Genomic DNA, 115,343 nt, shown 5'->3' with positions numbered 1-115,343 from the left:
GCGGCGTCGTCCCCCCCGGATTGGCTGACGTAGTAAACGACCGAAGCTGCAGCATTCGCGACTGCCGGCGAGAAAACAGAGCCGACGAGCTGCATAACGAGCAGAAGGGCAAAAATCGTCATCAGGGCCGGCCTTAGCCTCAAACTAGCGTATTTCATGAATGATCGACTCCTCTTTAAAATGAATTCGCTTTCAAATGGGCTTGTAGAAAAAGGGGTCAGCCATCTGCCTGGCGAGCCCCTTCGCTCATCGTCCGTAAAAACAGGCATTCGTACGGCTGCAGCTGCAGACGGAAAGGCAGATTCACGCGGGATTGGCTTCCCGTCGCCGGGTCGGAAACGATGGCATCGCGCCTGCCATCCGTCCATGCTTCCAGCGTCGCTTCCGCGATGCCATCGCCGGCGTGAATCAGCATCAGCAATTCATCGCCATCCTTGCGATAACGGCTCGTGAGCAGCCGTTCGCCGCCTTCGACGTCCGCGATCCGAAGCACAGGCTCAGCTATCGATTCGGAGCAGGCGGCCCGTATCCTTACTGCGGCTTCTCCCCTCTTGACAAGCTCGCACGCTTGCATCCGCCGGACGACTTCGCCATGCTCCCCGGCGTAAATGCCGCTCGCCGGCAGCGTCCCGGTCCAGACGACCCGCCCGCCCGACGATTTGAAGCGCTGCAGCTTCGCCAGCACGGCGAGCGGAATGACCTCTACGCCATGCATAAGCAAAACGCGATAAGAAATGCCGCCGACTTCAAGCGCCCCATCCTTAAGCTCCGCATCCGTAATGGCCTGATCGTCGAGGAAGTTAAAATCCAGTCCTGCCGACAGCAGCTCGCGAGCCGTCGCCAGCAGCGATTCGTGGCGGTCCCACATCGGCCCCGGCTGGTGGCGTACGGCTTGGCGAATCGGTTTATAATCCGCCTGATAGGTCTCGATGCCGTAGTAGAAGCCGACATCGGGCAGATGCGCCGCGCCCTCCAGCATGACGCCGAGCCTGCCGACATGCGCGCAGTAGCGCCGGTAGCGCTCCTCCTCCATATCCAAGGCGCCGTAATAGGAATTGATGTGCGTCACGCCGCCCATATACAGCAGATTGGCGGTTCCCGTCATGTCGCGAAGCGACGCTTCACCGTCGTATGTAAACGCGCCGGACGGATCGAAGTGAACCGGACAGATCTCGGCCATCACGTCCCGGCGGCGGGCGGCCCGCGCCGCGGAGCTGACGAACTTCGGCGCGAGCAAATAGCCGAACGGATCGTCGACATAGCGTCGGGGTCTGGTCGTCAGCATGTCGACGCCGGGAAACGGCATCTCCCGCAGCACGCGCATGAGGCTGCCGTAATAAGCGGTGTGATACACCATGCTCTCTTCCAGCAGCGCATGTCCCGAAAAGCGGATGCCCCTCGTCCCGCACCAGTCGGCAAGCTGACGGAAATAACTGTCCGCGAGCAAGCTCGCGACGGTCCTGTAAAACTGTACACGAACGGTTCGCTCCGCTTCCCCGTCGCCATCGAACAGCGCATGAAGCCAAGGCGCCAGCGCATAGCCATGCTCCTGCTCAAACAGGCTGGGCAGCGCTTCCGTCCAAGGCACAACAGCGCGCTCGTACGTTTCTTCCGTGTTCTGATACGCCGCCATCAGGCTCGGTTCGTCGGTAAAGAAGGCGGAAACCGCTTCGCCGATTTTTCCTTGGCCGATATGGGCCGCATACGCCTCGTAAGTCGTCTCGATAAATTTTCGAACAGCCTTGCCATCCAGCAGATTGGGATATCGTCGCGGCGACCAGCCGTTCCGCTCCGCGTGTGTGCCTTCGTACAGGAATTTCTCCACGTAAGCGTGCAGCACCCATTCGCCTTCGATGCCGTTCGTCCGCACCGCCAACCCGTCATCCGCCATTTCCGCGCATTGCGCTCCAGTTCCATTCGCAGTTTCCTCTAGCGAATGCAGCGATGCGGAATAGAAGCGAATGCCGTCTTGCGGCAGCGTCACGACCATCGGGGCCATTCCGCTGCCGTGCACGGAAATCCGGTACAACCCCCGCGCCTGCAGCTCCGGATGGCCTGACAGCGTGAGGCCGTCAGCCGAGCCGCTGGGATAGCCTTTTTCGTCATACAGCCAGATGACGAGTCCCATTTCCCTTGCCGCTTCCATATGTGCAGCGAGCTCTCGGAATGCGCGCTCAGCCTGCAGATAACGATCGTCCCAGGACACGTTCGTCACGATGCCGCCGATCCCGAGCGATGCCAGGCGCTCCAGCTTCGTTCGCGGATCGTCCCCCCACTCATGGACGATCTGATACGGGCGATAGCGCAGCGGAGGCGTTTCGAACGCGTTTTTCCCGCCACCCTTCGCGTCGTTTGCGTCGTTCGCGTCGTTCATCGTCACAAAACCCTCCCCGTTCGCCTGCCCTCGCAACTTAGCCTTTCACCGAGCCGACGACGAGGCCCTTCAGCAAATACTTCTGCGTAAACAGGAAGAACAAGATCATCGGTATGGCGGACAGGAAGCAAAGCGCGTACACCGGTCCCCAATCTACCGTTGCGTTGGCGCCCATGAATTTGTAAACGGACATCATGAGCGGCGCGACCTTGCCGGCATTCAGATAAATCAGCGGGCCTTGAAAATCATTCCAGTACCAGTACACGGTCGTCGTAACGATCGTTGCCGTCGCCGGCTTCAACAGCGGAAGGATGATGCGGAAAAACGTCTGGTACCGTCCGCAGCCGTCGATGAAGGCCGATTCTTCCAGCGCTTGCGGGATCGTTCTCGTGAAGGCCGCGAAGAACAGCGAAGCAAATGCCGTCCCCCCGGCCACGTAGATGATGATCAGAAAAACGGGCGTGTTGATCAGATGCGTCGCCACCCCGAGCTTATAAAGCGGCAGCATGCTCGACTGGGCGGGAATGATCTGACCTGCCGCGAATAGCGCATACATCCATTTGATCCATCTGCGCTCGGAGCGGCTGATGATGTAGCCGGCCATCGAGGAAAGCAGGACGATAAAAAACAAGGTAACGGCGCAGATGACGACGGTGAGCGACAGAGACGCGAAGAAATCCGTGTTGCGCAGCATGGTCCTGTAATTGCTTAAGTCTGTAATATCCGGCATGTAAAAGGCGTCGAAAATATGCGCTTTATCCTTGAACGTATTCAGGAAGAACAGCAGAAACGGAGCAAGGAAAAGCGCACCCATGAGCCATGTGGCGGTTTGGGACGCGACGTGAAGCGGCGACCGCGAAGCGGCCACCCCCGCCGGCACGCGATTGACGCGATCGACCTGCCGTTTGGCCCGGGCCGAAGTCTGAAGCGCGCTCATCTTTAGATCTGCACCTCCTTGCTTCTCGTCAGCCTGAGCTGAAGCAGCGATACGACGCCGACGAACAGAAAGAGGATGATGCCCCCGGCCGTCGCATACCCGTAATTGCTATAGCTGAACGCATGCTTGTAAATAATCAGCGAGATCGTGTTCGAGGCGTCGCCCGGACCGCCATTCGTCATGATAAAAGGCAGATCGAACATGCGGAGCGTCGTGGTCAGCCCGAGGAATGTCACGACCGTGATCGACGGCATGAGCAGCGGGAACGTGATGTAGCGAAAAACGGATAACGGGCCTGCGCCGTCCAGATTGGCCGCCTCGTAAAGCTCGGCCGGAATCGAGCTAAGACCGGCAAGAAAGACGATAACGCCAAAGCCGACGCCGCCCCACACCATGATGACGATCAGCGCGGGCATGACCGAGTCGTACGTGCCGAGCCACTCCCGCCCCGCCGAACCGAGTCCGATCGACCGCAGCAGCTGGTTCAGCGCGCCGTCGTTGTGGTAGATCATCGTCCAGACGATCGACATCGTGACGAAGCTGACGACGCCCGGCAAGTAAAAGATCGTGCGCAGCACCGTCTGCGAGCGTCCCGCCCTGTTCAGCGCCAGCGCGAGCGCAAGGCTCAGCGCGTTGCTTAGGAAAAGGCCGGCCAGCGCGAAAAGCAGCGTATTGCGAAGCGCAATCCGAAAGCCGGGTTCCTTGAACAAGTTGACGAAGTTGTCGAAACCGATAAAGACCGGCTTGGAAAATCCGTCCCACTGCGTCAAGGCGTAATAGAACGAACTGACGAACGGCCAGACGACGATGATAAGAAACAAAATCAATGCGGGCGCCGCAAAAGAGAGTTCGACCCATGCATTTCTAAAACCCGATTTCATACGCTTCCCTGCTTTCGGTTGTTCGTTGGAAAGAAGAAGGGATACGGCGGCGAAGCTCGATCCGCGGCATCCCTTCTTGGCCTCCCGGCCAGTTGCTGTCCATAATGAATTTTACTGCTCGGGAGCAGCCACGAGCCCCTTGTCGCGAACGAAGGCGCTGTCGGCTTCGTCCAGCCAGGACGGGCTGAACGCTTTGCCGGCGAGCATCTTGGTGAACAGCTTGGCGTAGACGTCGCCCACGGAGGCCGGCATGAACTGCCCCTGAATCATGCTCTTGGTCGAGCCGAGCACGCTCAGGAAATCCTTGTTGCCCACTTCTTTGTAATCGATGTCGATTCCTTTGATGGCCGGGAATACGCCTGCATCCTTGTCGCGAATGATGATGGCATCCTTATCGTGCATCGCCGTCACCAGGTCTTTGGCCCGCTGCAGGTTTTTCGTATGCGCGTTGACGCCCGTCAATACGCCGACGGATACGCTGAGCAGCGGGTCGCCTTTATCGCTCGGAAGGGCGAAAAATCCGGTTTCCATACCGCCGCTGTCTTTCATTTCGCTGTTGACGAGACCGCCGATGTACGGGCCGTGGATAATCATGGCCGCTTTGCCGTCCTCGAAATCCTTGCGCTGCAGATCCCATCCGTTGCTGAGCGCGTTGCTTCCGAAATAGCCTTTGTCCACGAACTGCTGGAGCTTGCCGAATGCGGCCTGGATTTCCGGGCCGTTCAGCTTCTTGGCGCCGTTGTATACGTCCTTCTCGAACGTATCGCTGCCGTACTCGTTAGGCAGGAAGACGCTGACGGTCATGCTCGCCACCCAGGCGTCCTTGAAGCCGCCGGCAAATGGCGTGATGCCCTTGCTCTTCAGCGTCTCCGCCGTCTTCACCAGCTCGTCCCATGTCTTCGGCACCTGGATGCCGTTGTCTTCGAACAGCTTGCGGTTGTACCAGACGCCGTTGCTGTTCAGGTCGAACGGCGCGGCGTACACTTTGCCGCCGTAGGAGCTTTGCGTTTTGGGCGCGCCGTCGATATTCGCCACGAACGGCATGTCCGACAGGTCGGCGATATAGCCCGCCTTCGCGAACAGCGGGAGCTGCGCGCTCTGGAACTGGACGACGTCGGCCGCCGACGCCGAAGCCATTTGCGCTTTGAGCAGATCGAAATAGGCTTCGCCCGGCGTATTCTTGTATTCGATCGTGGCGTTCGGATATTTGACTTTGTAGGCCTTCTCGAACGCTTCGCGGTACGCCTTCACGATTCCGAGCGGCTCGTCGCCCAGATTCCAGCTCGCCACGCTGATCGTAAACGCTTCCGTATCCTGCGTCGCCTCGCTGCTTGCAGTCGCATCGCTCGCCGTCGCTCCGCTGCTTGCCGTGCTTGCGGCCTCCGTATTTTGCGTGCCGCTCCCCGTATTCGTGCTTGCTGCAGATCCATTTCCGCCCGCATCCGAGTTCGATCCGCAAGCCGAGAGCAAGCCGAGCGCAAGGATACTAGCCGGAATCAATGTCTGTACTTTTTTTCGTGTCCGTACGTTATTCATTGAGAACCCCTCCTATGATGAACAGACCGTGCGGCACTGTCCCGCATGCTCATTGTAAGCCGGACGCCGCGGCATCGAATAGAATCAACATCTTGACATCAGGTGCAATTTCTTGATCATCCCATAGAACGCGCTCCGGCGCCATGCTATGATAGGAACAACTTAAAGCACAATAACAACCTGGAGTGGAGCTCGATGCTTAAATGGCGCTTCCCGGCAAACAACTCGATCGCGTATCGGCTGTTCGTGATCTACCTGCTCGCCATATCGGTGCCCGTCTTCCTGTACGGCGCCGTCTCCTACACCTTGTCCGCGCGTAACGTAGAGAACAACTATATTCGAAATAAAGCGGCCATTTCCGACCAAATCGTACGCAACATCGACGAGAACGTGCTCATTTTGCAGAAGCAGTCGGCCTCCCTCTTTTTAATCAGCAAGGAAATTACATATATGCTCAGCTCCGGTCCAGGCGACACGAGCGATGCCTACTTTGACTATAAGGAACGTCTCGACCGTTACTTTCTCGCCCTTATCCAGATGAACGACAAATTGAACGGAATTACGTTGATCGACACGCGCGGCGAAGTGAAGTATGCCATTAACGTTCAGGGCCGCAACTCCGTCGCTGGCTCCGTGCTGGACGAGCCCTGGTTCAAGGAGACGATGGCGCTCAACGGCGCGCCTCATTTTCTCGATCCGCACACGAACGATTTTCTTTTTAATCCCGTCAGCGCCCCCAAGCCTGTCGTCGTCTCCGTCGCGCAGTCCATCACGGACTACAACGCGGACGGACCGGCCGGCGTTTTGCTGGTCGATCAGAACACGGAGCAGTTCTTTGGCGATATTGCCAACATGAACCTGCAGGAGGGCGAACAGACCGCCATCATCAGCCGGACGGGCAAGCTCATTTACAGCAATGTCGAATGGAAGGAACAAGAGAGCGCCAAATTGCTGTCCGTCGCCAAGGGGCTTAGCCGCGGACAACTCAAGACTGACATTGGGGGACGGAGTATGCTTGTCATCGCCAGCGCGCCGTCCCAGTACGGATTTCAGGTCGTGTCCCTCCTTCCGATGTCCGAGCTGAAAAAGAAGAGCGGGTTTCTTCGCAGCATTACGGCCGCCATGCTGATCGTCATCTCCGGGATCGTGCTGCTGATTTCCATCGTCGTTTCTTTCCTGATCGTCAAGCCGCTTCGCCGGCTCATGCCCTCGTTTAAGCAATTGGAGATGGGGAACTTCTCCACGCGGGTGCCCGTCAAGGGCAACGACGAGCTGGCCCGCATCAGCCAGGCGTTCAACAGCATGGTCGGGAACATCGAATCGCTGATCGTTCAGAAATATGAAGCGAACCTGCTTCGCAACCAAGCGGAGCTCAATGCGCTGCAGTCACAGATCAATCCTCATTTTTTGTACAACACGCTGTATGCGACCAAATCGGTCATCGACCGCCACGATTACGAACGCGCCTCCGCCATGGTGCAGAATCTGTCGGGTATCTTCCGGTACAGCCTGCACCAGGACAGCAGCGCCGTCACGCTGCGCGAGGAGATCGATCATATCCGCAAGTATATCTATCTGCATGATATCCGCTTTGCCGGACGGTTCTCGACCGTTTTCGAGATCGACGACACGCTTTGGGAAAAGCCCTTGCCGAGATTGACGCTTCAGCCGCTCGTCGAGAACGCGATCCAGCACGGACTGGCGAACAAGACGATCGGCGGCGAGCTGCGCATTACGGCCAAGCCGGCGGGCGATCACTGGCTCATCTATATCTACGATAACGGCTCGGGCATGTCCGAAGAAGAAATATCGCGGATGAACGGCTGGTTCGACCAACCGTCGTCCGAGGCGGCCGGCCTGCCTCAGCCCTTGGCGAACGAATCGACTGCCGCAGGCGGCAAAGGAAACGGGCTCGGCATTCGCAACGTGCATGCGCGCATCAGGCTGCACTTCGGCCCGGCATTCGGCATCAGAATAAGCGGGAAGGCGGGCGTCTTTACGACGGTAAGGATCAAGCTCCCGCAGCACGACAGGCTTGGAGAGGAGAAGGTCTGACATGAACATTCTGATTGTCGAAGACGAGACGCAAATTCGCGGCTCGCTCGAGGACGCCCTCCGCAGGTTCGGCATCGACGAGATCCGGATCGCCGGCAACGGCTTGGAAGCGCTGGCGCTGCTGGAGGAGCGGCGTGCCGATCTCATCCTGTCCGATATTCGAATGCCCGAAATGGACGGCATCGCCCTGCTGGAGCGCGTTCGCGAGCTTCATGGCGACGTGCCGTTCATCGTGCTGAGCGGCTACGACTTGTTCGAATATGCGCAGAAGGCGCTGACCTTCGGCGCTTACGCCTATCTGCTGAAGCCCGTCGCCGAGGCCGAATTGGAGGATGTCATCCGCCGCGCGCTGCAGGAATTGATGCAAAAGCGGGACCTGCGCGAAGACGAGCTGCGGCTTCAGATCAAATTAAATGCCGGCACGTCGGAGCTGCGCCGCCGTTACTTGACCGAGATCGTCGAGGGCAAGGAGGCGTCCGGCAGGCAAGCGCGCAAATGCGAAGAATACGGCATCCGGTTTCCGTATCCTTTCCACTATGCCTGGCTCGCCGGCATGGACGAGGCGGCTCGCATCGCGCAAACGATGCCGCGTTCCGATGTCGAGCTGCTGAAGTACGGACTTGAAAATCTCTGTCTTGAGGTCTTTCGGGAAGGCGGGTTTGTCGCAGAACCGTTTCGCTGGGACGACGGGATCGGCCTGCTGCTGAATGGGAACGGCGCGGATGAGCGGAGCGCGGATGGGCAGAACGCGAATGGGCAGAGCGCGAATGGGCAGAGCGCGGATGGGCAGAGCGCGGATGGGCAGAACGGGCTCGGGAAGATCATGGCGCTGTCGGAGCGGGCATCCGGACTCGCGCGCGACGTGTTGAAGCTGTCTATCACGGCGGGCGTCGGACGCCCTGCCGAACGGCTCGACGGGACGCCGGCTTCCTTCGCCTCCGCGCGCCGCGCCTATGCGCAGAAGCTGGTGCATGGCGGAGGCCGCGTCTATGTGTGCGGCACGGAGCGGGCATCGGCTTCCGAGAGCGTATCGCTCGACCTGGCGGCGGAACGGGAGCTGCTGGCCCTGTTCGAAGCCCACCGGCAGGACGAGGCGTCCGCGTTCCTTGCGGAGCGATTCGCGCCGTTTCGCGTTCCTTGCTCATTCGAGATCGCAGACGTGGCCAAGCTGAATTATGAGCTGGTCGTGCTGCTCGCCACCATTTTGAAGCAGCTTGGCTTCGACGCCGACGAAGCGCTCGGCGACGAGTATCATCTGTATACGCAGGTGAACGCGCTGCAAAACGTGGATGAAATGGTCGCCTGGTTCCGGCAGCGATGCGCGGACGCATTCGCCCATATCCAGGAAAAGTCGACCCGGTCGACCAAGAAGCTCATGGGAAAGGCGCGCGATTATATTGCCGAGCACTTTCACGAGGCCATCAGCCTGGAGCTGGTGGCGGACCACCTGCAGATCAGCCCGGAATACCTCAGCCGGGAGTTCAAAAAGGACTTCGGAGAGAACTTCACCGACTTCCTGCTTAGGCTGCGCATGGAGAAGGCCAAGTTTTACATCCGCGAGGGTCGGTACCGCACTTACGAGATTGCGAATCTCGTCGGCTTTCAAAATGAAAAATACTTCTCCAAGGTGTTCAAAAAAGCGACCGGCTTCACGCCGAGCGAGTTTAAATTCCGCACGTTGTGAACGCCGCAGGGGCACGCGCGGCCGGGGTCCGGCGGGAGCGGGCGATCGGCAGAGGGTAGCGGGCGATGGTCAGAGGGTAAGCGGAAGGCGGGCGATGGGCTGTGGCCCGTGTCGCCTGACGCATGACACATGACACATGACACATGACACTCTCGCAGGAAGCACTCGGTCGGTGCCGAACACCGCATGGTGCGAAGTGCATTCCTAGAGCAGCACTTCGCAGGTGCTGCGCCTCCAATCGTGCGATGTGCTTTCATACGAAAGCACTCGGCTGGTGCCGGACGCCGCATAGTGCGAAGTGCTTTCCTAGAGCAGCACTTCGCAGGTGCTGTGCCTCCGATCGTGCGATGTGCTTTCATAGGAAAGCACTCGGCCGGTGCCGGACGCCGCACGGTGCGAAGTGCTTTCCTAGAGCAGCACTTCGCAGGTGCTGCGCCTCCAATCGTGCGATGTGCTTTCATAGGGAAGCACTCGGCTGGTGCCGGACACCGCATGGTGCGAAGTGCATTCCTAGAGCAGCACTTCGCAGGTGCTGCGCCTCCAATCTTGCGATGTGCTTTCATAGGAAAGCACTCGGCTGGTGCCGGACACCGCATAGTGCGAAGTGCTTTCCTAGAGCAGCACTCGGCCGATGTCTGGCACCTAAAGCGTAGAAGAAGCCTTCCCGGTCCATGAGCGGACCGGTGAGGCTTCTTTTGATAGATTCGGCTGACGTCACCGCGGCGTCAGTTGCCGAACACCTGAATTTCGTTGACGCGCGCGTAGCTGCTGGCGGCATCGCCGAGCGTCGCGTATACCCGGATCTTCGATCCGGTGACAGGCGTAAAAATATGCGTGCGATGCGCCTGCGTATTACCCGTCACTGCAGGGACACAATCGACCCAGGACGTGCCGTTCCATACCTGCAGCTGGTAGTTCCGCAGCTCGTACCCGCTCGTCGTGAACAGCTCCGCCCGGCCGAAGGTCCGATTCGCGCCGAAGTCGATTTGCACCCACTGCGGCATCACCGGCGAAGCGCTGGCCCAGCCGTTAAAGTCGGTGGTGGCCATCCCGTCGTTCACCTTGGCTGCCGAATAGCCGTTGGCGGTATCCGTCGACGACGCGGAAGCGGTGCCGCCGTAGGCCAGGTTGACCTGGTACAGCAGCGTAACGGGACCGTAGGCGCGGTTGCCCGAAATCCCGGTATTCCAGCCGGATCCGTTGTTGTAGACCGAGCCGCCAACCGTTCCGAAGCCAAGCGTGATCGTCGTATTGTCGCTGTACCACTGATCGCCGCCGTTGTCCTCGGTCGTCACGAGCAGGTAGGCGGTGCCCGGCAGAAGCGAGACGCTTTCCGCCAGCTTGCAATATTGATAACCGAGCGCATCCGGCGTTCCCGCGGACGTCCGGACGCTGCAGGCTCCGAGCATCGCCTTGTCGCTGTCGCGATACAGCTTGAGCGTATGCGACTTTTCATTGCCTGCAGTGAATCGCCTTCCCAGCCCGTTCACGCTGACAACGCCGGCGCCGGTCGTGAACTTGAAGCCGACTTCGCCGTTGGAATCGTTGCGCAGCGTGCCCAGCGTCTGCGACGTGACAAGGCCTGTCCCGGCCGGGGAAGGCAAGGCGGACGGCGCCGTCGGCACATAGGTTGTCGGCACGGTATTCACCGTATTCGCCGCAAAGAAAAATCCGCCGTAGGTTCCGCCGTACGTGCTGCGGCCGCGGCTGTTGTTGAACACGTTGTTCGTTACGATCCCGGTGCCGCCGGCAAACTGGATCCCTTCGCTGCTGTTCCCCGGATTCGTGCCGTAATGGCTGACGACGTTGTTTTCGATGACCGAATCGACGTCCGGCAGACTCGAATTGTTGAAGTGGAAAATGCCCGCTCCGGCCGTATCGTGAATATTCATCCCGCGCAGCGAAATGTTCTTGCCGACGCCTTCGAAGTCGAAGCCGACGCCGTCATAATTTTGATCGGGGTGTCTGACTACGTTCGCGATCTCGCCCCCGATCACTTCGACGTTCTTGGAATAGGCGACCACGATGCCGGCCGAGCCGAACGGATTGGAGACGGCGCCGATGTTTTTCGCCGTTAGGTTGGTGAGCGTACCGCCATCCACGAATATAACGTTGAAGCCCCACATGCCGCCTCCGTCGATCGTCAGATTGTCCATGACGACGCGCTTCGTCCATAAATGCTCGTTCGGATTAAAGCCGGAGACGGGCGCCCCGAACCAGGTGGCGGTATCGCAATTGTAGAACGCCACGTTCTTGATCGTTAAATTCGTAAGCGCGGTCAGTCTGCCCGGCGCATTCACCTTGTCGGTATAAGCGGGCGACACGGTGTCGGCCATCGTCTTGACGCTGATGCCGGCGGACGTATGGTTGTAAACGGCGGGCGCGCTGTTGTACGCGGCCGTCATATCTCGGATCGTCATATTCTCGATCCAGATATAATCCCGGTTGTACGCATGATCGTACTGGAGCCGTATGCCTTCCCAAGCGTTCTTCAGCTCCAGGCCCGTAATCTTCCACCCCGCATAACCGTCGATTAGCACGGCGACGGCATCCGTCGTGCCGGGCGCAATGACGGGCTTCGCGCCCGTGCCGTAGGCCGACAATACGATGGGGTTGGCCGCCGTTCCGCTGCCCTTGAGCGTCAGCGTCTGTCCGGTCCAGGTCGCGCCGCTCTTCAGCAGCACCTGATCTCCCGCCGCGAACGTCCGAGCGTTGACCGGAGTAAAGTCGCACCAGGGCGCCGTCGTCGACGTGCCTGCCGACGCGTTGCTGCAGCCGGCGCCGCTCTGGTTGTTCACGTAGTAGACCGCGGCATCCGCCTGATCCGCATGGGCTGCAAGCCCGAACGCGATGACGCCCGCCATGCCGATGATCCATGCAGCCAACCGGGATATTCTCTTCATTTGTTTTCCTCCTGTCTAATTTTGGTTGCGCTTACAATTTGCATTGCGGCTATCCGCCCGACAAGGAAACCTTCGTACAGCCTTAGTATCAGGCAGCCTTGACGAAGACGTATAGCGTCAAAATCTTGATATTGGCGCTATTTTTTGTTGTTGCATTCGTTTCCGCCCCGGACGATGTAAAATGGATGCAAAGGCCATCAAGGAGACGATCCCATGGAACAAAAGAAAGAGGCGCGGCAAGGCATCGGGTTCCGGGAACTGGCGCCCTATGTACGCCTCGTTCAACATATCAACGGCGACGATCGCTACCGGCTCCCTCCGCGCATCATCTACGATTACGAGTTCAAGTTCGTGCTCGAAGGCCGCTGCGATTATGTAATCGACAACGTCCAATACGCCATCGGTCCGGGCGATATGGTCATCCTGCAGCCCATGGTGCGGCATTCCTGCGCGGTCCCGCCGAACGGTACCTTTCGCTATTTCGCCGCGCACTTCGACTTGATCTACATGGGAGACGCCTACAACTTCTCGGTCGACGACGTCTATCTGAGCCAGGATTACCAGCACTCGCCGTTCATTCCGGACGACCCGGAACTGACGGAGCGGCCCGTCGTCTATCTGTCCGATATCAATTTTCCGCGCGTCGTCTCCACCTCAAACCCCGGCGCATATGAAGCGCTGCTTCGTTCCATGCATACGACGTTCGAGAGCGGCGAATACGGCAAGGAGCTGCGCCTGCGCGGCGATCTGCTTCATCTATTCGCCCTTCTCGTCCGGGAGTTGTCGACGCCTGCCGGGATCAGCATTCGCCACCCGCAGAGCGAACGGATCGGACAAGCCGTTCAGTGGATGCGCGAGCATTTCCGTTCCCAGCTTCAGCTCGGCGATATCGCGGCATCCGTGCATCTGTCGCCAAGCCGGTTCCGCGCCTTGTTCAAGGAAGCGACCGGCCAATCTCCGATGGAGATGCTCGTCTCGCTGCGCATGGACAAGGCCAAGGAGCTGCTGCTTCATTCTTCCCTTACGGTCGGCCAGATCGCCGATGAAGTCGGTTATCCGGACCTTCATTATTTTAGCCGGCTGTTCAAGCGCTGCGAAGGCTTGTCGCCGATGCAATACGCGCAGTCGCTGCGTCCCAGGTTCAGTTGAATCGTCCAACAACCCCGTCGTTTTATCCAAATACGCGCACCTTCCGTTTTCGTAAACTGGAGTCAGCAACATCACATTTCGAGGAACGAAGGTGCTTATATGACCGACAAGCGCAAACCGGAAGTCGCCGTCTATTATTTTCCTAACTATCATGTCGATCCTCGCAACGAAGCGACGCATGGCGCGGGCTGGAACGAATGGGAGCTTGTGCGCCGCGCGACGCCGCGCTTCCCCGGGCACGAGCAGCCCAAGGTGCCGCTGTGGGGCTATCTGGACGAATCCAAGCCCGAGACCGCGGAGAAACAGATTGCCGCGGCGGCCGATCACGGGATCGACGCCTTTATTTACGACTGGTACTGGTACGAAGACGGAGCCTTCCTGAATAAAGCGCTCGAGGACGGCTTCATGCAAGCATCCAACAATGACCGGTTGAAATTTTCCCTGATGTGGGCAAATCACGACTGGATCAACATTTTTCCGTACAAGCGCGGAATGGACCATACCCTGCTTCACAGCGGACAAGTGTCGCTGCAAGCGTTCGAAGCGGCCTGCGACTACATGATCGAAAAGTACTTCGGCCATCCGTCGTATTGGCGCGTGGAAGGCGGCTTGTACTTCTCCGTGTATGAATTGATGAGCCTGATTCAAAGCTTGGGAGGGATCGAACAGACGAAAACGGCGCTCGAAGGATTCCGTGCCAAGGTGCGGAACGCGGGACTCGGCGAGCTGCATCTGAACGCCGTCGTCTGGGGCATTCAAAATTTGCCGGGAGAACGCACGCTCGAGAATCCGGGAGAACGCGTGCAGGAGCTCGGCTTCGACAGCGTCACTTCGTACGTCTGGATTCACCATATCGCGCTGGATTCGTACCCCACCGTCGAATATCCGGCATACGCCAAGAAGTCGGAAGCGGATTGGGGCAAGTTCCGCGAGCAGTTCGGCGATTACGGCATCCCCTACTACCCTAACGTGTCCATGGGCTGGGATTCGAGCCCGCGTACGGTGCAATCCGACGTTCACGCCAATATCGGCTATCCGTTCACGCCGGTTCTTGTCGGCAATACGCCCGAAGCGTTCCGCGAGTCGCTCGCGGCCGCGAAGGCATTCATAGAAGCTTCAAGCGATACGGTCGCTCCCATCCTGACCATCAACTCCTGGAACGAATGGACAGAAGGCAGCTATATCGAGCCGGACACCGTGAATGGCATGGGTTATCTGGAAGCGATTCAAGCGGTATACGGCAAAAAATAAAGCGATCGGCAAACAAAGAAGACCAGCAAGCGCAGCGTTGAATTCGTGCGCTTCCGGTCTTCTTTTTTGCGTACATGTACCGTTATACAATAGTCAATTATACAGCTGGAACTCCTGAATGCGGGCATAGCCATCGTATCCGCTCTGGGTGCCTTCGGTAATCACGAGTCTAAAATATCTGGCCGTCACGGCCGGGATCGTACGGTCGGTCATGGCGCTCGCATTGCCGCTGACGCTGTCGATGTCGGTCCAGGTCGTCCCGTCCGCGCTCGCCTGGAGCTTGTATGCCCGTGCGTTGTATATATCATAGCTCGGCGAGACGGCACCAGGATGCGCTTGACGGTAACAGGAGCGAACAAATCCGCCTGGAGCCAATAATCGTTGTTCGGCGTCTTCGCGATCGCGACCCATTTCGAATTCACGTCTCCGTCCAACGCCTTCTGCGGGGTCTCGCTCGCCAGGTTGTAGGCATTGGCGGAAGCCCACCGATTAAGGCTGATGTTCGTGCTGCCGTAAACTTCGAAATCGTAGATGCGCGCATAGCCGTCCGACCCAATCTGCGTACCTTGGGTAATATACAGACGCACGTACCTGGCGTCCGCAGAGATCGAGCGATCGGTCACGCCGGCCGTATTTCCAGTAATGCTCTCCAGATCCGTCCAGGTCACGCCGTCCACGCTCTTCTGCAGCTTGAAGTCGCGCGTGTTGAATGCAGGACTCTCCCCATTGTAAGACGCATGCTTCACCACCCAGCGGGTCAGGCTCTGCACCGAGCCGAGATCGACGGCCAGCCAATGGGTTGTGCCGGTCGTGGACACCCATTTGGACGTGCGCATGCCGTCGACCGCGCGTTCGGGTCCGTTGCTTCCCGCGGAAGCGCTGGCCGTAGCCGCACGCCCCTGCGTGATCGGGATGGCGGCATAAACGCCTTCGTCCTTGTCATAGACGTTCACCGTTCCGCCCAGCTGCTGGACGGTCGTCGTCGTATCTCCCCAGAGCAGCGAATCGTAAATGTTCATCGTGCCCGTAAAGCCCGCGCCGGTCTTCGTATAAGGCTGTCCCGGCATTACCCCTGCCTGTAGTCCGACCATGTGGATGCTGTCGCCCTTTTCAATCAGCACGTTGGGACCGGACGACGTATCGACGGAAGGCAGGAACAGCGTCAGATTCTGCGGCCCCGTCCCGCCCGATTGCGCTGCGGTATGGAGGCCCGTTTTCACGGCAAACGAATCTGCGGCGAACGAAGCGACATTCGTACTGTTGCCGAACACGAAGGCGTCCGTATGAGCGAGCGTATAATTTTTAGCCGCTTCGAAGCCGTAGGTGTGCGGACTGTTGGCATGCTTCGACTGGAAGAAGGTCCCATAGGTGACGACGACTTGTTCGACCCAGCCTCCGTTCGTATTCGCGCCCACGTTGACCGCCACGTTGGCGGCATTGATCCACGTTCCGGACACGACGAACCGGTCCGCCGCCGTCGTCCCGTAATCGATGCCGTTGTAGCCGTTCTCGATCTCTACGTATTTGACCCATGTATCCGTTCCGGCGGCGCGTACGGTATACGGATACTTCTTGACCGGATAGAGGGACCGGATGTCGGCCGGGACGCCCGGATCCGCGCCGTCGGCGAAGCCTTGCTCCGGATAGTACACGCTGAAGCCCTTGATTCCGGCGCCCTGGCTGAGCGTCAGAAATGCCGTCGCGGAATCCGGCACCGCCGTATCTTTGCCGCTGTAGGCAAGCAGGACGGTCGTATCCAAATTGTTGTGGGCATGGACGTAGCCGTGGCTGCCCGTCAGCTCGACGCCCGTCGGCACCTGCAGCGTTCCGGACACCTTATACGAGCCCGGCGGCAGGAACACCGTACCGCCTCCCGCATTCCCCGCTGCCGTCAAAGCGCTCTGGATCGCCGGACCGTCGTCCGCGACGCCATTCCCCTTGGCATTGTAAGGCGCATCTTTCACATTGACCAGATTGCTTTCATTCGCCGGTTTGCGCACGGGCGCAAAGGCATAGAACAACGGACGCGCCTGCCATACCTTGTCCGTGTTGATGAACTCCCCGACCTCCGCCCGTACATAATCCGTTCGGACATTCGCGTTGATCTTGGCCATCGCGCCGTAAGCGCCGTTGGAGGCAGGCGGTCCCTGCTCGATCAAGATGCCGTTGTTGGCCTCGTTGATACTGATGCCGTACATCGTCAAGCCATCGTTTTTCCACAGCTTGATGCCGTACAAATAGCTTTTCGTATATGCGGCAATCTGCGCCCGCTGGGCGGCATTCGGCTTGCCCGTCACCGCGGAAGGCGCATTCGCCCAGATCGTGCCGCCCATGAACAGATTGGTCAGATAGGAGTATTCGTAATTGCCGTCCAGCGTAATGCCCTGGAACAGGAAGGTTCCGTAGATGTCCTGAATGTTAACCGCGCTGCCCTTGTCGAAATAAATGCCCTGGAACGAATTGTAGAACGTGAGCCTGTAGGCATTGACCGAGGAGGCCTCGGAAAAGACGGTATACGGGTAGCTCGTCGGCGCGAATCCGCCTGCCGAATAAGCGCCTTGGTTCGGATACCAGAAGCTTAGGTCGCGGACGGTCGCGTTCGCGCCCGAGAGCGTTACGGCGCTTTTTGTAGTGGAATAAACCGCGAGAATCGTGCCGTTTTGCGGCGTCTCCTGCAGCGGATTGCCCCAATTGCCGCGAAGCACGACGTTGGCGGGAACGGTCAGGCCCGAATCCAGGCGATACGTTCCGCTCGGCAAATACACGACGCCTCCGCCCATTTGACGCGCCAGATCCAAGGCCGACTGTATGGCGCCCGTCGCATCCGATACGCCCGTCGTATCCGCCGTCACGACGACATTCGCAATGAACGTCTCGCTATTGTCGATCAGGCCCGTGATTCGCTGGGGCGCCGGAAAACTCGGAGCTGACGTGCGCTTGTCGAAGCGAATCCAGTCTACGTAAGTGCCCGGGTCCGGTCCGCTGTACTCCGTCGTCAGCACGTGGGTACCGGCCTCGAGATAGACCGGCATGGGCAGCGTATACGTCTGGAGCGCGGTCGAGTCGATTTTGTTCGTCGCGCCTTTTTGCACGTTATCGATCAAGGTAGAAATGCTGCCTTTTTGTCCCGACGTCCCGGCCTTCGCCCTGTAAACGATGTCGTACCAGCCCGCGTCGGACGCGCCGACCGTGAACGTATATTTCAAATACTCGCTAATATAGCCGGCGGTCGACGAACCCGCCGCCTGATCGTTCGAGCTCACGACATAACGATTCGATCCATCGGAATACAGGTCGACGTTCGCGACGTCTCTGTAAGCGGTTTCGCGAATGACCTGAGAAGAAGCTTGCGCGAAGTATGCGTCACGGATGCTTCCGGAATTAAAATCCTCAGCCTGAATGGTTCCCGGCACGGTATGCGTGCCAAAGGGCACGCCGTCGGAGGCGGCGGCTTGCCGGCCCGGCACGACTAGCATGACATACACGATCGTCAGGATAAAAAGACCTGCGCTGCGAACCATCCATTTCATCATCATTTCCCCTTGTTTAGAAATTTGGCTTAAAGCGGTCTAAGGCAGGGAGAGAAGATTGACGTCTTCTCCCCCGCATTTCCGATTACTTCGCCGCCTGCGTCGACGGCGTCCACGCCAGCATGATGCAGGATAACGGTTCGATCGTTCCCCGGTACGTGCCTCCTTCGGCATGCGCGGCGAGCTCTAGCCCCCCGCCCTCCGGCTGCTTATAGGCCAGCACAGCGCCGGCCACTCCGTCTTGCGGCCGATGCCAGTCATAAGATTGGGGCTCCGTCGTGTAATTCACCAGAAACTGCGCGACCTTGCCGTCCGCCGACTGCCATTTGGTGGTCAAAATCGAAGGCTGCTTGAGCACGCTGCCGTCCCGCATGTGAATCGATTGCGCGGACACGCCAGTCAACCGTTCCGGCGCGAGCATCCTGCCCGTCACGAGATACGGCTTGCCGGCACCGTTGCGCCAGGCGTTAAGATTGCGGATCAGGGTACCGATCGCCTGCTGATCGGGCGCCGGGTAATCCCATTCCGTCCCCCAATCCCAGTTAATCGCCCCTCCGCGTCCCAGTACAACAGTGAGCATGTCTCCAGCCGCAAAGGAATAAGCGGTCCGCCAGAGCAGATTGTCCGGCGACTTAAGCAGGTCGATGCTCTGACCGCTGGAGTTCTGGTTGCCCATGAAGTTGTTGATATATTCATGGTACACATATTGATAGACCGGTACCGGCTCGCCCGTGAACAAGCCAATGTTGAAGCGCAGGTCGTTAAAAGGAAGCTCGCTCAGGAAGGGCTCCGCTGCAGCCGCCTCGCAGCCGAGCACGATGTCTTTGCCCATCGCCTTCCACTCCTGCCGAATCTTGCGGAACAACGTCTTCATCGCTTCCGTCTGCCAGCGCCCGGGCCCCGGCGGATGGTCATGATCCTTGCTGTAGCACAGGTACGACAGGCCACCCAGGTTCTGGTCGAAATATTGCATGTAATCGCAGCCGCTGTTCGCGACGCCTCTGATCTCCTCGAGCACCGTCTCTGTCACGAACGGCTGCGACGGACACATATCGTACCCCCAGCGCTGCGCGCCGTTGCAGATCAGGGAGTACGGCAGCTCGCCCTCCGGCGACACGCACATGACCTTCTCTAGCTCCAGACGTTCGAAGTCCGATTCCCGGTTGTAATCGGGATCGAGCAGGCTCATCTGCGTCCAGGCGATGCCGCTCGCGTACAAGCCGAGCAGGTGGCCGCGCTCATGCAGCTCGTCGGCGAACTGCCGCATGCCTTCTTCTCCCCCGTAAGGGGGCCAGATGTAAGGCGGTGCCCAAGGCGCGGACCCTTCCCAGTGCATGAGCAGCGCCATCACTTTGCTGCCGAACTGCTCGGACAGGCGCTCCAGATGCGGGATCGCGTTTACGTAAGGAAAATATTCGTTGGGGTCCATGTTGCCCGTATCCTTGACGCCCCGCACGGGATACGTCACGACGACGGGCGATTCCTGGTACCAGGCCGGGAGCTCCGGATTGTCCGCGATGCGCGGCGGCGTGCTTCCCTGCTCAAACCAATGTCGGTATAGCTCGGCAGCCTGATGCCAATCGCCGTGGAAGACGCCCAGCACCATATTAAAGTCCATTCGACAGGAACCTTGACCGGCCCCCTCGACGAAAAGGCGATACTGGAGCCTCACGCCCCCGTCGAACGGAAGAAATTCGATCGATTTGACATGGTGCTGCGCATCGTGCGCACCGACGTAAAGGCCGCAGTCGTCATCGTAATAAGCCATGAACTGGGTCGGCGCGGGGCCGGGATAGGTTCCGTCCCAGCCTTTGCTGGGATAGCCGGTTTCCTGGTATTTCAGCCATGTCTTCTCCCGCCTGTCAATGTCCTCGATCAGCACGCCCTCATGGGCCGGCCACAGGATCCGTGCCGTCCCCCCTGTGGCGACGAGATCGTTCGGCACGACGACGTCCGGGAAGTCGACCCACTCCACCAGGTATGCCGTGCGGTTGTCGAAGGAAATGCGCCAGTCGGTGAGGTTGGAATCGTGCGGCATATCAATCTCAACAACGGCATCCAGATCCAGGTTTTGCAGCTTCGTATATTTAAATCGGAGCTGCGTGCCGCCGTCCGCCGCTTCCGAGGCCTGCTCCAGCGAGACGGACGCCGCTTGCAGCGCCGTGACGTCCAGCGCTTGTCCGGCGTCATCCCGCAGCCGGAGCGTAAAGATCGGCCTGACCGCGCTCCCGCCATGAATCATGTTTTTCCCGGATCGCTTATCCGTAAATGCCATCAAAGATCCGTTCGCCGAATCCAGTTCGATCGTATAGGCCGAGCGCTCGATGATCATCGTTTCATTCTCCTTAGCTTGTCGTCAGCTTATCGTCTGTCCCAGCATGCCGTACGCTTGTTTCAACCCTTGACCGCACCGGCCGTCAGACCTTTTAGAAACTTATCCTGCACGAAGAAAAACAATAGAATCAGCGGAATCGTAGCAATGACGCTCAAGGCGAAAATCGGCCCCCAATCGGTCGTCCGCTCCTGCTTGAACTGATAAATGAGCGTCATCAGCGTTTGTTTGCCGGGGCTGTACAAGTAAATGAGCGGTCCGAAAAAATCGTTCCAGATCGTAAAGACGTTCGTCACGATGACGGTGCCGGTAGCAGGCAGCAGGAGCGGGAAAATAATCGTGAAAAACGTGCGCGTCTTCCCGCAGCCCTCCATGGCGGAGGCCTCTTCCATCTCGGAAGGAATGCCTTTGACGAAGCCCGTGTAGATGATCGTGGCAAACGGGATCGCGCCGGCCGTATACAGCAAAATCATAAGCGTGCGCGTATTGATTAAGGAGATTGCGGTCGCGAGCTTAAAAATCGGGATGATCGTCGATTGCAGCGGAATGATCATGCCCGAGATCAGAATAAAGAACACGATCTGGAACAATCCCCTGCCGGAACGCCCGATCGCATACCCCGCCATGGAAGTGAAAAGCACGACGAGCCCCAGGCTCAATGAAGTGATGACGACGGTATTGAACAACGACTGCGCAAACCGGCCCTCGCCCAAGATTGCCCCGTAATGCGCGAATTCCCAGCTTGAAGGGAAATGGAGCGCGTCGAAAACTTCGCTTGAAGGCTTGAAGCTGGCAAGAAGCACATTCAAGAAAGGGACCAGAAAAAGACAAGCCGCGATCAGCATAACCAGCTCTGCGATACCGAGGCTTAGCCGAATCTTTTTCACATCTCCACCTCTCTTCTGCGCGTGATGCTCAGCTGCAAGAAGGTAATCACGGCGATCAATACCATGAACAGCATCCCCGCCGCAGTCGCATAACCGTAGGATTCATGGACGAAGGCATACTTGTAGATCAAAAGACCGAGCGTCGTCGTCGCCGTGCCCGGACCGCCGTTGGTCAGGACGAACGGCACATCGAACAGCTTAAGGCTGCCCGCGATGCTGAGAAACGTATTGATCGTAATAAACGGCATGATCAGCGGAATGGTGATGTGATAGATTCGTTGCAGGCCCGTGGCCCCGTCGATCTGCGCGGATTCCTGAAGCTCCCTGGGCACGGATTGCAGCCCGGCCAGGTAAATGACCGCTCCGAAGCCGGTCCCTTGCCACAGCAGGATCAGGATCACGGCCGGCAGCGCGTAATCCATAGTCCCGAGCCAGTCCTGAATTCCGTTTTCGAATCCGAAAAGCGTCAGGATCGCGTTGAGCAGGCCGTCGTATTGCAGGATAAAGCCCCAGCTGATCGAGATGACCATCAGACTCATGAGCGCGGGAAGAAAGAAAAGCGTCCTCAGCAGCCCGCGGCTCCGCAAGGGCAGATTGAGCAGCAGTGCCAGCATCAGGGATAACGGATTGCCGATCAGCACCATGACGGCGAGGACGTAAAGCGTATTTTTAGCGGCCTGCACAATCGCTTTGTCGTGGAACAGCGCCCGGTAATTGGCCAGACCCACATAGTCGGGGGATTGCAAGCCGTCCCAATTCGTGAACGAATAAAGCAGGCTGCTGAGAAAGGGATACAGCGTAAAAATGCCGTACAGCAGCAAGGCGGGCAGTACGAAGAAAACCTTTAACCGGTAAAAGCTTCTGCTCGATCTCATGCGGGATCACTCACCTGACTGATCCTGGAGAAGGGCGGATGATGTGCCGCCCTTACCGAGGATGAATAGGAATGGCTGGTTCGCTTCGAATTGTCTTCTGATTGCGCTTAGAAATTGACTTTCGATTTATCCTTTTCGTATAGCTTGGCCAGCTCCGCAGCCGTATCGCCCACGCCGCCGCCGGCCAGAATCTTGGTCAGGGCCGTGTTCAGGGCATCCTGGACGGAAGGCGGGAAGTAATCGCCGGGATTGCGATGCCCCGGGTGTGCCTGCAGCGCCGTCTGGATCTCGGACATCGCCGGATTGGCGAATACGGGATTCACGTCGTTAAACGCGCTCAGCGCATTGTCTTTGCCGTAAAGTTCAAGCATATCGGGTTCCAGCATGAGCTGCACCAGCGCGATGGCCTCTTCCGGATGCTCGGTTGCGGCATTGATGGACAGGCCCTTGTCCGTGCCCGCGGACATGACGGTGTTGCCGTCCTTGGCCGGAATGATGAAGAATCCGAGCGGGAAGTTTTGCGTTTTGCCGTCGATGACGCCGGGCGTCCAGCTGCCCATCATGTGCATCGCCGCTTTGCCGTCGATAAAGTCCTGCAGCGCCTGGTCGTTGCCGATGCTTAGGCTGTTTTTGTTGAAGTAGCCCTTGTCGGCCAGCTCCGCGAATTGCGCCAGTGCCCCCGTTACTTCGGGGCCGTTCACGCTGGCTTTGCCGTCGTATACGTCGCGTTCGAAATTGGGATTGGCTCCGAAATAAGTGCTGATTGCAATCGGAATATAAGCGGCTTGCAGCGTCCAGATATCTTTGAAGCCCTCGACAATCGGCGTAATCTTCTGCGCTTTAAGCTTCTCGCTCAGCGAAATAAATTCATCCCATGTGGTCGGCGGGGCAAGCATCTGTTTCTCAAAAATCTTTTTATTGTAGAAAACGCCGAAGGTGTTTACCTCGAGGAAGGCGCCGTATGTTTTCCCTTCGAACTGCGCGGCCGTCTTGGCGGAATCGTTCATCCGCGATATCCAAGGCTGGCTAGACAGGTCCATCAAATAGCCCGCCTTGGCGTAGGCGGTCATATTCATATTGAACAGCACGTCGTCCGCTTCCCCCGCGGCGAGCCGCGTATTCATCAGCTCATTGTATTTGTCTCCGGGGTGCTGATTGAACTCCACCGTTCCGTTCGGGTATTTTTCCTTGAAGCGTTTGGCCACTTCTTCGTAATAGCCGTTTTTGTTATCCGCCCAATAAGAGACCTTTAGGGTAAAGGGCTCCGAGCCGGATGCGCCGGTTGCCGCCGCCGAACCCGATGCCGGCGTCGTTGCGGCCGGAGCGCTGCTTGTCGGCGATCCGGCAGTCTCGTTCTTGCCGTTCGAATTCCCGCAGGCGGATGCGACGAGGGTCGTGGCGAGGAACAACGTGGTGAGCTGCAGTTTCTTCAATGATCTTACCTCCCCTTTTCATTGAAACAGATTACACAAATATGTAACTAGTTACATCCGTATGATAAATTCATTTTCTCGCGATGTCAACGCTTTCTTTTTAGCTTAAAAAGAATCGGAGCAACATCACTGCTGCTCCGATTTAACCGTGCTTTGCCGCACGGCAAGCCTGGATCCGAATATCTCATGCCTGCCCGGGCCCGAGTAACTCTCGTTCATGCGCGACAGCAGAAACTCGGCCAGCTTTTTGCCGATCTCGTACTTGGGCTGTACGACCGAGGTCAGGCGGGGGCGGATCAACGAGCACCAGATGATATCGTCAAAGCCTGCGACGGCTATTTCGTCCGGAACGGAAACCTTATGGTCTTCGAGCGCCATCATGGCGCCGATCGCCATCACGTCGTTCATCGCAAAAACGGCGGTCGGCCGCGGATTCATCTGCAGGATTTTCAGCATCGCTTCGTAGCCGGAATGCTGGCGGAAGTCACCTTTAACGACTAGTGCGGGATTTAGCGAGACATGATTGTCGATATGCGCTTCTCTGTAGCCTCTATAACGTTCCTCGGAAATCGTGCTGTCCGTGCCGGCGATGAGCGCAATGGAGGAATGCCCCATCTTGAGCAAATGCTCGGTCGCGAGATATGCACCTCTGACATTGTCGAACCCCACGCGGTCAATCTCGAATTTGCTGTCCACGTAGCCGTTTAACACGACATGCACGTTATTTTTCAAGGCCGGCTCGATGATCGCATCCATGTCGCCGAATTGCGTAAAGTCGCGCGAGCACAGGATGATGCCGTCCACCCGGTTGCTGAGGAATCTCCGCACCATATTCGACATTTCCTCGTCGTCTTCCCCGGATTCCGCGTACATGAGAATGTAGCCTTTCTCCTTGAGGTAATCGTTGATCCCCTTGGATTGCTCGAGAAATACGGGATTATTGATATCGGGCACGAGCAGCCCGATCAGCTTGGTGCTGGACGTGGTAAGGCTCTGCGCCGCCTGATTCGGGGTGTAATGAAGAATATTGATGGCTTCCTGTACTTTTAGACGGGTCTTCTCGCTCACATATCCCCGTTCGTTGATGACGCGGGATACCGTAGCGACGGACACGCCAGCTATCTCCGCGACCTGATAAATACTCGACATTTAATTGCCCCTTAAACAAAAAATGTGTAACATGTTACATAAAAAATGTAACACGGTTTTCGGGGGGTGTCAAACCGTTACATCACTCCCGCCAAGTCATCCGTATGGAAGTCCCCTCCGCCCGGGTATCCAATTCGATGGTGGCGCCCAATGCCTCCGCCAGCCCTTTGCTCACGGCCATCCCAAGGCCCGTCCCCTCCGTGCGGCTCTCGGAGTCCGTGCCCCGATAATAACGCTCAAACAGCCTGCGCTGCGTCTGTTCGTCCATGCCTTCCCCATCATCGGAAAAGGTAATGGTCGTACCGTCGGCCTTGCTCGCTTCCAACGTAATGGTCAAGGTGGTGCCGACACCGTTGTGCAGCAGCGCATTGGCAACAAGATTGTCGACGATCCGCTGCAGCCATGGCTTGTAGATCGATAAGTAAACGGGCTTGCCCGGCACAAACCGGATGACGCCCTGGCTGTATACCGGATTTTGGGCGGCCTCGCGCAGGATCTCCTCCAGGAAAGCATTCATCTCCACCATCTCCTGCGAAGGCGGCTTCTGCCCGCTGCGCAATAGATACGTTAAAGTGAGATCGTTAATCAGGGCGTCCATATGCGAGGATTTATCCAAAATCACGCGGGCAAAAGCACGGACTTCATCTGTGGACCATTCGTAATCCTCGGTTTCGAGCATATGGGCATAACCTTTAATGGAGGAGAGCGGCGTCTTCAGGTCATGCGATACGCCCGCGATCCATTCGTCCCGTACCTGCTCCGTCTCTATCTGCAGCCGTTCATTCCGATGAAGCGTACCGGATAACGACTCGAGCGAATGAATGACATCGCCGTACACTTTGTATTTGCCTTTGGTCTTCCCGTGACGCTGCTTGCTCTTCGGTATGCCGTGCGTATCCGTCGGCTCTACGTATTGCCCTTTATCCAGCAGACGCAGCCAGTTCAAGACATGCACGACCGGAGCGCCCATCCGATGTCCGAACAGATAGGACAGGAGCAGCAGCAGCAGCATCGCTCCCGCCACCAGCACCCCGATCCCTTTTGCAAGCAGGAAAGCTGCCGGCACCAATACCGGCTTCTCCCCAGGCTCGTAACCGGGCAGCGCAATGCTTAGCATCCATGTCCGCTGCGTCAGCGGATCGTATTTCGTTACGATCTTCGAGCCGTACCGCTCCGGATAGCTGGCTCTAAGCACCATTTCCGTCGCGGAGATTCGATCGATCGCTCCATTTGGGGGCTTATTGGCGGCGGCGACTTCCTCCCCGTCGGCATTCAACAGCTGCAGCCATGCGCCTCTCAGCTCAAGCTGCTGCATCAGCTCTGCGGGCAAAGCAAATTTGCCCTCGCGAACTGGACCAGCTGCTATCAGCGACGCAAGAAATTCTTCATCCTTTGTGCTCATGCCGTACAACAGCGTGTGGGTAACGCCGTTCTTTTCCCCGACCCAGATGGATAACCGATAAGGAAAAGGCAGCTCGCCCGTCCAATACGCGGTCAGTTCGCCCGGATTATACGCTTGCGGCACATCCGGCGGCGTAAAGAAGGCGTCCGTTACCTTGCCGTTCTCATCGATGCGTTGGAGCCAGCCCCCCGTACGTTCGATCATACCGATCAGCTCGGGATCGAATCGCCAGTTATCGCCTTCGGCGCGAACCGTATCGACAAGCCTCGATAGCCCGATGCTTCGAAAATCTTGCTGTTCTTGCATGCTGGCCAGGTCCTTAACAATCCACACGAAAACGATGCCCGCAAGCGTAAGCAGCAAAACGCCGAAGCATGCGAGCCATCCGATTAACCTTAAGCTAAGCCGCCATTTTACGTTCATAGCGTCGTCCCGGAATCTGCCACCATTTTATAACCAAGCCCTCTTACGTTGACCAAATACTGCGGCTGCGCCGGGTTAGGCTCGATCCGCTCGCGGATCCGATGGATATGGACCATCACGGTGTTATCGTCGTTCACGCTATGTTCGCCCCACACCCGCTCGTAAAGCTCGCTTTTCGTAAAAACGCGATTGGGATGCTTGCATAAGAACAGCAGGAGTTGAAAAACGAGCGAGGGACATACGACGGGTTCCCCGTTCACCCGAAGCTCCGCAGCCTGCTCGTTAATCTGGAACCGGCCATAGTCAAGCACCTTCCCGCCCTTCTCGAGCTGCGCTTCTGGTTTGGAAGGGGCCTTGCGCGACCGGCGCAACAGGGACTTAATCCTCGCCACGATTTCCAGCGGGTTGAAGGGCTTGGTCACGTAATCGTCGCCCCCCACGGCAAAGCCCGACAGCTTATCGAAGTCCGTCGTTCTTGCGCTGAGAAATAAAATGGGGGCATCGGTCGTTTGCCGAATCAGCGGGCATACTTCTATACCGCTCATGCGCGGCAAAGTAACATCGAGAAGCAGCAAGTCATACTGCTTTTCTCTGCATAAGGCAAGCGCCAATTCAGCTGTCGCGGCTTTATCAATGTGCCGAAAACCTTCCTTGCGCAGTACGGTTTCCAGCAATTGAAGAATGGCCTGTTCGTCATCGACCAAAAGAATGGCACTGTCGTTCACCGGTACATCTCTCCCAGATAAAGCGTTGTACGGCTATTTTAACATTGACGATCGATGAATATATTTTCCGTCATCAAAATTAAGATACACGTAAGAATGTGTTTCCTTTCTTGTAAGACAAGTCTCGTATATTTAAGAAAAGAGAAACGCAAGCGGAGGAGGGAGCCCACTTGTTCAAATATCAACCCGAAGAAATCGGGCAAGCATTGCTCGATAAAGATTATGAAGGTGTGTATGGGCAATTATCCGGCGATTTCAAACAACAATTCACGTTGGACACCTTTCGCGACACCGGGAACGAGCTTCTGAAGGATGTGACGGCTTGGTCGGCGATGCCAACGCTGTATTTAAATGAACTTCGGTACACTGCTTGGATCGATCAGTCCGGCAGCGTCGGCTTGAGGTTAGGCACCCTGCCCGATGATGAGATCGTTGCGCTCCAAGTCGTTCGGCTGGAGAACTTCCCTGCCCAGGATGCCGTCAAAACGAAGCATGAATACGCGCTGCCGTTGAAAAGCGAATGGTTCGTATTCTGGGGCGGAGAAAATGCGCTGTCGAATTACCACTACGATTATGAAATGCAGCGTTACGCTTACGATCTCATTCAAGTGAGGGATGGCTGCTCCTACAACGGGGACCCGGCCAAAAACGAAAGCTATTATGCATTCGGTCAAGAAATCGTTGCCCCGCGAGACGGCACCGTTGTAGAGGCCGTAAGCGACATCGAGGATAACGAACCGGTCGGCACGATGAATGCCGATCAACCGATCGGTAATGTCGTTGTCCTGGACCACGGCGCCGGGGAATACAGTTTTCTGGCCCATTTGAAAAAGGGATCCGTCGCAGTCGGCGTCGGCGACGCCGTGAAGAAAGGCGAATTGCTCGGCCTTTGCGGTAATTCCGGCAATTCCAGCGAAGCCCACCTGCACTTCCAAGTGTCCGATAGCCCGGACCTATTTAAAGGAAAGTCTATTCGGATCGCTTGGGAGAACGACCTGAACCCGCAGCAAGGAGATACGCTAAACAGCAGAATCGGGGAAAACAAATGAAAAAATGGCGTAAGCGGTTATTGAAAATTTTTGTTGTCGTCGTTTTGTTTATTGTCGTGATCGTGGGAGCCGGCGCGATCTATGAACAAGCGAGCGTCCGGAAAGATTTAAAAACGTATACCCCAAGCGGCCGGCTATACGAAGTTCATGGGGAAAAAATGCATGTGTATGCAGGCGGCCAAGGGGAGGTAACGGTTGTTCTGGCTTCCGGTTGGGGCACCGCCAATCCGTACGTCGATTTTTACCCGCTATATGAAAAGCTGGCGCCGCATGTCAAATTCGCAGTATACGACCGGTTCGGGTACGGATACAGCGATACGACGAAGAAAAAGCGCGACATCGATACGATAGCTGGCGAAATACACGAAGCGCTGCAGGCATCCGGGCAAAAACCGCCTTACGTGCTGGCCGCCCATTCGCTTGGCTCTCTGGAAACGCTCCGGTTTGCGCAGAAATACCCGGACGAAGTAAAGGGCATCGTGATGCTCGATGCGGGCAGCCCGGAATTTTACTACAACGATACCTTCGATTCCGCAAGCGGCTTTTTGAATAAGCTGCTCATCAAAACCGGCGTCATCCGGCTGCTCTTTCACTCGGACAGCGTGATTGAAAGCTCGCGCGCAAGCCGCAACGGCTTGAAGTTCGTGCCGGACGAGCTGAAGCAGGCCGATCTGACCGCCGCCTTGCTTAAGCTTCAGAATGCGAATATGGACGACGAGCTGCGTCAAGCCCGAAGCAATGCAAAGATTGTACTGGATGATAAGAAGCCATTCGACTTCCCGCTCACGGTGCTGACGTCCGATTATTCAGGCGTTACCGATGACGTATGGGCGCGATACGAAAAGGAGTTTACCTCCTGGTCCTCGCAGTCGAAGCAAGTCGTGATCAAGGATTCCGAGCATTATATTCATCAATACCGCCCTGATCTCGTTGCAGATGAAATACTGGCCGTGGCTAAGCGGTAAGCTTTTTCTATCGATCTTGGATTTGAGCGAAGACGGCGTGCCATCGCTGCCGGTGATCCGGCTCCAGCAGGATCGGCCGAAATCCCAGCTTCGTGTAAATCCGAATGGCCGCCAGCCGGAAATCGTCCGTCTCCAGCATCGCTTTCGTCTTCCCTTCTTCCCGCATGCGGTGGAGGGCGGCCAACGTAATCATATATCCGATTCCCTTCCCGGAATGGCCCGGCAGCGCCCCGACCATATGAAGATACCCGCAATCGGCTCCGCAGCCCTCTTTCTCCCATGCCACGGCGGTCGCAACTGCCAGGCCTTGATGACGGATGAACAGAATTTTGTCGGGGTGAAAGGGGGCCTCGAAACCGATCTTGTCGCCAAAGGCGATCTCCCTGGCGAACGAAATCCGAATAATCGACTCCCACTCCGTGACGTCGATCGACTCGAACGACTTGAGGCTGTATCCCTCCGGAAGCGCGAGCGGCGGTAGATCGGCAAGCGTATCCAAGGTCATGACGAGCTTCGACGGTTTTGGATTCATTCGGCAGGCACGCTTTCCGTTCGATAGTCGGGCACGCGAATCGGCGTCCCGTCCGCCTTGACGGAGGCCATGGAGAGGTAAAATACGGAGCTCCAAGCGACCGCATCGTATACGTTGACCTGCGGAGGGCGGTTTTCTTGAATGGAGGAAATGAATTCCTCCAGCACGAGAAAGTCGCCGCCTCCATGCTTGGTGCCGGCAGCCAGGTGCCCCCACTTCCGCCACTTGGGGTGTTCGTACTCGGCACCGTATCGGGTTAAGGCTTCCCACCTCTCCGATCCGTCCTCCAGGTTCGCCGGGGACCGATCCTTCAGCCATACGAGATCGTCCTCTTGCGGATGACGGCCCGATAAATAAGCGCCCTTCGTTCCCTGCAGCATGTAGTGGGTCTTGTTATGCGGCCGAACGGAGGTCCAGTCCACGCGAAGCGTGATCAAGACGCCCTTCTCCGTCTTCAGCGTCGCGACGGCCGAGTCCCCCTGGCCCCAGTAGCCTTCGCCGGCAGCGGGGTGATCTTTGCCGTAATGTTCGGCAAAGTATTCCCGGAGCGCTCTCGACTCGGACACCTGGGCGGAGATTGACCGAAGCTTGTCTCCCCCCGGTTGGTTGAGCCCGATCCATCTCGCGACCGGACCGATGGAATGCGTCGGATAATTGACCCCGTTATAGTTTTTGTGAAGCTCCCCCCGCCAGGTCAGGGAGCCGTCCGGGTAATGAATCAGATGGCGCAGGTCGTGGATGTATCCTCCCTCCACATGGGTAATCTCGCCGAACAAGCCTTGCCTGGCCATCTGTTCGACCATCAGGTTAGAGCGGGAGAAGCAGTAGTTCTCGGACATCATGTATTTGAGTCCTGTTCGCTCCACCGTCTCGACCAGTTCCCTTGCTTCTTCGTCAGACTGCACTGCGATAACTTCGCTTAGCACGTGCTTGCCTGCGTTTAATGCCTCGATCGCATGGCGCGCGTGCAAGTGCATGGGACTGATGACGAACACAGCATCGATCGACGGATCCTCCAGCATGCGAGAATAATCGTGATACGTGCGAATGCCCGGGAAAATCTCCTTCCAGCGATTCAATACGAGTTCGTTCAAATCGCAGGCGGCGGTCAGGTCGATCCGATCCGCAAGGGCATGCAGCGCATTCATGAAGCTCGCACCCCGGTTCCCGCCGACGATAGCCAGCTTGACCCGCTTAACGGTCATGGCGCCTTGCCTCCTTCTCCCGCTCCGCCAAAGGCAGCGTGCGGCGGCCATCCTCTCCATCGCCTTCCGCATCAAGCCGAGGATCGTAATCGTACATCGCCGGGACGAACCGCTCCAGTCGTTCCCGATCGAATGCCGTGCGCAGCGGGATGTTCTCGATCGTGACCCGGTCCCCTTGCAGTTCAAGCAAAATCGCCGACGGAACGTCCGTCACCGACGCGGTCTGAATGAAATGCCAGCGGCCGTTTTGGACCGTCGACCGGACATGGTTGTGGCCGTTCACATAAAATCCGGGTCCTTGATGGGCGGCCAAAATAGACAGGAGATCGATGGGCGGCTCCACGCTGAACATCGGCTCCGTCGACCGGGCGGTCGTGCCGTACACAGGGTGATGGGCAATCACGATCATGGGCTTGGAGCCGCTTCGGGACGTCAGCCCGCTTAGCCAATCCAGTTGCTCGTCATCCAGCGTGCCTCCCCAATTGTCCTGAACGATCCGGGCCGTATCCAGCAGCACCAGCGTCGCTTCCTCGAGATCGATCGCCAGATACCGCGGCTGGCCGGTCAGGCGCTCGATATCGGACTTGGACAGATTGTACGTGTCATGGTTGCCCAGGACGAACATAAACCGGCCTTCCGGCAGCGCGCTGCGGACGCGACTTAAAATAAATTCGAATTCGGAAGGCAATCCGGCATGCGTCAGATCCCCTACCGAAATATAGTAGTCCGCCTCAACAGACAGAAATTGCTGAAGGTAACCCTCGTAAAAAGCGTCTCTGGCCGTTTCGAGCCCCTCGTCCGAATTCACCAATTCCGCGGTATAATGCAAATCACCCATAATGAGTATTTTCATAATAAATATCGCTCCTTAGCCCTTCAAGCCAGAATGGATAAAGCTGCCGATGAACTGTCTCTGAAACAACAAAAAGCCGATGAGCAGAGGCGCCGCTACGATTAAGACGGCCGTACTGACGTCCGTCCACTGAACGCCGGCCTCGGAGGACTTCGCAAACATGGCAAGGCCAACGGTCAGCATGCGATTCTCGGGCGAATTGGTCACGATGAGCGGCCACAGAAAATCGTTCCAGTGATAGCTGATGGAGACGATGGCAAACGAGAGATAGATCGGCCTGGTCAGCGGAACGTAAATCCGGAGCAAAATGCCAATCGTGGAGCTCCCCTCCATCCGCGCGGCTTCTTCCAGCTCATAAGGGAATTGCTTGAACGCTTGCCGCAGCAGGAAGATGCCGAAGGAAGTGGCGAAGTAAGGGAGCATGATGCCCAGCTTCGTGTCTAGCAATCCGAGCGCGTTAATCGTCCGGTAGTTGGAAAAGATCAGCACGTCGGGGGGCACCATGATCTGCACGAGAAAGAGCATGAACACCGCCTGGCGACCGAAGAACGGAATGCGGGCAAACGCATAGGCGGCCAGCGTCAGCGTGACCAGCTGTACCGCGAAGATCACCGCCGTTACCAGCAGCGTATTGCCGTAATAGATGCCGAACGGAGCCGCCTTCCAGACGCGCCCGAAGTTGCTCCATGTGAATGTCCAGGAACCGCCGGCGCCCGAGAACATGGCCTGGGACGAGAAGGCATTGCCGATCACCCAGACAAGCGGAATCAGCCACGCGCCGACAAACGCCAGCATGATTGCATAACCAAGCGCCTTGCCCAGCGCGCTGAATAGAGCGGCGGCCATCCGGCCTTGCTCCTGAACGCCGCTAGTCCGCCTGAGCCCCGGATGGATGGATAGCGTCGGCCCGGGTTCTTTTTCCAACATGGTCTTTAGCCCCCTCGGCCGATTATTGATAGTGTATCTTGCGTTCCCATCCGGCGAATTGAATCCAGGAGACGAGAAGCAGCAGCGCGATCATGACGACGGTCATCGCCGAAGCCAGCCCTTCGTCGAAGAAATTGAAGGTCGTCTCGTAAATGTAGTACAGGAGCAAGCTGCTCGCATGATTCGGACCGCCTTTGGTCATCATCCACAAGTGGTCGACCCACTTGAAGGCGTTCGTAATCGCCACGACGGCGACGAACAGCGTGGTGGGCATCGTAAGCGGAACGGTGATGCGAAGCGCCCTCCCCCAGGCACCGATGCCGTCCACGGCGGCGGATTCGTACAGCTCCTTGGAGATTTGCTGCATCCCCGCCAGATAGAAGATCATGAAGTAGCCCGCTTCCTTCCAGACGGTCATCGCGACAAGAGAGAGCAGCACGGTGTCCGGATTGCCGAGAAGATTGACTTCGCCGCCCCCGATCCATGCGACGAAGCGGGAGAACAAGCCGAATTGAGGCATATAAAGGAACAACCAGATGCTCGCGGCGGCGATCATCGGGATCATATTCGGATAGAAGAAGGCCATCCGGATCAAGCCTTTCCCGCGGATCGCCTTATTCGCGAGCAAAGCCATCACGAATGCCAGCGCCATCGAGGCCGGGACCGTGCCCAGTGCAAACCACATATTGTTGCGCAGCGACTGGCCGAATACGGGATCGGACAACAGCATCTTGTAATTGCCCCAACCGACGAACGCCGGATCGCGAACCGCCAGATTTTTCTCGAACAGGCTGAGCCAGACCGACCTCAACATCGGATAATACGTGAACAGACCCAGCAGCAGCAGAGAAGGCAGGACGAAGCCCCAGCCTAAACCATTCAGCTTCAGCCTTTTACTTAAGCGGGCGTTAATACCGCATTCTCCTTCATGGCAAGGCCGGCGGATGAGCGTTTGACGGCCCCCCGCCGGCATGCCGCGTTATTTGTTGAAAGCGGCGAGCTGCTTGTCGGCTTCTTCCTGCGCCGTTTTTAAGGCGGACGCCGCATCCGTCTTGCCGGAGAGCGCGGCCTGAATCTGATTGGTCAGCGCCGACGATACCTTGCCGTGATTGTGCGTGGACAGCTCGCGGAACGCGTAAGGCAGTTGATCGCGCGCGACCAGCGCTTGCGGGAAGCTCGCGGTATAAGCCTTCATCACGTCCGTATCATAGGCCGACTTGCGTACGCCGATGTACCCGGATGAAGAACTGAACAAGGCCGCTTGCTCCGGCGCCGTCATGTACTTGACGAATTCCCAGGCGGCCGCTTGCTTCTCGGCGCTCGTATCTTTGAAGATGTACAGATTGCCGCCTCCGGTAGGAGAGCCGTATTGCTTGTCTGCGGGAGAGAAGGCGACGCCGAAATCGAACTTCGCGTTGTTCTTCACGTTGGTCAGGTTGCCGCTCGTATGCATCATCATGGCCGTCTTGCCTTCGATAAAGTCCGTCGGCGTAGCGGCCCAGTCGATAATGCCTTCCGGCATCGCCTTGTCCTTCTTGGACAGATCGATCCAGAATTGCAGCGCCTCCACGTTCTCCGGCGTGTCGAAGATCGCCTTCTTGCCGTCGTCGCCCATGATGCTCTGCTTCGGATCCGAAGCATGCTGGCGCGCCAGCATTTGGAACATCCAATAGGAGTCGTCGTTGCCCGGAATCTCCAGTCCTGCATGGCCGTCCCGGCTCAACTTCTTGGCATCCTCGACCAGCTCGCCCCAATTCGTCGGCGGCTTCTCCGGATCAAGCCCGGCTGCCTTGAACATGTCCTTGTTGTAGTACAAAATAATCGTGCTGCGCTGGAACGGGACGCTGTAGGTGTGCCCGTTCGCCGCGGTGTCTTCCACGAAGGCCGGATAGAGATCGTCCTTGTTAAACTCGGCCTCATCCTTCGCGATGAAGTCGTCGAGCGGAACGATGGCATCCAGATCGAGCATGCTGTACAGCTCCGTGGACATCATGACCGCGACGTCCGGCGGCTGCTTGGCCATGACGCCCGCCTGGATCTTAACCGTGTTGTCCCCGTAGTTGCCGGTATAGACCGCATTGACCTTGATCTCCGGATGCTCTTTCATGAACGAGGCGGCCATCCCGTCGACGACTTTGGTCAGCGGTCCGCCGACGTTCACCGGATAATAGAACGTGAGCTCTACCGGATCTTGAGCGGGCGCATCCGCCGTAGCGGCGACTTGGGAAACGGAGGTCGTTGCGGAAGAGGCCGGTGCCGAGCTGCTGCTCTGTCCGCCATTCTCCTGCTTATTGCCGGTTTGATTGTTGTTTGCGCTGCCGCACCCGGTTAGCGCGAGGACAAGCCCCAGCCCGAGAAGCAGTTGACGCCTGCGAGTAGCCATACGTTCGATTTTCTCCCTTCCTGTCAAGGCGCGTAATGTCTGAATATCACGCTGATTCGGTTAGAGGCGACCTCGAGAATATGCAGGATGGCGCCGCTCGAAGTCGGAAGGACCGCAATGCCCTGCGCTTCGATGCCGCCCAGGCTGCTGCGATCTATCGCTACGGTGACTTCGCCGGTATCCGGGTTGATGCGATAGACGTTTTTGGAAGAATTGTCGGAGGAAGCGTAAAGATAGCCGTTGTATACTTCGGCGCCCTGGATCCGGTCGATCGTCTGGCTGAGCGGAACCGTCTTGATCAAGGACATGTCGCTGAGGCGGAAGACGTTCAGCACGGGAGCCTTGCTCCATTGCGCCGTGTACACCTGTCCTCGCGCGGCATCGACGGCTACCCAAGGCACGCCGCCGGGATGAAGAGAGAGCGGAAGCTGGTAGGAGATACCCGTGTATTCAAGCGTGTTGGCGTTATAAAGGGCGATATAAGGATGGCTATAGCTGTCGCTGTCTTCGATCGGCGCATAGATCAGGCCGTTGTAGTAAGAGATGTCGCCGATATGATCTCCGCCCTGGAGCGAGATCGCTGCCGGAATCGCGAACGTATTGCGTTTGATCACGGTTGTGCCGTCCAGGGAAGTCTTCAGCAATCCGTAGTTCGAATTAAAGATCCACGAGCTGCCGTCCGAAGTCACGCCCTGCCCGCGCTCCAGCGCGTCGGTCAGCCAAAACGTCTGCTTGGACGTTTCATGCCATGCTTCCGCCGCTTGGACGCTGAACGCCGCATCCGAGCCGTTTACGGCCGGAGCCGCCCACGCCGAAGCGGTAAGCGAGCTGCCCAGCAACAACCCTGCGCAAACCAAACCAGTCGTTTTTCTCCATCCCATTTGAAATGCCTCCTTTGTATGCTCTATCCGGCTTTTTCGCAGCCCGGACCGAGCTTGTCCCGGCTACATGCTCATTCTAGCTCGATCGGGAAGGAGGCCTCTTGTACAAAACGGCGATTCTATTGGACAAAACGATTATTTTGCCGGAAGCGGATTGGCCGTTACCTCGTGCATATACTTCTTGGGCGTCATGCCTGTCTGCCGCTTAAACATGCGGGAGAAATGCCCCTGATCCGCAAAGCCGGCCTGGTCGGCGATCTCCCTTAAGCTGAAATCGCCCGTGCAGATCAGCGTCTTGGCGCGTTCGATTCGCAAACGGATCAAATAGTGATGGGGGGTGTGGCCGGTCTGCTGCTTAAACAGCTTCATAAAGTGGGACAAGCTGACGTTGGCGAGATTAGCCAGCTCCTGGAGGGCAAGCTCTTCGTTCAGATGTTCTTTCATGTAGTCAATGGAATATAGAATGTCCGGATTGACCGCAAGCCTCGCTTGAACGGGTCCGCGGCTTACCTTCGCATAGTGACTCAACAGATGCATAATCAACATATTGGACAATGAATCGCTATAAATTTTCCCCTGCCTGCCTTCATTATGCAGCTCCTCGAGCATCCAGAGGCCAAGCTGCAGCAGCTTGGGATCCTTGACGTAATGAAGCCGCTCCATCCGGACATACCCTTCCGTCAGCATGCCCGCGTCTCGCGCCAGCCGCTCCAAGTAGGAAGGCGGAATCTCGATCTGCAGAAAATACAAGGACGCGCTCCCCCACGTAACCAACATGGGCTCGCCGGCCGGGATGATATGAATCGTATAGTAATTCTCATAATAAGCGGAGCAGTGTATGCCTATGAGATGCCGTGCTTTGGAGGAATGAAGAGCCGCGCGCTCGGGCGTCGGCCATCGCGTCACCTGCAGATGTTCCCATCCCAGGGCCTGGCTAGTGAGCGTGGGCAACTCGTAAGCGCCTTTCGTTTGTTGCATCCTTTTCCCCTCCTTCATTCATTCTCCCTAAAATTAACAATCATTTATTTGCTGGGGATTAGCTTTAGGTAAAGGTCTGAATATTAGGATGCGAACAAGGCGGAAATGCAAAAAAACATACGGGTTTCGTATGTCCTGGAATGATTCCTATGAAAACCTCGAGGTAAGTTGACAAGCTATTAGCTGGTATCACTGAACAGTCTGACGGATCTAGCCGGCAGGCCTTGTAATTGAACTATTGTTTACCGAGGGGCTCTAGGCGTTTCGATAAAGTATACAAGAATGATCAATTAGGGTAAACTCCCCTTCGGGAAGTTTTCCATTTAAAGATTGATTAATTACGATAGCCTGAAATTTATGTAGGTCTTTGAAAGTAACATTTGCAAAGTTATATTTTTCATTCGGCCATGTTTCATTAACATTAAACAGACCCTTCATGTCATCTTCAATTGCTAGACCACCCATGCAAAACTTCAACTCTTTATAGAGTGAGATTAATAACCGGACAAACTCATCCAATTCCTCATCTTTAACACCTGACTGATTCCACTCCGGGGCATCTTCTTTAGCTCCGAAAAAGCACATTGAAAATGACAATATTTCCGAACTTATTTTCTCTACGAACAGTAAAGCTTTCCGCTGTCGGGCGGTGTGCACTGTTAAGTTGATTTCTATTCGATGGATGATTAAGCTGCCGGGATCATCCTTATCATAAGGATAGCCCTCGTAAAATTGCTGAATATATTCTGGCGAATTGTGAACTTCTATTTTAACGTTAATATTACTCAGTTTAGAAATGACTAATTCAATTTTCGTTGGTTCATTAAATAAAAAGCTATATAGCCACATATTTTCTTCATCGTACCCGTTAACTTTTCCCATGACTTTGTGTCCTGGATAAAGATTTTCTGAGGTTAAAGAAGCTCATCAGAGATGTATTTAACTGTGCATAACCATGTTTGATTTTATCATGTCGACAATGAATACAAGAGATAGTAATTCCATGCGCGTTATATTGGCCTGGCCTTTTAAGACATTTTCTACATTTCTGCATAAGAGACAGCTAACATATATAAGGACAGCTTCGATAAACGCAGCTGCCCAATTTATGATATAGAATATAGGTCAATATAGTCCATCTTCAGGTTTCCGCTTAGACACTGTAGCTGACAACCGGCGACCGCAATGAGAGCCAGTTGCAGTTGCTCTACCGAAAGTCTGGCGCATGAGCTCAAGCAGACACGATGCACATGGCAACTGCAGGCGACCGCACCGCGGCGGCGATAGCATCGCAATGCCGTGCGCCTCAGGAGAACGGCATGCAGTCCCGCCAATATCTTAAAAACAAGTCAGTGTTCCTGGATCAAATACGATCCGTCACAATTTCAAATATTCCCGAGCCAAGCTCAAGACAAAGTTCATCGTCCACTTGGCGAGCGGAAAGCACGCCCGCAGCTTGTCCTATAGCTAACCCGTTTACGGTTGCGGTACATTTCGCGCTCCTCGGCAGCCTTACTTCCGCCGTTGTATTGGCCGGTATTTGGACCTCGTACGTAATAGTCGCGCCGCCTTCCTCGCCCGACAACCGCCAACCGCTCACGATCAACCCATACGCAGATTCATAAGTGGCCTTCGCATAAGCCAGTCCGGAGTCAGGACGCGGCCTTAGGACGACGCGCTTATAACCGGGCCGCGCCTCGTCCGCGTCGAGCCCCGCGACATACCGGTACAGCCATTCGCCGACGGAGCCGTACGCATAATGGTTGAAGGAGTTCATGTCGTCGCTCCAGAAGCTGCCGTCCGGCTTAATCCCGTCCCAGTGCTCCCAGATGGTCGTCGCGCCGCGGTGAATCGAATACAGCCAGGACGGGTAATCCTCTTGCTGCACAAGCTTGACGGCATGCGCATGATAGCCGTTCGCGGACAACGCTTCGCATAAATAAGGCGTGCCTACGAAGCCCGTCGTCAGATGGAATCCCTGCTCCTCCACGTACTCGGCGAGCGTCCGCGCCAGCCGCTCCCGCACCGGCCCTTCCACGAGCCCGAAAGCCAGCGGCAGTACATGCGCGGTCTGCGTATGGGCGGCGAGCCTTCCGCTCGGCGTCACGAATTCGCGCTCGAAGGCGGCGACGATACGCTGGTAGAGCTCGCCGTACTTTTCAGCGTCCTCCATGCGTCCCAGCGCCTTCGCCGTCTTCACGAACAGGCCGGTCGAATACGCATAGAAGCAAGTCGCGATCAGATCCTTCGGGGTAGCGCCGACGTAGCTTCCTTCCTTTGCGTCGAGGCCGAGCCAATCGCCGTAATGAAAGCCGGTATTCCACAAGCACTCGTCTTCTCCTTGCGCCCGCATATACTCGACCCATGCCTTCATGCTCTCGTATTGCGTCTCGAGCACGCGCGTATCCCCATAGCACAAATAAATCGTCCAGGGGCATATGACTGCCGCATCCCCCCAGGCAGAGGAGGCGTAGGCATCATCGCTCAGCACATGCGGAACGACGAACGGTACGCCGCCATCCGTGCGCTGGTCCGCCTTCAGATCGCGCAGCCACTTGGCGAAGAACGGCGCTACGCCGTAGTTAAACGCTGCCGTCCGAATAAACGCCTGCGCGTCGCCTGTCCAGCCGATCCGCTCGTCCCGTTGCGGACAATCCGTCGGAATGTCGAGAAAGTTGCCGCGCTGCCCCCACACGATATTTTGTTGCAGCCGGTTCAGGAGCGGATGCGAGCATTCGAACGTTCCCGTCGGCACCATGTCCGAATGGATGACATGACCGGTGAAACGTTCAAGGGCCAGCGGCACGTCTTCCGGCCAGCCTTCTATTTTCACATAGCGAAATCCCTGAAACGAAAAATACGGCTCGTACGTTTCCCCGCCGCCCTTGCAGACATAACTTACCTTCTGCTCCGCGCGGCGAAGATTGCCGACGTAGAAGTTGCCGTCCCGGTCTAAAACCTCCGCATGCCGTAGTGTAATACACGTTCCCTCCGGCAAGTCCAGTTGCATATGCATGCGTCCGACCATGTTTTGACCCATGTCGATGACGGTCTCGCCGGACGGCGTCCGCATCAGCGCGATCGGCTTGAGACGCTCCGTGACGCGGACAGGCTCGTTTTCCTGCATGACCAGCATATCCTTTGGATGCTGCAGCTCATCCGCCGCGGCCCAGCCTCCGTCGTCGTATTCGGCCGTCGTCCAGCCGGTCTTCTCGAGACGGGCGTCGTACGTCTCGCCATGATACAGCTCGGACATGAGGATCGGTCCGGTCTCCGCCCGCCACGAGCCATCGCTTACAATGCGCTCCGCCGTTCCATCTTCATAATCGACGTGAAGCTGCAGCACCAGCGCCCGTCGGTCTCCGAAAATGTTCCGGTGATTCTCCCAGGCCAGGTTGCCCTTGTACCAGCCGTCCGCGAGCATGGCGCCGATCGCGTGGCGCTCGCCGGTGCGAAGCTGATCCGTCACGTCGTAGGCTTGTACCTGCAGCCGTTTGCGGTAGCTCGTGAAGCCGGGCGTGAACTGCCAATCGCCGACACGATGGCCGTCCAGTTGCAGCTCGTAGAGACCGAGCGCCGTCGCGTACACCGTCGCACGCCGGATCCCGCTACGGACGCTGAAGCTCTTGCGCAGCAGGAAAATCTCCTGCGCCTGCGGATCGATCTCCGCATCAGCCGGCGTGATCCATGCCGCAGACCAGTCGGCGGGAGACAGCAGCCCCATCTCCCAGGAAGCCGGCTCGCTCCAATCCGATTCGCGGCCGGCCGCGTCCCACACCTTCACGCGGAATCGATAGCGCCCGCGAGCCTGAAGCGAGAGGCCGCCGTAATCGACGAGCACGGAGCGATCCGAATCCACCCGGCCCGTATCCCAGACCAGCTCTTTTTCGTCGAATCCCGCCAGCCCGCCGGATACTTGAATTCGATATGCGCGCTGCATCACATGGAAGCCGTCCGACGCGAGCCGCCAGCTGAGCCGTGGCGCCGCGACGCCGAGCCCGATCGGATTTCGCATATATTCGCATCTCAGGCGGACCGCCTGCAGCTTTGCCATGCCCTCACCTTCCCAAGCTGTCCGAGCGATACCACCCGTCAGCCGATTTCATCGGTATTCATAAGAGACAGCTCCATGATCTCCAAAGGCGTCAAAGCAATCTCGCGCGCTTTCCCCTTATACGCCAGCGTCCCTATATTCGGCTTTTCCGTCAGATTGACCAGCAGCACCCGCGCCGCCTCCCGATGCCAGACGAGCAAGATATCGCTGCCCGCCGTCAGCATCGGATAAGCGACCGCTCCGCCTGCCAGCAGCTTGGCGCGCAGCGCTTCGATCTCGGCTGCCGCCGACCATTCGCCAGCTGCATAATCCAGCACCTCGACCTTGCCGTCTCCAAGCGAATCAACCTTTTCCCGGTTCCGTCGCCAGGCTGTCCGGTCCATCAGTACCTTTCTATATTGAAGAAACCGCCGCTCCCATTCGGGCGTCACTTCGTAATCGCCGACGAACAGCAGGCAATCCGCGCCCCCGAACGCCTCAACTTCCTCGGAGCCGGCACGCAGCGGCCGCACAGGCAGTCCGGCGAGGATCGGAAGGGTGTACGGTCGCGCTTCCTCCGCATGCCCTTTGGTACCGTAGGCCACATGAATCGGGCAAGCCGGCTCCGAGCTAGAGCAGCGCTCCTCCAGCGCGTGCAGCTTCGGCAGCTCCGCTGCTAGTAGCCGCCAGTATTCTTCCGTGATCAGCCACGTTCCGCTCATGAGCAGCAGATTGGGGATGCCGGCGATGAGCGCCAGCTTTGCCTTGAAAATCAGATTGGCCGGACTTAGCGCCTTGGCGGGGAACACCGTCGTCTCGCTGAATGCGTGCTCCCTGCCCATCGCAGCCAGATGATAGCTCATGCTGAACCACTCGCTGGCCTTGCCCTCCGGCGCACCAAAGGTGCGATCGTCGAAGTGAAACTCCCCGACGCGAAACAGGCAGTCCGGAATCTTCTTCTTGACGGCCGTGACGTCGATGCCCTGGCGCTCGTCGCCCAGGTGCATGACCATCAGGCCGACCCGAACCTCCTCCGCGGCCATGGACGCCATGAAGCCGGTCAGTCGTTCGCATTGATAGTCCAGCCAATCCTTGACCAGCCGCTGTTCGCCGGCGTCGTCCATCGCCCTCGCGAGTGCAGCCCGATCGACGTTCCGCGCATAAGCCGCGTTGAACCCGGCGATCGCCCGATCGCTGAAGCATCCGCTCATGCGATCTCCCCATAACCCCGATCGCAGATCGTCGTCCATGAAAAATTGCGTGAAGCCCGCCGCTTTCAATTCCCGGATCGACCGGACATTGTCCTCGATCATGGCGTCCTCGATCGCCGCGCAATAATAGACGGGCTTCCCCTCCTGGTCCAGCCGATAGGACCAATGCGCCGGCAGGCGCAGATCGAGCGACTCGTCATCGGGGTTCAGCCCGTTCCCCGGATGCCCGACGGGCAGCTGGATCACGCCGACCTCAAACCCGTATGCCCGCAGCTGGTCCGCCGCCTTCGCCATCTCCTCGACAGGAGACCAGAGCTTTCCGAAGAAAAAGCCGTACAGCCAGACCGTGTTCACGCCCGCATCCTTCAGCATGCCAAGCGTTGCCGGTCCCCGGTCGGCATCCAGCACGATCGCTGCGTCCAATGAATAGTGCAGCTTCATCCTCGTCACCCTAGCATCGCTTCGTCCGTCAGACGCGCGACAGGCGCATCGGCGCCGTGCAGCTCGAACAGGACCAGCTCGTTCTTGCCTTTGCGGAGCAGCGGCGCGGGGACATACAGCGTCTGCTGCGGACCGATATGCCAGTACCGTCCGAGATTGAAGCCGTTCACGTAGGCGACGCCTTTGCTCCAGCCTTTCAATTCCAGGAATGTATCGGCCGGTTCTTCGACCTCAAAAGCGCCTCTGTAAAAGGAAGGACTCTCCTGCTTCCGTACCTCGCCGCCGTAGGCCAGACCGCTTAAGTCGCGCAGCGGAAGCGTGTGAACGGTCCAGCCGTAAATATACTGGTTGCCGAACCGGACGCCCTCCGTGATCCCTTTCCGATCCGACAAGTACGGACCGAAGTTCGTTCTGCCCATATTCTCGACGAGAATGCGCAGCTCTCCCCCGCCTGCCGGAACCGAGAGCCGAATCCGCTTTTCCCCGTCGGCCCGCTCGATGACCCCGAGATACGCGCCGTCGAAAAAGACGAGCGCACGGTCGCGAACCTCTTGAAGGAACAGCTCGTTTTCTTCCCGGGGTCCGGAAAGGCGCGCCGTATAGAGGATGAAGCCATAGTCCTGTCCCAGCGACTCCATCGGCTCCGGACACGTCCGCGACTGCGGCGTCGATAATCGCTCGAGCGAATCGAACAAAGACACCTGCTCCGTCATCGTCGCCTCGCCGTAGGCCTGCTTGCGGATCGGCTCAGGCAATGCAGGCGGATCGGCTTGCGTATACTTCGCAATCGTCTCCCGAATCGCGTAATACTTCTCGGTCGGTTCGCCCGCTTCGTTCAACGGTGCGTCATAATCGTAGCTGGTCACGTCCGGCAGATAGACGTCGTCCATAATGTTCGCCCCATTATAGAAGCCGAAGTTCGTGCCGCCGTGGAACATGTACAGATTGACCGATGCGCCCAGGCCCAGCATCTCGTCCAGCAGCTCGGCGATCTCCTTCGCGTCCCGCCGATGGTGCGTTTCACCCCAATGGTCGAAGTGCCCGTCCCAGAACTCCGTGCACATCAGCGGCTGATCCTGCTGGTACTGTCGCAGGATCTCGAACGCTTCCCGGGGCTTCTCGCCGAAATTGACCGTCTCCAACACGCCCGGCACCATGCCGCCCTGCAGCAGGAAGTCGACGGGACCGTCCGAGGTGAACAGCGGAACGTCCACGCCTCTCTCCGACAGCGCCCGCTCAAGATACTGCAAGTACGCCGTATCGTCGCCGTAGCTGCCGTACTCGTTTTCGATCTGCATCGCGATAATCGGTCCGCCGTTCGTGCACAGGAGCGGCTTCAGCAGCGGGATCAGCCGATCGTAGTAGCGGTCCACTTTATCGAGATACGGCTGATGATAGCAACGCAGCCGCATGGCGGGATCCGCCAACAGCCAGGCCGGCAGCCCGCCGAAATCCCATTCCGCGCAAATATAGGGGCTCGGCCGGATCATAACATGCAGGTCCAGCGAACCCGCAAGCTCGATAAAACGAACCAGGTCCGCGATGCCGGCAAACTCGAACCGTCCTTCCTCCGGTTCGTGAACGTTCCAGGCTACATAGGTTTCCACCGTATTAAGCCCGCACGCCTTCAGCTTCCGCAGCCGGTCCTCCCAGTACTCGGGCACCACCCGGAAGTAATGGATGGAGCCGGACAAGATCCGCAGCGGCTTGTCATCCAACCGAAACTGCCCGCCTTCTATTTTGAAAATCGCCATATGATCCTTCCCTTCCTATCTTTCCATCTATCCATCTATCTATCTGTCCGGCCAGCTTACGGCTTGAAAGGTTCCCGTTTCCGCGGACGCCTTCGCCTTCAGGCAGGTCAACGCGCTAAGCAGTCCCGCTTCGATCGGGGAGATCGAGACGGCCGTTTTGCCTTTCATGATGTCGATGAAATTGCCGATCAGCGCGTCGTCGCCGCCGCCGTGCCCGCCGGAGAATGCCGCCAGATCGATGCTGTGCGTCTCGACGACGGGCGTATGATGCATGTAGACCTTGACGTCGCTGCTGTGCCAGTCGAATTCGACCGTGCCTTTATAGCCCATGAACCGTGCGCCTCTCGCGCCGGCTTTTTTCCGGACGAAGAAATTTTGCGAGTAATTGACGTGCATGCCGCTCTCGTATTGAATGATCACGCTGCCCGAGTCCTCGTTGCCCGTGTCCACCGCGAAGCAGCAGTAATCGCCGATCGGCACTTCTCCGGCTTTGCGCAGGTTTTGCGGGCTTTCCTGGCAGGTGTCCTGGTCCTCGCAATCCTTGCACATCAGTCCCGCAGGCTTGTTGCCCGTGAAAATCCGCTTGGAGGTCATCGCGCAAACCTGCCGGGGATTGGCACCCAATACATAGCTGATATAGTCCAGGTCATGCGTGGCCTTCTGCAAAAACATACCCTGCGTTTCCTGCTCGTTCCTGTACCAGTAGTGGAAATAAACGCCGCCGTACGTGACGTTGTTAACGGCCTGCACGTGCTCGACCGTGCCGATCTTGCCCGAGTCGATGATCGACTTGACCAGCTGCACATGCGGCGTTACCCGCAGCGGAAAAGACACCACGACAGGCGGCTTGGCCGAGCGTTCGTACGCGTCCCGCAGCCGGATCAGATCCGCCATCGTCGTCGAGATCGGCTTTTCCACGTACAACGGCCATCCTTTGGCCAGCACCTTGACCGCCATCTCCGTGTGCAAGGAGCACCGGGTGCCGATACAGACGCCATCGTAGGGACCGTGCTCCAGCATCTCGTCCGCATCCGCATAGAACCGGATGCCCGAGACATCGGCCCCCTCCGCGATCATCTCGCCGCGAATCGTCTCGCTGCGAGGATCCGCGATTGCCGCGATCGCGCAGCCGTCGTCCTGCTGCTTCATAATGCCCAGCAGCCGCTTGATTTGAAGACCGTAACCGATCACAGCAACTCGTGTCATGCTAAGCTCCCCCACCTGGACATCATCCCTTCACGCTTCCCAGGACGATGCCTTTCACGAAATATTTTTGCAAAAACGGGTACACCAGCAAAATCGGCAAGGCGCCCAGGAAAATCTGCGACGCGCGCGTCGTCCGGTCGGAGATCTCGGCGAAGTCCTTCAAGTTGGCCATGTCCAGCTTCATCGGATTGCTGTTGATGACCATCAGCTGCAAATACGTCGACAACGGATAATTTTCCGGAAAGTTCATCAGGATGAGCCCGTCGAACCAGGCGTTCCAATGGCCGACGACCGTGAACAGGGAGATCGTCGCCAGCGAGGGCATGGACAACGGAACGTACATCGTCCACAGCACCCGCCAGTGACCCGCACCGTCGATAAAGGCGGATTCCTCGATCTCCTTCGGCAAGCCGCGGAAGAAGTTGAGCAGCAGGATGACGTTGAACACCGGCACCGCCCCGGGAATGACAAGCGCCCAGATCGAATCGATCAGCCCGGTCTTGTTAATCGTCATGTACCAGGGAATGAGGCCGCCACCGAACAGAATTGTAAAGATGAAGTACCAGGCGTAGACCGTACGATACTTGAAGTCCTTGATTTCCTTGGACAAGGGGTATGCGCACAGAATGGTAAGGGCGATGTTGACGGTGAGCCCGAGCGCCACCCGCTCCAGCGTGATGCCGAAGGAGGCGAAGAATTCCGGCTTGTTCAAAATGTAACGGTAGGAGGAAAGCGTAAAATCGACGGGCCACAGCTTGATCAGACCGGCCGCGGCGGCCGAGCTGGAGCTGAACGAAATGGCCAGCATATGAATGAGCGGGAGCAAACAAAGGACGGAAAGGGCAATGAGAAATATATAATTTCCCGTCACGAAAACCTTTCGCCCGAACGAAAGCCGACGATGCAAAGCGCCCGCCTCCCTTCTCAGAAAATACGGTAATTGGCGACGCGGTACGCCATGTAGTAGGAAACGGAGATGAGAATCGTGGATACGACCGACTTCAGCAGCCCAATGGCCGTCGCTACGCCGAACTGCGCGTCGATCAGGCCCATCCGATAAATTAAAGTATCGAGGATATCGCCGCTCTGATAGACGACGGGTCCGTAGAGGTTAAAGATCTGGTCGAATCCGGCATTCAGGACATTACCGAGGCTTAATGTCGCCATCAGCACGATGATAGGCATCATGCCGGGCAGCGTGACATGCCAGGTCTGGCGCCAGTGCGACGCGCCGTCCATGATGGCCGCTTCGTACAGGGAGGGATTGATCCCCGTAATGGCCGCCAGAAACACGATTGTGCCAAAGCCGAACTCTTTCCAAATATCCGACAGGACGATGACGAACGGGAACCAGTGATTCGAGCCCAGGAAAAAAATCGGTTCGAGTCCCGCGGCCTTGAACAATTGCGCGACAATGCCTTGCGACGGAGACAAGATATCGATCAGTATGCCGCCTAGAATGATCCAGGACAGGAAGTGCGGCAAGTATATTAAGGTCTGGACGCCTCGTTTGACCAACTCGTTTTTCAGTTCATTAAGCAACAGCGCGATCATAATCGGAACGATCAGTCCGGCTACGATTTTCATCGAGGCGATGAACACTGTATTCCACAGCACCTGCACAATATCCGGCATCTGCATCACATATCGAAAGTTGTCCGTTCCGATCCATTCGGATCCGAACAAGCCCTTGATCGGATCGAACTTCTGGAAGGCAATCGTGATTCCAACCATGGGGATATAGCTGTAGACGAATAAAATAACGACACCCGGCAGCAGCATGACGTGCAAGGGAAGCTCGCGTAGCCGTTTTCTTAAGTTCATACCAACGAACCTCCTGTCTATCGGTTGAAGCAAGTGCGGGAGAAAGGGGCTCTCGGGCCACTGTCTCCCGGCTTCATTTGCAGGATTTTGAACGACTGCGACTTATTTGTTGACCGACGCTGCCACTTCCTTCGTAACCTCGTCCCCGCCAAGCTTCTTCCAGTTGGCTACGAACGCGTCGAACGTATCGACGGACGCCTCGCCCATGATGATCTTGGTGAAGGTATCGAGCTCCATCTTGCCGAGCGTTACGCCCTTTTCCGTCATCGTCGGCGTGGAGGAATCCATAAATTCCGATATTTTATAAGCCTTCTCTTTCTCATATTGCGCATAGATCGATTGCGAGCCCTCCGCGCCGAACACGCCGTTATAGCCCCAGCCGTTCATATCGCCGCCGAGATAGGCCTTCACGTTTTTGTACACGTTAGGCTCTCCCGTATTGGGATCCAGCACCGACTCGTCGTTTTTCTCGATGGCTTCGTTGACCCGCTTGTAGGCGTCCAGGTTTTGCGTCGGGTTCTGGTTGTGGACGAATCTATACTTCCACTTCTCCACGTCGCCGTTCACCTGGATTTCGGAGACCGGATACTTGTCCTCCGGCCATATGCGCATGGCGGCGTTCATCAGCTTCACGATTGCCTCCGGATGCGCCATGCCTTTGCGTACGGCGTAATACGTGTTGATCGCATAAATGGCTTTCGGCTGCGCAGGCTGATCGTCGATCGACTGGAGTCGGTAGGCCTTCCATTCCATATCGGGATCCTGATTTTTGCCGGCTTGCAGATACAGCGGCAGCCAGTGGACGGAGTAGGTTAATCCAAGTTTCCCCGCATTAGCTGTTTCGCCGACTTTGTCCGTGTTATTGACGGCAAATTCGCGGTCGATGATTCCCGATTTGTACAGCTCCTGCAGCTTGGCGAGCGCCGTTTTCATTTCCGGCTGAATGCTGCCGTACGCGATGTTGCCGGAGGCGTCCTTGATCCAAATGCTCGGATAAGCGTGGTAGCTATTGAAGAAGCCGTCCAGACCGAACAGGTCGGTGAACAGGTCCTTATTCGCCGCCAGGCCGTACGTGTCTTTCTTGCCGTTGCCGTCCGGGTCCTGGTTGACGAACGCATCCGCGATTTTCAGGACGTCGTCCATGCTCTTCGGCTCGGGCAGGTTCAGCTTTTTCAGCCAATCGGTGCGAATCCACAGCAACGGCGCCGTATCGGTGTAGCTTCCGAGCCAAGGCAGCGCCAGCAGCTTGCCGTCGTAGGTCGCGGACTGCAAACCAAGCCCGCCATCCTTCTTATAAATCTCCTTGACGGTATCCGAGCCGTATTTGTCGAGCGCTTCCGACAGATCGGCCAGTTGGCCCGATTCGGCCAGCCGCTTGAACTGCCCGCCGGTCAGCGGCATCAGATCGGGGAGATTGCCCGACACCATCGTGACGTTCATCTTTTGCTCGAACTGATCGGAGATCCACAGATACTTGATCTTGATTCCCAACTCATTTTCATAAAGCTTTGTCCATCCGTTGTTTTCGATCGTATCTCCGTTCTCGAACTTCAACGGCGCCGCGGCGCGTACCGCCGTCACTTCGACCGGCGGATCGATCTTGCCGAACGGATCGGCCTTCTCCTCCGGCTGCGCGCTGCTGCTCGCCGGAGATGATCCAGTAGCCGGCGAAGGGCTGGCGGACGCCTCGGTTTTGCCGGCCTCGTTATTGCCGCTGCATGCCGTAACCATTGTAAGAACAAGGCTGGCCAACGCGATCGAACTGATGCTTTTCCTCGCTTTCGTTTTCATTTAACCCCTCCGTTTTTATGTTTGGAATGCTTGCGTGCTGTTGCTAACCCCCATTATAGAGAGCGCCTACGTTATAAAATACAGGCATCCTTTTACTTTCCTTGACTCCTGTTATCTCCTGTCCGGATCGAGCGTCTGATGGGCGTCGCGATACTCCTGCGGCGTGATTTTGAACCACTTTTTGAACGAACGGGTGAACTGCGGGGGCGACTCGTAGCCCACGGCCGTCGCGATTTTGTGTATTTTCATGGCGGTTCCGGCGAGCATTTCCTTGGCCTTCGCCATCCGGCAATCGGTAATGTAGTTGAACAGCGTCACGCCGGTTTCTTTCTTGTACAGTCTCGACAGGTAGGCCGGGCTGTGATTGACGTGTGCCGCCAGATTCGTCAGCGTCAGTTCCTGATCCAAATGATTTTGCACGTATTGGTGGATGCTCTGAATCGTACGCTGGGTGTACATCTCGGGGCTGCTCTGCCTGTTGGCGAACAGAAGACGGGCGAAGTCGGCGAAGTAATCGACCACGCTGTCCCACGTGTCGTGGGCGTCGTACTGCGTCATCTTGCCGATGTTCATTCTGGACGACAGGACATGCAGCAGTCCCGTGCGGTTCGCATACGAAAGCAAATACAGGGACATGGAATAAAAGAGCTCCAGCAAGCCGGTATGGCTGTAGGAAGCGGCTTCCTTGTTCATGATCGGCTCGTAAAGCGCCATGAACGCCTCCTCCTGCCCACTCTCCAAGTATTCTTCCAATTGTCCGAGCTGCTTCCTCAGCAGCTGCGAATCGGCAAAATACCTTCGGTTGCGATTGATCTCCAGGCCGCCGAGCTTATTTCCTTCCTGGATCAGCAGCTCGCGCTTGCCGTCTCCACCGTGCCCCAGCAATATTTTCAAATAGTTGAACTGCGGGCCGAAGCCTTCCCATTCTGCTGGCTCATCGCTCATGGCAAAAGAAACGGATACCTTCAGCACCTGCTTGCATGCGGTCTGCGCATCCTCGAGCAAGCCCCGGACTTTGGCCATCAGCAGCTTCCAGGCCTGATTCGCTTCCTCGGCTGCAGAAAGCTCCGGAGGCCCCTCCGGCTGCATCAGCCAGAGAAACTGGCGCTGCCCGAAAGCGACCGACACGCAGATGCCGGCGGCGCTCAAATATTCGTCCACGACGTTCTGCACGGCAAAGGCAAGCAGTTCACGATCTTTATCGTTATCGGGGTACGCCCAAGCATCCATGCGCCCGATCGACAGGTAAACCGGCCGATCCGCGCGCAGCGGCATTTCCAATTGCGCGAACTTACGAGCCAGCAGCTCCGGCGCAGGCTTGCCGTAGATCAGATCGAAAAGGACGTTTTTTTGCACCGCGGAGAGCGCCATTTGCAGCTTCTCCCGCGACTGCAGGGCGTAGCTGTCGGTCTGCGCCTGCTTCTCGATGGACGCGACGGCCTTCTCCACCGATTGCAGGATGATGTCGTCGTCTTCGTGCTTCAGCAAATAATCGGCGACCCCGCCGTTGCGGATCGCTTGCTTGGCATATTCGAACTCGTCGTATCCTGTCAGGAAAATGATTTGACACTTCGGCCATTTATCGACAATCGTCTTCTGGAGCTCGATGCCGCTTAAGCCTGGCATCCGGATGTCGGACAGCACCAGGTCGATCCGGTGCTGCTGGAGAATGTCCAACGCTTCATAGACGGTATAGGCCCGATAGATCTCGATATCCAAATGGACGGCCTCGCGGAATAGTTGATACATGCTGTTGACGATGATCGGCTCATCGTCGACGATCAGCAGTCTGATCATGGTTGGTCCCTTCTTTCCATCGGGATGATGATGTTCACGAGCAAGCCGCCGAGTTCGCTCCGCGCGATCGAGATGCCGTACTCGGCGCCGAACCGCAGCTGCAGCCGCCGGTGTACGTTGATCAACCCGGTACTCTCCCCCCCGAGGTCCGTTTGATTCATCCGGCTGCGCAGCTTGTCCAATTCCTCCGGCTGCAGGCCGGGTCCGTTATCCTCCACGCCGATCCGCAGCGTTCCGTCGAATTCCTCGAAGCCGATGCGTACCCGGCCTTCCTGCACCTTATCGCCGAGCCCGTGCTGATAGACGTTTTCGATAATCGGCTGCACGATCAGCCTGGGAACCCGGATATCGTTCAGATGCATCGGCAGGCCGCCGAACTCGGTCTCGATCCGGTTAGAAAACCTTACGTTTTGTATCTCCACATAGGAGCGCGCATGCTTGATTTCGGACGCGAGACTAACCTCGTCCTGCGCGTTTCTCGTGATATATTGAAAATATTCACCCAGGTTTTTGGAGACGACGGCAGCGGAATCGTTGTCGTAATTCAGGATCAGCCGATGAAGGGTGAAGAAGCTGTTGTAGAGGAAATGCGGGTTAATCTGTGCTTGCAGCTGTTTTAGCTCCGAATGCTGCAGCCTGATTTTCTGAACGTAAAGATCGTCGATCAGCACCTTCAAGTTCTGGACCATCTTATTGAATTGGCGGAACAGATAGCCGAACTCGTCCTGGTTCTTGTGAGGGGAGAAGACATTAAAATTGCCTGCTTCGACGCTTTTGAACTGCTTGACCAATCGCCTCAGGGGGCGATGAATGAGCATATAGATGCCGTACGAAAACATAATAACGATGACCAGCGAGCTGACCACGAGCAGCCAGGACCAAGTCTGATACGTTTTAAGCGTACCCAGCACCCGGTTTTCCGGCATATAAAATAAAAGCGCGGCGTCAAGCGCCAGGGACTTTTCGTAGAACACGAGGTAGTTTTTCTTGTCTACCCGCAGGCTTGACTGCCCGCTTGTGTTTTTCTGATCTGGAATGATCCGTTCCTTGACGTGAGCGAATAGCCCCGTTTCCTGCTCGCTTTCGATCGACCACGCGTCATTGAACAGCACGGTCTCTCCATCGGGGTTGAAGCTGTTCAGCGTCGTTCTAAGCGCATCCACGGACAATTCGACCTGGAGCATGTAGGGGACGGTCTTCCCCGAGCCCGGGGCAACCGGTTCGTTCACGTTGACATACAGGCGATCCTTGGAATAGATCAGCGGAAATCCATGGGTGAACATCGCCTGGTAGACTTCCTCCATCGCTTCCTTCGTGACCGGATGAAGTGCTGTATTGGCAGTCGTCACCACGTGCGATACCGAACTTACGTACAGGCTGATATCTTTAATATAGACGCTCGACTCCCTGTAGCTTCTCAGCTTGTTGTCCAGATTGCCGATCAACACCGATTTCTCGTACTCCGACAGGATCGATCCCAATCCGACCAGCTTCTGCAGATCCGGATCGTTGACCATTTCCATCTGCGTCCGAATGATCTGCTGAATTTCCTTTTCGAGAGAAAGAAAGTAGTAATGGATCTGCGCGTTCATCGTATTGGAGAGCTGCTGCTTGACCTCCCGCTTGCCGAGTTCGTTTAAGCCGATGCTGAGCCCGAACATGGGCAGAATGATCGCGATGAACGTAAGAATCAGCTTGGGGAAGATGGACAGATTGCCCAAACGCGTGAATAACTGCATACGTCTTCTCCTCTCGCGCAGGCGGCTGCAACGGAATGTCCTCCAAGTTTACCAAATAAGGATCTGCCGCCGGAAGACAATCCTTCCGACGGACAGACCCCGATTGGCGCCGATCAGCCTGTCTGCATTTGCGGTTGCGGACTCCCCGGATCTCCGATCGCCGATTCCGTCGCCAAATCGTGCAGCGTCTGCCTGCGATGGATGAAAGAAGAGAGCACGACGCTCAGCTCGAACAACAAAAGCAGCGGGGCCGCGATCAGGAGATTGGAGACGAAATCCGGCGGCGCGATAAAGGTGGAGACGGCTATCAGACCTAAGTACGCGTGACGGCGGTACTTCCGCAGAAAGGCCGGTCGAATCAGCCGCAGCTTGGTGAGAAACATCATAACGGCAGGCAGCTCGAAAATCAGGGAAACCGGCAGCAGAATGCTGAACATAAATGAAAAGTACTGCGCCGTGCCGTAGGTTTCCGTCATCTCCATCCTGCCGTTCAGCGTCTCGGCAAACCGGAAGGCCGACCGGAAAACGACAAAGTAAGCGAAGAACAGACCTGCCGCAAACAGCATCGTCGCCAGCGGGATATATCGGAGTGCGGCCGAACGTTCTTCCGGGCGAAGTCCGGGGCGGACGAATGCCCATAGCTGATAAAGGATGAAGGGCATCGAGACCCCGATCGAACAGAGAAAGGCAGCCTGCATGTAGACCCGAATGCTGTCCCAGGGAGAAAAGGCATGCCAGGAGATCGCGGCTGCCGGCGCCAGCGTCCGCAAATAATTCATCAGATCGGTCGCGATCCACAGCCCGCCGGCCATCGTAACCGCCAGCACAGCGACGATCAGGAACAGCCGTTTTCGAAGCTCCGCCAGATGCAAGGAGAGCTTCATGTCCGCTTTTTTCATATCCTCGAGCTTCATATCCTCGAGCTTCATATCCTCGAGCTTCATATCCGCGTTGTTCATAGACGCTCCCTCTCTCGCGCCAAAGCCGGGCTTACTTGGGAACCTGGAGCTGCCTGCTCTGATCCGCCGCCATCCGCACGTCGTCGTCCGACAGCACTTCCCGGAGCGTAGGCTCCTTATCGGGCATCAGTTCCTTTGCGCCGTTTTTAAATTCCCGGAGCGTACGGCCGAACGCCTTGCCCAGCTCGGGCAGCTTGCTCGGGCCGAACAGCAGCAGCGCTACGATGAGAATCAGGACAAAACCGGTGATTGAAGTCGGATGCATGTGAATTCTCCTCCTCTGTCATTGTTAGAATTGAAAGGCTTGCGTATCGAAATCCACGACGGCGTCGAGCGTCGTAATGGAACTGCCGAAGTTGAACTTCGCTCCGCCCTGCACCTCCGTGCCGGCGAGCGCGCTTCTCACGGGGGTCGTAAAGGTCATGACGGCGGACGCGAGCGCCTTCGCTTTTGGCGTCATATCTACCGTGAGCGTGGTCGTTCCCGTCGTGGTCAGGGCGACGGCTTTGCGCTCGTAATAGTGCCGGACCGCTTCAAGCGTATTCCCCGCAGGGAGGTAATCGTTGCTCGCGCAGAGGCCGAAGTCGCCGTGATTGATCCGCACGCCGGTAAATTCGTACCAGGCCGGCGCATCCGGCATTCTCAGCTCGAGCATGAACCAAGAATCCTTGTTCAAGCTCGCATGATTGCCAAGCCAGAACGGGAACGTGAATTCCTTGAAGCTTGTCGTGAGCGATACGTTCTCCGCTTTGATCTCCGCGGGCACGATCGCCGTGGCCGAATAGGCAGCCTGGGCGACGACCCGCAGATTCGCGGCGGAGGCGGCGCGGGCGAATAGCTGCACCGTGCAGACATGTCCGGCCATCTCGCTTAAGCCCGGCACCATGAAGTAAACGGATTTATAGGTTCCCGACCCGCCGGGCGTGAATCGCAGCGCATATTGCGATTTGCGGGTCCGCATGAAGTCGGCATTGCTCAGCAGCACGCGGGACGCCGTACATGAGGCGAAGTCGGTCTTGGCGTACCACATATCCGCGAGCCGCTTGAGCGTGTTGGCCGGGATCGCGTAGCTGTCGCCCGTCTGGGAGACGGCGAGCGCGCCGTTCACGACCGTCCTGTTGTGCACGCCGTCGACGTCGATAACGTGAATGGGGTTTGCGGTGACCGGCACGAGCGGCTGATAGGAAGCCAGCAGGTTGCGCACTCGAACATATTGGCCCGGCTGGTCGTTCAGGTTAAGCACCGGGCTCTGCTCTGCGCCGAGCAGAAGGGTCACGCCGTCGATCTGCGTGCCTGCAGTGACGACGCTGGCGTTCGCCGTGTCCAGAAATTTGCCGGTACCGTGCAGGTTTACGTAGATATCCTTAATGCTGATCAAGTGGATGTTGTTGTTAGGCTGCGGTGTCTGATCGCCCAATCGGATCGAGGTTCCTCCCAGCGGCTGCTCGAAGTAGCAATTTTCGATCTCCGTCTTCATCGAGGGGGAGCCGAGCTGCACGCCGACGGCCGCATTTTCGAAGTCGCAGCGGCTGATTAACGTCTTGACCGCATTCGTGTAAATGCCGGTGCCGCCGATCAGCAGACCGTGCCATTTGCACTTGTTATCGACGAAGCTAAGGCGCGTATTGCCGGAGCCGCGGTATGCGCCGCTGCGGCCGTCATCGATCGCCTTCACAAAGTTCTTCGCTTGGTCGTCCAGCGCTTCCCATCGGCAGCCCGCGATTTCCGGCCACCAGTTTTGCGCCTGAAACTCGATCGCCCAGCTGTTCGGATTGCCGAACTGGTTGAAGATGCAATTTCTTATTCTGGCCATCAGGCCGAAAAACGGGGCAAAACTGATGCCTGCCGACATGTTTTTCCCGCCCGTGAAGTGAAGGCCGTCCAGTAGATAATGGTCGTCATTGAACAGGTTGCCGCTCGTGCGCCCGTCGTCCGTCCCCATGCTCAGGAAGATGCCGGAGCCGGTATAATTCAATACCTTCGAGACGCTGCCGACAAGCTCCACCGGTCGCGTAAAGGCGGCTCCTGCGCTAAACGTGTACTTCAGCGGCGCCGATGCGCGGTTAATGCCGACGCGAACCGGAATGCCGTCGACGATACCGACCGGCTGCGTGCCGTTAGGAAACGCGTTTACATAAGCGGCAAGCGAGGCCAAAGCCGCCGTGTCGGCCGCTGCGCTGCCGTTGGCGCCATAGTCGACCAGCTGCACCTGACCGTCAAGGTCGGCCTCGATGGCCGTCACTCTGCCGCAGAGCTCGTCCGGGTCGCAAGCCGCCATGCCGCTCGCTTTGGATGCGCCCTCCTTCTCCGCCGCAAACGCGCCGCTCGGAATCAAGCTGCCCGCGACGACGGCCGCTCCCGCGAAACCCAGCGAGGCGAGCAGCTTTCTTCTGGAGATGGCCCCCCCATCCCCCTCCAGCATCGCCTGTCTCGTTTCCGTCTTTCCTTTGTTGCTACGATCCTCTTCCGACATCAATCACGCCTCCTCAGAATAGTTGGTAGAGCGCTTACAATTGGCCGTGTTCGGATGCTGCGTTTCCTATTATAGAAAAGGGACATTTCTTAAAATACGAGCTTTTTTCTACTTTCCTTGATGCACTTTATCCTCTTTGGCCTTCTGCCCGATTCCTTGTTTACAGACTTGAAAAGCGCATGGTTAAATCGGCTTGTCGACGGCCCGACCGCAAGACGCGAGAGGGGGAGGTTGCAAAATGAGAGTACTGGCGATCGGGGCCCACCCCGACGATGTAGAAGGACTGTGCGCCGGCACATTAATCAAATGCGCGGCCAGAGGCGACCATGTCACGATTATGATTGCGACAAACGGCAATGTCGGCTCGCCCGCGCTCAGCCGGGAAGAGATTGCCGCCATCCGCAAGCGGGAAGCGGAAGCATCCGCGGCATTAATCGGCGCGGAACTCAACTGGATGGGCTATGACGACGAATTTCTGTTCCACGACCGCGCGACGCGGCTCGCCTTCATCGATGCCATCCGCAAGGCGAACCCGGATTTCATGATCGTCCACGGCGCCGGCGATTACCATCCCGACCACCGGATCAGCGGCGAGATCGCGGTCGACTGCCGCATTCCCGTCACCGTGCCGCTCATTGAGACGGCGCACCCGCCCATGTCGAAGATTCCGCACGTCTTTTTCATGGATCATATCGGCGGCATCGCGTTTGAGCCTGAAGTTTACGTCGACGTATCGGATGTGATGGAGCTGAAAAGCAAAATGATCCGCTGCCACAAAAGCCAGGACGAATGGCTGCGGCATATGTATGGCGGCGATTACGTAGAGATGCTGACCGCGCCTTCCGGCATTCGGGGCAAGGCGATCGGCGTGCCCTACGCGGAGGCCTTTCGCAGCCTCCCGCTCTATCCTGTCATGGGGGGCGCGCATCTTCTGCCGAAATGAAAGGCAATCGGCGGCGGCTGACCGACTGGGGTGCACCGCCTGAGGCAGGCAGTCGGACATCTTCATCAAGCTGGAGGGATATTCATCGAACAGCTTAAAAAGATATGGGAATGGACGGGCGGCGTAAACGAGGTCAAGTCGCGGCAGGTTCTCCGCGAACCGCCGCTTGCCGGTCAGGCGGAGATCCGGATCGAAGCGATCGGGATCTGCGGCACGGATCTGCACATCATGGGCGGGCAGGCGCGATTCGGTCCGCCTCCGCTCCCTTTGGGACATGAGCTGTCCGGTACCGTCATGCGTCTCGGCGACGGTACACGCGGATGGTCCGTCGGAGACCGCGTATGCATCGATCCGCTGATCGGCTGCGGGCATTGCGCCCAGTGCCGGGCAGGCAACAAACACCGCTGCCCCGATGCCGGCGAGATCGGCTTGCATTATCCGGGCGGCTGGCAGCAATATTTGACCATCCCCGCCTCCAACCTGTACAAACTTCCGGACGAGATCAGCCTCGAGGCGGCTTCGCAGGCGGAGACGCTGCACTGCTGCCTCGGCGGCATCGACAAGCTGTCGATCCGGCTGGGCATGCAAGCAACGGTCGTGGGCGACGGTCCGACCGGACTTTACTATGTGCAGCTGCTAAAGGCGGCCGGGGTAGGCAAGGTTACGCTCATCGGCTTGCAGGAGCATCGTCTGCAGCTGGGACGCGCGCTTGGCGCCGATCTTGGGCTGAATGCGGGCCGGGCAGACGTGGAAGTATTGACGCTGGCGAACAGCCAGGATATCGTCATCGACGCAGCGGGGACAGAGCGGTCTGTGCGGACCAGTATCGAGCTGCTGAAGTCGGGCGGGCAGTTGTTGGTCTTCGGGCTTCCCGGGAATCCGATTCTAGTGGATGTGTCAACCGTCGTGTTGAAGGAACTCACGCTGATGGGTTCGACCAACGCACCGCATGTGTGGCCTCGCGTGATCGAGATGCTGGCCGGCGGCACGGTTCGGGTTAATCCCCTGATCACACGGCGGTACTCGTTTGACAGATTGGACGAAGCCCTGGCTTTTGCCCGCGATCCGGCGAGCGAAGCCGTTAAAGTAATCGTAACTGAATTGCGCGAGGAGGCACGGACATGAAAATTACGGCCGTCAAAACGAAAGCAATTAAAATACCGTTTCACAAGGGCGAAAAATGGTCGGGCGGCACGCGTTACAGCGCGCCGTCCCTCATCGTTCAGGTAGAGACGGACGAAGGATTGGTCGGAATCGGCGAGTCGGTTGGGCCGACTATCCCCGTCATTCAGACAGTCGTGGACAAGGAGTTCGCCCCGTTCCTGATCCGCCGCGACCCGATGGAGCTAGAGTCCATTCTGCATCGGTTGGAGGAATACAGCGTTAACTGGAAGCAAATCGGCTACTACGGCATGGCCGGCATTGAGATGGCGCTGCTTGATCTGCGCGGCAAGATCCTGAATACGCCCGTATACAACCTGCTCGGAGGCAAGGTGAAGCAGGAGGTCGCATTCTCCGGCTATATATTCATCGACAAGCCGGAGAATAATGCCGAAGAAGCGCGACGGTTCGCCGAGGCCGGCTATACGGAGCTGAAGCTGAAAGTGGGACGGGATATCGATCTGGATACAAAACGCGTGAAGGCTGTCCGTGAAGCGGTGGGGGCGAAGATGAAAATCCGCATCGACGCGAATCAGAACTGGAGCGTCCCGACGGCGATCAAGGCGATCCGCAGCATGGAAAAGTACGATCTGCAAATGGTGGAGCAGCCGACGCGGTACGACGATGTGGACGGCATGGCCGCCGTCGCCCGCGCAGTCGACGTGCCGATCATCGCGGACGAAGGCTGCGCGACGTTCGAGGATGCTTTACGTCTCATCGATAAACGAGCCTGTGCCTGCTTCCTCGTTTACCCCTCCGAGGCTGGCGGCATCCTCAAGGCCAGGCAGATCGTGGACCTGGCCAACCAGGCCGGCATCTGGTGCGTCACCGGAAGCTGGGCGGAGACGGGGATCGGGACGCTCGGCAACGTACACATGGTCGCTTCTTCGAGGAACTTCCCGTTCGCCAACGACACGCATCTGAACTTCATGACCGGCGACTTGCTTCGAGATCCTTTGATATTCAATCAGGGCAAAATAGCGCTCCCAGACCGTCCAGGCTTTGGCATCGACCTGGACATCGGCAAGCTCGAACAGTACGGCAGCCATTTCGAACGCGAGATGGTATTCTACGACCCGCAGGATCCGAGCTTCCAGCCGCGTATCGGACAGATTTTGTAGATCATCGTATTCGTAGAAGTTAACGAAATTTATCCCAAGCTGCGCCCGCTTTGCAGTTACGGCCAAAGAAGAGCAGGGCGCAGAAACTACATTCTGTGCCCTGTTTCTGTTTTCAATTTTGGAGATGGTACTGCCCGTAATCCTCTTAAAGATTAATCTTTGATCTTACTTTTTGTATTTCGTAGGGAGAAGACCTAACCCAATATTGGATAGTAAATGATGTTCCAGTGCGTTTTGAAATACAGCACAAGTAATCATCACATGTATCGAAGTAATCGGCCCGCTTTATAAACAAAGCAACATCGTCAAATGATCCGCCGAGAAATAATCCTTTTTCTCCGAAACGTTATATGGAACTAAATGTCTTCAACCACCACCATAGAAAAAGAAAAGGAATGGCACTTGCTACTATCACCAGTACGACCGCAGTTTTATTTCTTATTCGTTTCCCCATTTATAACCCTCCGCGTATTCAGTGCGTGTATTTTATTCACTCATTAGACGTTCTGTGGCCAGCTAAAGTTTGCCGCGCTATTCTGCCCTTTCGCTTAAAGCCGGTTGCCAGTCCTACTGGTCATTGAAAAATACGATTTAGAATGATCCCAATATTTCCATCGACGGAAGCTCTGATCGAGAAAATAAAGTATTAGACTGCGGCGGTATTGTTGAACTAACGTACCTTAGTTGAACGGAAAAAAGTATCTTTATATACTAAAAGTGAGTCTCTTTATCCATTCAAATTTTTTTAAAAATATTCCAACCTTTATTCCGCTAGGCACACTATTTGATTGTCAGGAATTATAGAGGCAATTGCGGAGGCGAAAGATGGATTCGACAGAGCGGAAAGGAAAAGAAGCGGCGGAAGCGATTCGGAGCTATGTCAAACCGATTTTCGGTTTTGCGTTGAACCGGGTTAAGCAGCGGGCGGAGGCGGAGGATCTGGCTCAGGAGATTATGCTGCAGTTGTTAAAATCCTTCTCAGGTAAGCGGGACATTCGGAGCCTGGAGGCCTATGTTTGGACGGTTGCCCGATACACTTGGGTGAATTGGTTGAAAAAGCGAGCACACGCTCCCCAAGCGATCGAAATCAACGGCATGTCCGAACTGCCGGCCGACCCTTCCCTGGAGCCGCTTGACCGGCTGCTGGAAACCGAAGCTTATCGCGGGCTGCGCCGGGAAGTCGCGTTTCTGTCCGACATTCATCGCCGGATCGTAGTCATGTATTACTACGACGAGCTTAAAATCCGCGATATCGCGATTGCTCTGAACATTCCTGCCAACACGGTGAAGTGGCATCTGAGCGAGGCCAAAAAGGAGTTAAGGAAAGGAATGAACCGTATGCGCGCAACAGGAACTTTGAGCATCAATCCGGTCAGCATGGGGGAAATGGGCCATTCCGGCTCAGCCGGCAGACTGGGCGAAACCAACGATTTTCTTGGACGCGCCTTGGCGCAAAATATCGTTTACGCAGCTTATCGCAAGGCGCATACCGTCCATGAAATCGCGGAGGAGCTCGGGATGCCGCCGTCTTTGCTGGAAGGCGAAGTCCGGCACCTGGCCGATTACAATTTTCTCGTCCAAACCTCTTCCGGCAAATATCAAAGCAATACCATCGTCTGGGACCTCTTCGAGTTGGCCGTTGCCGGTCATCGATTCTGGCAGGAGTGCGCCGCCGAAGTGGCCGATGTTCATTTCGACGCGTTAATGGAAGTTCGCCGGCAAGTCGAGGATAGCGGAGTGTACGTTCCGGACGGCGACTATAACTTTCTGCTCTGGACCTTGCTGCCCAAAAACGTTGGGGAGCAAGCCTGGCGGGGCCTGCCGGCGGGCGACAACTTCGATGCGGTCGCGCCGATGCGAAAGGACGGAGGGCAGTATATCGCCTATGCGGCGTTGAACCGAAGCCGCAATGTCGATCCGGGTTTTGATCTGAGTAGTTACGTCACCTTCGGTCCGTCGATCCGCTACGTCGAAGACACTCCCTTATACTTGTGGCAATTCAATACGTACTGGAGCGACCGCCAGATGGATTGGCGTTTCCTGGAATACCGGAATGTCGAGGTTTGCCATGCGTTCCATCAAGGGGAACTGCCCGACAACGAAGAGAACAGCGAGCAATATTCGTTCCTGCTGGAGAAGGGGTACATCCGCAAGACGGAGGAGGGGTACAAGTTCAATGCGGTTTGGATCGACTCTCCGCAAACGCTGGATCGGTTGAACAAGGCAATGCCGGATTTGTCCGCCCTTTATACGGCTGCTGTCAGCAAGCTCTACGATAAAATGCTTAAGCTGTTCCTGCAAAATCAGCCGAAGCATTTGGAGCCGCAGATTGCCTACATGGTGAGAGGCAATACCGGCGGCGGCCGGTTGGTCGCTTATATTTTGAAGCATTTGATCGATAATGGGAAGTTGAAACCGCCGTTGCCGCACCAGAGGAAGACGATTACAACCTGGATGGGGCCGGTCAAATAAGTCGGGTATGGTAATGGATACGAAGAATGGCTCAATACTCTGTCTAACCTGAACATATGAAAATGATCAAAACCACCCATGACCTCACCAGTGTCATGGGTGGTTTTTTATCACAATCGCATCTTCCGGATTTCTATTCCCCTCACACAAAGAACCACCAGGGAAAATTACCTGACGATTTCTTTATCCTTTCTTGACCGCAACAACGACAAAATGGTGTCGATAGTCATAGCCCTATAGCTGCAACGAAATAATGAGCCTAATCCGACAGTGCTCGCATGATGTTGGATTTCGCCTCTGCCGCAATCGCTTCATTCCCGTCATCGACTGCTTGCATCAAGATCAGTACGGGGATGTATACCGCGATCAGCCGCGCCAGCAGCTTCGTTTCCTCGTCCGCTCCTCCGTAAGTTTCGAAAAACACGCCGCGAGCGTAAGGTGGTAAAAAGCTGTAAGCAACGCTCAAATCGCAAGCCGGATGGCCTACGCTCAAATCGCCCCAATCAATGATGCCGGAAACGATCCCGTTCTCATTCACAAGCATATTTTTGAAATGAAGATCGCCATGTAACAGTGCATTCACCGCCTCGACACGGTCTGTTTGCAGCCTGCTAATATACGCTTCGATCATACCGGACTCCTCCGGCGACAAGTGTTCAACCACCTTCGACAGAAAGCCCTCCAATTTCACTTTGCGCGATGCTATGTCTGTCAAGCTTCGATGATCTTGCTGAACTCCGCACTTCAGCGCCGCCTGCACCGGAAACTCATGCAATCTCCGCAAAAATTTCGCCAGCGTCTCTGCCGATAAGGCCCGGCGTTCTTCCGTCAAACCGATGGGGAAATCTCCTGGCACGTAGGCATAGCCAAGAAATGGTGCCGGGTATTCGTCACTTGCTTCGCCATAAAACAACGGTTTCGGATAGGGGATGGTCATATAAGCCTCCAGCTTCGGCAGCAGCTTCCCTTCCATACGAATCGAGCCAACTGCAATCGTTCTTCTTGGAAACCGGAACACGTACTCGTCACCGATGAGAAAAACCGTATTGTCCCAGCCCCAGCCCAACCGCTTCACTTGCTTCGATGACAGCTGAGGGAATTGTCTGCCGATCAGCGTCCGCGCCTGTTCTTCGTTAACCTCCCACTCCGCATCCCATACATTCGTTCCTCCCATGAAATGTCTGCCTCCTCGTTCCTTACTTTATTTAGACGTTTACATTCCCTGGAGGTTACGCATAACTGCCTGTTAGTTGAACAGCCTGCCGGATTCCGACGGCAGGCTGTGTAATTGAACTATTGTTCACCAATGGCGGAATGAAAGCCAGTCCTAATCGAAGGGTGAATATCCATAAAGTGCATATGTTAATGAAATAACCAATTTCCTGGTCAGGTCAAAGACTGTTATTTTTAGTTTCAAAAAATTCCTTGGCCAGTTCAATTACTTCCTGCTCATATAATTTAAGCTTCTGTAATTTGTTTTTTAAAGCTTCTTGATTCCATATTGTATATTCCTTTGGTAGAGGAACATCAAGTAGTTCGCTATAAAATTCTTCAAATTCTTTTGGTATAGATTCATTCCCCTTGTGGTAAAGAGCTGATAATAAATGACAGCCCAAATGAATTGGTATGCTTTTATCAGTTATTCCAGCAAGAATTCTGCGTATATACTCGTTTTCAATATCTTCTTTAAATAAATGATTCCATGTGTCCTTTATCAACTTAATTAGCTTGTAGGGACTATCCGGTTGCTTAAAATTAAAGGTTGCAATTTGGATTAAATACTTATCTGTAAGGTTACTATTATGATTTTCTTGAATTAATAAATATAAATTCTCTTCAAATTCCTCTATAGATATTGCTAGGTAAATGTAAGAATAAATGAGCTCCTTGAATTTTAAAAGTGGATCCAGACTTGATCACCTTCTACTCATATATTCTCCTATCAGCAATTTTGAAGGGTTCATGAGAATATAGAACTATCCTTCCCGTTAGGAATCGAATGACTAAAAGTTTCCATTTGAGATTTCCAACAGCCAAATCTCAGTCATTTCAACAATCTTGCTAATGTCTCTTGAGCGAAATTCACGTAATGGTGGATTCCAATAAAGATTATTCGCATCTACTAAAACAAGAATATACTCACCATTGGGATTGAACGCTGGGCGCCAACTAAGATCCAATATTCGTTTCCTATAAGTGTTTTCAAATTGAAAAATATCCTCATTAAACTCCCACTTGTACTTATAGTCATCATCGATAAATGAATCAGGGTTTGCTTCTGTAAACTGGTTAAATGATATTAGCCATCCCGCGGGTATTCTTAAAGGAACTAAAGGGGGACCGATATGAAAACCTCTTTTCTCCCGACGGGCTTAGGGGGCTGGATGTGGTCACTCGCTTCTCAGGGTGACCCCGAGCGTCATTATGGTCTTAGTCAAAGGAAGTTCTGGAAGCAGCCATTGCATTTAACGCGTTCTCAAAATAGCTATATACTTCATCTGCAATTTCCAGAAACTCTTCAACAAGTACATTATTACTATCCAAGTAACAAGCATATAGATAATCAACTAAAGTGGAGTCAATCTCACAATAGTTTAATATGGCATTCTTCATCATAATAATGTCATCTTGCCATACACCTGTATCTTCTAAAACCAAAGAGTATAATGCACGAATTAATCTCTTAGAGTAACCTTTAATATATCTAGTTTTCATTGTGATATCACTAGCATTAGAAAGTAAACGATGTATACGACCTACTTCCTCCTTGGTCTCTATATTTAAGTCTAAAATGAACGCTGGAGAAATAATTATCGGTGGTACTTTTTCACCAACGTCTTGACCATATATGCAAACACAAATTATCTTAACCCAAAAACCCCACTCATTTGGTTTACTTAATACATCGTCAATCGAGCAAATTATCGTATCAATCTTAGTTACTACTGAATATTCTTCCAAAAGCCTATCTTTAATATTTGACAACCTTTCGTGATCAATATCTTTGGGATTTTCACATACAATAGTAAAGTCTGCATCTGACTTAAAAGGTTTAGCAGTTCCTTTTGGAATCGACCCACACATATAAATGCTATGAATTTTACCTTTAAATTCGGTAAGTATATTCTCTATATACTTATCAACAAAATCCTTATATTCACTTTGTATTACAATTTTATTAATAACTTTTTCTAATATCATATAGCCTCCTCCTAAACTAAGAACTTCTTTCGGCAAACGCCTTTTTTGTGAACTTCGTGAACTTCGTAAATTCGTAATGAGTTAAGTTATTCGCAAAATTATTCAACTATCCTGCCCGTTAGGGAGCTTAATAGCCTGCCGGATCTCGTCGGCAGGCTGTTAATTAAACTAATGTTCTCCGTTAGCGCAATCTTCTTAATATGTTTTTACCGTCAAAATCAAAAACAACCGGTTTACCTCTAGCATTTGGAACCCACCCTAAATCAAGCGCCTGAGTAATAAAATACTCAACATCTCGAGGTCTGATAATTTTCAAATTCAGATGTTCTGTATTTGGGAAGTTTACCCACGCACTGTCGATATCTGATTTTATATAAACCTCAAGGCGATTCCCACGGCTAACTTCATGTTCAACGATTAAGATAATGTAACCACTATCTGGAGAAATGGTCCAATTATATCTATCATCTCTAACTGTTATTCTTCTTGAGCTCTTTTTGTTTATTGTCATTTACTTCATCCTTATTTATAATATCATCTCAGCAAGATGTGACTCCGTGAGCATGATAGCATGAAAGGTATTGTCTTTAAATGTTATACCTTCCACCTTTGCTCCTGAGAAATCCGTCCCATCAAAGGAGTTACCTACAAAGACCGCTCTGTTTAAAATACAATCAGTAAAAATACATGTCTTCAGATTTGAATTAATAAACTTCGTGTTTTTAAATTGGGAATCTGAAAAGTCAACGGAGAATAAGCACTCCCAAAAAGTTAAACCTGATATGTCAAACCCCTTTAAAGCACCTTGCTCGACACAAATTCTATTGAAAACTCTCTGCCCTTTTTGGAGCATTTTAATAAACTCCGTTTCAGTAACATCCTTGTCCATTTCTTTCTCCGAACTCCGTTTTTTTGTTAAGTAAACTTCTACAAAAGCTCCATGGTATCCTGCCCCTTACTTCAATGAACAACGGCAACCGATCGTGTGGCCGGCTGCCGCTGTGTCCTGTGAAATAATGTTTCCCGTTAGTTGAACATCCCCTGTACTTCGACAGCTATTCTTCTCTAGGGAGTCATAACGCTTTTAATCATTTTGGAACAATTTGTTTTCCACAGAATTCATAGTATATTCAATTACCCTAGCTCCATCTAACTCATTTGGAATTTTCATTGTTCCCCTCCAGATTATTGTTGTGCTAAACTGCCCGTTAATAGCCTGCCGCCCTTGCCAGCAGGCTTTGTCGTTGAATTATCGTCCCAGTTAGCTCAATAACCTTAGTGCACTACGCTATCGTATCCATTATGGCGATAGTAACTTCTACTGTTCTACAACGTTATTGTTCCAATGGTCTGCAATTTTGGGGACTAAGGATTTTCTGTCTCTATACAGATCTCGAAGTGAGATAACAGAATGCCAATAATAACTTTCGCTACTCCCCAAACTGCAATTATCATAGATTAGGCTTATAAGAAGATCATGTTTAGTTTTAGTGCTGAAGTTCATATCACTTGACAATTTATTGTAAAGATCTGTTTCGTAATACATCATGTGATCCGATGCTCGCTCTATAGTTATTTGCCCAGCAAAGCTTGAAAACCAGGAGTAAAACGAATTCTTACTTTCTTCAAATCCCGTTTTCCCTTGACCTTCTTGATTGAATAATCGTTGAAATAATTTGCGTTCCTTTTCTATAATTCCATTATGATCGGACAAATGGTTCGCAGATAATCTTCCCACCACTTCGGACCACACAGCTTTAAATACATTACAAAAGTGCATCTCCTCAAGAAGTCCCCAATCAGCATTAGTCGACGGAAATTTATTTGGTTCTCCTTTTTTACTTAGAAACGAATTTTGTATATAGACTAGATAGTTTAATGAGTACGGAGCAAACGATATTATTGTAAAGTTGTTCAATGTAACGCCACCTTTCATAGCCAGTTCAACGTACGATAATTTGCCTAAACCAATCAGTATAAATGAGGCGCCACCGATTATCGTTGCGATGCCGACAATAATATCAAATACAGAATGAGCCTTTATAGGTAATATAGCTAAGGCGATCAGTAACAACCCAAAAAGCACCCAACTTTTTCTCGGTGTATAGATTTCCATAGCCAACCCCTTAATTCACTGATGAGTTCCATCCGGTTCTGAGCTATTGTCTCCAGGGAGCGAAACAAGATTTACGCCAGACCCTGCTTCTACATCGTTGTCATCGTCGGAGCGAACGTATCGTCGATACCCATTAGCCCATCGCCGTATATGATTTGAAAGGTATGATTTTTTTCCGATCCATCGCGTACCTCGAACTGAAAATTTCCTTTGTACACCAATTCAGCCGGGTTCATGGAATTGAAGTGGGTTGCATAATTCGTAATCAACTCCTTGGCACTAGCTGTCGTCAACCCGGTATCGTCCACGACGGAAAAACGCGCCAGCTGCTCTGCATTCCCTGCCTGAATTAGACGAATGTATTCTCCGGCCAACGCTTCCGCGTAGGGCAAATAACGAATGTAGGACCAATCCAGCCACGGATCGTCTGAACCGTTCGGGAAACTTACGTACAGCCTATCATTAATCGTTACAGGACTACTGCTGCCTTTGGTGCCGGTAACGATATATGTCGCTTGTCGATCCCCGGACTCATCTAGCGTCGCTTGAATCGTTCCAGGTTCTATCTCCACGCTCAGCATCTTCAGGAACTGTTTCATAACAGACTCGTCAATGTGTATATAATCTTGTTCGTAATCAGGATTCGTGCTCCGCATGAGATCGGTTAGCTTCTTGCTGTCCTGTGATCTGACGGCTCCGAGAAACTGTTGAAGCAAGTCGAACCCCCGGTCTGTGGAAGTCGGAACATCGGACTCGGGTTGAGGCTCAGACGCTGCCTGAGCGGGAGTAGTGGACATAGCGGTACGATTATTGAAATTTATTGCGCCATCCGACTTGTTACAGCCAGTGAGCAGCGACAGGACAATGACCAGGCATGCAGCGATATGAAACGATTTCAACATGCTTTTCCCCTTTCCTTAGGATTGGCTAGACAATCACGCGGTAGCGGAGATAAACAACGCCGTTTTGGAAGCGCCTCACTCAGCAACTCAATATTTTCTTCGACCTGATACTGTAAAATTCGTCTAACTGTAAAAAAAATCCTCTTTATGATTGCGTTCGGCACCAAATGACGAAGCGCGTACCAAAATAAAAAATGCCTACCATTTAAAAACCATGGTAAGCATTTTATTATCCGCTTGGGGATTATGAAGAACGAACTACGCTTAGCTTAGGTCTAACCGAATAATACCCAGTTCAACACGACGACTGCCGGCAGCAGCACATACAGCGCCTTGGTCATCATGCCGTTCTTGCGGAACGGCACAGCGGATAACATAAGGAGACCGCAGACGGCGAAAACCGCCGCTACCGCTGCCTCGCGTCCCGGAAAGTCGCCCGCCAGCATGAACGGGCTCAGCACCAGCAGCCAACTGGCCGCAATCGTGGTCGGTACGCCTGTGTAGTAGGCATGCCGCCCGTCCTCCTCCAAGCCGCTGACGTTGAAATAGGCAAGACGCCACAGTCCGGCTACGAGATACAAAACGAGTGCCGCTATGCCGAGCGGAGACGTCACGCCGAGCGAATAACCGGCGAACGCCGGCAGCACGCAGAAGCTGATTGCATCCGCCAGACTATCGAGCTCCTGGCCGAAGGTCGATGACTGCTTGAGCTTGCGGGCGACAATTCCGTCGGCATAATCGCCCAATATCGCCGCGCCATAAAGCGTAAACGCCAGCGCATATTGCCCTTTTGCAAAAAACACCATGGCCAGCAGTCCGCAGACGGATACGCCGGTCGTTATCGCGTTCGCGAGATTCCAGTATCGCAGCGCCGGAAACCATTTTCCCATCCCTGTCTTCCCTCCACGTTGCTTCACGGCAGCAGCCCCCATAGCAGCGCGAAGAGCGGTGCGCCGAACAGAATATTGTCGTAGCGGTCGAGAAGACCGCCATGCCCGGGCAGCATGCTGCCGAAATCCTTGATGCCGAGCCTGCGCTTGAGCGCCGAAAACAGCAAGTCCCCCATATTGCCCAGCAGCAAAATAAAGCAGACGATAAGCAGCTGTTTGCCGATTGAAACGCCTTCTAGCGCCGGGATCCACCCGTTCAGCATCAGGACGCCCGCTATGACGCCGGCTGCCCCTCCAATATAGCCTTCGAGAGATTTGCCCGGACTAATATGGGGAAAAAGTTTGGTGCGGCCGAACTTCTTGCCTGCGAGCAGCCCGAAAGCATCGTTCATCTGCAGCAGCAGGAGGAAGGTAATGATCGCCGCCGCGCCGTCCTTGGACAAGAGAGCCAGGCAGCCTGCTCCGGGTGCAAGCACAAAGACGGTAAACAGCGCGCCGAATGACGAGCTCCGCACCTGGCGAGCCGGCACCCAAAACGTATATCCGGCAAGCGCAAGTCCGACCGGCAGCATATAAATGCCGATCCGCTCCGCCTCGAGGAAAATCGTTGCAGAAGCTGCCGTTACAAGGACAAAAAGCGGTATCCCCGCACGCAGCCGCATGCCGCCGACGATCCGGTAATGCCGGCTAAGCTCCAGCAATCCGACAAGCAAGACCAGGGCGGCGTACAGGCGAAAAACCGGGTAGCCTGCCCAAAGGGCGAGGCAGGTCGCATTTTGCAGCACGATCAGCGTTACGCCGCGCACGGCGACCTCGCGCTTGTGTCCGAGCCACGCCGCTGCGGTAAAGAAGCCGATCATGAAAAGTGTAACAACGTAGAACGATAGCAGCAATTTATACGCCTCCGTTTAAAGCTCGAACGGCCGCGGCCTGTAATCGAATGCCTGAGCCGGAACCGAAAGACCGTAGCTCCTCAGCTGCTGCGCTCTCGTGACGACAGCCGCGCCCTCCAGCAAATTGCAGGCGATCTGGACAACCGTGCGGTTGTGCGGCTGTTCGAGAAAGGAGCCTGCGGCCCAGGCATTAAACGAGCCCATCGCCGGTCCGCACCAGATCTGGTAATCGAGCTTGCGCTCCTGCGTGCCGTCGATCGCCCAGCGGCTGGCCTTGCCCAGATACCAGCGGAAAATCAATGCCATCTTGTGCTTCGGATCGCGTGCGGCCCGCTCGAGCTGCCCCGGCTCCCGCTTCTCGAAGAAACGGACGGTGTCCGCCCAGATCGAATCGAGCGGCGCCTGGAACACTTCCTTCTCCAGCTTCAGGCGCACGCTCTCCGGTATATCCTCGATCCGGCCATAGCTGCGGTACAGGTCGAGCAGGTGAAAGCCGCGGGCGCTGAATAAGGTGCCGCGTTTAAGCACCTGCACCTTGACGCCCTGCTCGAACATGTCCGCGGCCGGCGCCATGACGACATCGGCCAGTCCCGCCGTGGCCAACATGGCGCGGCCCTCGCCGGACAAGCCCGACTCTACGGCCGATTGGTTGACGGAGCCGGTCATGACGTAGGCCGCGCCAAGCGCAAAAGCGGCCGCCACGGCAGCCGGCGTGCCGAGGCCGCCCGAAGCGCCGACGCGGATCGGGGTCGCATAATTGTATTGCTGCTGCAAATCGTCGCGCAGGCGCATGATCGTCGGGAACAGCGACGTCAGCGGACGGTTGTCGGTATGTCCGCCGGAATCCGCTTCGACGGTAATGTCTTCGGCCAGCGGCACATAAGCCGCAAGCCGCGCTTCCTCGGCGGTCAGCAGGCCCCGGCCCACGAGCTCCGCAAGCATTTTGTCCGGCGCCGGCGACATGAACGGGCCGGCGACCTCGGGCCGCGAGATTTTCGCAAACAGATGATTTCGGCGGCGAATCGCACCGGATGCGTCAAGCGTTAGTCCACTGCATGCGTAGCGGACGATGCTCGGCGTAAGTCCCATGAACGCGGAGGCCGACACCCTTCTTACGCCGCGGCGGAGATACAGATCAACGATATGTTCCTCCATCGCAGGCTCGTTGGGCGTATGAATCAGGTTGATGCCCCAAGGCAGACCTGACGGATCGAGCTCGGCCTGAATCACGTCGAGATTGGCCTGGACGCGCTCGATTGGAAGGCCCGCCGCGCCAAAAAAGCCGAGCATGCCGGCCTTCGCCATCGCGATGACCATGCGCGCGGTCGCGATGCCGTTCGCCATCTCGCCCGCGATATAGGCGAAGCGCACGCCGTGCGCCTGCGCGAAAGCGCCCCCGCCCAGCCACTCGGGATAGAGCGCGGGCAGCATCGCGGCGAGCGGATAATTCGCCGCCCCCGCGCCGCTAGCTGGAACGACGCTCCCGCCCAAGCCTACGCCTAAAGCGCCGTTTTCGCCGTAACGTACGATATACGCCGGCTCGCGCACGCGGGCGGCCAGCGGCGCAAGCGCCTCTCCTGCAAAGACCGGCCCCGTATCGCCCGGCATCCATTTAAGCGTTGTCTGCATGCGTGTTTTTCCTCCGTTTCGTCACTTGCACCTTCGGTCCCGCTTGACCGTACAGCCAGCCGGCAAACGCCGCGAGCCACTGTCCTGCGGGATCGTCTTTGACACGCAGCTTCCCTGCCGACACGCCTTGCAGCAGCGCCGCGCCCTCGGGGCTGCACGACGCCAGGCGCGCGAGCGAAGCCAGCAGCACGGCTTGCTCATAAGGAATGCGGGCTTGCTCCGTCAGAATCCGAATCTGCTCGGCCAAGTCCGGATTGCCGCCGCTTGCGGCCAGCCCGCCTTCCTGTTGCACAGGGGCGCCTTCCTTCTGCACAGGCGTCCGTCCCGTTCCGTTCAGCGCCTCGAGAATCACCTGCTTGCGCGCCGGCAAGGGCAGCGCCCGCAGCTCATCCGGGAAGATCGGACGTCCAATATAGTAATGCTGACTGCCATATCCGACAGGAAACTCCAGCCGCGACTCGGATTCCTCCGCCGGCAAGCCGCCCCTGAACCGGACGGGCACGATCGGAATGTTGCCCTGCAGCGCAAGATCCGTCCAGATGCCGCTCACGACCGTAACTTCTTTATCCTCGGTCCGCGCGCGCGTCCCCTCGACGTGCACAAGGATCGACTCGTTGCCGGCCTGCATGCGCACGGCAAGGTCCTTTAACGTTTGCAGCATCGCCCCTTGGTCCTCGCGGTCGACATGGACGATCGGAATCGTGAACCGCACATTCGGGTTCGCTTCCATATGCCAAAGCATCCGGCCGATCCACGAATCGCGATGCTCCTTCTTGGCGATCGCCGCCACGGGACTTTGCGTCAGCCCTTCCGCCAGACAAGCGAACAGCAGCGACTCCACGGCCGTCTGATGATTCGCGAGATACAATACCGGTCCTGCGCTCGCTTGCGCGAACCGCGCGGGATCTTCGACGACGAACCCGCCGACGAAGCTCGCGATTAACGCCCGGTAAAGGTCTTCGCCAAGCCAGACATCGCTGCCGAGCTTTTGCCTCCAATAACCCATCGCCCCCTCGATATCCCGGATGGGAGCCTGCGAGGTAACACGGATTTCCCCGTTCTCTTCCTTTAGCGCGATGGAATGGCGTTCATATGGATATACCGAGCTGAAGGCAGAGCTTGCGTTCTCATCCACGGTTACGGTCGAAGGATGAACGCCGGCGATCAGTCCCACATGGTCTTTGATCGCTACGAGCCGCGTCAGCTCCTTATAGCTCGCCGAAGCGTCAACGCCATATACCGCCGCCACCGTGCCCGCGAGCCAGTCCGATCCGCGCACCTCGGCCTCGGTCAGCTTTGTGACGCCCCCCTCGCTACGGGACAGCGCTATGTCTTCCACATAAATCCGTTCTTGTAAAAATGCTCTCCGGCTCCGTCCGTCGCCGCGGCCGATCCGCCCCTTGGGCATCAGCACCTCGACAAGCCGCAGCGCCGCCCATAGCCGTTCGCCCCGATAGAGGCGGATCCGGAAAGCCGGGAAGCGCGCGTCTCCTTCGAAGCCGTCGAAGCGAATGTCGCAGCGGACTTCGCCGGCGACCGGCGTATTCCCGTAGAACCGGCAAGCCGTCATCCGGTACGGATAAGCGACCAGCTCGTCCGCAACCCCGGGCGCCCATAAAGCCAGCTCATCATGCGGAATCGCGTGCGTCGCGCCGTCGAGCAGGAGCGGATTGAGGCATCCGGTCGGTACGGAAGCGGCTCCCGCCCGATTGCCCTCCGCTGATAGGATGGCTGAAGATCCGTTTGTGCCTAACACGATGTCGCTTGCGATCCGAAAGGCAGGCCCGTGGAAAACCCGTCCGGCGACGTAAGGATCGGCGGCACGCGCCTGCTTCTCCAGCGGCTCGAACGGCCGGGAATCCGCTTCGTTTACGGCCGGGTAACGGTCTGCCAGCTCGAACCGGCCCGACGCGATTTCCTCGAACCGGGACAACCGCGTATCCGGCGCATCCCGCCAGGCGTAAAGCTTCACGTCATAGAAGGCGCTATTTCCACGCAGGTCCCGGTTCTCCGCCAGACGCACCTCCGTTTGCAGCAGACGGGGCCGGTCGACGACGAGCCACCGCTTGAACTGCACGTCCGCCGCGCCTGCAAGGATCCGGGTTGGCTCGCGATTGCGCGCGGCATTCGCCATCGTATCCAGAATAAAGGTCGAAGGCATCGCCGACGCGGTATACGTCGGGCAATGATCCCGGATCCACGGCTGCGTCTCGGGGTCGAACAACGATTGTTCGACGACAACCTCCGGCTCGCCTTCCGTCTTCTCCGGCCCCGTCCCGGTACCGCCATCGTCCACGAGCCGCATGCCCATGCGCGGAACGAAGTAAATTTGCAGGCCGTCGACCCAGAGCGACGCTTCGGCTATCACATAGACGCCATGCTCGTCGCGGCCAGTCTCCAGGACGTCGAGGTCCACGACGATCTTGTCCTTTTGCGGCGTCACTTGGCCCCTGTATTTCCACACGATCTCCATGCCCGTGCCGAGCGGCTCAAAGCGCGGCTGCTTCATGCCGAGATCCATGCCCGCCTGGCGCATATGGAACTGCAGCAGCTGAACCATCGCTTCGACGCCCAGGGAGCCCGGCTGCACCGGGTCCTGGTAGAAATGCGCCTTGAAAAACCAATCGCCCGCCTCGACCTTTTTCTCCGCTCTCGACCGGCCCAAACCATGCTTGCCGCCTTTATGCCAATGGCCGGTCACGCGATCGATCATCAGCAGCTTGCCGCTCGCAAGCTTCGCCCGGTTACTCGCAGGACCGGCCTGGAACAAGGTATCGTCGTTGCGCAAATCCGCTGCGAAGTCACTCGGCTCCAGCATTCGCGCAAGTTCGGCCTCTCCCGCGCCGAGACCGACCTGATTGGACAAGTCCTCGAGCGTGAAGTGTCCGAAAACGGTCGACATGGTGAAGACCGGCGCATCGGGCGCGTCCGCGAGGAAGCAATCCACCTGGAACGATTCGATATACGTATGGCCCATTCGCGACAGGCTCGTCAGACTCACCCGGGTGCGCAGCGTACCGGCGTCCGGGAGCACCTCCCGATGCTGCGTCGCTTTGCCGTCCAGATTGCGGAAGTAGGCGTCCTGCTCCGGCGATTCGGGAATGCCGAGATAGGACACGAGCCAGCCGCAAGGCTGCAGCGCCGCTTCCAGCAGCACGCAGAACGGCATCGTGCGCGAACCGTTTTCGGCAAAATACCACGCGTCCGGCGGGATATCGTATTCGGCCGTGATGACCGTGCCGGTCTTCGGCACGCCAAGCTGTCCGCCGGCCTCCGTCACGCGCGTCATAAGATGATAGGGCGGTCCCGGAAGACGTGGCACATGCTTACCCTCGTCGTAAACGGCATACCGGCTGCCGAACGCATGCGACGGTTTGCCGAAGGCGCAGGCGAGCAGCGAATAGTAATCGAACGTGACGCCGCCCGACGAGGCTGCCCGCGGATCGCCGCCCGAAGCGCCCTCCGCCAGATGCCGAAGCTCGGTATGCAGCGGAAAATCGGGCACCAGGCGCACTGCCAGCCGGCTGCAGTGGAAAGCCTTGCGGCCGTCTACCGTCAGCAGCACGTCGGCAATGACCGTCGGCTCCGGTCCGTCCATAACCTCTTGGACGAACACCTCGTATACGAGGCTGCGGGACTCGGGCGTGACCTGGCCGCGGCAGATCATTTTGTACGGCAGCTCCGGAACCGGCTCGAAACGCCAGCCGTCCTTGCGCAGCGTGTAGCCGAGGCCCGCCAGGTAGAAGGACATCGCCTGCACGCAGCCTTCCAGCATAAGCGTGCCAGGCATGGCCGGATCGTTCTTGAAATGCCCGGCGAAAAACCATTCGTCCCCGCTTAAAGCTGTCTCCGCACGGAGATAGCCGCGGCCGAGCGGCCCGCCGCCTTGCTCAAGGGTCGTCACTTCGCCTAGCAGCAGCATGCGGCCGCTCTGGATCGAAGGGGAGCAGGTGTGCGTCTGCGCGAATTTGAAGCCTTCGCCAAAGCACCCGTACAAGTCGCGGGCAGCGAAGGCGCGCACCTCATCCGGCGTATATCGCGTTTTGGCGTTCAAGACAAGCGGCGCGTCAAGTCGCGCGTCCGCCCCGATCTCCACCTTCGCCGGATCCCAGATAACCCCGGCCGACTCGCGCAATTCCGCTTTCGTGAAAAACCCCGCTTGTCCCTGACGCATCGTCATCCGTCGGCGTCCTTGGCCGTCCGTGCAGTCGTAATTAAAGAAAAAGAGCCGGATGTCTCCGTGCTTGGCATGCGAATCGACGCGAATGTCGTAGCTCAGCGTCTCGCCGGGCGCGGGCAGCGAACCGTGGAACGTCAATTCGCAGCCGAGCAGACGGTAGGCGCGTTCTCCCCGGTTCAGCCGGTCGATGCCGAGCCATGAGATGAGCAGCAGGTCCGCCTGTCCCGATTCGATCATAATGCCGAACGGCATGCGGCCTTTGTGCAGGTACCAGGAGTCATTTTGCACATCGGTTTCCGTTCTGATGGAGCCGCGGCCCATCGAGAGCGGCTCCCCGTCGAGCGCGACGACCCGGTCCGCCAGCAGCAGCGGCGGCTCCGGCATGCGCACCTGCACCGCATAGCCGTCCTGCCCCGCGAAGACGGGACCGAATACGTCGGAAATGCGTCCGGAGGCCAACGTTTCGAGCTGCTCGCGGGTGAAGCGGATCGGCTGCGCGGCTGCGGCGTGCGCTTCCGGGGGGCTCGGTGCCGGGAAGTGCGATGCCGGAAGGTGCTGCGATACCGGGAGTTGCAATGCCGGCTCCGGAATCGCGCGTGCTGCGGGCGAACTGGATGGCCCGGCCTGTAATTCAGGCGCAGCTTGCATGTACGCAGGCACGGCTGGCATGTGCGAAGGCATGCTGTGCATCGGCAGCGATCCACCGTGCGAAGGCATGCTGTGCATCGGCAGCGATCCACCGTTAGCCAGCAACTGCATGAGCTGCAGTTGAATGCCGCTCTGCAGCAGGACGTATTGGCGATGCGCGGATGCCATTCTGGCGTATTCCCCGGCAGGCGCGGGAAGCGTCGTCGCAGCCGCCGGCTGTGCAGCAGGCGCTGCAGGCATGGTCTCCGGCACCGGCCTCGGTATTGTAATCGGCATCTGCGCGGTCTGGTGGATTGTTTTCAAAGGCTTAACCTCTTCCCGTCCGATCGGATGTCCGGCATCCGGCATTCTTGTCTGTATATTCGGCAGGACAACCGGCGGCAGATGCGCCGGGAATGTCATGGCTGCGGCTTTACCGTTCTTGGTTTGCACAGAGCCCAACTCAGCCAACCGCGACTGCAAACGATCGATGTTAACATCGATACCGGACGCGAATAGACGGGCAGCGGCCTTAATCGCCTGCTCCAGCGAATCGACGCCGGGCTGATCCAGTCCGATGCACAGATGCTCGCGGCCCGCCAGAATCTGATCGATCCAGTCCGAGCACAGACTGCGGGGACCGTGCTCGACGAATACGCGCACGCCGTCCTCCCACGCCTGAAGGATCGTTCCCGGAAAATCGACGAAGCCGGTTGCCATCTCCAGCAGCTTATCGGCCGTCTTTTCGGCGTCCGGTTCATAGTGCGTTGCCGACACGCCCGAATAGAAACGCACGCCGGGCACCGGCCGTGTGGGGCGGCGGTGAATCTCCCGCCAGCGCGGCGCGATCGCCGTCAACTCCGGGCAATGCACGACCATATCGTAGCCGAGCGGATAGGCAGGCGCCGGCCTCAGCTTGTCCAGCACGCGCCGGCAGGCGGCAGGCTCGCCGCCGATGATGCAGTCTCCCGGCGCATTGTACATCGTAAGCCGGACGCGCGTCTCCGATGCGATCGCCTCTCGAATGACGTCAGGCGACGCTTTTACGCGCCAATTTTCCCATTGCGGCTGAGGTTCCCCCCATGCTTCCTGCAAGACGCGGTAGGTTCCGGCGAGCTCTCGGCTATAGATCCCGTATCTCTGCAAGTCGCGGAACAATCCATCCAGATTGTCCCAGGCGCCCATCGCCGCCAGCGCGTTCGTCTCGCCCGAGGACAGCCCGATCGCGGCGTGCGGTCTGAGCCCGAGCCACTGCTGCGTGAATGCCGCATGAATTTGCGTCAAATAGGAAGCGCCGCCAAGCATGGCGAGCGCGTCGGGCGCCCGATCGGCCTGTTCCGCATAGATCCAGCCGGCAGCTTCGGCCGCCGTACGGAACCGGTCGCGGATCGCAACGCCCAATTCGGGTATCGCCGCGAGGAGTCCGCCACCCATGCCCGCGTATGCCGACGCTGCGCCCGAGAATACGAAAGCAAGCTCGCCGCCGGCAGGCGCGTCCGAAAAATAAATGCCCGGTCCTTCACGGAAGGGCCCGGAGCCGGGAGCCGCGATAAGCCGCTCAAGCTCAAGCGCAGCAGCCTCTCGTGCCGCCGACAGCGCCTCTTCTCCGTGTGCGACGATCGCGAGACGGACGGCGCCTTGCCTCGATTCCTTTCGGTCGCGAAGCGATTGCAGCAGCAGGCGACGATCGTGGGCTGCAAAGGTATGCAGCGTCGGCACCCGGGTGCCGCGCTGCGCAAACGGAGCGCCGTCACCTTCCGCGAGCATGACGGAACCCGAGGCGCCGCCGAGCGCACGGACGTTTATCCGGGCGGTACGCGGCTCTTCTCCTCGCAGCCATGGGCGCAGACCGCGACTGCTTCCGTACGGCAGCAGTCCATGGTGCAGGGCAAGCGCGCCTGCCGCCACATGCAGCAGCCCGGAAGCCGCATGCGAATGGCCGAAGCGCGATGCAAGCTGCACCGCATCCCGTTCATCCGAACCAAGCAAAAGTCCCGGCTTCGCGGCGCCGCCGCCAGAGGCGGGCAGCACCGCATAGACCGTATTGCAGTCGCGCCGGGCATCAGCAAGCCGCTTGACAGCCAGCACGACCGAAGCATCGCCCGGCTGTTGTTTTCCGCTCTCGAGCATGGCCTTCGCTGCGGCCTGGTGCACGCTCTCGCAGCTGAGATCGACCGCTCCGATCAGGGCGGCGTCCAGTTCGCCGCTTCTTAGCGCGCGGGAAGCCAGCTCAAGCGCCGTAATCCCGGACAGCTCTTCGCTGGATATAGTGAAGCCCGGACCGGATATTTTGAGATGCTTGTTAAGCCGGTTGGCCGGCACATTCGGCAGCAGTCCGACGACCGTAGAAGATTCAAGCGGTCCGTAAAAAGCATTTTGCAGGGAGGCGATGTCAGCACCCGACGCCTGAAGCCCGGACAGCGCCGCATACTTGCCGGCCCATTCCCCGATCCGAACCCGTGCGATATGCCGGGCGATCTCGGCATCGCACTGCATGCCGACGTATACGCCGACGCGGTCGCCCGTCAGTCCGCCCGCTTCCGCCGCGGCATCGGCCGCCGTCCGCAGCAGCATCACCTGCTGGGGCAGCGCCTGCTTCAGGTCGACAGGCGGTACCGTAATGTCCTGCATGCTGAGTGCGATCTCGCCAGAGCGGGAAGTGTCCAGTCCCTTTTCCCCGCGATCGCCAGGGTCCGGTCCGAATAAGGCCGCAGCCCATTCCCGGGCTGTCCTGCTGCTGCCGGCGCTTACGCCGATGCCGACGATGGCCAGGTCCGCATCCATGCGGCTTGCCTCTATCGTTTCACGGTCAAGTTCCGTAGCCGCCGCGCTGCCTCCAGGCTCATAACGCTCCACGATCAAGTGCGCATTGTTGCCGCCGAAACCAAAGCCGCTCAGCGCTGCCCGCCGCGGCGCCTCCGGGTGCCAAGTCTCTCCCGGCTGCGGCAGCCGGAAGGGCGTACCCTCCAGCAGCTTAACCGGTCCGTCCGTATGCAAGTGCAGGGTGGCCGGATAGACGCCCTCCTCCATCGCGCGAAGCAGCTTCATCAAGCCCGCCATGCCCGCCGCCGTCACCGGGTGTCCGATATTGCCCTTGATCGAACCGATCGGAACCCCGCTTCGTCCGGCGAATACTTCGCTCATGCTCTGAATCTCCACCGCATCGCCAAGCGGCGTGCCGGTCGCATGGCATTCGATCAGCGATACGTCCTGCGGACGAAGGCCCGACATGGCGTAAGCCTGCCGCATCGCGCGAATTTGACCGTCCCGGGCTGGCGCGAGCATGCCGCCTTGCCCGCCGTCGTTCGACAGGCCGATGCCCCGGATGACGCCGAGAATACGGTCGCCCGCTTGCTCGGCATCGGCCAATCGCTTCAAGGCGACGAAGCCGCTGCCTTCCGATGGTATAAGGCCGTCCGCCTCCGGATGAAAGGGCCTGCTCTGCCCGCTCCGGCTGATCGCCTTCAGCGCGCGAAAGCCCGTATGCAGGAATAGCGCGTCCGTCCCGTTCACGGCGCCGGCGAGCATCAGGTCCGCACTGCCGTCATGCAGCCGGTCGCAAGCGAGCTTGATTGCATAGAGCGATGAAGCGCAAGCGGCATCCAGACAAAACGCGCCGGCGCCCAGACCGAAAGCCTTCGCGAGAAAATGCGCGGGGTAGCCCGACATGAACCGGTTGACCGCGTCCGGCGGCTCGCCGACCTCCCCTGCAAAAAGCTCGCGCGGAACATCCCCTTGCTGCGATTGCAGCCAGACATGCTCCGCATAACGCGACATCGATTCCGTCGGCAGCGAGAGATTGCCGATGACCGCGCCGGTCCGTTTATGTCTGTCGGGGCCGGCCGCCGGATCGGGCAGCGCCTGCGCGGCGGCATGAAGCATCCAGCGGACCATCCGGTCCATCGCGCCGATCTGCGCCGCGTCGACCTGCAAGCCAAGCTGGTCCAACTCCGCCCGGAAGCCCCTGATGTAGCCGCCGCGGGTCGACCACTCGGTCCCGTCCGAGCCGCGCCGGGAGGCTGCGCGAGACAGACGCCACTGGCCTTCTTCAGGCTCCGTCAGCGTCTCCCGCCGCTCGGCAACGATGCGCCATAATTCCTCCGGGTTCTCCGCACCGGGGAACACGCATCCCTGCCCGACGATCGCAATCGGCTCGAATTTCATGCTGCCATCTTCCTCTCACTCATGTGCTTGCTTCTGGCTTGCCACGATATGCATTTCAACGTCCCGAAGCTCGGCTCCCACTTCGCCTTGTTGATTCAACCAAGCCACTTGCGTAACGGTCTTGTATCTCCCCCGCCGCTCGCTCCGGATTCGGCAGACGACAGGTTGATTACTTGGCATGCGCCGGTAAGCCGTATACGACCCGATCTTAGTAGGAAGCGTCGGTTCCCCGAACATTCGGATGCCCCATAGCCGTGCGAGCTGCAAGCCGCCGTCGATCATCGCCGGGTCGATGCCTCCGTCCCGATTCGACCAAGCCGTAGCCGCGTCATGCTCGAATGTGGCTTCCGCACCCTCGCTGCCTGTTAGCGTCAGCTCTCGAATGACCTGGAAGGCCGGGCCGTGAAAAAGCTTGCTGCCATCGTAGGCGTCGGATAGCTGCCAGTCCCAGGCCTCAACTCCTGCTTGGGGAAGCGGCTGTGCCTCCGAGGGGACCGCTTCCCGCGCCATGCCCATTTCGACGTCAGCCGTATAATGAATGCGGCCGTCCTCTCCCCCGAGCTCGAAGCTCAGCCAAGCTTGCGCAATGCCGTCGGTCCGGTCGCTGCACGTCAAGGTCAGCCGCTTGCGTGGGCCGGCCTGTGCCTCGACGACGATCCCTTTCTTCACCGTCAAGTTCGAACACCGCTTGACGTCAAGGTGCGGATACGCGGCCCTGGCGGCGCGCACGAACCAGTCCATGGCCATCGCGGCCGGGACGACGGCGCTGCCGCCGATGCGATGGTCGTTCAGCCATGGCGCGAGCGACGGCTCCGGCAGAAACAGTTCCGCGGTCCATGTTTTTTCCGACGCGCCTTCGATCAAGGTCGGCCTGTCCCCGACGCTTCCGCCGATGACGATCTCCACAAGTCCGCTTGCATCCGCCGTCTCGGCCACGAAAGCGGCGGTTCCTTCTTCCATCGGAATCAGGTTGACGCCGCGCTGTTCAAAATGCTTCTTGAGCAGCGGACTGACCATCCCGCCGTCCCATGGCCCCCAGTTGATCGACTTCACGATGCAGCCGGGGCCGCGCCCGACCGCTTCCGCCTGGGCGCACTTGTTCAGTACCTCGTTCGCCATGGCGTAGTCCGCCTGCCCGGCATTGCCGCTTCGCGCGGATACCGAAGAGAACAGGCAGATCAGCGTGAGCGGATCATCCTCCGTGACGGATAGCAGCGCCCGCAGGCCGCCTACTTTCGTATCGAAAACATAGTCGAATTGCTCGACCGTCTTGTCCGCGATCGCTTTGTCGGCCAGCACGCCTGCGCCATGCACGATGCCGGTAATCGGCCCCCACCCTGCGCGGATCGGCTGCAGTGCATTCCGCAGTGCTTCCGCGTCCTGCACATCGACCGGCACATAGACGACTTCGGAGCCGAGCGCCCTGAGCGTCTGCAGATTGCCGGCAATCTCGCGATTCATTAAAATGCGCTGCACGCGCCGGCCGAGCTCCGCCAAGCCTATGGCGGCGCCCTCCGCCTTCGCCTGTTCGAGCAGCGCGCGCTTCATCCCCGCATCGTCGGCAATTCCGCTGCACACGGCAGGCTCCTCTTCCAGCGGCGTTCTGCCGAGCAGGATGAGGCGCGGGCGCTCAGCTCGTGCCAATGCCGCAATCGCTGCAGCCGTAACGCCTCTCGCCCCGCCGGATACGAGCAGCACGGCACGGTCTTCCGCACCGCCGCCGGTTGCGTCGTTTGCAGGCGCGACCATCGCCGGATCCAGCTCCAGCACCGGCGTCATTCTTCCTCCGCCGCGCTGCAGGCCGACCTCGACTTCGGGTCCACCGGCGGCCAGCTCCTGGAAAATACGCGCTGCCGCCTTCTCCGCCGTGAGCCCTGTCCGGTCGAGATCGAACGCTTTGACGGCAGCCTGCGGCCACTCGCGGGCCGCCGTCTTGACGAGTCCCGTCAAGCCTGCCGTCCACACGTTGCGGGGAGCCGGCGATTCAGCGAGGCCGAACGAGCCTCCGGTGTCCTGCACCGTGACGAAGACGCCGCCCTGCTTGGCCATTTTCGCGGCAACCGTCTTGGCTGCCTCGAATGCGCTGCGGTTGATCGCGAGCGCTTCTTCATCCGTGTTTATCGTCTTTAGCGCACCGAGCCATACGACGGCGTCGGCTTCCGCGGAAACCGCAGTCACCACACGCGCCTGCGCCCCTGCCTCCTGCATGTATCCCGCAAGCGTCCGAGCAATTCCGTTTCCGTCATCCATGATCTCAACGGCCGCGCCGTTCCACAGGCCGGGCATCGCCAAGCCTGCTGCCGGTGCAGGGGCGGCCTTCACCCCGTAACGCGCGACTGCGGGCCGATTGCGATCATGGATAACTACTTTTTTCCCGTAGACTCTCCACCCTTGCCGAGCGCGCGGTTCATATAGTCGACGATCTCGCCAAGCGTATTGAGTGCCGCCAATTCGCCCGGCTGCACGTCAGGCAGCGCCGGCAGCTGCTCCTGCACGGCGGACAAAATCTCGACGCGCTTGATCGAGTCGATCCCGAGTCCGGCTTCAAGCTCGATATCGAAGTCCAGCATTTCGACCGGGTAGCCCGTCTTCTCCGCCACCACCTCGAGCATGACGGAGCGCACGTCGCTTGCCTCAGCTTGCGGAGCTGGAGCTGCCGGAGCTGGCGGCACATAAGCCGGCGGCGCGGCCACTGCCGGAGCCGGCGGCACGTAGGCTGGCGGTGCTGCCACGACCGGCGCCGGCGGCATGTAGGCTGGCGGTGCTGCCACGACCGGCGCTGGCGGCATGTAAGCCGGCGGCGCGGCCACGACCGGTGCCGGCGGTACGTAGGCTGGCGGTGCTGCCACGACCGGCGCTGGCGGCATGTAAGCTGGCGGTGCTGCCGCGATCGGCGCCGGCGGCACGTAGGCTGGAGCCGCCTGTACAGGCACATACGGGCTGGCAGCCGGAACGGTTGTCTGCACGGGAGCGGGAATCGCAGCCGCAGCAGCTGCCTCAGGCATGGCCGCGAAAGCGCCGAACCCGCCGGCAGCCAAAGCGCTCAGTCCGGCCAGCGATACTTCGACCGTGCGCAAGAAAGCGACATGCCCGTCAGCCATCGCGCGTTGATAGGCGGCATGCGCCTCGACCGTCTGGCGCTGCATCTCGGTGATCGCGCCAAGCAGCACGGATTGGATATTGGTCGGGTAAATAGACATTGTAATTTCCTCCTGAGTATCGTGAATGGGGGCTATTGTCGGATGAGAAACAGCTTGCTGTTGATAGGCTTCCGCGCCGAATTCAAAGGCTTGACCGGACGCAGCCGCATGCTGTCCGGCTGCATCGGCGAATATCGGGCTCGGAGCCGCCTGCTCCGGATGCACGATGGCCGTAACCGGTTCAGACGCCGGCAACACTGCAGCAGCAACCGGCGCATCGGCGACCGCCGCATCGGCAGGCAAGCTTGCCTCATTCGGCTTAGGAAGCGCCGGCGTACCGCCTTCGGGCGGATAAGGCCTACCGCTATTGACCCCGCTGATCGGGATCGTGAAGGCCGGCTTGGGACGGCTGCGCGGATCCTCTTCCGGCTTGTAATCGTCCCAGAACGACGCGAGATCGAGCGATACGCCTGCGGCCGCCAGCCGCCCCAGCGCATGCCACAACGCATTGACGCCGTGCTGTCCCTTGCGGTCGGTCGCTACGGCCACAAAGTCCTTGTCCGCAAGGCACTGCTCGACCAGCCCGGTGAGCACGGCGCTCGGCCCGACCTCAATGAACGTACGGACGCCTCGCGCATAGAGCTCTTCTACCGTCTCCGCGAACAGAACGGGCTGCGCGATTTGTTCGGCTAGCCGATCCCGCAGGCCGTCCGGCGATGAAGGAAATGGCTTGGCGTCCGCATTGGACAAGACGACAGCCCCTCCCTCTCCAAGCGGAGCGTTCGCCAAAAACGCGCGGAATTCGGGAACGGAGGAAGCGACGAGCGGCGAATGGAACGCCGTGGACACGGGAAGCCGCTTGAAGAAAATGCCGTCTGCGGACAGCTTCTCCTCCAGGCGGCTCACTTCCCCCGCCTCCCCGGAGACGACGACCTGGCTCGGACTGTTATGGTTCGCGCAGGTGACGGCTATGCCGCTCATCGCAATCTGCTCGCGAACCCGCTCGATGGGGGCGAACACTGCGCTCATCGCGCCGCTTCCGGCAGATGCCGCTGCAGCTGCCGCCATAAGCTCGCCGCGCTTTCTCGCCGCCTGCAGCATATCCTTCTCTTCAAGGATGCCCGCTGCGTACAAGGCGGGAAGCTCGCCGAAGCTGTGGCCCGCGACATACGATGCCTGCACGCCAGCCTTCCGCAGCACTTGCAGGAGCGACAGGCTCATGGCGCCGATCGCCGGCTGCGCCCATTCCGTTGCCTGCAGCCGGCCGCGCTGCGCATCGAGCTCTTCTCTGGCAAAGACGGGCCTCGGATAGACGGTCTCTTGCAGGCTGCCGCTTGCATCCGTCTCCAGATCGGCCGCCCTGTCCCACACGACCCGGGCTTCGTCGAACGCCAGCAGCAGCTCCGCTCCCATGTTCAAATACTGGCTGCCTTGGCCGGGAAACAGCATCGCGACCTCTCCGGGATTCGCGTCATAGGCATAATAGATTCCGACGTTGTCATCGATCCGCCGCTCCGGATGGCCGCGAAGCGCCGCGATCGTCTTCTCGAGCTTCATGCGAAGCCCGCCCAGGTCGGCGGTCACGAGCGCCAGTCTTGCCGGCAGCAACGAATCGTAATCCGATTGCGTCCGACGAGCCAAATATAGAAGCAGTCCGTCATCTTCAGTCAGGCCGGCCAGCATCTCTTCGCATTGCGCTAGCAAGGACGCGGGGCAGCTTGCACTAATAAGCAGCAGCTCGGACGGCATGCTCCGCAGCTTCCACGCTTGACGGCCCGGACCGTTATACTCCTCCAGGGTCACATGAAAATTGCTTCCCCCGAAGCCGAAGGCGCTGACCGACGCCCTTCTCGGATGCGATGCCCCTCTGATCCAGGGCCGGACTTTTGTATTCAAATAAAAGGGACTGCCAGCGATATCCAGGTTCGGATTGGGTCGATCCACCTTGATCGTAGGCGGCAGCACCTTGTGTCGAAGCGCCATGACGGCCTTGAACAAGCCCGCGGCGCCCGCCGTTCCTTTCGTATGGCCGATCTGCGATTTGACGGAACCGAGCGCGCACCATTGCCGGTCTTCTCTTGCGCCGTCGTCGAATACCGAGGCCAGTCCTGCGAACTCCGCCGCATCGCCGGCCTTCGTCCCGGTCCCGTGCGCTTCCATGAGCTCTACGGTAGCCGGCGAATAGCCGGCCATTTCGTAGGCGCGGCGAAGCGCTTTGGCCTGTCCTTTGGAGACGGGCGCGTACACGCTTTTGGACTTGCCGTCGGAAGAAGTGCCGAAGCCCCGCAGCACGGCATAGATTTGATTGCCGTCCCGCTCGGCGTCCTCCAGACGCCGCAGGGCGAACATGCACAGCCCCTCGCCGAGCATCGTGCCGTCGGCCTGATCCGAGAACGGGCGGCAATCGCCTGTCGGCGAGAGCGCCGGCGTCTGGCTGAAGCACATGAACATGAAAATATCGTTCAGCGTATCGACTCCGCCCGTAATAACGAGATCGGACTTTCCGGCCAGCAGCTCCATCGCCCCCATCGAGATCGAGGTAAGGGAGCTGGCGCAGGCCGCATCCACGATGCAGTTCGTGCCGCCGAGGTTAAAATGGTTGGCGATTCTGCCCGCGATGACATTCCCGAGCAGGCCCGGGAAGGAGCTTTCCTTCCAGGGGACGTACTCGGCAGCGATGCGGTCGCTGATCGCCTGCACCTGATCCTCCGGCACGCCGCTTTCCCGCAGCGCCTTGACCCAGACCGGCCGCTGAATGCGGCTGCCGAGCTCGACGGTGAGCTCGGAGGCGGAGGCCGTACCGAGAATGACGCTGATGCGGTCCTTATCGATCGCGCTGAACTGGCCGGAAGCGGCGTCCTCCAGCACGCTTTTAGCCACCATCAGGCCGAGAAGCTGGCTCGTATCGGTAGCGGGAATGTTGCTGGGCGGCATAGAGAATTCCTTGGGATCGAACTGAACCTGCGGAAGGAAGGCGCCGCGCTTGGCATAGGTTTTGTCCGGCGTCATGGGGGTAGGATCGTAATAGTCCTCGATGAGCCAGTGGGTAGGCGGTATATCGGTCATGAGATCCCTGCCCGCCATGATGTCGTTCCAGAATCCCCGGTTGTCGGTCGATCCGGGCAGCAGCGCGCTTACGCCGACAATTGCGATCGCGCCGGATCCTTTTAAATCGTTCACTGGCAATCCTCCTTAATCACGTTCGCGCAAGCATGAAATCACCAGTTCATCGCTGGTCAGTAAAATAGGCTCATCGGGGAATCGGGCCCCCTCCTCCGCGCAGACCGCCATGACGGCGCCGTCCAGGCCGTACAGCCGCATCGGGCGGGGCATGGAAGCCAGCGAGCCTGGATACGCAGGATACGCATGCGCGGAGCGACCTTGCACGACCACGTAAAAATCGCGCAACGGCAGCGACAGGCCAAGCCCTTCCGCTTTCATATAGCTTTCTTTGCAGGTCCACAGCGCATAGAAGCCGCGAAGCCGTTCTGTTTCAGGCAAACTGAACAACAGCTCTTGCTCCCGAGCTGCAAAATATCGGCTTGCAATCGCATTCATATCGATCGGATGAAGCTGCTCGACATCGATGCCGGCCGGCCGTTCATGAACGACACACACGACCCAATTGCCGCTGTGGGACAAATTAAAATGAAAATCCGGCGCTTCCTTTATGTACGGCTTGCCATATTCGTTCCTGGCGAAAACGGCGCTGCGCAGCTGCCTACCTAACCGAGTGCGGAGCAAATCCCGGATCAGCGATTCTGCAAGCAGCTTCCGGTCACGGTCCGCTTGCAGCCGGTAACGGCCGTGCAGAATTCTCGTTTCTTGCGGCAGAACTGACGCGAGACGATCCGCGATCTCGGGCGACAGTGGGCCGGTTATTCGCACCGCGAAGATATCGGGCATGGCCACGCTCCCTCGGCATTTCAAAATAAAGTTTAGTAGTCAGGGGATAAAACACGGTTATACATTTTTCTATTATAAGGGAATAAATCTCCACCGTGAACGAGAACTTGTCGAAAGGATAAGATAATTGTCACTTTGCGTAAGAAAATCTACTCAAAAAGTCGTAATTGTTCCTATAGCCCTTTTAGTTCCTGAAGCGTAATCATGCTTCGTTAGCGCCCAAAGCAGCCGCCGCTATGAAACGGAAAAGCCGCTTCTCCTCCCCGTCCAGGGAAGAGAAGCGGCTTTTCGCCGGCAATACCGGTGGTACTATTGGCTTACCACTTATAAGACTTGCAGCCTTTAGCCTTCAAGGCCAGCTCGGCGGTACTCGGCTTAAAGAGATCGAGAATATTTTTGCCTCTGCCGATTTTATCCGGATTGGCTTTCACCCCCGACTTATACAGCGGGTCGGTCAGGTCCGCTCTAAACGGACCAAAGTCCAGCTTGCCGATGGGCGAGAGTTCCAAGCAGCCGCCTTCCCACCGGTCCTTTAGCTTAAGTCCTGTCGTCAGAGATAGCGGACCTTTGACGATTTTAATGGTCCCCTCAAGCGACAACCCGTCGCTGGTGAGCCCTTCTCTTGGAGCGATATCCATGCTGTTCCCGATGCCAAAGCCTGCCTCCAGACAAGAGGAAAAGCCTTCATCCGTAACGCAGACGCGACCTCCTCCGCCAATTCCATCGTAAGCGGTAGCTCCGATGCAAAACGTTCCGCACGGATCGCGGTACTGCACGGGATTATTGTTAACATAAGCATACAGATTCGCCTGGCCGCTCTCGAACAGGATCGGATCGCGCGCCGTCCACCTGCCCGACAGCGTATCCAGGTCCCGCGCGCCGAACCTCACCAGTCCCGTTCCCCGGTCCTCCAGTCCTCCCGCATACCCGATCGGCAGGGCGAATCCCGGATTCGAATCCGACAACAAAGCTCCGTAGCTGTCATACTTCAGCCGCTTGATTACCTTCCCCTGACCGTCCAGCACCTGCTGCGGCGTCCCTACGCCATCCGTGATCACATAATAGCGGACGTTGTTCCGCTCCAGTCCGAGCAGCAGGCCGTCCTGATCGTACAGGTAATTCGTCAACTCCCCGTTTTCATTCACGGTGCTGGTCACCAACTGCAGCGAAGTCGGCTCTCCGTAAAAATACTGAATCGAATGTCCGGCTCCGTCCTCGCGGTACGTTTGTCTGCCCAGCGCGTCGTACGCATAGTTGTAAGTCACGCCGCTTACCGTCGCAGTCAGCAGCTCCCCGCGGGCGCCATACTTGAACGTATCCCCGCCGCGCTGGCGAAGATAGCCGTCTTCGTCGAAGCTGTACGCCATTGCGCCCACAGCCGTCAGTATATCGTACGGACCGTAGCTGCTCGTCGTCCGCTCCGCCCCCGTTACCTCCTGGGCGATCCGGTTTTTGTTCGCATCGTATTCATACGATTCCACGGTCACGCCTCCCGGACCGCTGCGCTGCGCATTCGTCAGCTGCCCGTCAAGATCGAAGGTATAAACGGTCGTCTCCGTTCCTTCCGGCGTCGTCACCGTCAAGCTCGCGACATTGCCGCTCAGGTCGTATACAGGCCGTGTACGATAGACTTCCCGCCCGCCCAGCGTATAGACCCGCTCCTTCTGACGGCCCAGCTCGTCGTAGGTCTGCGTCACCTGCAGCTTGCCGTCATTCATCCCCGCTACGCTTCCGTTCGGACCGCTGCGATCGAATGCGAACGGTCCGTACTTGATCAGCCGGTTAGCGGCATCCCTGCGCAGATCGGTCGTCACGTTAGCAGTCTGCGACACGCCGTAGACCATTCTGGTGACAGAGGTCTGGATTCTGGTCAGATTGGCCAATACGTCGTACGAATAGTCGTAAACGCCTTTGGCCTTACCCATGATCGTCTGCTTGCTCACCACATCGCCGACATACGCGTACTCATTGATTTGCGGCAGCGATCCGGGGGTCAGACCGACGCTATCCAGCTTCTTCGCCCGATCCGTGTTGTCGGCGTATTCGAACGTGCGGCGGATATCCGCATCGTTCATGCCGGTGATCCGCTTGCCGCCTGCCGCATCGTAGATATAGTCGATCTGACGGCCGCTGCGCATCGTCGACTTCTCCAATACGCCTCCGGCTCCATGCGTCAGACTGATCCAGTCGGGCACCTCTGCGGACGCAACCCCGTCAAACTGGCCCAGCTCATTGTAGCTTTGCAGGTAAGATGTGCCGTTCGGCATCGTCAGACCGGTCAGCTGACCCAGCTCGTCATACGAGCTGCCGTATACTTTGCCGCCCGGCGTCGTGGAGGAGATCAACCGGTCGGCTTCGTCATAAGCGAACGACCTTGTCCGTCCTGCCGCATCCTCCAGCGCCGTGAGCCGGTTCCGCTCGTCATACGTATACTTGGCCAGCTGTTCTCCTTGCGTTGCCACGGAGAGCCTTCCCTTCGCATCGTACGCATACACGATCGGCGCAAGCTGCTGTCCCGGCCATTCCACCTGTACAATCCGGCCGTCTCCATTGTAGGTGAATACCTGCTTCAACCCGTCGGGCCCCGTCTCGGTCCATTGCCGTGTCGCCGCTTCGTACTTTGCCTCGGTTACGGCCGTCCCCGTTTTGTTCGTATGCGTCAACGATTTTAAACTGCCGTCCTCATTCCACTCCACCGCGCGGGATTCGTTGAAGGTCGCCTTCTTCCCGTCAGGCTGTGTAAGCGTCGCTTCCTTCATGACCGGCACATCCATATCCCAGCGCGGATCGCCCGTCATCGTCTTCGTCATGACGCTGCCGTCCGGAAGTTCGATCCGTTCGCTGCCAGGACGCACCGTGGCCACCAGACGTGCGCCGTCTGGATCGGTGGCCGTGCGCTGTACGCCGCCTTCGATCCGTTTCGTCTCGTACACGGTCGAACGACCCTCCGCATCCGTAAAGATGACGGTCGTCCCGTCGTCCGTGTCCGCGCGGCTCAGCGTCTGCACGCCTCCCGCGCCGTTCTCGGCACGAATCAGCAGTCCGTCTTCGTCATAAGCGTAGCTGCTGGTCTGTTCCAGCGGATTGACGAAGGTTTGCAGCAGTCCGCCGGCATCGTACGTCATCCGGTATGTCTCGCCGGCGGGACTCGTCACCGCAATCAGACGGCCCAGCGCATCCGTCGTCAGCTCCGTCCGTTGTCCGCCGGCTCCGATGATCGCCACCGGCTTGCCGGCGTCATCCCGCTCGATCGACATCTCATTGCCGCTCCGGTCGGTAATTCGTACCAGACGGCCTTCTTCGTCATAATCCAGCTTATTCAACACAGCATCTGTCAAGGCATCCGTCGTCTCGGCATGCATGCTGTCCTCGGCCTTGAACCGGTAGACAACCTGGCCGCCTTCATCGGGCGCCTCAAGCAGGCGTTGAGTTTCGCTCACCAGAAAATTGTGGGTCTGATTTTGATTGTCCATCACCGTAACAATATAGCCGCCGTCAGCGGTAACGGCCATCAGGTTGAACTTCTGCGTCGCCTGTTCCATGACCCACGACGGAGTCTCAAGCTTCTCCAGAAGTCCGTCTTGTGCAACACGGTAAACATCCTTGCCTCCTGCCCTGAAATAGAGCCGGTCACGCGCGTCCAGGAAAAGCCTGCTTAGTCCGCCGACATAGTAATCCGAAAGGAAGAAAAACTGGGCTTCCGTCGCTTTCATACCATGAGCGGCCGGCTTGCTCCCAGGCTCATCGAGCAGCACGCCCGCCACCCGGGACAAGGTGCCGTCGGGACTTAGCTTGCGTATCCGTGTGTAAGAGCGATAGTCGCCGGACAACGTAGCCGCAGTCGTATCGGTCATATACAGAGAGCCGTCGCTTCCTATCCTGATCTGCTCCACCGCGCCGATTCCCGCCTTGTCGCCGGGACCGCTATCCTTGCCTTTCGCCATATGATCCCCAAGCGTCTGAAGGATGCCGTCCGGACCGATCTTGTACAGAGTGGTCCGGTACGGAACCAGATTTTGGTCGCCTGGGCGAGTCGGGTAAGATGTAAAGTAGACTGAGCCGTCCATACTTGCAGCCAGCTCGAAGAGGCCTGGCAGCGCTACGTTCTTGGCATCCTCTCCATCCGGCAGCGAGGTTGTAGGGCCTCTTCTGCCCGTGCCTGCAATCAGCTCCCAATCGGTCTGCCCCTTCGATTTGCGAAGCAGCTGGTTTTTGTCGCTATCGTAGCTATAGATCGTCCCTTGTGCGTCAACCGCAATTTTGCTCCCGTTGGACAGCGGAACGTCCGCCACCTTGACGACTTTCCCTTTCGGATCGAGACCTACAATCACCCTGCTCCGCTTGGAGAAATCGACTGCGGAATAATAGATCCACCCGTCCATGCCGGTTGTCATCGTACTGTAGTCGATGTTATATCCTTCGAACGAGAAGTCCACTTCGCCCCGCAGCGACCTGGTTTTGGTCTGCGTCGTGCCGTCTCCCAGCAGCAGCCTTTTCGTGCCTTCATCGTAGATATGATGCGGGTCAAGGCTCCAGCCTGCAACGCCGGCGTCTGCGTACGGGTTGCGCGGGCTCTCCAGCGCTCCGTGCCATTCCTGGCCTACACTGACTTCAGAGGTTTCCCTCATTCCCGTGAATACGGCGGATGGGGCAGCCGAAATACGGCCGAAGCTGCGCTCGAATTCGCCGGATGACGGATAATACTGGGCCTTATACACATAATCGACGCGGACTGTGTAAGGATGAGAGCCGGTCAGCTCTCGGCCGTAAGCGTCCTTGCCGTCCCACTCGAACGTAAACGTCTTGTTCTGTGTCGGTGCAAAGCTCGCCCGGTATAGTTTGCCTCCGATCTGGATGCTCACGTTCATCCTCCGCAGCGAATCCGGCAGCGGCTTGCCGTCGCTCACCGGAATCTCCAGCGTCGACTTCGCCTTGTAGCCTTCCTCCCGCTCGCTCGTGTAGTTCAGCATGTATGGTGTTCCTGCGATCGGGATCTGCTGCCCCAGCGTCTGGTTCTGGCAGCCGATGATCGAGCCCTTCTTCTTGCACGGATCGTCTTCCTTTTTCCGTTTTTCCCGCGGCTCCTGATCCGGCGGCGACTCGGCGTCCCCCGGAGGCCCGAACGGCCAGTTGTGGTCGTAAGGCGTGAAGTGCGTGATCGGCACCCGCCACAGCGTCTTCCCCGGTTCGTACAGCTCCGCCAGCTTCCGCTGCTCCTCCTCCGTAACGTTCAGCTTCGCCAACTGCTCCGCGCTGTCCGCCGTTCCGTCTCCGTCCGCATCGATCGCGGCCAGGCCGTTCTTCACCGAGACAATCTCGATCACCTTGCCGTTCGGCGCCGCGATCCATCGCCCTTTCTCCCGGTCATAGAAGGCATTCGGCACCGCTTCCCCGACCGGGAAGCCGATGAAATTGTCCAGGTAGTGGTACACCTCCCGGTCGAAGGTCACCTCCGTCGCTCCGGCCTGCACCGCTTCGTCCGCCGACAGCTCCACCGCATACGTATATGCCACGTACGGCGGCAGCTCGCCCGGCATCGCCTTCGGCCCTTCCGGCCCTGCCGTATACTCCGTCGAGCGGAAGTTGATGCTCGGCAGCGGCTGCTCGGTCCCGTCCGGCAGCCTCATCGTCGCCTTTGTCCCCGCCGGGAACAGCACCGTCGACTGACGGGTTCCGTCCTCATCCGTTACCGGCGTACCTTGCGCTGCCTGGATTTCCGTGCTGTCCTCCAACTGCACCTGCGTCACCTTGCTGTCGTACGCCGTCAGCACGACATCTTCCAGATGCTCGTAGTCTCCCGGCGTCGCCTGCTTTTTCCGCTGCACGGTCATATACCCGTCCTTTTCGTATTGCAGCGTCCAAATGCCGTCGCCGTTCACGGCCAGGTCGAACATCCCGTCCGCCCGGCTCAGCGTCTGCCCCCATTCCGGATGATCCAGCACCGTGATGCGTACGCCGCCGACCGGCGCCTGGGCCGTATCCAGCACGCGACCTCTCAGCACGCCTGCGCGCTCCGCTTCGATCGCGCCCGGCTGCACGCCCGTCTGGATCGGGTTCGCTCCCGTGTACAGGAAGTCCGTCATCTCCTGGAAGCTCGCTTGGCCCGAGGCCGGCAGCTCCGACGCTACGCTGCCCGGATCGGGCGGCAGGTTGCCCCCGCCTCCGCCGGTCGGCGTCGCTTGCACCGCGCTTGATTTGGCCGACTCGTTGCCGCTCTCGTCATAGGCCGCGACGGCCAGCTCATAGGCGATGCCGCCCGTCAGACCGGTCGCCGTGTAAGAAGTGGTTTTTCCGGCCTCCAGCGCCGCTCCCCAAGAGCTTGCCCCTGCCGCCCGGACGTACACCCGGTAGCCGGCCAGATCGGTCTCCTCGTTCGCCGTCCAGTTCAGCGCGATCCTGCCGTCTCCCGCAACGGCAGCCAGCCCGGCAGGCACGGCCGGCGGCGTCGTGTCCGGCTGCTCTTCTTCAAGCGGCGTCGCGCTGACGATCGCCGACATGTGAGAACTGTTGCCGCTCGTGTCGTACGCCGCGATGGCGAACTCGTACGTCCGGTCATGCCAGACGTCGAGCACCGTATATGTCGTCTCCAAACCGACGTCGACGCCTCCGTTCCAGGTCTGGCTCCCCTCCACGCGGCTGTAGATCCGATAGCTGTCCAGATCCGCCTCCGTGTTCGCCGACCAGCTCAGCTGAATTTTCCGAACGCCAGGCTCCGCCTTCAGGCCGCTTGGCACGGCCGGGGGTTCCCTATCGGGCGTCTGGTCGTTCCGCGGCGTCTCGCGTCTTATCTGGGACTTGGACGACTCGTTGCCGCTCGCATCATAGGCGCTCACGGCAAAATCATACGTAGTTCCGTTCGTCAGTCCGGTAATCGAATATCCGCTCTCGCGTCCGGGTTTGTCGGATTCGCTCCATGCCGCACCATCGGACACGCGCCAGTAGATCCGGTAGCCGGCCTGATCGTCCTCTGAGCTCGGATCCCAGGTCAGGATGACCTTCCCGTCTCCGGACTCCGTTCTCAGTCCGCCCGGTACCGCGGGCGGCGTCACGTCCGGCGGCGGACCGCCCGCTTCAGGCTTCGCCCGGACAATCTCCGACTTTGCGGACGCATTGCCGTTCTTGTCGTAGGCCGCTACCGCGAAACCGTAGGCCTTGCCGTTCGTCAGACCGCTCACCGCATACGATACGGACAAGCCCGCATCGGCTTCGATGCTCCACGTCTCTGTGCCTTCTTCGCGCCCATAGATCCGATAGCCCGCCAAGTCGCTCTCGGCGTTCGCCGTCCAGGCCAAGGCGACCTGCCCGTCTCCGGGCTCCGCTCTCAGTCCGCCCGGTACAGCCGGCGGCGTCCGATCCGGCGTTTGCGAGCCTCCGTCTCCCGTGCCTCCGCCGCCGCTGGAGCCAAGCACCCTTCCGTCCAGGCGGAGCGCGCCCAGATCCAACTTGGCTCCGGCCCTGGGGGCCGTGTATGCCCCCGGCGCCTCCGTACGGACACATTTGCAGCTCTCCGACTTCGCCGCTTCGCTGTCCAGTAAACCGAGCGCCAGCTTCGCCTGCTCCGTCTGCAGCAGCTCCGGCTCGGTCGTCCCCGCCTTCGCAGCCGCCGCACGGATGCTCTCATCCGCGATGTACGACAGCCGGTATGTACGCTCCGGTTCGACATATGCGGTGAAGGAACCGTCGGCTTTCGTTATCGCATAATAAGTCGGATTCGTCGTAAACGCCAGCACGACGCCGTCCGCCGGCTTGCCGTCGTCTCCCGTCAGCTTGCCCTCCAGCACGGCCGCCTGGCCTACGGTCAAATCATAGGCCGTCGTACCGGGAGTCCAATCCACGCTCCGGAAGCCGGCGACGCCGTCGCCTGTCGCATAGATATCGTATGCCCCGCTTTTCCACTCTCCGGGCAGGGTATAGCTGCCCTGAGCGTCGGTCCGTCCTGCAGCGAGCTGGGCCCGCTTGCCCTTCGCGTGAACGCGAACGAGCGTATGGGCCATCGGCTGCCCATCCGCCGACTTGACCGCAACTGTCAGCGAAGCCGCCTTATCCGGACCTTTCAGCAGCTTCCAGGTGCGATGGAGCGCCACCGCCGCTTCCGCGCGGGTCAGACGCTTCTCGCCCCGGAACGCGCCATCTTCATAGCCTTGCAGAATGCCTGCCTCATGAAGTGCCGAGACAGACGGAGCCGCCCAGATCGGAATCCGGCTGCTGTCGGTGAATTCAGCCTCTCGCTCCGCCTTCCGGCCGATCAGCCGTCCCAGCATGACAGCCGTTTCCTGGCGGTTCAAGAGCGCCTGTGGACGGAATGCGCCATTCGCATCCCCTTCCACCAGTCCCAGCTGAACCGCCTTGTTCACTTCCTCCGCATACCATTGATCCTTGACATCCGTGAAAACCACTTCCCGCGTTTGAATGTTCCCAACCTGCGGCAGCTTGGCAGCCAGCCGGTTCAGCATCACAGTGAATTCCGCCCGGGTTACAGCCCTGTCCGGCCGGAAGGTTCCGTCTTCATAGCCGCTCAGGATGCCCTCGTCCGCCAGCTCCGTAACTTCGTCCGAAGCCCATGCGGGCAATCTGTCTTTCCATCCCGCGGCACCGCTACTTACGCTTTCCCCGTTCCCCGATAAAGGTTCAGGGTCCGCAGCTCCCGCCGGAACCAGCGGCTGTACGGCAAGCACTGCTGCCAAGAGCAGCGGCATACTCCGTTTAATCAGCTTTCTGAACATCATTTTTGCCTCCTCATCACCATTGTTTGCCATATTATAGCGATCGCCCAAGCCTGCGCGTAAGTATCGATCCAACTAGATCCGTCACTAAAAATGTCACCGGATGTTGTCACCCCCTATGACAACTGGCATCATATGAGCGTGCAGCTGTCACAGCCTCCGAGCTTAAAATGCAAAAAGCCTCGATCTTTGGCGATCGAGGCCGGTTGTGCCCAAGGCTGGGTTTTTCGCGTGCGGGTCATCTATTCTCGTGTATGCTTAACCTCAAAATACCGCGCTTGATACCGATTCGGCAGATGAACGGTCAGGGCGCCGCTGGAGGCGTCGTAGTACGTTCTCGCATCCGCGTCGTCGCTTGGATACAACTGCCGCACCTCCGCCTGCTTGCCTGCGAAATAACGCCCCAGCGGCAGCTCCTGATAAGCCTCCGGGCTATCCAGCCGCCATACCGACAGGAGCATCCGGCTTCCGTCCGGGGAAACCAGGCCGACGCTTGTCCATCTTCCTTCGTCGCCGTAAGTGTTCATGCCGATGGGCCAATACGGATGCGCGGTGCGCGTGAACGAGCGCTCCTGCTTGTACAAGGCGACGGCTTCTTGAATCAGCGCGCGATTCCGAGCGTCGGCTCGATCCAGGTGGCCGGACAGGTACAGATTGCCGCTCATGCCGTTCACCATATTGAATATCGTCTGTTCGCCGTCGGCCATCGACTGCAGGTATGCCTCGTCGCTTAGCATGCTCGGTTCGCGTCCGATATGGGGGAACGCCAGCGGATACGGGTAAGCCCAGATGCCTGCTTGCTCCGGCAAGATAGAAGCGAGCGAGCCGACAGCGATGGACGGATATTTCCGGTAATCCTCCTGGTCGCTCGTGCTTTGCACATGGAAACGGGCTAGCGCCCCGTAGTCTTGCCGCATCGCGCCCGAACCGCAGTTTTCCAAAATGAGCTTCGGATACCTGGCGCGAACTTCGTCGATGAATCCGTAGAAGGCGCGCGTATGTTCCAATAAGCCGTGCGCGGCGGAGCCTTCGGCCGTATCCGCGCCGTTCCCCAAATCCGCGTTGTAATCGTTCTTGATGTAGCCGAAGCCCATCCCATGCAAGCGCTCGATGACCTCGAACATATACGCGGCCACTTCCGGATGGCGGAAATCGAGAAAGTAGCGGGCGCCGCCGCCGACCCGGGCGCCGTTCCGGCATAGAAACCAGGCGTCCGGATTTTTGCTCAGCGCGGCACCCTCCCCGCAAACTTCCATCTCCAGCCAGATGCCGGGAATCAGACCCTTGCTCCGAATGTGCGAAGCGAGACCTTGCAGCCCGAGCTCGTTAAACCGGTCGTCGCTCGGCTGCCAATCCCCAAGTCCGAATCCCCACGAAGCGCCGCGCTTGCCGAACCAGCCCGCATCGATGCAGAATACGTCGGCGCCGCTCTCCGCGGCGGCGTCGATCAGGGGCAGCTCCTTCTCGATCGTCGGATCTCCCCAGAGCGTATTCATGTAGTCGTTGTAAACCACCGGTCTTTCCCCGTCCCAAGCATCCGAAGGCTTCAAGCTGGACCGCCTGTATGCCGTCAGTTCGCGAATCGCATCCTGGAAGTCGCCTTTGCAGCAGCCGATCGCCGCCGGTACGGAGCTAAAGCTTTCGCCCGGCCGCAAACGGTGCGTCCATGCGCCTCCGAACCTTTCGCTCGCGCCGTCCGCTTGGATATAGACGCCTCCGGCTTCCGTCGTGCCGTGATGGCCGATCTCCAAATGCCAGATGCTCGATGTTTCGATCTGCGCATACCAGCATTCGCGCGTTTCCATATCCTCGACGAGCGTCATCGGCAAGTGACGGCTCGTGCTCCAGCTGCCCGTGGAGCCGAAATGGATCGACGAGCCGGTCGGATGCGTCGAGGTCGGATATAACCCCAGCTCCTCCAACGTTCCGCTTCTCCATTGCCCCTCGCCGTTCCACGTTTGCAGCGCGTAATGTACCTTCAGCTTCTTCCTGTCGAACCAGGGACGGATGCCGCCGCCGCCGATTCCGGGCAAACAAGCAGAAGATAAATGCGTAAGTACGACCGCCTCTTCCCCGTTGTTGCGAACGGTCGTAATCACGCGCAGTACCGATGCACGCGGAATCCGTTCCATTTCGACCGTAGCCGTTAAGCGCAAGGCCTCATGAAAATACTCGAAAGTAATCAAACGTTCCGTCGCCTCGTGCCGAACGAGCTTCATTTGCGCGGGCAATTCGGAGGATCCGGAGAGCACGCCTTCCATAAACCCATAGGGAATACCGGCGACTGCCAGTTGGAAGCCGGGATGGCGCGGAGGCGCGTCCGAATTCCGATCCTCCGCATAATAAGCAATGGGCCATAAATCGCCGTTGCGATCTCCGTATTGCAGCTTGATTTGCTGGTGCTCGATTCGCATTCTCCATGCTCCCCTCTCACGCATACGATCGTTCTAGCCTTTTACGCTTCCCATGACCAATCCCTTGATGAAGAAACGCTGCAGGAACGGGTACGCCGCAAGCACCGGCAATGCGGAAATGAAGATCTGCGCAGCCTTCTGCGTTTGATCGTTGACGGTCTCCAGAAGCTTTAGCTTATCCGGCGTCAACGAATTCAGGTCCACCTGCAACAAGGAGGTCTGCAAGTAGGAAGCGAGCGGATAACGATCCGGAGAACTCATATAGATGATACCGTCGAACCAGGAATTCCAATGGCCGACGATCGTGAATAACGCGACGGTCGCAAGGCCCGGCAAAGATAACGGTAAATAGATGCTCCCCAAAATTCGCCAGTGGCCCGCGCCGTCCAAGAAGGCGGACTCTTCCAGCTCCTTGGGCATCCCCCTGAAAAAGTTCAGCAAGAGAATCACGTTGAAGACCGGGACCGCTCCGGGAAGGACGAGCGCCCAGATCGAATCGAGAATGCCGAAGTTGCGGATCGTCATGTAGGTCGGTATCAAGCCGCCGTTGAACAGGATCGTAAAGACGAAATACCAGGCGAACAACGTTCGATGCCTAAACGATGCCGCATCCTTGGAGAGCGGGTACGCGACCAGACAAGTCAGGATCAGATTCACCGCCAAACCTAGAAAGACTCGTTCCAGCGAAACGCCGAAAGAATGCACGAACACCGGCTTGGCAAGCACGAAACGATAGGAATCGATATTGAATCCGATCGGCCAGATGCCGACGCTCCCTGCCGACGCCGCAGGGCTCGCGCTTAAGGAAACCGCGAGAATATGAATCACCGGCGTCACGCAAAGCAGGGAGACAAGCGTCAGAAGAACGACGTTTAATGCGATAAACGCTTTCCGACTTTTCGATAACATCAGCATAGGTGTTCCTCCGCTTAGAAAATTCTGTAGTTGGCCAACCGATAGGCGCACCAGTAACCGGCAGAGATGACGACGATCGACACGGCCGATTTAAACACGCCGATGGCCGTCGCTACGCCGAATTGCGCATCCTGCATCCCTATGCGATAGATCATCGTGTCCAGAATATCTCCAGACTGGAATACGCTAGGGCTATATAAGTTAAACACTTGATCGAAACCCGCGTTTAAAATATTTCCGATGCTGAGCGTTGCCATCAAAACGATAATCGGAGCCATTCCGGGCAGCGTCACGTGCAGGGTCTGCTTCCATCGGTTCGCCCCGTCCACGTAGGCGGCCTCGTACAAAGTCGGATTAATCGCCGTTAAAGCCGCCAGATAAACGATCGTATTGAAGCCGAATTCCTTCCAGACATCCGATGTGACGAGCACCGTTCGAAACCAATGATTATCCCCGAGAAAAAAGACGGGTTTGACGGAAAAAAATCCGAGCACATGGTTCAAGATTCCGTGAGACGGCGAAAGAATATCGACTAAAATGCCTCCGAGGATGACCCAGGACAGAAAATGAGGCAAATAAATCAGGGTTTGAACCGTTTTTTTGAATTTTTGCGAGACGACTTCGTTTAACAGCAATGCCACGACGATCGGTACGATCATATTGGCGACGATCTTGAACAAAGCGATGATGACCGTATTCCAAAGCACTTGCCGGGTATCCGGCATATCCAGCACGTAACGGAAGTTGTCCCAACCGATCCACCGGGAATGCCGAATGCCGAACGCCGGATAATACTTCTGAAAAGCGATGACGACGCCGAACATGGGGATGTAGCTAAAAATGAAAACGAGCAGCACGCCCGGCAACAACATCGTATATAACGGCCTCTGTCTTTTGAATATCGAGCTTCTCATCCTTCGAAATCCTCTCCGTATGACTGGATTAGAAAGGGGGTAGATGCCGGCCATCTCCCCCCTCCGCCCATCTTATTGCACCGACTTCTTCCAATCGGCGATTTCGCTCGTGATTTGATCCCCGCCAAGCTTCTTCCAATCGGCCACGAATCGATCGAAGTCGTCCAATGGGACCGCGCCCATAATGATTTTCGTGAATTCTTCCAATTCCATCTTTCTCAAGGTGCCCCACTTGTCCGTCATCGTCGGCGTCGTACCGCCGAAAAATTCCGTCGGTTTATACAAGTTGTTTTCCAGGTAGTACGCATCGATGCCCCACGTCGGATCTTGCAGGCCGAAGATCATGGACCAGACCCACTGGGATTTATCTCCACCGTCGTACTTGACGATGTTTTCGTAGATCGTTTTCTGACCTGCGTCGAGCGCAGACGGGTCCTTGTTCGTAAGGGCTTGATTGACCGCTTTGAGCGTCTTGTAGTTCTGGTCCATCGAACCCGCCTTAATAACCGCATCCTGGAAGTAGTGCGAGGTATCGTCCTGATATTTTGGTTTTTCAGTCGCCGCGCTGGCTCCATACAGCTTTTCCGTAAAGAAATTCAAAAGCTTCACGGCCGCTTCCGGATGCTTGTAGCCTTTGCGAACCACGTAAAACGATTGGGTGCTAAAGTCCACGCCCGGATGTCCCGGTTGCCCATCGGCCGTCGGGATGGCGAACGGTTTCCATTCTGCGTCCGGCTGGCTTTTCATCAGGTCCATCATCGTAAACACGCCTGCCATGTTTGAATAGAAGAGCCCGACTTTGCCGGCCGTCAGATCCTCGTTGGCTTTGCCGAAATCCTTGACGCCGAATTCTTGATCGATCGAACCGGCTTTATACATTTCCGCCAGCGTACCGAGTACCGATTTCATCTCCGGTTGAACGCTGCCGTATACGACGTTGTTCGAAGCGTCCTTCACCCAAATACCGGGGTAGGCGCCATAACCGTTCGCCAAACCGTCTATGCCGAAGTGAGCCGCCAACGACTTGTTCAAGCCGAATCCAAACGTGTCCGCGCTCCCGTTGCCGTCGGGATCCTGGTGCGCGAAGGCATCCGCGATTCGAAGGACGTCGTCGGTCGTCTTCGGTTCGGGCAAATTCAGCTTTTTCAACCAATCCATGCGTACGTACAGCATCATCAGATTGTCGATGTCGCCCAGGGTGTATGGGAGCGCATACAATTTGCCGTCGAAGGAAGAGGCGTTCAACGCAATTCCGTTCTGTTGTTCCATCGTCTGTTTGGTCACGTCGCTGGCGTACTGGTCGTATACGGCGCTCAAATCCTCGATTTGCCCCGCATCCACGAGTTGTTTCAGCTGCGAGCTGTTGACCAGCGCCAGATCCGGCAAATCTCCGGAGGCGATCGTAATGTTCATTTTTTGCGCGAACGGCGAACTGGAGATGTCCCCGCCTTCCGCGACCCACTTGTAGCTCACTTTGATGCCAAGCTCGTTTTCATAGCCGCGCGTCCAGTTGTTCATTTCACGCGTGTCGCCATCCACTCGCTTCAGGCCGTTTTGATCGTCGCCTGCGGCCGTCAAGGTGATCGGCGGATCGTATTTGCCAAGCGGATCCGCTTTCGCCGCAGGCGATGTTGCAGCTTCCGATGCAGCGGAGCCGGCCGTCGCGGACGGCGCCGCGTTGTCGTTCGATTTGGATCCGGCGCTGCAAGCGGACAAGGCAAGCATCGATCCGATCAGCACGAATGGAATGAGGCGATTCTTTGCTTTTTGCTTCATTTTTTGTTCCCCCACTGAGAGTTTGAGTTGCTCTTGCATTCCGATTATAAGCGCACAGACGAAACGCAAACTATTGCACAATCTCATTTCCGAATGAAACTTTTCTGCGGAACGAACCTTTCTCAAGATGGCGATTTCCGCTCTCGGAACTCGCTCGGCGTCAACCCCATCGCCTTTTTGAATATCCGGTGAAAATATTGTTCCGAATTGAAGCCCGTCGCTTTAGCGACGACTTGCACGGTCCATTCCCCTCGTCCGAGCAAGTCCGTCGCTTTGGCAATCCGCTCTTCATTGACGTATTCGACGATTCCTTTGCCTAACTCGGACCTGAAAATTTTGGACAAATAATTAGGCGAATAGCCGAATACTTCGCTTAGCTTGGTCAGGGACAGATCGCCGGCAATGTTGCGTTCCACGTATCGAACGATATCCTTGGTCAAATCGGCGCCTCCTGTCCAGACGGATTCGCGATGTTCAAAAAAGCGGTTGGCGACTTCCGCAATGCAGGCAAAACGTTCCGGCCATCCGAGGAATTGGTCGTATTTCGCGAGCATGCCGAGATCGATTTTTTTGGATAGCTCCAAATACAGGCCGTAGTGGTTGATCTCCGTCAACAGCATGGTCGCTAACCGGTAATAGATTTCGATTCGCGTGTTTTCGGATAGCAAGGGCAGCTTCTCGTATATCTTCATGAACTCTCCCAACTGCCGGAAGTATTCATATCGCTGCCCGTTCTCCAGATACAAGGAGAGATGCTTGAATAGCCCGAATTCGGACTTCATCCGATAGTCGTCGTCGGCTTCCGGCCGCCATAGGCCGTCTTCTGCAGCGTGATCGATCCATATTTGCCCTTTTGCCGATCCGTAAGCGGATTGCAACAAGAGCTTTAGTCTTTCAAAAACGACGGGCATCTGCTCCCAATGCACCGTTTCGTCGGAGAGCGCGAAAGTTACCGTATGTTCGATCCATCGCTCGCAATCTTTCTGAATCAACTCGAACGTCCCTTGGACATACGTGGCCGGCTTCAAGGTGGAAAGGGTCGTACGCTCGCCGGGTTGGAGCATCCACAGCACCGTATCCCCGTCCAACGAAACGGACAGGATGGGAAACGATTCGCCGAGATGTTCTTCCGCGATGTTCTGCAAAGCGTAGACGATCAGAGCTCGGTCCCGCGCGAAATAACCGGGATTCCAGGAATCGATTTTGCCAAGCGCAAGGAGGATCGGCTTGTCCGGGTCGATGCGAATGCCAAGTTCCGCGAATTTCTCCGCCCGCTTCCTGCATGCCGACGGATCCCCCTTGAGCAGCAGCTGCACATATTCTCTGCGGATGACGGGGAGCGTGGAATGGAGCTGCCTTTTCGCTTTTTCCATCGCTTCTTCCATCGAGGATTGTTGCTCCAGCGATTTGACGGCTTTGTCTACGGCGCCCAGAATGGCTTCGTCGCCCTCGGTCTTCAGAATATAATCGACGCCCCCGCCGCGCATGGCTTCCTGAATATAACGGAAGTCGCTGAATCCGCTCAGGAATATCATTTTGCATGTCGGCCATCTGGCGAGAATTTGCTTCTGAAGTTCGATGCCCGTCATCACGGGCATCATCATATCCGACAGAACGATATCGACGCGAATGCCGTCTAGAATGGTCAAGGCATCTTCGGCGCTGTCCGCAACATAAACCTCGAATCCGCCTTGCCCCCTGAACAATTCGGCCAGCCATTCTACGATAAACGTCTCGTCATCCACAATGAGCAGTTTAATCATCTTTTGTTTCCTCCCCGAGCGGAATGAGAATATCCACCTGCAAGCCGCCAAGCTCGCTTCTCGATAACCTTAATCCGCCTTCGCCTCGAAATTTCAATATCAGCCTTCGATGTACGTTGAGCAGCGCGGTCGTTTCGACGCTATTGCCGGAAAAGGCAAGGCGCCTTTGAAGACGCGTCAATTCGTCTTCATCGATCAAGCCGTTGTCCATCACGGACATGACGACTTTTCCGTCCTCCGCTCCGAAATGAATCGCCAGTTTCCAGTCCCTGTTTTTGTTCCGGAAACCATGCTGAAAAGCGTTCTCGATGATCGGCTGAACGATCATTCGAGGCACGACGGCATTTTTGTGCGTATCGGCCAGTTCGTCCACCTGAATCTGCAATTTGCCCGAAAATCGAATCATTTGAATTTCAGCGTAGGCAAGCGCGTGGTTCAATTCCGATTCCAGCGTCTCTTCATCCGAATCGTTCCGGGTGATATAGCGGAAATATTGACTTAACAATCTGCTGATCACCGCTGTTTTGTCGGTATTGCCTGCTTCGGCCATCCGTTGCAGGATAAAGAAGCTGTTATACAGGAAATGAGGATTGATCTGCGATTGCAACTGCTTCAGCTCTGATTGCTGGGTCCGCATCTTCTGCTCGTAGTTCTCATGAATCAATGCCGAAACCTGGACGACCATCCGATTAAAATGCTCGTAAAGATAACGGAATTCGTCATCCTGTTCCCTGGAGATCCGAATTTCGAGGTTGCCTTTCTCCACTTGGCGGAGACCCGATATCATTTTGCGCAACGGCTTGTGAATCAAGCGATAGATCCAATAGGCAAAGACAACGACGAGAACCGCGGTCAAGATGGCCAAATATCTCACCCATTGCCGGTAAGTATAGGCTTGCCCCAGCAGCTCCTTTTCCGGAATCTGCATGATCAGCCAAGCGTTCATCGCAGGTATTTCTTCCGCGAAGAAGGTGAGTCCGTTTGCCTTCCAATGCAGATTTCCTTTGGCGACGCTATTCATAATTCCGTCTTTTTCAATCGCCGGCCCTTCGCCGATTTGCCATCGTCCGTCCGCGTCGATAAGAAGGGAAACGCCTTGCGCAACCTCGCCAAGCTCGGCCAATTTCCTCCTTAAATCGGATTCCGATAGTTGGATTTCGAAGAGAGAGCTCAAAGGCGCATTCTCTCGAGAAGGAACCGCTATGCTCGAATATAATTTGTCGTTCCATATGTAGATCCGCTTGCCCGCATTGCGCCGGAAATAATCGATCTCCCCTTGCGACGGCGGCTCCTCAAAGCTTTGGGCCGTGATCGTCTTGTCGATCATCGGAATATAGACGCTTACTTCCTGAACGATCCGGCTCGCTCTTTCCAGCACCGCCAGTTTTCCTTGCAAATTGGCGAGCGACTGGCGTATCTCATTCCCGCTCAGATGCGGCGCAATAATGCTTAAATTTTCCAAGTCATTATCGAAAATAGACTGCTGCTGCCACATGTTGATCTGATCGATTTGCGATTGGATTTCGTTTCCGTAAAAGTGCAGGTGGGATTGGGCGGATTGTTCGATGTCGATACCGATTTTGTTCATTCCTGCATTCAGGATTGCCCATCCTAATGAATAGATCGGAATCGACGTCAGCAAGAAGGCCAGCACGAGCTTGGGAAAAATGGATTTGAATCTCCACAATGGCCATCGTTTCACTCCTGTTCCTCCACTCAAGCGCCTTTTTATTGTCGTACCTTGTCAAAATATGATTATAAGAGCACCTAGATTATAGATGCTCCCATGGAGGAGAACAAATGTAAAATTGAGCTTTGTCAACGAAACAATTCAACGATCTTTTGAGATGTAAATCCGATTTGTTTCATTCCGAAGTGAGATTGTGCAATAGTTGGCTTATTCTTTGCCAGCTTATAATGGGAGTGCAAACAAATTGAAAGCGCATTCATAAAAAGGAGACGACACTTATGAACAATCATGCTTCAGTTTTACGCCGGGTCAGAATCGCCTTTATGAGCTTTTTTAGCCTCGTTTTATTTTGCGCAGGAATACAGGTTAGCTCTGCCACTTATGTTGCGACCTATTATATCGACAATCGAACGGGTTTCGGCTGCAACGACACAGGTGCAGGAACTTCTACAAGCGCGCCATGGTGCTCGTTTACCCCAGTCAATAATATGAGCAACGGGTCCAGCATCCCGGCGGGGACGCAAATTTTATTGGCAAGGGGGGCCAGTTGGAATCAAGAGCTGAAGCTGGTCGGGAACGGCACGTCAAGCAACTGGAATGCGGTGGGTGCTTACGGTACAGGCGCAAATCCCAAAATTTTGCGCAATAACAACGAAGCAGACCGCGGAATCCGGATGGTCAATCCATCGTACTGGCAAGTCAGCGATCTGGAGGTCGGCAATGCAGGAAATGGCATCCTCGTCTATTTCGATACCAAATCGCATCAAGGGCTGAAATTCTCGAACTTATATTTGCATCATAACGCGGGCATCGACCGGGGAAATACGGCCAGCAGCTTGGCGGATCATATTTATTTTTCGGCGGGGATTAATTTCACCGGACACTTTACCAGCATGGCGTCGAACGAATATGCGGTAAAAGATATTACGATGAACGACATCGAAGGGACGCATAACAACAACACCATCAATTTCGATTGGGAAAACGGCAGTGCGCCGGGTTCGTGGCCGGCGCCGCAAACGGCGCAAAACATCCATATGTACAACTTGTACATGCACGACGATGACGGGGCGGGACGATCCACGAGCTGCAGCAATTCATTAGGGTTGATCGACGTCTCTAACGTTAAGATCATCAACGCGAATTTGAACAACGAGGCAGCTTGTTATGCCTCGCAAGGAACCGCCGCCGTTTTCTTCGGCCTGGTCAGCAATGTCGAGATCATGAACAGCATGGTCACAAACACGCCGGAGACCGGAAGCAACGACCAAACCGCGTTCGACTATGAAGTGGGAACGAATCAAGTCAATATCCGCAACTCGTATATCGCAGGAAACGCTGGAGCGGGCATCGAAGTTCTCAACATCCATTCAGGCGTTTATTATACGAACAGTACGATCAGCGGCAATGTATTCGAGCAAAATAATAGCAGCAATCATTTCGGATCTTCCGTCAGTTCCATCTTGGTTTATGACACAAAGTCGCCTACGCCTACCGGCACCATACGGGACAATTTGTACTACGAACCGGGGAGAACGTTCGCATCGGCTAGCGGCGGCGCCTCGCTCAGCGGGTTTACGCTGTCGAACAACAAGTCCATCAACGCGTCGTCCAGCCTTTATTTTTCCGCCAAAGACTTTAACGGCACCCAAGGCGGCAACGGCTGGTCCTACCAATCGTTTAACGGTTCTTCCTGGAGCAACCTGGCCTATTACGACTCGGCGAATAAAAGCTGGCAACCGTCTTCCTCGGTAAAAATCCCGCAGGTCACGCCATTCAACGTCGCGCCCGACAGCTGCTCCGGCTGCAAAATCGCTCGCGTATGGACAGCGCCGTCGACCGGGGTGGTCAGCATCCGCGGACGGGTGCTCAAAGCCGATCTCGGCGGCGGGGACGGGGTTACAGCCAGAATTACGAATAACGGAACGCGAATTTGGCCTGCATCCGGCGACCAGTCGATCGCCTGGAACGACGACTTCGGTGCCGAATCGAATCTGGATAACGTATCCGTATCGGCTGGCGATGTGATCCGCTTTGAAGTTAACCAAAATACGAACAATGCGAACGATTTGACGAGCTGGGTGCCGTCGATTGCCTACACGTCTATCGGTACGGCGACAAACGCTTTATCGAATGCCGGATTCGAAGCGCCTTCGACTTCAACGCTTCAATACGGACCGATGACGAACGGCTGGACGTTCGATGCCAATGGCGCGGGCGTACAGCGCAACGGCAGCATCTTCGGGGCCGCTTCGGCACCGGAAGGGGTGCAAACGGCGTTCATTCAAAATGTCGGTCAGATCAGCCAAGCTTTGAATTTCACGGCCGGAACCTATACGGTCGGCTTTAAAGCGGCCAAACGGACGAGTTTCGGAGGGACCGAGTCGTTTGACGTCTATTTCGACTCGACCTTAATCGGATCGTTCTCGCCGTCGTCGGGCAGCTTCACCTCGTTCACGACCAACAGCTTCACGGCAACGGCAGGCAGTCATACGGTCAAGTTTGCGGGAACTGCCTCTTCAGGGGACAATACGGCATTCATCGACGATGTTTCCATTTCATCCGTAACGGGAACGAGCTACCAGGCTTCCATAGGCTATAGCAGCACGCAGGGCTCGAAAAACTGGGCCTATCAATACGGGAACGGCAGCTCGTACGCCGACATGACTTGGGACGCCACCAACAGCCGCTGGAACAAAAGCGGAACGTTCAGCATCGTAAGCGCCAACTGGCAGCACCCGGATGCCGGTGCCGATTCGGTAAGAAAATTCACGGTGCCGCAGACCGGCAGCATCACGATTACCGGAACCGTCAAGAAACAGGATACGTCCGGCGGAGACGGCGTCAACGTAAAAATCATGAAGAACGGTACCCAAATCTGGCCTGCCAGCGGCTGGAGAAGCATCGCCTATAACGACGGTATAGGCTACAGCGTGAATATCAGCACAACGGTTACGGCGAGCGATACCCTATTATTTATCGTCAATGCGAACAACAGCGTTTCTTACGATTCCACGGAATGGGATCCGGTTATTACGTATAATTGAATAGGGTATGGATCATTGTAATAAAAAGGCCGCCAATTATGCTGTTTCATTAGCAGGAGCTTGGCGGCTTTATATTTCTGATCGTTTCGGCTAGTGCCGCAGTATGAAGGGGGGGTTGTCAAAATCTGAGACAACAAATTAACGCCGGTTTTGAGCAGATTGAAGGATTTGATGTCGTACTGCAGCAACAACCCCGCGGCCAAATACATGGCGGCGGGGCTAAATAAGATGCCTAATGCTGGAGGGCTATGGCGACGAATCGATTCCGCAGTTCACCGCACTCCTTGCGAGACCTTAAGAGAGAGCGGCTGATCGCTCATCAATAGTCATTTCCAATGGTAATCTCTGTATTCCTGAGGCGTCCGCCCCGTAAACTTCTTAAAGAGATAGGCAAAGTACGCCGCCGTCTGGAATCCTACCCGTTCAGCCACCTCATAGATTCGTATCGTCGGATCCTGCAGCAGTTCGATCGCTTTGTTCATTCGGGTCTCCTGGATGAACTCCAACACCGTCTTACCCGTCTCCTTTTTGAATAGGACGCTCAAGTAGCTGACATTAATGAGATGCAGCTCCGCCAGATGCTTGACCGTCACGTTTTCGTGCAGATGCTCCTCGATATAAGCCTCGATTTTGCGAATCAGATGATGCTGCTGGTTCACCTGCTCCGTCCGTTCGGCTGCTGCATAACGACCGATATAATCGAGTACCATGTCGCGAACCGAGGATGCCTGATTGCTGTCGATCAACCGCTGCATGACATTTACGTTCCACTCGGACGCAGAAGTATCCGTTTGTTTCTGCCTCCGCATGAGCTCGCTGATCAACCCGATCCCGAACGCTTGGATGTAGGAGAAAGAGTGCCGCGTCACCAGCATGTCGAACACGTTGCGAGCGTATTCAAGAACTTCGGTCGCGTCGTCCGACTCCGCCAGCATCCGGACGATCTCCGGGATATACTCCTCCCTGACCCGATAATCTTGGTAATCCGTCTTGTCTAACCGATCCTCATACAGCAGTTGACCGCCTTCGATTAATCGTGCTCGCGCAATCATGAACTTCGCTCTCTTATAGGCAAGCGAAGTCTCGTCCCACTCTGCGAATTTGTGACTGATGCCGACCGTGACGGTCGTACCGTACTGTTCCTCCATGAAGCGCTGGATGAAAGCAATCTGCTTCTCCATCATCGCTTGGGTCTCCGGCGTCGGATTCAGATGCAGGGCGAGAACTTCGTCCGCGCTGATTCTGGCTACGATGACGGAAGCGATATCCGACAGGCCTACGCTGACTGCTTGTTGAAAACCTACGCCGCGGATGACCCGGTCTCTGGCGTCCAGACCACCGTCCATGAAGCGATCGTATCCGAAGACCGCAATGCGTATGCCGCCGGTCAGGCTTGGCAATTCCAGCAACCGGCTCCAGGATTCCATCATGCTGCCGGCTACTGCCCCCTGTATCAGGTCATGGGCGAATCGCTCCTTCACGGCAATGAGACTATCCGATACTTTCTCCTGCAGCTCGTTCGTTTCCTGCTCGATGCGACGCCTTTTCTCGATCGCGATGCGAAAAGCGCTCAGCTTGGCTTCTACTTCCTCCACTTTAATCGGCTTTAGCACGTAGCCCTGTGCCCCAACATGGATCGCTTCCTGCACGAACTCGAACTCATTGAAGCCGCTGATCATCAGCACCTGAACGGAAGGATCCGCTTCCTTGCATCGGGCGACCAGCTCGATTCCGGTCATGACGGGCATGGATACATCCGTAATCAAAACGTCTACCCGATGCTCGCGCATGATACGGAGCGCCGCATCCCCGGACAAGGCCGATAGCGGCTTGGCATACCCAAGCAATTCCCAATCTACATGACGGAACAGTCCCTGAACCTGCATCGGCTCATCATCCACGACGAGTGCTTGTATCATGCGTCCCCCTCCTTTCGAATTTCCGGCCGTTCCACGCACGCCGGTATCTCAATCGTTACCCTGGTCCCGAAGCCCTGCTCGCTGTCGATCGCAAATAGGCTCTCGCTGCCGAAGTACAGCCGAAGCCGCTCGCGAATGTTGGCTGTGCCGAAGCCATTGCCTGAGCCAGTCCGCTCTCCTCGTTCCAGCGCTGCCTGCATCTCCGGGGGAATGCCCACGCCGTTGTCCTCCACTTGGAATCGGATGCGATGTCCGATGCATCTCGCCGAGATGCGGATGACAGCCTCCGTCTTGCTCGTAATCGCCCCATGCACATAACAGTTCTCGACGATCGGCTGAAGGAGCAGCTTGATTGTATAAAATCTTGCCACATCGGGGTCGATATCCCATTCGATGCGCACTAATTCCGGGTATCGAAGCTGTTGAATCTCCAGATAAGCCTGCACATGCTGAAGTTCCTTCTCGATTTGCGTCACGTTAATCGCATTATCGAGCGCCAGTCGGTAGAAGGTCGTCAGCGCATCGATTGTGCGAATCTGCGTCTGGTCGTTCAGATCCATTGCGCGCCACCTGACCAAGCTGAGCGAGTTATAGATGAAGTGGGGATTGATCTGCGCCTGCAACGCGCGAAAGGATTGTTCCCTTTCCTTCAGCTTAACCTTCGCCATATCCACAACGAGCTTCCCTAGCTTGCTCGACATCGAATTGAATAAGATCTCCAGCTCGCCCAGCTCGTCTTTATCCCGGTTCATGACCGACACGGCGAATTCTCCCTCCGCAATATCGCTCATCCGGTTGCCCAGCTTGCGTATGCGCCATACGACATTTTTCATCACCGTCATGACCATGAACGTGGACAAGAACAGAAAGAAAACAATGCACCCGATAATCCCGTACAAGATCCACTTCGACTGGCGTTCCAGCTGATCCAAATGGATGACGGCAGCGACGCTCCAGCCCGAGCCGATAGACTGGACATAGTATTGGCTTCCGTCCATCGCCGCGCCGCCTCCGCCGGATATCTCCTCCGCTAATTCGCGGATCGGCGACGGCCCGATCGGCTTGCCGATCCGACCTCGGTCCGTTGCCGCGATGACTCGGTGCTCCGCATCCAAGATATACAGCTCTCCCGCGCCGTTAAACGGCTTCTCGGTCAAGCTGCCGAAGACGGTATTGTAATCGAGCTGCAGAAAGACCATGCCCAGCCCGGTACCGCTGGCGGCAATAATTTTGTGTGTGATAACAATGTCCTCCGACCTGCCCGGCACGTTGATCCAGGCGGACAAATCCTTCGAATCCAAGGTCTGTTTGTACCATAACGACTCGGACATGCCCGCAAGCATGCGGTCTTCCGGCTTCCAAAGGAGCCTGCCGTCTTGCACGAGCGTCGGATTCGTATGATAGATGCGAAAGTCCTCGATGCCCGGCATATACTTGCTCGTAGACAGGAAAGCCCGGTCGAAGTATTCGACCGTATTCAGTTGGTCGTACATGTCTTCGTATTCGCGGGACAAACGGGCAACCAGCTCTCCGTCCATGGCTGTTCGGACGGCCAGCAAGTCGTACCCCTGCTTCCGGAATTCGATATTCTGGGCCGTCTGCCGTACTGCTTCTTGAATCGTGACCATATAATTGCTTCGTACGCTCTGAAGAGCGAAATAGCCTGCGGCGATGCCGAGTATGATTGTCGGCACAATCACGATGAGGCCGAATAGCAGCAAGATTTTTCCTCGAAGATGAAGCGTGCTCGTGATCCTGATGGTGATTCTCTCGATGAACCTCAGCAGCAACGCTGCCACCTCCGATTTTGTGGACGCAGTTTAAACGGCAAAGGGAGCAACCCCTTCCCCGGGATTGCTCCGATCGCTCTAGAATTCGCCGCTCGTGTCGACAAGCGCTTGATAAGACTCCTGCCACTCTTTCTTCAATTCGCTCCAGTGCGCACGTTTCTCCAACGCGTCACGGAACGACTGCCAATACGCTTCGAATTGCGCGTCGTTCTTCGCCAGGATCAGCTTGGCACGATATTCCTTGCGCAAATTCTCAAGCTCCGGTCCGTATTTCTCCCACAGACCGCCCTGCTTAGCCGCTACGGTATCGTAAGCGTGCGCTGTACGTACCCCGCCCATCTCGCCGATCGCTTTGGAGAATTCTTGGTTTTTCGCTGCGCCGGCGACGGTCGTCTCGTTGTTCCACCACGGATACCAGTCGTTATTGTACGATGACAGCATATACAACTCCGGCGTTACCGTCGACTTCTGGGCAGCATCGCCCGAGTTGCGCGGTCCGGCGTATGCTTCATCGATGTACTTCCATTTGCCCAGTGGCTGGTCGACCCAATTCCAGTACAAACCTGCGGGACCTTCGTTGACGACTTGTTGCTGCTCTGCGACGGGCTTAAGCGTGTAATCGATGAATTTCAAGATCGCTTCGAGATTTTTCGTATTCTTGTTGATGTATACGTCATAGCCCGGATATGGGTTAACCACTTGATTGAATCCTGTCGCCTCGACACCTTCTACCTTCGGGAAAGGAATCGGCTGGTAATACCATCCCGGCTCCGTCGGTCCGTCGAGCGTCTCCCATAGCGTCTGATCGACATTCCAGAAGGAGCCGACGTTCAATGCCGTGCGGCCGTTCTTGTTCTTCTCCTTATACCGTTCCTTCTTGTCCGTCACGACCTCGGGGTCGATCATTTTTTGCTGGTACATTCGGTTCATCCATTGATAAGCTGCCTTATACTGCGGGTCGTCGTAGAGAAGGACGAATTCGCCGTTCTTCTTCTCGACGGGAATGACGCCGCTAGCCGAACCCGTCGTGACGCCAAATGCGCTAAGCACCGCATTCTCGTCATTGTAGCCCACCGTATCGTTCTGATCCATCAGGAAGCCCATCGGATTCAGCAGCTTGCCGGAAGCGTCCTTCAGCTTCGCCGCCTTCGCGAGGAACGTCTCCACGCCTTCGAGCGTAGCCAAGTCGTTCAGTGTCATGCCCGCTTGCTCGACGATGTCGGTGCGAACCAGCCATGTCGTGGAAGCCCAGCCCGGCCAGGGCTTATCCGGATTCTGGTCGAACCAGGTCGGAATCGACCAGATATGGCCGTCCGCGTCGCGCATCCGATCCAGATAGACCTTCGGGATCGCTGCCAGATTCGGATATTTATCCGGCATGTCGAAGTACTGCTCCAGCGACATGACCTTGCCCGAGCGATTCATCGCGTTCTTCACGGTCTCGCTGCGGCTGAATACAGCGGCGTCCTTAAAGCCGTCCGTATTCATGCGGAGGTTCAATGCGGTGATCGCATCGCCCTGCGTCGCTTCCAGCTTCACGTCTACGCCGGGCTCCTTCTCTCGCCAATACTTCTGAACAAGGCTATCATTGTTGATCGTCGCCGTCCAGCCGAGCCATAGATCGAAAGCTAAAGGCGTACCTGCGGGTGCTTTACTGCCTTCGCCCGAAGCGCTCGCGTTGCTATTTTTCGTACCGTTGTTATCCGGCGAGCCGCTCGAACTCGAGCATGCCGACGTGAACGTCAGCGCCAGCGTCAGCATGCCGGCCGCCAAGCTTGTTGCCCTACTCCTCTTCATCGTGGTGTATCCTCCCCTAATTTTCCGAATGATGCGGTATATATGATGTTGCCTTATACCCGTGAATGGGAGATCAGCCTTTGACCGATCCGATCAGCACGCCTTTGACAAAATACTTCTGCAAGAACGGATAGACGCACAAGATCGGCAATGCACTGACCATAACGACTGCCATCTTGATCGACATAAGCGTAATATTCTGCATCTGCGATCCCCTGGCCAACGCTTCCTGGTTGGAATTCGATCCTAGTACCGCCGAGAGATCGGAGGCTTGCAGCAATTGCTGCAGGAACGTCTGCACCGGGATCAACGACTGATCGGTGACGAAAAAGGCTCCTGCGAACCAATCGTTCCAGTGACCGACGGCAGTGAACAAGCCCAGCGCGGCCAGCATCGGCTTCGACAGCGGGACGATGATCCGGAACAAAATTCGGACCGGACCTGCACCATCCAGCTCAGCCGACTCGATCAGCGCATCCGGGATGCCCTGGATGAACTTCAGCATGACGAACATGTTCCACGCTGAGAACATGGTCGGGATGATGTATACCCAGAAGCTATTGACCAGCCCCAAGTTAAAGAGTTGAATATAGAGCGGTACCAATCCGCCGTTGAATAGCATCGTGATGAGCACGTAGCTTAACAATCCATTGCGCAGCGGCAGCGACCGGTAGGACAATCCGTACGCTGCAAGTAGCGTGACCAGCAGTCCTGCAATTGTCC

General features: G+C 57.0%; 72 protein-coding genes (2 of these 72 cut by a window edge). 11 read left to right on the top strand and 61 right to left on the bottom strand.

The features are described 5' to 3' along the window. The 5 genes from ACFSR7_RS20855 to ACFSR7_RS20835 form a co-directional block, all read right to left on the bottom strand. Positions 1–158, bottom strand: partial view of a discoidin domain-containing protein gene (locus ACFSR7_RS20855; protein ID WP_378164944.1) — the beginning only. It extends 3,310 nt beyond the left edge of the window; 158 of the gene's 3,468 nt are visible here — the first part of the coding sequence; its start codon is at positions 156–158; the stop codon falls past the left edge of the window. Between the two features lie 59 nt (positions 159–217). Further along, positions 218–2,374 carry a glycosyl hydrolase family 2 protein gene (locus tag ACFSR7_RS20850; protein WP_378164942.1) on the bottom strand — a complete coding sequence of 719 codons (2,157 nt, stop codon included), beginning with the start codon at positions 2,372–2,374 and terminating at the stop codon, positions 218–220. A gap of 37 nt (positions 2,375–2,411) precedes the next feature. Beyond that, complete coding sequence (locus ACFSR7_RS20845) at positions 2,412–3,311, bottom strand: carbohydrate ABC transporter permease (RefSeq protein WP_378164940.1); 900 nt, start codon at positions 3,309–3,311, stop codon at positions 2,412–2,414. Between the two features lie 2 nt (positions 3,312–3,313). Continuing rightward, positions 3,314–4,192 (bottom strand): carbohydrate ABC transporter permease, encoded by an 879-nt coding sequence (locus tag ACFSR7_RS20840; protein ID WP_378116469.1) that lies wholly within the window; start codon positions 4,190–4,192, stop codon positions 3,314–3,316. A 111-nt stretch (positions 4,193–4,303) separates the two neighbouring features. Then, positions 4,304–5,728, bottom strand: a complete 1,425-nt coding sequence (locus ACFSR7_RS20835; RefSeq protein ID WP_378164938.1) for an ABC transporter substrate-binding protein — start codon at positions 5,726–5,728, stop codon at positions 4,304–4,306. A 195-nt stretch (positions 5,729–5,923) separates the two neighbouring features. Between ACFSR7_RS20835 and ACFSR7_RS20830 the strand changes: the two genes are divergently transcribed. Both ACFSR7_RS20830 and ACFSR7_RS20825 read left to right on the top strand, forming a co-directional pair. Next, entirely contained in the window at positions 5,924–7,783 is a 1,860-nt protein-coding gene (locus ACFSR7_RS20830; protein ID WP_378164936.1) for a cache domain-containing sensor histidine kinase, read from the top strand. A 1-nt stretch (position 7,784) separates the two neighbouring features. Then, complete coding sequence (locus ACFSR7_RS20825; RefSeq protein ID WP_378164934.1) at positions 7,785–9,467, top strand: response regulator transcription factor; 1,683 nt, start codon at positions 7,785–7,787, stop codon at positions 9,465–9,467. 725 nt (positions 9,468–10,192) lie between these two features. Here ACFSR7_RS20825 and ACFSR7_RS20820 read toward each other — a convergent pair. After that, the gene (locus ACFSR7_RS20820) at positions 10,193–12,370 is read right to left on the bottom strand and encodes a discoidin domain-containing protein (protein ID WP_378164932.1); all 2,178 of its coding nucleotides are present in this window, start codon (positions 12,368–12,370) and stop codon (positions 10,193–10,195) included. Positions 12,371–12,583: 213 nt separating this feature from the next. On the opposite strand from ACFSR7_RS20820, the gene ACFSR7_RS20815 reads away from it, so the two are divergent. After that, positions 12,584–13,519 (top strand): helix-turn-helix domain-containing protein, encoded by a 936-nt coding sequence (locus ACFSR7_RS20815; protein ID WP_378164930.1) that lies wholly within the window; start codon positions 12,584–12,586, stop codon positions 13,517–13,519. A gap of 99 nt (positions 13,520–13,618) precedes the next feature. Further along, entirely contained in the window at positions 13,619–14,770 is a 1,152-nt protein-coding gene (locus ACFSR7_RS20810) for a glycosyltransferase WbsX family protein (protein WP_378164928.1), read from the top strand. A gap of 93 nt (positions 14,771–14,863) precedes the next feature. Here ACFSR7_RS20810 and ACFSR7_RS20805 read toward each other — a convergent pair whose 3' ends face one another. From ACFSR7_RS20805 to ACFSR7_RS20765, 9 genes are all read right to left on the bottom strand, one after another. Then, positions 14,864–15,013 carry a hypothetical protein gene (locus ACFSR7_RS20805; protein WP_378164975.1) on the bottom strand — a complete coding sequence of 50 codons (150 nt, stop codon included), beginning with the start codon at positions 15,011–15,013 and terminating at the stop codon, positions 14,864–14,866. Then, positions 14,980–18,300, bottom strand: coding sequence for a discoidin domain-containing protein (locus ACFSR7_RS20800; protein WP_378164926.1), 3,321 nt, complete (start codon positions 18,298–18,300; stop codon positions 14,980–14,982). The genes ACFSR7_RS20805 and ACFSR7_RS20800 overlap by 34 nt, the downstream gene beginning before the upstream one ends. A gap of 85 nt (positions 18,301–18,385) precedes the next feature. Then, on the bottom strand, positions 18,386–20,632 hold the full coding sequence (locus ACFSR7_RS20795) for a DUF6259 domain-containing protein (protein WP_378164924.1): 2,247 nt from the start codon (positions 20,630–20,632) through the stop codon (positions 18,386–18,388). A gap of 62 nt (positions 20,633–20,694) precedes the next feature. Then, positions 20,695–21,519, bottom strand: coding sequence for a carbohydrate ABC transporter permease (locus ACFSR7_RS20790; protein WP_378164922.1), 825 nt, complete (start codon positions 21,517–21,519; stop codon positions 20,695–20,697). Then, positions 21,516–22,394 (bottom strand): carbohydrate ABC transporter permease, encoded by an 879-nt coding sequence (locus ACFSR7_RS20785; protein ID WP_378164920.1) that lies wholly within the window; start codon positions 22,392–22,394, stop codon positions 21,516–21,518. Before ACFSR7_RS20785 ends, ACFSR7_RS20790 begins: the two co-directional genes overlap by 4 nt. Before the next feature lie 107 nt (positions 22,395–22,501). After that, complete coding sequence (locus ACFSR7_RS20780; protein WP_378164918.1) at positions 22,502–23,827, bottom strand: ABC transporter substrate-binding protein; 1,326 nt, start codon at positions 23,825–23,827, stop codon at positions 22,502–22,504. A gap of 126 nt (positions 23,828–23,953) precedes the next feature. Further along, positions 23,954–24,976 carry a LacI family DNA-binding transcriptional regulator gene (locus tag ACFSR7_RS20775; protein ID WP_378164916.1) on the bottom strand — a complete coding sequence of 341 codons (1,023 nt, stop codon included), beginning with the start codon at positions 24,974–24,976 and terminating at the stop codon, positions 23,954–23,956. A gap of 82 nt (positions 24,977–25,058) precedes the next feature. Beyond that, positions 25,059–26,801: a sensor histidine kinase gene (locus ACFSR7_RS20770; protein WP_378164914.1), complete on the bottom strand. Its 1,743-nt coding sequence runs from the start codon at positions 26,799–26,801 to the stop codon at positions 25,059–25,061. Continuing rightward, entirely contained in the window at positions 26,798–27,526 is a 729-nt protein-coding gene (locus ACFSR7_RS20765) for a response regulator transcription factor (protein ID WP_378164912.1), read from the bottom strand. Before ACFSR7_RS20765 ends, ACFSR7_RS20770 begins: the two co-directional genes overlap by 4 nt. Positions 27,527–27,696: 170 nt before the next feature. On the opposite strand from ACFSR7_RS20765, the gene ACFSR7_RS20760 reads away from it, so the two are divergent. Both ACFSR7_RS20760 and ACFSR7_RS20755 read left to right on the top strand, forming a co-directional pair. After that, positions 27,697–28,575 carry a M23 family metallopeptidase gene (locus tag ACFSR7_RS20760; protein ID WP_378164910.1) on the top strand — a complete coding sequence of 293 codons (879 nt, stop codon included), beginning with the start codon at positions 27,697–27,699 and terminating at the stop codon, positions 28,573–28,575. Further along, positions 28,572–29,540 carry an alpha/beta fold hydrolase gene (locus ACFSR7_RS20755; RefSeq protein WP_378164908.1) on the top strand — a complete coding sequence of 323 codons (969 nt, stop codon included), beginning with the start codon at positions 28,572–28,574 and terminating at the stop codon, positions 29,538–29,540. Before ACFSR7_RS20760 ends, ACFSR7_RS20755 begins: the two co-directional genes overlap by 4 nt. A 7-nt stretch (positions 29,541–29,547) precedes the next feature. Here the strand turns inward: ACFSR7_RS20755 and ACFSR7_RS20750 are convergent, their stop codons facing one another. From ACFSR7_RS20750 to ACFSR7_RS20650, 21 genes are all read right to left on the bottom strand, one after another. Beyond that, a complete protein-coding gene (locus ACFSR7_RS20750) occupies positions 29,548–30,072 on the bottom strand; it encodes a GNAT family N-acetyltransferase (RefSeq protein WP_378164906.1) in 525 nt (174 codons plus the stop codon). Next, positions 30,069–31,277, bottom strand: a complete 1,209-nt coding sequence (locus ACFSR7_RS20745; protein WP_378164904.1) for a Gfo/Idh/MocA family oxidoreductase — start codon at positions 31,275–31,277, stop codon at positions 30,069–30,071. Before ACFSR7_RS20745 ends, ACFSR7_RS20750 begins: the two co-directional genes overlap by 4 nt. Then, on the bottom strand, positions 31,267–32,130 hold the full coding sequence (locus tag ACFSR7_RS20740) for a metallophosphoesterase family protein (protein WP_378164902.1): 864 nt from the start codon (positions 32,128–32,130) through the stop codon (positions 31,267–31,269). Before ACFSR7_RS20740 ends, ACFSR7_RS20745 begins: the two co-directional genes overlap by 11 nt. A 15-nt stretch (positions 32,131–32,145) precedes the next feature. Beyond that, on the bottom strand, positions 32,146–32,925 hold the full coding sequence (locus tag ACFSR7_RS20735) for a carbohydrate ABC transporter permease (protein ID WP_378164973.1): 780 nt from the start codon (positions 32,923–32,925) through the stop codon (positions 32,146–32,148). Between the two features lie 154 nt (positions 32,926–33,079). After that, positions 33,080–34,030, bottom strand: a complete 951-nt coding sequence (locus tag ACFSR7_RS20730; RefSeq protein WP_378164900.1) for a carbohydrate ABC transporter permease — start codon at positions 34,028–34,030, stop codon at positions 33,080–33,082. Between the two features lie 6 nt (positions 34,031–34,036). Next, the gene (locus tag ACFSR7_RS20725; RefSeq protein ID WP_378164898.1) at positions 34,037–35,440 is read right to left on the bottom strand and encodes an ABC transporter substrate-binding protein; all 1,404 of its coding nucleotides are present in this window, start codon (positions 35,438–35,440) and stop codon (positions 34,037–34,039) included. A gap of 23 nt (positions 35,441–35,463) precedes the next feature. Beyond that, positions 35,464–36,321, bottom strand: a complete 858-nt coding sequence (locus ACFSR7_RS20720) for a DUF6923 family protein (RefSeq protein WP_378164896.1) — start codon at positions 36,319–36,321, stop codon at positions 35,464–35,466. 135 nt (positions 36,322–36,456) lie between these two features. After that, entirely contained in the window at positions 36,457–37,299 is an 843-nt protein-coding gene (locus ACFSR7_RS20715) for an AraC family transcriptional regulator (protein WP_378164894.1), read from the bottom strand. 255 nt (positions 37,300–37,554) lie between these two features. Next, complete coding sequence (locus ACFSR7_RS20710) at positions 37,555–38,181, bottom strand: hypothetical protein (protein WP_378164892.1); 627 nt, start codon at positions 38,179–38,181, stop codon at positions 37,555–37,557. Positions 38,182–38,662: 481 nt separating this feature from the next. Continuing rightward, positions 38,663–41,353, bottom strand: coding sequence for an alpha-L-rhamnosidase (locus ACFSR7_RS20705; RefSeq protein WP_378164890.1), 2,691 nt, complete (start codon positions 41,351–41,353; stop codon positions 38,663–38,665). Positions 41,354–41,391: 38 nt separating this feature from the next. Further along, entirely contained in the window at positions 41,392–42,984 is a 1,593-nt protein-coding gene (locus ACFSR7_RS20700) for a hypothetical protein (RefSeq protein WP_378164888.1), read from the bottom strand. A gap of 5 nt (positions 42,985–42,989) precedes the next feature. Continuing rightward, a complete protein-coding gene (locus ACFSR7_RS20695; protein ID WP_378164887.1) occupies positions 42,990–44,738 on the bottom strand; it encodes a glycoside hydrolase family 35 protein in 1,749 nt (582 codons plus the stop codon). 39 nt (positions 44,739–44,777) lie between these two features. After that, positions 44,778–45,944 carry a Gfo/Idh/MocA family protein gene (locus tag ACFSR7_RS20690; protein WP_378164885.1) on the bottom strand — a complete coding sequence of 389 codons (1,167 nt, stop codon included), beginning with the start codon at positions 45,942–45,944 and terminating at the stop codon, positions 44,778–44,780. Between the two features lie 22 nt (positions 45,945–45,966). Continuing rightward, positions 45,967–46,851, bottom strand: a complete 885-nt coding sequence (locus ACFSR7_RS20685; RefSeq protein ID WP_378164883.1) for a carbohydrate ABC transporter permease — start codon at positions 46,849–46,851, stop codon at positions 45,967–45,969. 17 nt (positions 46,852–46,868) lie between these two features. Continuing rightward, positions 46,869–47,768 (bottom strand): ABC transporter permease, encoded by a 900-nt coding sequence (locus ACFSR7_RS20680; protein WP_378164881.1) that lies wholly within the window; start codon positions 47,766–47,768, stop codon positions 46,869–46,871. 102 nt (positions 47,769–47,870) lie between these two features. After that, positions 47,871–49,559, bottom strand: a complete 1,689-nt coding sequence (locus ACFSR7_RS20675) for an extracellular solute-binding protein (protein WP_378164879.1) — start codon at positions 49,557–49,559, stop codon at positions 47,871–47,873. A 111-nt stretch (positions 49,560–49,670) separates the two neighbouring features. Beyond that, positions 49,671–51,356, bottom strand: coding sequence for a response regulator transcription factor (locus ACFSR7_RS20670; protein ID WP_378164877.1), 1,686 nt, complete (start codon positions 51,354–51,356; stop codon positions 49,671–49,673). Next, a complete protein-coding gene (locus ACFSR7_RS20665; protein WP_378164875.1) occupies positions 51,353–53,095 on the bottom strand; it encodes a sensor histidine kinase in 1,743 nt (580 codons plus the stop codon). Before ACFSR7_RS20665 ends, ACFSR7_RS20670 begins: the two co-directional genes overlap by 4 nt. A 113-nt stretch (positions 53,096–53,208) precedes the next feature. Further along, a complete protein-coding gene (gene tatC, locus ACFSR7_RS20660; protein WP_378164873.1) occupies positions 53,209–54,054 on the bottom strand; it encodes a twin-arginine translocase subunit TatC in 846 nt (281 codons plus the stop codon). Between the two features lie 31 nt (positions 54,055–54,085). Further along, positions 54,086–54,319 (bottom strand): twin-arginine translocase TatA/TatE family subunit, encoded by a 234-nt coding sequence (gene tatA, locus ACFSR7_RS20655; protein ID WP_378164871.1) that lies wholly within the window; start codon positions 54,317–54,319, stop codon positions 54,086–54,088. Between the two features lie 24 nt (positions 54,320–54,343). Beyond that, positions 54,344–56,527 (bottom strand): hypothetical protein, encoded by a 2,184-nt coding sequence (locus ACFSR7_RS20650; RefSeq protein WP_378164869.1) that lies wholly within the window; start codon positions 56,525–56,527, stop codon positions 54,344–54,346. Between the two features lie 238 nt (positions 56,528–56,765). Between ACFSR7_RS20650 and ACFSR7_RS20645 the strand changes: the two genes are divergently transcribed. The 4 genes from ACFSR7_RS20645 (at position 56,766) to ACFSR7_RS20630 (ending at position 62,224) form a co-directional block, all read left to right on the top strand. Next, complete coding sequence (locus ACFSR7_RS20645; protein ID WP_378164867.1) at positions 56,766–57,470, top strand: PIG-L deacetylase family protein; 705 nt, start codon at positions 56,766–56,768, stop codon at positions 57,468–57,470. 30 nt (positions 57,471–57,500) lie between these two features. Beyond that, positions 57,501–58,595 (top strand): zinc-dependent alcohol dehydrogenase, encoded by a 1,095-nt coding sequence (locus ACFSR7_RS20640; protein WP_378164865.1) that lies wholly within the window; start codon positions 57,501–57,503, stop codon positions 58,593–58,595. Next, positions 58,592–59,752: a mandelate racemase/muconate lactonizing enzyme family protein gene (locus ACFSR7_RS20635; protein ID WP_378164863.1), complete on the top strand. Its 1,161-nt coding sequence runs from the start codon at positions 58,592–58,594 to the stop codon at positions 59,750–59,752. Before ACFSR7_RS20640 ends, ACFSR7_RS20635 begins: the two co-directional genes overlap by 4 nt. 825 nt (positions 59,753–60,577) lie before the next feature. After that, entirely contained in the window at positions 60,578–62,224 is a 1,647-nt protein-coding gene (locus ACFSR7_RS20630) for an RNA polymerase sigma factor (protein ID WP_378164861.1), read from the top strand. 259 nt (positions 62,225–62,483) lie between these two features. Here ACFSR7_RS20630 and ACFSR7_RS20625 read toward each other — a convergent pair whose 3' ends face one another. From ACFSR7_RS20625 to ACFSR7_RS20525, 21 genes are all read right to left on the bottom strand, one after another. After that, positions 62,484–63,398, bottom strand: a complete 915-nt coding sequence (locus tag ACFSR7_RS20625) for a phosphotransferase (RefSeq protein WP_378164859.1) — start codon at positions 63,396–63,398, stop codon at positions 62,484–62,486. Positions 63,399–63,615: 217 nt separating this feature from the next. After that, positions 63,616–63,942 carry a hypothetical protein gene (locus tag ACFSR7_RS20620; RefSeq protein WP_378164857.1) on the bottom strand — a complete coding sequence of 109 codons (327 nt, stop codon included), beginning with the start codon at positions 63,940–63,942 and terminating at the stop codon, positions 63,616–63,618. A 712-nt stretch (positions 63,943–64,654) separates the two neighbouring features. Further along, positions 64,655–65,425: a nucleotidyltransferase domain-containing protein gene (locus tag ACFSR7_RS20615; protein ID WP_378164855.1), complete on the bottom strand. Its 771-nt coding sequence runs from the start codon at positions 65,423–65,425 to the stop codon at positions 64,655–64,657. Between the two features lie 181 nt (positions 65,426–65,606). Then, positions 65,607–65,936 (bottom strand): hypothetical protein, encoded by a 330-nt coding sequence (locus tag ACFSR7_RS20610; RefSeq protein WP_378164853.1) that lies wholly within the window; start codon positions 65,934–65,936, stop codon positions 65,607–65,609. A gap of 15 nt (positions 65,937–65,951) precedes the next feature. After that, positions 65,952–66,314, bottom strand: a complete 363-nt coding sequence (locus ACFSR7_RS20605; protein ID WP_378164852.1) for a pentapeptide repeat-containing protein — start codon at positions 66,312–66,314, stop codon at positions 65,952–65,954. Positions 66,315–66,743: 429 nt separating this feature from the next. Next, positions 66,744–67,541 carry a hypothetical protein gene (locus ACFSR7_RS20600; protein ID WP_378164851.1) on the bottom strand — a complete coding sequence of 266 codons (798 nt, stop codon included), beginning with the start codon at positions 67,539–67,541 and terminating at the stop codon, positions 66,744–66,746. Positions 67,542–67,630: 89 nt separating this feature from the next. Beyond that, positions 67,631–68,443: a hypothetical protein gene (locus tag ACFSR7_RS20595; RefSeq protein ID WP_378164849.1), complete on the bottom strand. Its 813-nt coding sequence runs from the start codon at positions 68,441–68,443 to the stop codon at positions 67,631–67,633. 275 nt (positions 68,444–68,718) lie between these two features. Continuing rightward, positions 68,719–69,333: a CDP-alcohol phosphatidyltransferase family protein gene (locus tag ACFSR7_RS20590; RefSeq protein WP_378164847.1), complete on the bottom strand. Its 615-nt coding sequence runs from the start codon at positions 69,331–69,333 to the stop codon at positions 68,719–68,721. 23 nt (positions 69,334–69,356) lie between these two features. After that, positions 69,357–70,226 carry a phosphatidate cytidylyltransferase gene (locus ACFSR7_RS20585; RefSeq protein ID WP_378164846.1) on the bottom strand — a complete coding sequence of 290 codons (870 nt, stop codon included), beginning with the start codon at positions 70,224–70,226 and terminating at the stop codon, positions 69,357–69,359. A gap of 15 nt (positions 70,227–70,241) precedes the next feature. Next, positions 70,242–71,855, bottom strand: coding sequence for a PfaD family polyunsaturated fatty acid/polyketide biosynthesis protein (locus ACFSR7_RS20580; RefSeq protein WP_378164844.1), 1,614 nt, complete (start codon positions 71,853–71,855; stop codon positions 70,242–70,244). Continuing rightward, positions 71,839–80,826, bottom strand: a complete 8,988-nt coding sequence (locus ACFSR7_RS20575) for a beta-ketoacyl synthase N-terminal-like domain-containing protein (RefSeq protein ID WP_378164843.1) — start codon at positions 80,824–80,826, stop codon at positions 71,839–71,841. The genes ACFSR7_RS20580 and ACFSR7_RS20575 overlap by 17 nt, the downstream gene beginning before the upstream one ends. A gap of 15 nt (positions 80,827–80,841) precedes the next feature. Next, the gene (locus tag ACFSR7_RS20570; RefSeq protein WP_378164841.1) at positions 80,842–83,112 is read right to left on the bottom strand and encodes an SDR family oxidoreductase; all 2,271 of its coding nucleotides are present in this window, start codon (positions 83,110–83,112) and stop codon (positions 80,842–80,844) included. A 77-nt stretch (positions 83,113–83,189) separates the two neighbouring features. Continuing rightward, a complete protein-coding gene (locus ACFSR7_RS20565; protein WP_378164839.1) occupies positions 83,190–87,146 on the bottom strand; it encodes a beta-ketoacyl synthase N-terminal-like domain-containing protein in 3,957 nt (1,318 codons plus the stop codon). A gap of 12 nt (positions 87,147–87,158) precedes the next feature. Beyond that, positions 87,159–87,872, bottom strand: coding sequence for a 4'-phosphopantetheinyl transferase family protein (locus ACFSR7_RS20560; RefSeq protein WP_378164837.1), 714 nt, complete (start codon positions 87,870–87,872; stop codon positions 87,159–87,161). A 317-nt stretch (positions 87,873–88,189) separates the two neighbouring features. After that, complete coding sequence (locus ACFSR7_RS20555; protein WP_378164835.1) at positions 88,190–96,595, bottom strand: S-layer homology domain-containing protein; 8,406 nt, start codon at positions 96,593–96,595, stop codon at positions 88,190–88,192. Between the two features lie 242 nt (positions 96,596–96,837). Beyond that, positions 96,838–99,009, bottom strand: coding sequence for a glycoside hydrolase family 36 protein (locus ACFSR7_RS20550; protein ID WP_378164833.1), 2,172 nt, complete (start codon positions 99,007–99,009; stop codon positions 96,838–96,840). A 33-nt stretch (positions 99,010–99,042) separates the two neighbouring features. Then, complete coding sequence (locus tag ACFSR7_RS20545; protein ID WP_378164831.1) at positions 99,043–99,924, bottom strand: carbohydrate ABC transporter permease; 882 nt, start codon at positions 99,922–99,924, stop codon at positions 99,043–99,045. Between the two features lie 14 nt (positions 99,925–99,938). Then, entirely contained in the window at positions 99,939–100,838 is a 900-nt protein-coding gene (locus ACFSR7_RS20540; protein ID WP_378164829.1) for an ABC transporter permease, read from the bottom strand. Positions 100,839–100,910: 72 nt separating this feature from the next. Continuing rightward, positions 100,911–102,614: an extracellular solute-binding protein gene (locus ACFSR7_RS20535; RefSeq protein ID WP_378164827.1), complete on the bottom strand. Its 1,704-nt coding sequence runs from the start codon at positions 102,612–102,614 to the stop codon at positions 100,911–100,913. Positions 102,615–102,736: 122 nt separating this feature from the next. Next, a complete protein-coding gene (locus tag ACFSR7_RS20530; protein ID WP_378164825.1) occupies positions 102,737–104,377 on the bottom strand; it encodes a response regulator in 1,641 nt (546 codons plus the stop codon). Next, positions 104,370–106,079 (bottom strand): sensor histidine kinase, encoded by a 1,710-nt coding sequence (locus ACFSR7_RS20525; RefSeq protein WP_378164823.1) that lies wholly within the window; start codon positions 106,077–106,079, stop codon positions 104,370–104,372. Before ACFSR7_RS20525 ends, ACFSR7_RS20530 begins: the two co-directional genes overlap by 8 nt. Positions 106,080–106,597: 518 nt before the next feature. On the opposite strand from ACFSR7_RS20525, the gene ACFSR7_RS20520 reads away from it, so the two are divergent. Continuing rightward, complete coding sequence (locus ACFSR7_RS20520; protein WP_378164821.1) at positions 106,598–109,114, top strand: hypothetical protein; 2,517 nt, start codon at positions 106,598–106,600, stop codon at positions 109,112–109,114. 326 nt (positions 109,115–109,440) lie between these two features. On the opposite strand, the gene ACFSR7_RS20515 is transcribed toward ACFSR7_RS20520, so the two are convergent. From ACFSR7_RS20515 to ACFSR7_RS20500, 4 genes are all read right to left on the bottom strand, one after another. Next, positions 109,441–111,033: a response regulator transcription factor gene (locus ACFSR7_RS20515; RefSeq protein ID WP_378164819.1), complete on the bottom strand. Its 1,593-nt coding sequence runs from the start codon at positions 111,031–111,033 to the stop codon at positions 109,441–109,443. Next, positions 111,030–112,832: a sensor histidine kinase gene (locus ACFSR7_RS20510; protein WP_378164817.1), complete on the bottom strand. Its 1,803-nt coding sequence runs from the start codon at positions 112,830–112,832 to the stop codon at positions 111,030–111,032. Before ACFSR7_RS20510 ends, ACFSR7_RS20515 begins: the two co-directional genes overlap by 4 nt. 69 nt (positions 112,833–112,901) lie before the next feature. Beyond that, positions 112,902–114,620: a type 2 periplasmic-binding domain-containing protein gene (locus ACFSR7_RS20505; RefSeq protein WP_378164815.1), complete on the bottom strand. Its 1,719-nt coding sequence runs from the start codon at positions 114,618–114,620 to the stop codon at positions 112,902–112,904. A 73-nt stretch (positions 114,621–114,693) separates the two neighbouring features. Beyond that, on the bottom strand, positions 114,694–115,343 hold the 3' portion of the coding sequence (locus ACFSR7_RS20500) for a carbohydrate ABC transporter permease (RefSeq protein WP_378164813.1). It continues 247 nt past the right edge of the window; only the last 650 of its 897 coding nucleotides appear in the window; its start codon lies beyond the right edge, outside the window; its stop codon occupies positions 114,694–114,696.

It is taken from the genome of Cohnella sp. GCM10020058 (assembly GCF_042683485.1).
Classification (GTDB): Bacteria; Bacillota; Bacilli; order Paenibacillales; family Paenibacillaceae; genus Cohnella.
This window is presented reverse-complemented; position numbering and strand designations above follow the sequence as displayed.

Coding starts and splice junctions, on each gene's coding strand:
- ACFSR7_RS20595 (WP_378164849.1), bottom strand. CDS start 68,443: ATGTTGAAATCGTTTCATATCGCTGCATGCCTGGTCATTGTCCTGTCG.
- ACFSR7_RS20840 (WP_378116469.1), bottom strand. CDS start 4,192: ATGAAATCGGGTTTTAGAAATGCATGGGTCGAACTCTCTTTTGCGGCG.
- tatC (WP_378164873.1), bottom strand. CDS start 54,054: ATGAACAACGCGGATATGAAGCTCGAGGATATGAAGCTCGAGGATATG.
- ACFSR7_RS20575 (WP_378164843.1), bottom strand. CDS start 80,826: ATGAAATTCGAGCCGATTGCGATCGTCGGGCAGGGATGCGTGTTCCCC.
- ACFSR7_RS20505 (WP_378164815.1), bottom strand. CDS start 114,620: ATGAAGAGGAGTAGGGCAACAAGCTTGGCGGCCGGCATGCTGACGCTG.
- ACFSR7_RS20750 (WP_378164906.1), bottom strand. CDS start 30,072: ATGAATCCAAAACCGTCGAAGCTCGTCATGACCTTGGATACGCTTGCC.
- ACFSR7_RS20690 (WP_378164885.1), bottom strand. CDS start 45,944: ATGACACGAGTTGCTGTGATCGGTTACGGTCTTCAAATCAAGCGGCTG.
- ACFSR7_RS20770 (WP_378164914.1), bottom strand. CDS start 26,801: ATGAACGTAAAATGGCGGCTTAGCTTAAGGTTAATCGGATGGCTCGCA.
- ACFSR7_RS20605 (WP_378164852.1), bottom strand. CDS start 66,314: ATGGACAAGGATGTTACTGAAACGGAGTTTATTAAAATGCTCCAAAAA.
- ACFSR7_RS20530 (WP_378164825.1), bottom strand. CDS start 104,377: ATGATTAAACTGCTCATTGTGGATGACGAGACGTTTATCGTAGAATGG.
- ACFSR7_RS20820 (WP_378164932.1), bottom strand. CDS start 12,370: ATGAAGAGAATATCCCGGTTGGCTGCATGGATCATCGGCATGGCGGGC.
- ACFSR7_RS20835 (WP_378164938.1), bottom strand. CDS start 5,728: ATGAATAACGTACGGACACGAAAAAAAGTACAGACATTGATTCCGGCT.
- ACFSR7_RS20535 (WP_378164827.1), bottom strand. CDS start 102,614: ATGAAGCAAAAAGCAAAGAATCGCCTCATTCCATTCGTGCTGATCGGA.
- ACFSR7_RS20710 (WP_378164892.1), bottom strand. CDS start 38,181: ATGGGAAAAGTTAACGGGTACGATGAAGAAAATATGTGGCTATATAGC.
- ACFSR7_RS20635 (WP_378164863.1), top strand. CDS start 58,592: ATGAAAATTACGGCCGTCAAAACGAAAGCAATTAAAATACCGTTTCAC.
- ACFSR7_RS20695 (WP_378164887.1), bottom strand. CDS start 44,738: ATGGCGATTTTCAAAATAGAAGGCGGGCAGTTTCGGTTGGATGACAAG.
- ACFSR7_RS20570 (WP_378164841.1), bottom strand. CDS start 83,112: ATGCCCGGCCTGTGGAACGGCGCGGCCGTTGAGATCATGGATGACGGA.
- ACFSR7_RS20675 (WP_378164879.1), bottom strand. CDS start 49,559: ATGAAAACGAAAGCGAGGAAAAGCATCAGTTCGATCGCGTTGGCCAGC.
- ACFSR7_RS20830 (WP_378164936.1), top strand. CDS start 5,924: ATGCTTAAATGGCGCTTCCCGGCAAACAACTCGATCGCGTATCGGCTG.
- ACFSR7_RS20670 (WP_378164877.1), bottom strand. CDS start 51,356: ATGATCAGACTGCTGATCGTCGACGATGAGCCGATCATCGTCAACAGC.
- ACFSR7_RS20785 (WP_378164920.1), bottom strand. CDS start 22,394: ATGAGATCGAGCAGAAGCTTTTACCGGTTAAAGGTTTTCTTCGTACTG.
- ACFSR7_RS20580 (WP_378164844.1), bottom strand. CDS start 71,855: ATGCAGACAACGCTTAAATGGATGCCGGGCGATACGGGGCCGGTCTTT.
- ACFSR7_RS20680 (WP_378164881.1), bottom strand. CDS start 47,768: ATGAACTTAAGAAAACGGCTACGCGAGCTTCCCTTGCACGTCATGCTG.
- ACFSR7_RS20615 (WP_378164855.1), bottom strand. CDS start 65,425: ATGATATTAGAAAAAGTTATTAATAAAATTGTAATACAAAGTGAATAT.
- ACFSR7_RS20600 (WP_378164851.1), bottom strand. CDS start 67,541: ATGGAAATCTATACACCGAGAAAAAGTTGGGTGCTTTTTGGGTTGTTA.
- ACFSR7_RS20725 (WP_378164898.1), bottom strand. CDS start 35,440: ATGGCTACTCGCAGGCGTCAACTGCTTCTCGGGCTGGGGCTTGTCCTC.
- ACFSR7_RS20540 (WP_378164829.1), bottom strand. CDS start 100,838: ATGAGAAGCTCGATATTCAAAAGACAGAGGCCGTTATATACGATGTTG.
- ACFSR7_RS20850 (WP_378164942.1), bottom strand. CDS start 2,374: ATGAACGACGCGAACGACGCAAACGACGCGAAGGGTGGCGGGAAAAAC.
- ACFSR7_RS20550 (WP_378164833.1), bottom strand. CDS start 99,009: ATGCGAATCGAGCACCAGCAAATCAAGCTGCAATACGGAGATCGCAAC.
- ACFSR7_RS20815 (WP_378164930.1), top strand. CDS start 12,584: ATGGAACAAAAGAAAGAGGCGCGGCAAGGCATCGGGTTCCGGGAACTG.
- ACFSR7_RS20810 (WP_378164928.1), top strand. CDS start 13,619: ATGACCGACAAGCGCAAACCGGAAGTCGCCGTCTATTATTTTCCTAAC.
- ACFSR7_RS20720 (WP_378164896.1), bottom strand. CDS start 36,321: ATGGGATGGAGAAAAACGACTGGTTTGGTTTGCGCAGGGTTGTTGCTG.
- ACFSR7_RS20730 (WP_378164900.1), bottom strand. CDS start 34,030: ATGCCGGCGGGGGGCCGTCAAACGCTCATCCGCCGGCCTTGCCATGAA.
- ACFSR7_RS20610 (WP_378164853.1), bottom strand. CDS start 65,936: ATGACAATAAACAAAAAGAGCTCAAGAAGAATAACAGTTAGAGATGAT.
- ACFSR7_RS20560 (WP_378164837.1), bottom strand. CDS start 87,872: ATGCCCGATATCTTCGCGGTGCGAATAACCGGCCCACTGTCGCCCGAG.
- ACFSR7_RS20590 (WP_378164847.1), bottom strand. CDS start 69,333: ATGGGAAAATGGTTTCCGGCGCTGCGATACTGGAATCTCGCGAACGCG.
- ACFSR7_RS20795 (WP_378164924.1), bottom strand. CDS start 20,632: ATGATCATCGAGCGCTCGGCCTATACGATCGAACTGGATTCGGCGAAC.
- ACFSR7_RS20775 (WP_378164916.1), bottom strand. CDS start 24,976: ATGTCGAGTATTTATCAGGTCGCGGAGATAGCTGGCGTGTCCGTCGCT.
- tatA (WP_378164871.1), bottom strand. CDS start 54,319: ATGCATCCGACTTCAATCACCGGTTTTGTCCTGATTCTCATCGTAGCG.
- ACFSR7_RS20745 (WP_378164904.1), bottom strand. CDS start 31,277: ATGACCGTTAAGCGGGTCAAGCTGGCTATCGTCGGCGGGAACCGGGGT.
- ACFSR7_RS20515 (WP_378164819.1), bottom strand. CDS start 111,033: ATGATACAAGCACTCGTCGTGGATGATGAGCCGATGCAGGTTCAGGGA.
- ACFSR7_RS20845 (WP_378164940.1), bottom strand. CDS start 3,311: ATGAGCGCGCTTCAGACTTCGGCCCGGGCCAAACGGCAGGTCGATCGC.
- ACFSR7_RS20665 (WP_378164875.1), bottom strand. CDS start 53,095: ATGCAGTTATTCACGCGTTTGGGCAATCTGTCCATCTTCCCCAAGCTG.
- ACFSR7_RS20715 (WP_378164894.1), bottom strand. CDS start 37,299: ATGCAACAAACGAAAGGCGCTTACGAGTTGCCCACGCTCACTAGCCAG.
- ACFSR7_RS20705 (WP_378164890.1), bottom strand. CDS start 41,353: ATGGCAAAGCTGCAGGCGGTCCGCCTGAGATGCGAATATATGCGAAAT.
- ACFSR7_RS20735 (WP_378164973.1), bottom strand. CDS start 32,925: ATGCTGGCGTTTGTCGGCGCGTGGCTGATTCCGCTTGTCTGGGTGATC.
- ACFSR7_RS20800 (WP_378164926.1), bottom strand. CDS start 18,300: ATGAAATGGATGGTTCGCAGCGCAGGTCTTTTTATCCTGACGATCGTG.
- ACFSR7_RS20650 (WP_378164869.1), bottom strand. CDS start 56,527: ATGTCGGAAGAGGATCGTAGCAACAAAGGAAAGACGGAAACGAGACAG.
- ACFSR7_RS20825 (WP_378164934.1), top strand. CDS start 7,785: ATGAACATTCTGATTGTCGAAGACGAGACGCAAATTCGCGGCTCGCTC.
- ACFSR7_RS20625 (WP_378164859.1), bottom strand. CDS start 63,398: ATGGGAGGAACGAATGTATGGGATGCGGAGTGGGAGGTTAACGAAGAA.
- ACFSR7_RS20700 (WP_378164888.1), bottom strand. CDS start 42,984: ATGAAGCTGCACTATTCATTGGACGCAGCGATCGTGCTGGATGCCGAC.
- ACFSR7_RS20645 (WP_378164867.1), top strand. CDS start 56,766: ATGAGAGTACTGGCGATCGGGGCCCACCCCGACGATGTAGAAGGACTG.
- ACFSR7_RS20545 (WP_378164831.1), bottom strand. CDS start 99,924: ATGCTGATGTTATCGAAAAGTCGGAAAGCGTTTATCGCATTAAACGTC.
- ACFSR7_RS20755 (WP_378164908.1), top strand. CDS start 28,572: ATGAAAAAATGGCGTAAGCGGTTATTGAAAATTTTTGTTGTCGTCGTT.
- ACFSR7_RS20630 (WP_378164861.1), top strand. CDS start 60,578: ATGGATTCGACAGAGCGGAAAGGAAAAGAAGCGGCGGAAGCGATTCGG.
- ACFSR7_RS20555 (WP_378164835.1), bottom strand. CDS start 96,595: ATGTTCAGAAAGCTGATTAAACGGAGTATGCCGCTGCTCTTGGCAGCA.
- ACFSR7_RS20740 (WP_378164902.1), bottom strand. CDS start 32,130: ATGAAAATACTCATTATGGGTGATTTGCATTATACCGCGGAATTGGTG.